Source organism: Vibrio diabolicus (assembly GCF_011801455.1).
Taxonomy (GTDB): domain Bacteria; phylum Pseudomonadota; class Gammaproteobacteria; order Enterobacterales; family Vibrionaceae; genus Vibrio; species Vibrio diabolicus.
The window spans coordinates 1,325,735-1,441,077 of sequence record NZ_CP042452.1 but is presented as its reverse complement, the minus strand read 5'-3'; the positions used below and the strand labels follow the sequence as shown (position 1 = coordinate 1,441,077).

General features: G+C 44.9%; 106 protein-coding genes and 1 pseudogene. 48 read left to right on the top strand and 59 right to left on the bottom strand.

From position 1 onward, the window contains the following. Window positions 1-92: 92 nt before the first annotated feature. The 16 genes from FR741_RS21725 to malK form a co-directional block, all read right to left on the bottom strand. Window positions 93-710: a glutathione S-transferase family protein gene (locus FR741_RS21725; RefSeq protein WP_006742223.1), complete on the bottom strand. Its 618-nt coding sequence runs from the start codon at window positions 708-710 to the stop codon at window positions 93-95. Between the two features lie 15 nt (window positions 711-725). Next, window positions 726-1,760, bottom strand: coding sequence for an NADP-dependent oxidoreductase (locus FR741_RS21720; RefSeq protein WP_006742222.1), 1,035 nt, complete (start codon window positions 1,758-1,760; stop codon window positions 726-728). A 149-nt stretch (window positions 1,761-1,909) separates the two neighbouring features. Further along, window positions 1,910-2,509 carry a TetR/AcrR family transcriptional regulator gene (locus FR741_RS21715; RefSeq protein WP_006742221.1) on the bottom strand — a complete coding sequence of 200 codons (600 nt, stop codon included), beginning with the start codon at window positions 2,507-2,509 and terminating at the stop codon, window positions 1,910-1,912. Between the two features lie 50 nt (window positions 2,510-2,559). Continuing rightward, entirely contained in the window at window positions 2,560-2,880 is a 321-nt protein-coding gene (gene yqfB / locus FR741_RS21710; protein WP_005392475.1) for a N(4)-acetylcytidine aminohydrolase, read from the bottom strand. Window positions 2,881-2,944: 64 nt separating this feature from the next. After that, window positions 2,945-3,343, bottom strand: a complete 399-nt coding sequence (locus FR741_RS21705; RefSeq protein ID WP_074189855.1) for a VanZ family protein — start codon at window positions 3,341-3,343, stop codon at window positions 2,945-2,947. A gap of 2 nt (window positions 3,344-3,345) precedes the next feature. Continuing rightward, window positions 3,346-4,653, bottom strand: coding sequence for an oligosaccharide flippase family protein (locus tag FR741_RS21700; RefSeq protein ID WP_104970211.1), 1,308 nt, complete (start codon window positions 4,651-4,653; stop codon window positions 3,346-3,348). A gap of 8 nt (window positions 4,654-4,661) precedes the next feature. Next, window positions 4,662-5,693, bottom strand: coding sequence for a glycosyltransferase family 4 protein (locus FR741_RS21695; RefSeq protein WP_167427690.1), 1,032 nt, complete (start codon window positions 5,691-5,693; stop codon window positions 4,662-4,664). Then, the gene (locus tag FR741_RS21690; RefSeq protein WP_167427689.1) at window positions 5,690-6,523 is read right to left on the bottom strand and encodes a putative capsular polysaccharide synthesis family protein; all 834 of its coding nucleotides are present in this window, start codon (window positions 6,521-6,523) and stop codon (window positions 5,690-5,692) included. Before FR741_RS21690 ends, FR741_RS21695 begins: the two co-directional genes overlap by 4 nt. Window positions 6,524-6,538: 15 nt before the next feature. Next, on the bottom strand, window positions 6,539-7,792 hold the full coding sequence (locus FR741_RS21685; protein ID WP_167427688.1) for an O-antigen ligase family protein: 1,254 nt from the start codon (window positions 7,790-7,792) through the stop codon (window positions 6,539-6,541). Next, window positions 7,758-8,810 (bottom strand): glycosyltransferase, encoded by a 1,053-nt coding sequence (locus FR741_RS21680; RefSeq protein ID WP_167427687.1) that lies wholly within the window; start codon window positions 8,808-8,810, stop codon window positions 7,758-7,760. Before FR741_RS21680 ends, FR741_RS21685 begins: the two co-directional genes overlap by 35 nt. Window positions 8,811-8,812: 2 nt before the next feature. Further along, window positions 8,813-9,622, bottom strand: coding sequence for a putative capsular polysaccharide synthesis family protein (locus FR741_RS21675; protein WP_167427686.1), 810 nt, complete (start codon window positions 9,620-9,622; stop codon window positions 8,813-8,815). After that, the gene (locus tag FR741_RS21670) at window positions 9,600-11,780 is read right to left on the bottom strand and encodes a GumC family protein (RefSeq protein ID WP_174856112.1); all 2,181 of its coding nucleotides are present in this window, start codon (window positions 11,778-11,780) and stop codon (window positions 9,600-9,602) included. The genes FR741_RS21675 and FR741_RS21670 overlap by 23 nt, the downstream gene beginning before the upstream one ends. A gap of 15 nt (window positions 11,781-11,795) precedes the next feature. Then, window positions 11,796-12,308 carry a polysaccharide biosynthesis/export family protein gene (locus FR741_RS21665; protein ID WP_225311846.1) on the bottom strand — a complete coding sequence of 171 codons (513 nt, stop codon included), beginning with the start codon at window positions 12,306-12,308 and terminating at the stop codon, window positions 11,796-11,798. Window positions 12,309-12,341: 33 nt separating this feature from the next. After that, the gene (locus FR741_RS21660; RefSeq protein WP_167427683.1) at window positions 12,342-13,547 is read right to left on the bottom strand and encodes an outer membrane beta-barrel protein; all 1,206 of its coding nucleotides are present in this window, start codon (window positions 13,545-13,547) and stop codon (window positions 12,342-12,344) included. Window positions 13,548-13,557: 10 nt separating this feature from the next. Then, window positions 13,558-14,958: an undecaprenyl-phosphate glucose phosphotransferase gene (locus FR741_RS21655; protein ID WP_167427682.1), complete on the bottom strand. Its 1,401-nt coding sequence runs from the start codon at window positions 14,956-14,958 to the stop codon at window positions 13,558-13,560. Between the two features lie 423 nt (window positions 14,959-15,381). Then, the gene (gene malK, locus FR741_RS21650; protein WP_005375271.1) at window positions 15,382-16,500 is read right to left on the bottom strand and encodes a maltose/maltodextrin ABC transporter ATP-binding protein MalK; all 1,119 of its coding nucleotides are present in this window, start codon (window positions 16,498-16,500) and stop codon (window positions 15,382-15,384) included. Between the two features lie 672 nt (window positions 16,501-17,172). Between malK and malE the strand changes: the two genes are divergently transcribed. From malE to malG, 3 genes are all read left to right on the top strand, one after another. Then, window positions 17,173-18,351, top strand: coding sequence for a maltose/maltodextrin ABC transporter substrate-binding protein MalE (gene malE / locus FR741_RS21645; RefSeq protein WP_167427681.1), 1,179 nt, complete (start codon window positions 17,173-17,175; stop codon window positions 18,349-18,351). 79 nt (window positions 18,352-18,430) lie between these two features. After that, window positions 18,431-20,005: a maltose ABC transporter permease MalF gene (gene malF, locus FR741_RS21640; protein WP_031780258.1), complete on the top strand. Its 1,575-nt coding sequence runs from the start codon at window positions 18,431-18,433 to the stop codon at window positions 20,003-20,005. 12 nt (window positions 20,006-20,017) lie between these two features. Further along, on the top strand, window positions 20,018-20,908 hold the full coding sequence (gene malG / locus FR741_RS21635) for a maltose ABC transporter permease MalG (protein ID WP_005375275.1): 891 nt from the start codon (window positions 20,018-20,020) through the stop codon (window positions 20,906-20,908). A 362-nt stretch (window positions 20,909-21,270) separates the two neighbouring features. On the opposite strand, the gene FR741_RS21630 is transcribed toward malG, so the two are convergent. The 3 genes from FR741_RS21630 to FR741_RS21620 form a co-directional block, all read right to left on the bottom strand. Next, window positions 21,271-21,516 carry a hypothetical protein gene (locus FR741_RS21630; protein WP_005375277.1) on the bottom strand — a complete coding sequence of 82 codons (246 nt, stop codon included), beginning with the start codon at window positions 21,514-21,516 and terminating at the stop codon, window positions 21,271-21,273. A gap of 171 nt (window positions 21,517-21,687) precedes the next feature. Beyond that, entirely contained in the window at window positions 21,688-22,173 is a 486-nt protein-coding gene (locus FR741_RS21625) for an acyl-CoA thioesterase (RefSeq protein WP_005392490.1), read from the bottom strand. A 145-nt stretch (window positions 22,174-22,318) separates the two neighbouring features. Further along, the gene (locus tag FR741_RS21620; RefSeq protein ID WP_167427680.1) at window positions 22,319-23,224 is read right to left on the bottom strand and encodes a DMT family transporter; all 906 of its coding nucleotides are present in this window, start codon (window positions 23,222-23,224) and stop codon (window positions 22,319-22,321) included. Window positions 23,225-23,322: 98 nt separating this feature from the next. Here FR741_RS21620 and FR741_RS21615 point away from each other — a divergent pair, with 98 nt between their 5' ends. Further along, window positions 23,323-24,111: an AraC family transcriptional regulator gene (locus tag FR741_RS21615; protein WP_005385013.1), complete on the top strand. Its 789-nt coding sequence runs from the start codon at window positions 23,323-23,325 to the stop codon at window positions 24,109-24,111. Here the strand turns inward: FR741_RS21615 and FR741_RS21610 are convergent. Next, window positions 24,106-25,023: a M14 family metallopeptidase gene (locus FR741_RS21610; protein WP_167427679.1), complete on the bottom strand. Its 918-nt coding sequence runs from the start codon at window positions 25,021-25,023 to the stop codon at window positions 24,106-24,108. The genes FR741_RS21615 and FR741_RS21610 overlap by 6 nt on opposite strands. A 172-nt stretch (window positions 25,024-25,195) precedes the next feature. Here FR741_RS21610 and FR741_RS21605 point away from each other — a divergent pair, with 172 nt between their 5' ends. Further along, window positions 25,196-26,101, top strand: coding sequence for a DUF808 domain-containing protein (locus FR741_RS21605; RefSeq protein WP_005392495.1), 906 nt, complete (start codon window positions 25,196-25,198; stop codon window positions 26,099-26,101). A 98-nt stretch (window positions 26,102-26,199) separates the two neighbouring features. On the opposite strand, the gene pyrC is transcribed toward FR741_RS21605, so the two are convergent. Together pyrC and FR741_RS21595 are read right to left on the bottom strand one after the other, a co-directional pair. Further along, the gene (pyrC, locus tag FR741_RS21600) at window positions 26,200-27,228 is read right to left on the bottom strand and encodes a dihydroorotase (RefSeq protein WP_046873770.1); all 1,029 of its coding nucleotides are present in this window, start codon (window positions 27,226-27,228) and stop codon (window positions 26,200-26,202) included. A 155-nt stretch (window positions 27,229-27,383) separates the two neighbouring features. After that, window positions 27,384-27,548 carry a YqaE/Pmp3 family membrane protein gene (locus FR741_RS21595; protein WP_005375297.1) on the bottom strand — a complete coding sequence of 55 codons (165 nt, stop codon included), beginning with the start codon at window positions 27,546-27,548 and terminating at the stop codon, window positions 27,384-27,386. 268 nt (window positions 27,549-27,816) lie between these two features. Here FR741_RS21595 and FR741_RS21590 point away from each other — a divergent pair, with 268 nt between their 5' ends. Further along, window positions 27,817-29,634 (top strand): hybrid-cluster NAD(P)-dependent oxidoreductase, encoded by a 1,818-nt coding sequence (locus tag FR741_RS21590; RefSeq protein WP_167427678.1) that lies wholly within the window; start codon window positions 27,817-27,819, stop codon window positions 29,632-29,634. An 82-nt stretch (window positions 29,635-29,716) separates the two neighbouring features. On the opposite strand, the gene nadE is transcribed toward FR741_RS21590, so the two are convergent. Next, window positions 29,717-30,547, bottom strand: a complete 831-nt coding sequence (nadE, locus tag FR741_RS21585) for an ammonia-dependent NAD(+) synthetase (protein WP_167427677.1) — start codon at window positions 30,545-30,547, stop codon at window positions 29,717-29,719. Between the two features lie 177 nt (window positions 30,548-30,724). On the opposite strand from nadE, the gene FR741_RS21580 reads away from it, so the two are divergent. Together FR741_RS21580 and FR741_RS21575 are read left to right on the top strand one after the other, a co-directional pair. Next, window positions 30,725-31,258: a nicotinate-nicotinamide nucleotide adenylyltransferase gene (locus FR741_RS21580; RefSeq protein ID WP_150917773.1), complete on the top strand. Its 534-nt coding sequence runs from the start codon at window positions 30,725-30,727 to the stop codon at window positions 31,256-31,258. 14 nt (window positions 31,259-31,272) lie between these two features. Next, window positions 31,273-31,755 carry a hypothetical protein gene (locus tag FR741_RS21575; protein ID WP_006742203.1) on the top strand — a complete coding sequence of 161 codons (483 nt, stop codon included), beginning with the start codon at window positions 31,273-31,275 and terminating at the stop codon, window positions 31,753-31,755. 127 nt (window positions 31,756-31,882) lie between these two features. Here the strand turns inward: FR741_RS21575 and FR741_RS21570 are convergent, their stop codons facing one another. After that, window positions 31,883-32,491: a cupin domain-containing protein gene (locus FR741_RS21570; protein WP_047008435.1), complete on the bottom strand. Its 609-nt coding sequence runs from the start codon at window positions 32,489-32,491 to the stop codon at window positions 31,883-31,885. Window positions 32,492-32,682: 191 nt separating this feature from the next. Between FR741_RS21570 and FR741_RS21565 the strand changes: the two genes are divergently transcribed. Further along, window positions 32,683-33,792, top strand: a complete 1,110-nt coding sequence (locus FR741_RS21565; protein ID WP_005392503.1) for a 1-acyl-sn-glycerol-3-phosphate acyltransferase — start codon at window positions 32,683-32,685, stop codon at window positions 33,790-33,792. A gap of 74 nt (window positions 33,793-33,866) precedes the next feature. Here FR741_RS21565 and FR741_RS21560 read toward each other — a convergent pair whose 3' ends face one another. Continuing rightward, complete coding sequence (locus FR741_RS21560) at window positions 33,867-34,466, bottom strand: hypothetical protein (protein ID WP_031780261.1); 600 nt, start codon at window positions 34,464-34,466, stop codon at window positions 33,867-33,869. A gap of 317 nt (window positions 34,467-34,783) precedes the next feature. Here FR741_RS21560 and FR741_RS21555 point away from each other — a divergent pair, with 317 nt between their 5' ends. After that, window positions 34,784-35,056 carry a YnjH family protein gene (locus FR741_RS21555; RefSeq protein WP_006742199.1) on the top strand — a complete coding sequence of 91 codons (273 nt, stop codon included), beginning with the start codon at window positions 34,784-34,786 and terminating at the stop codon, window positions 35,054-35,056. Window positions 35,057-35,130: 74 nt separating this feature from the next. On the opposite strand, the gene FR741_RS21550 is transcribed toward FR741_RS21555, so the two are convergent. Then, window positions 35,131-35,430: a YfcZ/YiiS family protein gene (locus FR741_RS21550; protein WP_005375307.1), complete on the bottom strand. Its 300-nt coding sequence runs from the start codon at window positions 35,428-35,430 to the stop codon at window positions 35,131-35,133. Between the two features lie 607 nt (window positions 35,431-36,037). Between FR741_RS21550 and FR741_RS21545 the strand changes: the two genes are divergently transcribed. Beyond that, a complete protein-coding gene (locus tag FR741_RS21545) occupies window positions 36,038-36,499 on the top strand; it encodes a TetR/AcrR family transcriptional regulator (RefSeq protein WP_005392508.1) in 462 nt (153 codons plus the stop codon). A 191-nt stretch (window positions 36,500-36,690) separates the two neighbouring features. On the opposite strand, the gene FR741_RS21540 is transcribed toward FR741_RS21545, so the two are convergent. From FR741_RS21540 to FR741_RS21515, 6 genes are read right to left on the bottom strand one after another with little or no spacing between them, the layout of a single operon-like run. Then, on the bottom strand, window positions 36,691-37,473 hold the full coding sequence (locus FR741_RS21540; RefSeq protein ID WP_167427676.1) for a heme ABC transporter ATP-binding protein: 783 nt from the start codon (window positions 37,471-37,473) through the stop codon (window positions 36,691-36,693). Further along, window positions 37,473-38,510, bottom strand: coding sequence for a FecCD family ABC transporter permease (locus FR741_RS21535; RefSeq protein ID WP_167427675.1), 1,038 nt, complete (start codon window positions 38,508-38,510; stop codon window positions 37,473-37,475). The genes FR741_RS21540 and FR741_RS21535 overlap by 1 nt, the downstream gene beginning before the upstream one ends. Window positions 38,511-38,519: 9 nt before the next feature. Beyond that, entirely contained in the window at window positions 38,520-39,389 is an 870-nt protein-coding gene (locus tag FR741_RS21530) for a heme/hemin ABC transporter substrate-binding protein (RefSeq protein WP_167427674.1), read from the bottom strand. A gap of 28 nt (window positions 39,390-39,417) precedes the next feature. Further along, on the bottom strand, window positions 39,418-39,831 hold the full coding sequence (locus FR741_RS21525) for an ExbD/TolR family protein (RefSeq protein ID WP_048625312.1): 414 nt from the start codon (window positions 39,829-39,831) through the stop codon (window positions 39,418-39,420). After that, complete coding sequence (locus tag FR741_RS21520; RefSeq protein ID WP_005392513.1) at window positions 39,828-40,526, bottom strand: MotA/TolQ/ExbB proton channel family protein; 699 nt, start codon at window positions 40,524-40,526, stop codon at window positions 39,828-39,830. Before FR741_RS21520 ends, FR741_RS21525 begins: the two co-directional genes overlap by 4 nt. Further along, complete coding sequence (locus tag FR741_RS21515) at window positions 40,526-41,275, bottom strand: energy transducer TonB (protein ID WP_109169152.1); 750 nt, start codon at window positions 41,273-41,275, stop codon at window positions 40,526-40,528. The genes FR741_RS21520 and FR741_RS21515 overlap by 1 nt, the downstream gene beginning before the upstream one ends. 160 nt (window positions 41,276-41,435) lie before the next feature. On the opposite strand from FR741_RS21515, the gene hutW reads away from it, so the two are divergent. The 4 genes from hutW to FR741_RS21495 all read left to right on the top strand — a co-directional run bounded on the left by hutW (window position 41,436) and on the right by FR741_RS21495 (window position 44,559). After that, window positions 41,436-42,806 carry a heme anaerobic degradation radical SAM methyltransferase ChuW/HutW gene (gene hutW / locus FR741_RS21510; protein WP_167427673.1) on the top strand — a complete coding sequence of 457 codons (1,371 nt, stop codon included), beginning with the start codon at window positions 41,436-41,438 and terminating at the stop codon, window positions 42,804-42,806. A 29-nt stretch (window positions 42,807-42,835) separates the two neighbouring features. After that, window positions 42,836-43,339: a heme utilization cystosolic carrier protein HutX gene (gene hutX / locus FR741_RS21505; protein ID WP_046873925.1), complete on the top strand. Its 504-nt coding sequence runs from the start codon at window positions 42,836-42,838 to the stop codon at window positions 43,337-43,339. A 56-nt stretch (window positions 43,340-43,395) separates the two neighbouring features. Then, a complete protein-coding gene (hutZ, locus tag FR741_RS21500; RefSeq protein WP_167427672.1) occupies window positions 43,396-43,926 on the top strand; it encodes a heme utilization protein HutZ in 531 nt (176 codons plus the stop codon). A gap of 96 nt (window positions 43,927-44,022) precedes the next feature. Next, on the top strand, window positions 44,023-44,559 hold the full coding sequence (locus FR741_RS21495; protein WP_048625311.1) for an ATP:cob(I)alamin adenosyltransferase: 537 nt from the start codon (window positions 44,023-44,025) through the stop codon (window positions 44,557-44,559). A 100-nt stretch (window positions 44,560-44,659) separates the two neighbouring features. On the opposite strand, the gene FR741_RS21490 is transcribed toward FR741_RS21495, so the two are convergent. After that, a complete protein-coding gene (locus FR741_RS21490) occupies window positions 44,660-45,574 on the bottom strand; it encodes a chemotaxis protein (protein ID WP_005392519.1) in 915 nt (304 codons plus the stop codon). Window positions 45,575-45,788: 214 nt separating this feature from the next. Between FR741_RS21490 and ppiC the strand changes: the two genes are divergently transcribed. After that, window positions 45,789-46,130, top strand: a complete 342-nt coding sequence (gene ppiC / locus FR741_RS21485; RefSeq protein WP_074189873.1) for a peptidylprolyl isomerase PpiC — start codon at window positions 45,789-45,791, stop codon at window positions 46,128-46,130. Between the two features lie 124 nt (window positions 46,131-46,254). Here ppiC and FR741_RS21480 read toward each other — a convergent pair whose 3' ends face one another. From FR741_RS21480 to rcnR, 3 genes are all read right to left on the bottom strand, one after another. Continuing rightward, entirely contained in the window at window positions 46,255-46,683 is a 429-nt protein-coding gene (locus FR741_RS21480) for a hypothetical protein (protein WP_167427671.1), read from the bottom strand. Beyond that, on the bottom strand, window positions 46,680-47,606 hold the full coding sequence (locus tag FR741_RS21475; RefSeq protein WP_167427670.1) for a zinc dependent phospholipase C family protein: 927 nt from the start codon (window positions 47,604-47,606) through the stop codon (window positions 46,680-46,682). The genes FR741_RS21480 and FR741_RS21475 overlap by 4 nt, the downstream gene beginning before the upstream one ends. A 197-nt stretch (window positions 47,607-47,803) precedes the next feature. After that, window positions 47,804-48,076, bottom strand: coding sequence for a Ni(II)/Co(II)-binding transcriptional repressor RcnR (gene rcnR, locus FR741_RS21470; protein WP_046873754.1), 273 nt, complete (start codon window positions 48,074-48,076; stop codon window positions 47,804-47,806). Between the two features lie 136 nt (window positions 48,077-48,212). On the opposite strand from rcnR, the gene FR741_RS21465 reads away from it, so the two are divergent. The 3 genes from FR741_RS21465 (at window position 48,213) to FR741_RS21455 (ending at window position 51,596) form a co-directional block, all read left to right on the top strand. Beyond that, a complete protein-coding gene (locus FR741_RS21465; RefSeq protein WP_104970192.1) occupies window positions 48,213-49,289 on the top strand; it encodes a nickel/cobalt efflux protein RcnA in 1,077 nt (358 codons plus the stop codon). Between the two features lie 51 nt (window positions 49,290-49,340). Beyond that, a complete protein-coding gene (locus tag FR741_RS21460) occupies window positions 49,341-49,691 on the top strand; it encodes a DUF3147 family protein (RefSeq protein WP_167427669.1) in 351 nt (116 codons plus the stop codon). A gap of 345 nt (window positions 49,692-50,036) precedes the next feature. Next, window positions 50,037-51,596, top strand: coding sequence for a methyl-accepting chemotaxis protein (locus tag FR741_RS21455; RefSeq protein WP_048625305.1), 1,560 nt, complete (start codon window positions 50,037-50,039; stop codon window positions 51,594-51,596). A gap of 139 nt (window positions 51,597-51,735) precedes the next feature. Here FR741_RS21455 and FR741_RS21450 read toward each other — a convergent pair whose 3' ends face one another. Continuing rightward, window positions 51,736-52,635: a LysR family transcriptional regulator gene (locus tag FR741_RS21450; protein WP_167427668.1), complete on the bottom strand. Its 900-nt coding sequence runs from the start codon at window positions 52,633-52,635 to the stop codon at window positions 51,736-51,738. 142 nt (window positions 52,636-52,777) lie between these two features. Here FR741_RS21450 and accD point away from each other — a divergent pair, with 142 nt between their 5' ends. Then, the gene (accD, locus tag FR741_RS21445; protein WP_047008421.1) at window positions 52,778-53,641 is read left to right on the top strand and encodes an acetyl-CoA carboxylase, carboxyltransferase subunit beta; all 864 of its coding nucleotides are present in this window, start codon (window positions 52,778-52,780) and stop codon (window positions 53,639-53,641) included. A gap of 31 nt (window positions 53,642-53,672) precedes the next feature. On the opposite strand, the gene FR741_RS21440 is transcribed toward accD, so the two are convergent. Further along, window positions 53,673-54,650 carry a hypothetical protein gene (locus FR741_RS21440; RefSeq protein ID WP_167427667.1) on the bottom strand — a complete coding sequence of 326 codons (978 nt, stop codon included), beginning with the start codon at window positions 54,648-54,650 and terminating at the stop codon, window positions 53,673-53,675. Window positions 54,651-55,098: 448 nt separating this feature from the next. Between FR741_RS21440 and FR741_RS21435 the strand changes: the two genes are divergently transcribed. After that, window positions 55,099-57,525, top strand: coding sequence for a M9 family metallopeptidase (locus tag FR741_RS21435; protein ID WP_167427666.1), 2,427 nt, complete (start codon window positions 55,099-55,101; stop codon window positions 57,523-57,525). 284 nt (window positions 57,526-57,809) lie between these two features. Further along, window positions 57,810-58,040 (top strand): PAS factor family protein, encoded by a 231-nt coding sequence (locus tag FR741_RS21430; protein WP_005375384.1) that lies wholly within the window; start codon window positions 57,810-57,812, stop codon window positions 58,038-58,040. Window positions 58,041-58,122: 82 nt separating this feature from the next. On the opposite strand, the gene FR741_RS21425 is transcribed toward FR741_RS21430, so the two are convergent. Next, entirely contained in the window at window positions 58,123-58,500 is a 378-nt protein-coding gene (locus FR741_RS21425; protein ID WP_167427665.1) for a carboxymuconolactone decarboxylase family protein, read from the bottom strand. A 58-nt stretch (window positions 58,501-58,558) separates the two neighbouring features. Then, on the bottom strand, window positions 58,559-58,915 hold the full coding sequence (locus tag FR741_RS21420) for a MerR family transcriptional regulator (protein WP_005392533.1): 357 nt from the start codon (window positions 58,913-58,915) through the stop codon (window positions 58,559-58,561). 518 nt (window positions 58,916-59,433) lie between these two features. Here FR741_RS21420 and FR741_RS21415 point away from each other — a divergent pair. Beyond that, window positions 59,434-60,783, top strand: a complete 1,350-nt coding sequence (locus tag FR741_RS21415) for an alpha-amylase family protein (protein WP_167427664.1) — start codon at window positions 59,434-59,436, stop codon at window positions 60,781-60,783. A gap of 108 nt (window positions 60,784-60,891) precedes the next feature. Here the strand turns inward: FR741_RS21415 and FR741_RS21410 are convergent, their stop codons facing one another. Beyond that, the gene (locus FR741_RS21410) at window positions 60,892-61,185 is read right to left on the bottom strand and encodes an ArsR/SmtB family transcription factor (protein WP_047008415.1); all 294 of its coding nucleotides are present in this window, start codon (window positions 61,183-61,185) and stop codon (window positions 60,892-60,894) included. 245 nt (window positions 61,186-61,430) lie between these two features. On the opposite strand from FR741_RS21410, the gene FR741_RS21405 reads away from it, so the two are divergent. Next, complete coding sequence (locus FR741_RS21405; protein WP_167427663.1) at window positions 61,431-61,724, top strand: hypothetical protein; 294 nt, start codon at window positions 61,431-61,433, stop codon at window positions 61,722-61,724. A gap of 99 nt (window positions 61,725-61,823) precedes the next feature. Here FR741_RS21405 and FR741_RS21400 read toward each other — a convergent pair whose 3' ends face one another. The 3 genes from FR741_RS21400 to FR741_RS21390 form a co-directional block, all read right to left on the bottom strand. Continuing rightward, the gene (locus tag FR741_RS21400; protein ID WP_167427662.1) at window positions 61,824-63,782 is read right to left on the bottom strand and encodes a monovalent cation:proton antiporter-2 (CPA2) family protein; all 1,959 of its coding nucleotides are present in this window, start codon (window positions 63,780-63,782) and stop codon (window positions 61,824-61,826) included. Next, entirely contained in the window at window positions 63,779-64,396 is a 618-nt protein-coding gene (locus FR741_RS21395; protein WP_005392538.1) for an NAD(P)H-dependent oxidoreductase, read from the bottom strand. Before FR741_RS21395 ends, FR741_RS21400 begins: the two co-directional genes overlap by 4 nt. 167 nt (window positions 64,397-64,563) lie before the next feature. After that, a complete protein-coding gene (locus FR741_RS21390) occupies window positions 64,564-64,989 on the bottom strand; it encodes a universal stress protein (RefSeq protein WP_005392539.1) in 426 nt (141 codons plus the stop codon). Between the two features lie 391 nt (window positions 64,990-65,380). Between FR741_RS21390 and FR741_RS21385 the strand changes: the two genes are divergently transcribed. The 7 genes and pseudogenes from FR741_RS21385 (at window position 65,381) to FR741_RS21355 (ending at window position 77,244) form a co-directional block, all read left to right on the top strand. Then, window positions 65,381-66,952, top strand: a complete 1,572-nt coding sequence (locus tag FR741_RS21385) for an ATP-binding cassette domain-containing protein (protein ID WP_167427661.1) — start codon at window positions 65,381-65,383, stop codon at window positions 66,950-66,952. Window positions 66,953-67,158: 206 nt separating this feature from the next. Continuing rightward, window positions 67,159-69,318 carry a prolyl oligopeptidase family serine peptidase gene (locus FR741_RS21380; RefSeq protein WP_167427660.1) on the top strand — a complete coding sequence of 720 codons (2,160 nt, stop codon included), beginning with the start codon at window positions 67,159-67,161 and terminating at the stop codon, window positions 69,316-69,318. A gap of 529 nt (window positions 69,319-69,847) precedes the next feature. Beyond that, complete coding sequence (locus tag FR741_RS21375; protein ID WP_021450687.1) at window positions 69,848-70,639, top strand: hypothetical protein; 792 nt, start codon at window positions 69,848-69,850, stop codon at window positions 70,637-70,639. Between the two features lie 90 nt (window positions 70,640-70,729). Further along, window positions 70,730-71,872: an efflux RND transporter periplasmic adaptor subunit VmeP gene (gene vmeP / locus FR741_RS21370; protein ID WP_005391278.1), complete on the top strand. Its 1,143-nt coding sequence runs from the start codon at window positions 70,730-70,732 to the stop codon at window positions 71,870-71,872. Window positions 71,873-71,882: 10 nt separating this feature from the next. After that, complete coding sequence (gene vmeQ, locus FR741_RS21365) at window positions 71,883-75,023, top strand: efflux RND transporter permease subunit VmeQ (RefSeq protein ID WP_167427659.1); 3,141 nt, start codon at window positions 71,883-71,885, stop codon at window positions 75,021-75,023. A 116-nt stretch (window positions 75,024-75,139) separates the two neighbouring features. Next, window positions 75,140-76,270: pseudogene (locus FR741_RS21360) on the top strand (OmpP1/FadL family transporter). Window positions 76,271-76,446: 176 nt separating this feature from the next. Further along, window positions 76,447-77,244 carry a hypothetical protein gene (locus FR741_RS21355; RefSeq protein ID WP_104970180.1) on the top strand — a complete coding sequence of 266 codons (798 nt, stop codon included), beginning with the start codon at window positions 76,447-76,449 and terminating at the stop codon, window positions 77,242-77,244. Between the two features lie 48 nt (window positions 77,245-77,292). On the opposite strand, the gene speG is transcribed toward FR741_RS21355, so the two are convergent. Beyond that, on the bottom strand, window positions 77,293-77,832 hold the full coding sequence (speG, locus tag FR741_RS21350) for a spermidine N1-acetyltransferase (RefSeq protein ID WP_041853120.1): 540 nt from the start codon (window positions 77,830-77,832) through the stop codon (window positions 77,293-77,295). Window positions 77,833-78,077: 245 nt separating this feature from the next. On the opposite strand from speG, the gene FR741_RS21345 reads away from it, so the two are divergent. Then, window positions 78,078-78,230: a hypothetical protein gene (locus FR741_RS21345; RefSeq protein ID WP_005375418.1), complete on the top strand. Its 153-nt coding sequence runs from the start codon at window positions 78,078-78,080 to the stop codon at window positions 78,228-78,230. Window positions 78,231-78,348: 118 nt separating this feature from the next. On the opposite strand, the gene FR741_RS21340 is transcribed toward FR741_RS21345, so the two are convergent. Both FR741_RS21340 and FR741_RS21335 read right to left on the bottom strand, forming a co-directional pair. Beyond that, on the bottom strand, window positions 78,349-79,398 hold the full coding sequence (locus FR741_RS21340; RefSeq protein ID WP_048625291.1) for a sensor domain-containing diguanylate cyclase: 1,050 nt from the start codon (window positions 79,396-79,398) through the stop codon (window positions 78,349-78,351). A gap of 291 nt (window positions 79,399-79,689) precedes the next feature. Further along, window positions 79,690-80,541, bottom strand: coding sequence for a carbenicillin-hydrolyzing class A beta-lactamase CARB-57 (locus FR741_RS21335; protein ID WP_005391263.1), 852 nt, complete (start codon window positions 80,539-80,541; stop codon window positions 79,690-79,692). Window positions 80,542-80,780: 239 nt separating this feature from the next. Between FR741_RS21335 and FR741_RS21330 the strand changes: the two genes are divergently transcribed. Further along, window positions 80,781-82,130, top strand: coding sequence for a ferredoxin reductase family protein (locus tag FR741_RS21330; RefSeq protein ID WP_167427658.1), 1,350 nt, complete (start codon window positions 80,781-80,783; stop codon window positions 82,128-82,130). Between the two features lie 97 nt (window positions 82,131-82,227). Here the strand turns inward: FR741_RS21330 and copI are convergent, their stop codons facing one another. From copI to FR741_RS21305, 5 genes are all read right to left on the bottom strand, one after another. Next, complete coding sequence (copI, locus tag FR741_RS21325) at window positions 82,228-82,794, bottom strand: copper-resistant cuproprotein CopI (RefSeq protein WP_167427657.1); 567 nt, start codon at window positions 82,792-82,794, stop codon at window positions 82,228-82,230. 63 nt (window positions 82,795-82,857) lie between these two features. Beyond that, the gene (locus FR741_RS21320) at window positions 82,858-85,998 is read right to left on the bottom strand and encodes an efflux RND transporter permease subunit (RefSeq protein WP_006742108.1); all 3,141 of its coding nucleotides are present in this window, start codon (window positions 85,996-85,998) and stop codon (window positions 82,858-82,860) included. Between the two features lie 2 nt (window positions 85,999-86,000). Then, window positions 86,001-87,716 (bottom strand): efflux RND transporter periplasmic adaptor subunit, encoded by a 1,716-nt coding sequence (locus FR741_RS21315; RefSeq protein WP_167427656.1) that lies wholly within the window; start codon window positions 87,714-87,716, stop codon window positions 86,001-86,003. A 102-nt stretch (window positions 87,717-87,818) separates the two neighbouring features. Beyond that, the gene (locus FR741_RS21310) at window positions 87,819-89,240 is read right to left on the bottom strand and encodes a TolC family protein (RefSeq protein WP_053313547.1); all 1,422 of its coding nucleotides are present in this window, start codon (window positions 89,238-89,240) and stop codon (window positions 87,819-87,821) included. 218 nt (window positions 89,241-89,458) lie between these two features. Further along, window positions 89,459-89,878, bottom strand: coding sequence for a hypothetical protein (locus FR741_RS21305; protein ID WP_164665794.1), 420 nt, complete (start codon window positions 89,876-89,878; stop codon window positions 89,459-89,461). A gap of 256 nt (window positions 89,879-90,134) precedes the next feature. Between FR741_RS21305 and fdhF the strand changes: the two genes are divergently transcribed. From fdhF to FR741_RS21290, 3 genes are all read left to right on the top strand, one after another. Next, window positions 90,135-94,403, top strand: a complete 4,269-nt coding sequence (gene fdhF, locus FR741_RS21300) for a formate dehydrogenase subunit alpha (RefSeq protein WP_167427655.1) — start codon at window positions 90,135-90,137, stop codon at window positions 94,401-94,403. Window positions 94,404-94,484: 81 nt separating this feature from the next. Next, window positions 94,485-95,432 carry an endonuclease/exonuclease/phosphatase family protein gene (locus FR741_RS21295; RefSeq protein WP_408646621.1) on the top strand — a complete coding sequence of 316 codons (948 nt, stop codon included), beginning with the start codon at window positions 94,485-94,487 and terminating at the stop codon, window positions 95,430-95,432. Between the two features lie 176 nt (window positions 95,433-95,608). Next, window positions 95,609-95,980, top strand: a complete 372-nt coding sequence (locus FR741_RS21290; protein WP_005391248.1) for a hypothetical protein — start codon at window positions 95,609-95,611, stop codon at window positions 95,978-95,980. A 108-nt stretch (window positions 95,981-96,088) separates the two neighbouring features. Here FR741_RS21290 and FR741_RS21285 read toward each other — a convergent pair whose 3' ends face one another. The 3 genes from FR741_RS21285 to FR741_RS21275 are packed head-to-tail and all read right to left on the bottom strand — an operon-like array spanning window position 96,089 to window position 99,064. After that, window positions 96,089-97,186, bottom strand: a complete 1,098-nt coding sequence (locus tag FR741_RS21285) for an ABC transporter permease (RefSeq protein ID WP_005498311.1) — start codon at window positions 97,184-97,186, stop codon at window positions 96,089-96,091. Further along, a complete protein-coding gene (locus FR741_RS21280; protein WP_005487744.1) occupies window positions 97,186-98,112 on the bottom strand; it encodes an ABC transporter ATP-binding protein in 927 nt (308 codons plus the stop codon). Before FR741_RS21280 ends, FR741_RS21285 begins: the two co-directional genes overlap by 1 nt. Window positions 98,113-98,116: 4 nt before the next feature. Beyond that, on the bottom strand, window positions 98,117-99,064 hold the full coding sequence (locus FR741_RS21275; protein ID WP_005462020.1) for an HlyD family secretion protein: 948 nt from the start codon (window positions 99,062-99,064) through the stop codon (window positions 98,117-98,119). 406 nt (window positions 99,065-99,470) lie between these two features. Between FR741_RS21275 and FR741_RS21270 the strand changes: the two genes are divergently transcribed. After that, window positions 99,471-100,499 (top strand): lactonase family protein, encoded by a 1,029-nt coding sequence (locus FR741_RS21270; RefSeq protein ID WP_167427653.1) that lies wholly within the window; start codon window positions 99,471-99,473, stop codon window positions 100,497-100,499. Between the two features lie 93 nt (window positions 100,500-100,592). Here FR741_RS21270 and FR741_RS21265 read toward each other — a convergent pair whose 3' ends face one another. After that, a complete protein-coding gene (locus FR741_RS21265; protein ID WP_140313267.1) occupies window positions 100,593-101,384 on the bottom strand; it encodes a PhzF family phenazine biosynthesis protein in 792 nt (263 codons plus the stop codon). 188 nt (window positions 101,385-101,572) lie between these two features. On the opposite strand from FR741_RS21265, the gene FR741_RS21260 reads away from it, so the two are divergent. Beyond that, window positions 101,573-102,106, top strand: a complete 534-nt coding sequence (locus FR741_RS21260; RefSeq protein WP_167427652.1) for a YbhB/YbcL family Raf kinase inhibitor-like protein — start codon at window positions 101,573-101,575, stop codon at window positions 102,104-102,106. A gap of 21 nt (window positions 102,107-102,127) precedes the next feature. Further along, complete coding sequence (locus FR741_RS21255) at window positions 102,128-102,907, top strand: helix-turn-helix transcriptional regulator (protein WP_005391234.1); 780 nt, start codon at window positions 102,128-102,130, stop codon at window positions 102,905-102,907. A 42-nt stretch (window positions 102,908-102,949) separates the two neighbouring features. Here the strand turns inward: FR741_RS21255 and arsB are convergent, their stop codons facing one another. Beyond that, a complete protein-coding gene (gene arsB / locus FR741_RS21250) occupies window positions 102,950-104,005 on the bottom strand; it encodes an ACR3 family arsenite efflux transporter (RefSeq protein WP_167427651.1) in 1,056 nt (351 codons plus the stop codon). Between the two features lie 84 nt (window positions 104,006-104,089). Then, window positions 104,090-104,431 carry an ArsR/SmtB family transcription factor gene (locus FR741_RS21245; RefSeq protein WP_047008393.1) on the bottom strand — a complete coding sequence of 114 codons (342 nt, stop codon included), beginning with the start codon at window positions 104,429-104,431 and terminating at the stop codon, window positions 104,090-104,092. A 394-nt stretch (window positions 104,432-104,825) separates the two neighbouring features. Between FR741_RS21245 and FR741_RS21240 the strand changes: the two genes are divergently transcribed. From FR741_RS21240 to FR741_RS21210, 7 genes are all read left to right on the top strand, one after another. Next, window positions 104,826-106,583, top strand: a complete 1,758-nt coding sequence (locus FR741_RS21240) for an SgrR family transcriptional regulator (RefSeq protein WP_167427650.1) — start codon at window positions 104,826-104,828, stop codon at window positions 106,581-106,583. A gap of 432 nt (window positions 106,584-107,015) precedes the next feature. Beyond that, the gene (locus FR741_RS21235) at window positions 107,016-107,459 is read left to right on the top strand and encodes a PTS sugar transporter subunit IIA (protein ID WP_005391226.1); all 444 of its coding nucleotides are present in this window, start codon (window positions 107,016-107,018) and stop codon (window positions 107,457-107,459) included. A 12-nt stretch (window positions 107,460-107,471) separates the two neighbouring features. Next, complete coding sequence (locus tag FR741_RS21230; protein WP_269819767.1) at window positions 107,472-108,896, top strand: PTS mannitol transporter subunit IICB; 1,425 nt, start codon at window positions 107,472-107,474, stop codon at window positions 108,894-108,896. Window positions 108,897-108,943: 47 nt separating this feature from the next. After that, the gene (locus FR741_RS21225) at window positions 108,944-110,215 is read left to right on the top strand and encodes a zinc-binding dehydrogenase (RefSeq protein WP_167427649.1); all 1,272 of its coding nucleotides are present in this window, start codon (window positions 108,944-108,946) and stop codon (window positions 110,213-110,215) included. A gap of 59 nt (window positions 110,216-110,274) precedes the next feature. Continuing rightward, the gene (locus FR741_RS21220) at window positions 110,275-110,793 is read left to right on the top strand and encodes an MltR family transcriptional regulator (protein WP_005435522.1); all 519 of its coding nucleotides are present in this window, start codon (window positions 110,275-110,277) and stop codon (window positions 110,791-110,793) included. A gap of 9 nt (window positions 110,794-110,802) precedes the next feature. Next, entirely contained in the window at window positions 110,803-111,537 is a 735-nt protein-coding gene (locus tag FR741_RS21215) for a nucleoside/nucleotide kinase family protein (protein ID WP_005391222.1), read from the top strand. A 25-nt stretch (window positions 111,538-111,562) separates the two neighbouring features. Further along, the gene (locus FR741_RS21210) at window positions 111,563-112,309 is read left to right on the top strand and encodes a phosphatase (protein WP_006742088.1); all 747 of its coding nucleotides are present in this window, start codon (window positions 111,563-111,565) and stop codon (window positions 112,307-112,309) included. A gap of 215 nt (window positions 112,310-112,524) precedes the next feature. Here FR741_RS21210 and FR741_RS21205 read toward each other — a convergent pair whose 3' ends face one another. Then, complete coding sequence (locus tag FR741_RS21205) at window positions 112,525-112,860, bottom strand: helix-turn-helix domain-containing protein (RefSeq protein ID WP_005391220.1); 336 nt, start codon at window positions 112,858-112,860, stop codon at window positions 112,525-112,527. 141 nt (window positions 112,861-113,001) lie between these two features. Here FR741_RS21205 and FR741_RS21200 point away from each other — a divergent pair, with 141 nt between their 5' ends. Next, a complete protein-coding gene (locus tag FR741_RS21200) occupies window positions 113,002-113,313 on the top strand; it encodes a hypothetical protein (protein WP_167427648.1) in 312 nt (103 codons plus the stop codon). Window positions 113,314-114,025: 712 nt separating this feature from the next. Continuing rightward, the gene (locus tag FR741_RS21195) at window positions 114,026-115,183 is read left to right on the top strand and encodes an amino acid permease (protein WP_124007587.1); all 1,158 of its coding nucleotides are present in this window, start codon (window positions 114,026-114,028) and stop codon (window positions 115,181-115,183) included. The last annotated feature ends 160 nt before the right edge of the window (window positions 115,184-115,343 follow it).

Here is a 115,343-nt window from a genome sequence, read left to right as displayed (position 1 = left end):
GGCATTTGCATGAATTGCGCTTTGTTGACAAGGTTAATGTCGGAAATCGCCCCTTTGATATCGCTTTATTGATCATCAAAGGGGCGGAGTGATTAGGAGTACTTCACTTCAATTTGCTCAGCTTTTTCAAACGCTGGATGCGTTGCAAGTTGTTTTCCATAACGTTCAATATTCGGGAAGTGACCAGCCAAACCGAACTTATGCACGAGCTCGACAATAAATGACATCATGATGTCTGCGCCAGTTAAACGTTCTTCTACTAGGTAAGTTTTGCCTTCTAGCGATTGCTCGAAGTAACCCAGAACGTTCATCGCTTCTTTGTCAGCATAGCCTGATAGAAATTGAGTTTCGTTTGGCTCTTTGCTAATAAAGATTTTTAACAACATTGGTAAGATTGCTGAACTTTCAGCAAAATGCATCCATTGTAGGTACTCAGTGTGCGCCTTCGTCCCACGCTCAGGAGCCAACGCACCATCACTATACTTCTCAATCAAATATTCGGTCATCGCGCCAGATTCAATGATGAACTCGCCATCATCTTCAAGCAGGGGAGATTTACCGAGCGGATGAACGCTCTTTAGCTCAGGCGGTGCCATGAAAGTCACTTTGTCACGAACATAAGGCACGATTTCGTAATCCACATTTAGCTCTTCAAGTAACCAAATGATGCGCTTTGAGCGAGACTGATTGAGATGGTGAAGTTTAATCATTTATTTATCCCTTCCTTATAATGGGTCGTTAATCTGTACTACAAGCTTGCCGAAGTTCTTACCTTCCAACAGACCGATAAATGCTTCTGGTGCATTCTCCAGTCCTTGTACTAGATGTTCACGGTATTGGATCTTTCCTTCTGCCAACCATTGATTAATATCTTGCGCAAATTCACCGTAACGATGTCCGTAGTCATCAAAAATGATGAAGCCTTGCACCTTGATTCGTTTAGTCAGCAGCTTACCCATTAATAATGGAAGATGGTCGGTACCTTCAGGCAGTTCTGTTGCGTTGTATTGAGAAATCAAACCACAAAGTGGGATACGTGCGCTGGTATTCAGAAGTGGCATTACAGCTTCGAATACTTTGCCACCTACGTTTTCGAAGTAAACATCGATACCTTGGTCACAGGCGTTTTTCAACTGCTCTGCAAAGTCGTCAGCTTTGTGATCGATACATTCATCGAAGCCAAGGACTTCTTTGGCGTAACGGCACTTTTCTTCTCCGCCTGCAATACCAACAACACGGCAACCTTTGATTTTGCCAATTTGACCAACAGTCGCGCCCACAGGGCCCGTCGCGGCCGCTACCACAATGGTTTCACCTGGTTTTGGCTGACCGATATCGAGCAAGCCCATATACGCGGTAAAGCCTGGCATGCCAGCAACACCTAGAGCGTATGATGGGTTTTGTGGTTCTTTGCCAAGTTTAATCACCATCTCACCAGTTGAGATGGCGTAGTCTTGCCAGCCAACAGTGTATGCAAGAACCCATTCACCCGCTTCATAATCTGGGTGGTTCGATGCTTCTACCTGACAAACTGTGCCAGCGATCATTACGTCATCAACCGCAACAGGATCGGCGTATGACTCGGCATCGCTCATGCGACCGCGCATGTATGGGTCGAGAGATAAGTAAACGGTTCTCAGTAGCATCTCACCATCTTGAGGAGTCGGTTTCGCCACTTCTTCTAGACGAAAGTTTTCTTTTGTTGGTGCACCGTGGGGACGTGACGCGAGTACGATTCTGCGATTTGTTGCGTTAGTCATATTTATCTCACTTAATGATTAGACCGGTCGTCTAGTTTTGATTTCAAAATATCCCGCTCATAGAGCGGGAAGGTGTATTGTGCAATCACAGGAGTTATTACCAACTGTGAAACACATGTAGGGTGTTCATCTTACTTTTACGCTACCTACTATGGGCAAGTTCGCGTGTTTTGCAGTAGATGTTGAGTATAGGTCAGACTTTGCGTTAATGCTGCCTGATCTTGATACAGTTTGTTCAGCAAGCTTGCGCCGTTCCAAAGGTAGTATATCTGCCTTGCCAATAAAGCACTGTCACCATTTGGGATAGAGCCATCTTGAATGCCTACGTCAATGCAATCCGCCATTGCTTGAATGGTTTTGTCTGCACCTTGGCGTAACGCTAGACGCATGGACTCTGAGAGATCGGAGACTTCCGCACTTAACTTGACCAACAAACATTTGTTCGCATTACATACGTCGTCTTCTACTTTGACCATTTCTTCAAAGTAGCTCATCAGGCGTTGGTAGCCATTCAGATCGGTATTGGTAAAGCGTGCGTTTAAACGCTCAAAATACTTAGTAAAGTAGTCTTGAATCATCGCTTCACCAAATTGTTCTTTGGATTTGAAGTAATGATAAAACGAGCCTTTCGGCACCGCGGCCTTTTTTAAAAGCTCTGAAAGGCCAACACTCGTAAACCCTCGGTTTACGATTAACTCGTATCCGACGTCGAGAATATGTTGGCGTGTGTCGTTCGTCTTTGCGTTCATGAAGCGTACTATAGAATGAATTAGACCAGTCGTCTAGTGTTTGTTGTGGGTTATTTGATTAGCTCGTACTCAATCACAAATAGCGTGTCGGTGTTTGGGTAGATTTCTCGAATTAACTGCTTGAGTTTTGGTAGTTCGATGGCTTCTTGTTCAGCATGAAACTCATTGATATCTTCAAAGTTGAGTGGTTCTACAGAGCGTATTTTGATGTTGCAGACTTTACGATCCGTCTCTAGCGTAAAAACTTCGACCTCTGTATTTGGAACGTAGTGACTTTCTGATTCATCTCGAATCGTAATCGTTTTTTTGCCTGATGTGATCAACGGGGTTAAGAATTCAAAAAAGGTAATCTTGGTTGGGTGGGATGACATGATGTACTCGTTAGTCTGATTGTTTGGCGTAATTATATACCCAAATAACCTTGAGGTGCTTATTTCAAGAGAACGAGCGAGTGCGCAGGACGCGAATCAACTTGGCACTAAAGTAACCCGAGATAATGCCTATCCAGTTGGTACTGAGATCATCAAAACTAAATGAGCGACTTGGAATAAAAAGTTGGCTTATTTCTTCCATTGAAACGATAGCCAACAGCAGTAGCAAAAGGCGGATGCCAAAGACGTCGGCTTTACTTGAGCTTACCAAAGAGGGGAAGGTGAAGACCGATAAAAAGCCGATCAATAAACTGAAGGTAAAGTGAAGCGTACTCGATCCACCTAAGTAGGTTTCCATTTGCAGGTAAGTGGCATGGTGTAAGTCAGAGCTTTTCCATAAAGAGAGTGAAGCCGTAAGCACCAGAACGAAAACAAAACTCATCCGTGTCAGTATTGAAACCATAATTAACCTATTGGAAAGAAGCCTAAGTAACGTTTTACAAAGTACAACGCTGCTAGATTCTGAATTGCCATGCCAATTGCCATCGCCCATGCTGCACCAATAACACCGAACGTTTGGCAAAGCGCAATGAGCAAGCAGATAGAGATTGTGCCGGAGGAAATTGTAATGTATTTCATGGTTCTTTCGTGACCGCTCATGAGTAATAAAAACCCTACAGAGCCAGTCGCAACATTGACTAACTGCCCTAAAGACAGGACGACTAACAGTGGCGCAGCAGCAAGAAACTCTTCACCAAAAAACCGCATCACAAACTCTGGGAATAGAGTGCAAATAATCACGGGCACAATGGCCAAACCAACGTTGGCTCGGCAAGCTAAACGGCTCAGGCTTTGCAGTTTGATCATTTGGCGTTCTTTGTAGAGAGAGGCAAACATAGGGGCGACCACAAAGTTAATGGTAATCAGCACAAAGCCAATCAGTAGTGATGTACGTTGAGCTGCAGCTAATAAACCGAGTTCCGCTGTTGAGATAAAAAAGCCCGCAATGACAAGGCTTCCCCATTGAAGAACGTTCGTGAAGATACTGCCAATCCAGACTTGCTTGGCAGAAGCGACCATTTTTTTGTTTGGTACGAAAGCCGATGTCTGATACTGACCTGAACTTAGCCAATTAACACTGGATATTACCGCGACGCTCATACTCGCCAGAAGCAGTGCGGTCATCAGATTGTTGATATTTTGCTGACCGATATAGTCCAAGCCAAAGACAAAAAAGACCATCAACATACTCACGCCAAGCTGTAAAGCAAACAGTGATGACACGACCTTTCTACATGCTTGAAGCACACGACTGTTGGTCTGTGCAAGCACCAAAAACGGTATGCAGAACAAGCCTAAAGTAATCGCATGCATTGGCGATTGGGTCTGATTTAGCTGTTCAGGAAACAGATTAAATCCTACCAACAAAACGGCAATGGCTAGCAAGCAAAACGCCATACTTCGATAAAGTGCAGTTTTATAGTTGTGGCTTTGTTGAAGTGTCTCTTTGTTGTTAAAGGCGATCGCATTGTAGCGAACTAATGAGACATCAAAACCTAGCTGAGAAACGATCGCGAGTAGTGAGACTAGGTTGAATAAAAAGAAAAATTGACCGGAAGTCGAAGCGTCACTGGCCTTCGATACAATCAGTGTCAGTAAAAAAGCAAATAGCGCACTCAACACACGCGTGATTGCGGTTTTCAATCCAGTAGATAGCAAGCTTTTTTTACCGCTGGGCATCAACAGTAATTTTTGTTGAATAGTGTGAAACATAGAGGTATTTAACCGTAAATATTATTGAGTGCGAGGCGCTGTTTTTCTTCACTGAAGGCGTCGTTTAACGCTGTTGTATATTGGCAAAAATCAATTTCATCATAATGATTGACACAGTGCGCGATCTGCTTGGCCATTTCTTCAGGTGTTAGCGCTAAAAATGGGTAGTTGAGATCTTTGGTCGCGCCGATAGTTCGAATTACCATAGGAAGATGTAATTTGGCTGCTTCTAGAATAGTTAACGGCATCCCTTCCCATGCTGCAGTATGTAAGTAAAGGTCTGAACCCTTGAGCTTTTTAACCACCTCATCACGAGGCAACATGCCAGTCACATCCACATTTTCTGTACGCAATTTTTGTTCAAGTGTGTAGTCACCGCCACCTATCCAAGTGATATCTAATGGGCGGTTAAGCGCATATCGATTAAGGTGTTGCAATGTGTCGATGAGAAATTGTGGATCCTTTTGGGGCGCAACACGACCAAGCACAACAAGTCGCAGCGCTTCTTGTCTGTTTCGCCCTAAACGCTCTTCACTTTGATAAGATACGTAGTTGTTGAGCAGTTCAGCACGTTTCGCGCCAATGCTAATCGCCAGGTCACATTCTCGTTGGCTACAGCCTGCCACCACATCAATTTTGCTTAGTTTTACTTTCTCTAGCACTCTATAGAGCTGGCGTGCGAATTCGGAGATATCTTCACGTTCGAAAGCATAACAGTGCGGCGTATAAACCAAGCGCGCCTTGCCAAGTTTTAGAAATCGCCCGAGAAAGCCCGCTTTACTCGAGTGCAAATGCACAACGTCAGGCGCAAGAGATGCAATCATGTGGTTTGCATCGCGAACAAATTGAAGTAAGCCGCCTTCCACCCATTTGGTCTGTGTGAAAATATGATGGTTGTTCTCATTGGTTAAGTCGTTTTCTCGAGCTCTGGCTAGCAAGAAATGTTGATAGGGTTCATCTCGAGAGGAGTGAGCATAACTATAGAGGGCGGTTTGAACGCCACCTCCGAAGGCTTCTGTAATATGGAGCACTTTTTTCATGATGATTTTGTTCCTGGTGTCTGCATCCATTTATGCTTGAAAGCATCACGTTCTTGTTCTGAATAAACGTGGCGATATAAGGGAAGATCGTACATATAGAACAGCTTTGAAAAGTCGTAGTGATGCTTAAAGTGCTGGTGGATATTGGAGTACCACTTGTTTTTCGCTTCATTGCTGTTTTTCAGCACGAAGTCTTGCAGCCCGAAAAACTCACCAATTTCTTTATCGAGAGAGCTGAGCTTTTCGCATTTGATTAGCATGACGTTGGCTTGCTCGTTCTTGAATGTGAAGAAAGGTTGAGTGTTGTCCAGTTCTTGACGCATCACATCGATATTGAAGTTACGTTTTAACTCGTTGTCGAACCAGTTCGCAAAATAGTTGAGATTGATATAGTTATCGAAACAATGTTCGAGGTGCTGATACGTGACTGCCATATCTCGGTGAATTGCATCATTCTTTTTGCCTTCGATAAATTGCAAATGGAGGTCTTGAAAGAAACGAGAAAAGACAGTTGCGATTGGATCACGGACCAGTGTGACGATTTTGATCTGTTCGCGTTTTTGTAAGATACGTTTTCGTTGCTTGAGCACTAAGCGGTAGAGCGCACGGTTTTTGAAATCGAAAAATTTACTCACGTCTTTTTTATTGTGATACATGTGAAATTCTTCGTGATCATCAAAGGTGTGGATGTGATAGCTTGGGATATTTCTTTCTCCCAGCGTGTGCTCAATTGACGATGAGCCAACTTTGCCCATTTGGTAAACTAAAACAAAATTGTCAGCTTGGAGTTCTCGGTTCTTTTCAAATTGTCGAGAGATTGAATACTTCATCTATCCTATCCTTGATTATTCAAATTCGTGGTGATGGTTTACCGGAAAAGTATGAGCAATGGTGTTGACCTTTGACTCGCGGCTCATGCTTATCATGACGGGTAATAAGAGTATTAAAATGATGGTGGTATTTACCGCAACGAAGAACACCATGATGAGGGCGTATATCGCGAGTAAGAGGCTTTTCCTGTTGTCATTGAGACTACGGAAGCAAAAGCGAATAAAAAGAAAATAACCACCAAATAATAGGGCGATACCGAGCAGCCCGTATTCAATTGCGGTATCTAACACAAAGTTGTGGGTGTAGATCGCCAGCTCATCATAGTTAAAGTAACTGATCATAAAGTTGGGCAGCATCTTCGCGCCGACACCTAAAATAGGGTGTTGAAGTAAAACATCTAACCCATTGGCAAGTAAGAGTTTTCTATGAAGGTTCGACACCCAGCGAGCTTCACTTTGGTTGGCAAATAAGACGTCTTCTTGGGTTATTTCCAATGTGTCTGCTAACGTTTCAAACCCAACATAGAGTGTAGTTGCGACGGCAGTGAACACCATAAAGCTTAAGGCCAATAAAATGGTCCACGTATACGTTTCATTAAGCGATTTTCTCATCAGGTTTTTTACGAGCAGCTGGTCAAAGAAGAAAAGCAGACAAAAACCAAGTAGTGCTTTTCTTTCTTGCGACAACACCAGTAATACCAAAGCAACGAGCATCAAAAGGTGGAAAGCGCGAATTTTATCCCGATAAAGGTACAGTAGTGAGCAAAGTACACCGAACCCGTATTTACTTACCCCGAGTAACTTAAACCCGCTTTGATAGCCTTGAGCAAAGTGCCATAAGGCAACGAGCGTACAGATGAAAAACAACAGATAAGTGAAATAAACCATTACCCATTCATCATCAAACACGCCATAGGCGTACATTAGGCTAAGCAAGCAGAGAATCGCCAACCATTGCACGGTTTCTATAACTAGCGGCATTAGGGGGACGCGATTTAGCAGGCCATTTAAGAACACATACCCAGTGAACAATACGAGGAACCCCATGCAGGGATGCATGAGTTTTTCAGCTTTTCCTTCCAATACCACTAACGCTGTAAAACCAATGGACAAAAGACTTACGATGTCTGATGGTGCTAGTGCTATTCCTCCAGCACGAAACTTCATAGGAATAAAGAACAATGCTAATAGGCATGCTGCAAGCAATGAGGCTCGATGGCTCGATGGCGCGGAGCTATTTGTTGGTGCAAAGCTGCTGGTAGATTCCATAGTAACCTTCACGAAATTTATCGATGGTGTAGAGAGAGGCCCTATTGACTGAGTATTGACTTGCAGCGTCATACCGCTCAACACTTTCACACAGCTGGAGCATTTTCTGGCTCAGCTCATTTGAGTTACCAACCTGAAATAAATACTCGGCACGTCCGATGACGTCATCCAAACCGGGTACGTCCGATGATAATACGGGTAAGCCTGCTGCCATGGCCTCAACCGCCGCCAAGCCAAAGCCTTCGACGTGTGACGATTGCACGTAAATGTCCATGTCGTTTAAAAAGGCTGGAATGTCAGAAACTACGCCATGAAAGTGAACGCGTTGCGCGACGTTGATTTTTGTTGCTAATGCTTGCAGTGACGATTTTTTTTCGCCATTTCCAGCAAGATGGAGCTCGTATCGTCTCGGTAAATGGACAAGTGCTTGGATAAGCGTTTCATGATCTTTATGTTGATGAAGTCGGCCCACCATTCCAATCTTGATAACTGGTTTGTCGATTAGGTGGCTGGCGCATCTTGGCGTCATAGAAAACCTTTTTAAATCAACGCCATTGTGCACCACGTGATATTTATGTTGGTAGCGAGGCATGAACTTCACCAGTTCATCTTGTACTTTTTCACTAATACTGACCGTCAAGTCGTGGCCCCAATATAAGACGTACTCCATGAACTTAAACAGCGGATAGTCACGTCGGCGGTTGTAAGAACAGTGCTCAGTCTGGATTCGTTTTTTACCTACTGCCAATAGCGCTAGGTAAATGGAAGGGTAGAGGTGCCCGTGAACGACATGCGGCCAACGCAGCAAAGAGAATTTCTCACTCAATGACAAAGTGCGCCAGTTAAAACACTCTATCCCTTTGGCGGATAGCATTGGTAAGTAATCATTTTCATCACACAAGACCAAAATTTTGATTTCGTATTCAGGCTTATGTTCTAAAACAAGGTCGACTAAGAACTTTTGAGCACCGCCGTTCTGAGAAAGATCATTAATAATATGTAGAATCTTGGTTTTCATGATTAATTGGTCAGATATTGCTGTTTAAGGTCGGTGATTTCTGCATTTGAGAAAAAGTGCTTCGTCAATTTAGAATTCAGCATTTCTTCAACGTACTCGGGTGCAGGTTGAAATTGCGTTTTGAATTCTTTCATTAGTGGCGAGTACCATTTGTTGTCTGACTGATTTTCATAAACAACATCCACGGGGTAACCTAAAAAGCCTTCAACTGCGGAGTTAGCCTGCTTTAGCTTGTCACTTCGAATGACCAACAGTGAAAAGTTATTGTTATGGTATGTCTGATAGCCTACTTCGTGATTAAAAGGTTCGTTAAACACATCAATCCCTGTTAGTTGTTTGATCTCGTTGTCAAACCACTGCAGCGCATATTGATGATTCATGTGCTTATCAAATGCCTCTTGGAGTAATTGCGGTCGTTCGGTACGGATTGCGCTGTCATCTTTTAGATATTTGTCCGCCATCCAAAACGGAAGTGCTTGAAAGAACATTGAAACATTTCGTCCGATCGGTTCACGCACCAGCGAGATAATTCGAACTTTTTTCTTGCGCTTTAACATACGGCTCATCGCTATGCGCTTGAGTCGTCGCTTTAACGCATTGATCTGAGGTTTATGCAATTGCGCTCTTACAGGGGATATCTGTTTTTGCGCATCGACAGTCATAAGATCGTGCAAGTGAATCGAGTTAGGAATGGAATGTTCTAATGCACTCGAACCTACTTTGCCCATTTGATAGATCAATACCGGTTGTTCTTGGCTTTTCAAGGTTTGGTACCAAGATGCGTTTGAGTTAGTAGGCGTATTTCTGGACATAAAGCGTTTCTCCTTCCTTAGTCTTGGCTTGTGTGATTAAGACGCCAAGAGATGGAACTGAGTGTTGTATTTGTTTAGATAACGCAAGGTTAACCAGTGATGATTTTGTCGATTCTGAGCGAATGACGGTAATCAGACCATTGGCATACTGACCAAGAATAAGTGCATCACTCACTGACAGTAGGGGCGGTGTATCGATAATGATCCGGTCATACTTATTTTGAAAATGTTCGAGCAACTTTTTAAAGCGATCAGAAGCTAGCAGTTCCTGTGGGTTTGGCGGAATTAGGCCTGCCGGTAATACATCTAAGTTGGCTTCTTCTATACGTGTAACACAATCTTTGATTGGCGTATCCATAGTCAGGATATGCGTTAAGCCTGGGCTTGATTCAGCAATACCAAACCGTTTTGCGATGGAAGGTCGGCGTAAATCGCAGTCGATGATCAATACCTTTTCCATTTTTGAAAACGACACCGCCATATTAATACTGGTCGATGTTTTTCCTTCTTCTGGAATGGCAGAAGTAAAGGGCAATATCTTTTGCTTAGTGTTGGTTAGTCTGAGCAGAAGCGAGGTTCTGACGGAGCGACAAGCTTCACTAAATAGCTTTTCTTCATCATCTAAATACGCGGTATAACTGACGCCGTTTTTACGCAAATTGCGTTTGTTGACCATCGGAATCACGCCTAAACACGTAACACCAAGTTTTTCCTGCACATCGGCTGTGCTTCGGATAACTTCTCGCATCGTTTCTAAGATGATGACCAGCGCACAAGCAATGGCAAAGCCAAAAAAGGTGGCAATCAGTACCAGTTTGATTCGTTGTGGTGCCACCGGGAATAGAGGAATGATGGCTTTGTCAGTAAAGCGTGCAGTGACATTCTTGTAGTCGCTGGTGGCGTTGGTCTCTTTCTCACGATTTAAGAACGCTTCATAGAGTGCCTTATTGGATTCAACCTCGCGTTTTAACTGCTCGTAACGCGCTTTTTGTGACCCTAACGATTGGAAGTCAGACTTTTTGTTATCGAGTTCTGCTATAAGCATGTCCTCTTGCGCTTTTGCAGCAAGAAGGTCTTGTTGCTTACTGAAGGAAATGTCACGAATGAGTTGCTGGGTTCTAGATTGCATTTCAGCAAGCTGCGCTTTCGCCTGAATCATTCGGTCATGCTTGGGGCCGTAGCGCTGTGCCAGCTCAGAGAGATTTTTGGCTGCCTGGGCTTCCGATAATTTTAGGTCGCGGATCTGCGCTTGATTAGCGAACTCATCAATTGACAGCAAGCTGTCTAAACTTTGTGAGGATTTACGTCTTAACAGTTGGATTAACGTCTGCGCTTCAATGCGCTTATTAACAGCGACATTTAGCTTGCGAGTGAGTTCTTCTAGCTCATTTGCGTAAATTTCATCAATACCGTTTATATCGATCAATCCTTCTTTTAACAAGAATTCTTGCAGCGCTTGCTCAGAGTTACGTAATCGCTCCTCCAATTTTTGTGAGTTATTTGTCAACCAAGTGGCCGCATTTTGTGTAACGACCAATTTGGCTTCAAAATTTGCGTCAATGTAGGCTTGGCCGACCGCGTTGGCGATTGTTGTAGCAAGCTTAGGATCGGTAGAACGAAAGCGAATTCTGACTAATTGGGTGTTACGTACCGGCTCAATATCGAGTTTACTTCTGAAAGCTTGAAGCGCTTGATAATAGGACTCTGAAAACTGGGCGGTTTCTTTTGGGCTTGGTGCCACATTCAGTAGGTCTTGAACAAAAGGGATCGACTTTATTTGGTCGATCTTTTGATTTAATCCACCTGAGCGTGTGAACTCCGGTAGTTGAGTTAGGTTCAGCTCTCTAATGACCTTATCTGCAATATGATTCGATTTTAAAATGGCGATTTGCGTTTGAAAGTACTCTTTTTTTGTCGTGTCGACGCCATATACTTCCTCGATTGAAAGGGCGCTTTTTTGCTCCTCTTGGATGAGTAGCGTAGCTGTAGCTTGGTATATCGATGCTTTGGAGTAGATATACCAAGTACAAGTTAATGAGAACAGAAGCGTGAATGCTGCGATGCTTAGCCAATTCTTTTTAATCGCTTTGAAGTGATGGCCAAAACGAATCAGTTCTACTTTGTTCATCTGGAGATTATTTGGATGAGTCCCGTTCATTTGATTCCCTGTCACTTAAAAGAAGCTCTGGTCGATAAATACAATGTCACCAGGCTCAACGTTGCGGTGCATACTGACACCCTCTATCGTTTGACCCGTTTTATGTTTGGTGAGGTTAATGCCTTTGCGTGAGGCTCGGTCGGTCAAGCCACCAGCTAAAGCGATGGCCTTTTCGATAGTTAATCCTGGTCGATATTCAAATCCACCTGGTTTCCTGACTTCGCCATTGACATAAAACAGACGAAAGTTATTGATAGTGACCATCACTTTTGGGTTGATGAGATAATCGCCTTTTAAACCCGTTTCTATTTCGTACTTGAGTTGTTTCGGTGTTTTTTTGATTGCTTTGATTCGGCCAAGGTAGGGGTAATCAAAATAGCCATCTGACGTTATTAGAATATTTTTAATCGTAAGATCTTCTTCACCGTAGACCTGCACGGAAATGGTATCGCCCGTGTCGAGTAAGTAATCTTCTTTGCTTGAGTCAGCGTTTACCAAGGTGCTAAATAGCAATAACGCTACACTCATGAATGTGATGAATGCCTTCATTAATAATCCTTTTTACAGAGAAAACTGTGCGCTTAAAGTCCAAATGTTCTGTTCGAAGCTATAACCTGGTCGGTTAGAGGTTTTATCTTGGTATTGCCAGTCGGCTTGCAGCTGTACCCAGCGTTTAATTTGATAATCGATACCAAAAGATAGGGTGTAGCGATCGTCGTTTCTGGTGATCCCCGTATAGTCATCTTGTTGATAAATAGCACCTAAGCGAGTTGCAAGGTAACTATTCCAATCGTGCTTGAGGTTCAGTCGATAACGAGTTTGTAGGTTGTAATCGCCATCTTGATCAGGGTTAACTGCCGCTTGAGTGGTTTTCACGCTGACTAGAGTTTGTTCTTGAGGCAGCCATTCAAAGCCGATATCCCAACTGAAACCTTTAAATGTCTCTCGTTGAGCGCTGTCAAAATCTTTGATTTGATAACCGAGTCGAGCGATGCCTTTGGTTTTTCCTGTTACTTCCCATTCGGCACCGGTGTAATAGAAACTGGTGACGTTATCTTTGGAAGGAAGAGCAGAATTTCTGTGTTGATAGTCGGTTACTATTTGTTTTGTCCCAACCAACCAATAGGTTCTTGGCGTCGCCCTTAAATAGAATTCCAAGTGTGCATTGGGAGCTCGAAAATCGTTGTATTTCGTTTTAGCGTTTGGGCGCCCAGGTAAGCCGTCACGGTAGTTTTGATAGGTTTTATCACTGTAGCCTAAACCGAATTCGAGTCTGCCTTTTGCACCGTTAGAGCCAAAGACATAATTGGTTCTGATATCGTTACGGTTGAACTCAATTGGTGAGTCTATTGCGCTACCATTACCTTCGGTAATGTCTTCCCCTCTAATTTCATGCTGGGCGCGAAAATGATAATCAACCACTAAACGATGACGATGATTGAACTCAAAAAAGTTGGAAAACTGAAAGGTATGATCGTCGAAGTCGTTGCGGTCATCGGATGAAAAACCTGCTTTCAACTTGTATAAAATATCTGCGCGATAGCGATTCCTTTCTATACGTGCTAATAAGCTTGGCTCTATACCCCAAATATTGACCGATTCTACATTGCCGGATTCCTCCGCTTTGTTGATGTTGTCATCGCCCTCGTAGAAAGTTCTTACGAGGGGAATAAACTCAATGCCAGACTCGGTTTGGTAAGCCATCGGTTCTGCGAGTAAGCCAGTTGAAAACAGACTCAATGCTATTGCCATTGTCAGTTTCTTCATAATCTCAACCTTAGTAAGCGTTAGCACCAGTGAACCCTTTGAAAACGGTCATGAAGATGATTTTGATGTCCATCCAAACCGACCAGTGGTGGATGTAATCCAAATCAAATTCGACTCTCTTTTCCATTTTTTCTAAGGTGTCGGTTTCGCCGCGATAGCCATTAATTTGCGCCCAGCCAGTAATGCCTGGTTTTACTTTGTGACGTAGCATGTATCGGTCAACAATCTGGCGATACTCTTCATTGTGCGCCACGGCATGAGGGCGTGGACCAACAATAGACATGGTCCCTTGCAGTACATTGATAAATTGAGGCAGTTCGTCCAAAGAGGTGCGACGCAGAAAACCACCAAAAGGCGTAATGCGTGGGTCGTTCTTTGTCGCCTGTTTCACGTGAGGGCCTTGATCCATAGTGGTCATTGAACGGAATTTCCATACTTCAATCTTGCGTCCATCGAGGCCGTAACGATGTTGTTTAAAAATGACCGGACCTTTAGAGGTCAGCTTAATGCCAATCGCAATGGCGAACAGGACTGGAGAGATCAAGGCTAAAATAATGCTCGAAAACAAAATGTCTTCAAACCGTTTTACCCAGGAAGAAATTCCAGCAAATGGCGTATCAAATACGCTGAGCGTTTGAACTTGGCCGATTTGCGCCCAACGAGAATGCAAAAGGTTATAGGTAAAGAAGTCAGGAATCAGATACGTATTTGCGGTGGTGTCTGAGAATTGGTTAAGAAGCGATGCAATACGTTCTTTTGCGTGCATTGGCATTGCGATATAGACGTAATCCACTTCCCCTTTCTTGGCTCGCTTAAGAGCGTGGTCAACTGCCCCTTTAATAGGGTAAGCAGAATTTGGCAATCTGTCGGAAGAACGCTCATCGTAAAAGCCATCAAAAAGTACACCGTGTTCAGTGTGGTTTTGAATTTCGTTAGCAAGGGTAATGCCGTGAGGAGTTTGGCCGATGATGATCGCAGTACGAGTGTTGAATCCTTTTTTTCTTAAATAGGCTAATCCGGTACGGAATGTCACTCGCCATGCCAAAAGTAGAGCGGGCGTAATCGCAAACCACAATGCCAGAATAGTGTTATCAAATAAGTCATAGACTTCCGAAAAATACAGAACAATAAAGATAAGCGCGGAAGTTACTGCCCAGGCCACACAGACAATAATCATCTGCTCTTTAAACGAACTGGTTCGCCAAGAGCGGTACAGGTTGCCGCTTTCTGCCATAAATAGAAAGGAGATGCCTCCAACAAAAGCCAGTATGACGTAATCTTTCCCCATCGCAGTATTCATGTCTTTGAACACTAAAAGCAGCATAAAAGAGACGATGACAGCAAGATCTGAGATGCGATATAAAAAAGCGAACTCCATCTCGTGAGAGCGGATAAGTCCTTTTTGTTTCATGACTCAGTTTCCTTTCTTACACGCTACCGCCCTTGGGTGTCTCCCCCAATTGCCGTGTCGTGAGCGTTATTAGTAGTTGGTGAACAGAGCATTCTGTTGAATGCTTCTGAGTTTTTTGTCACGTGTAATTTCGTTGATAAGTGTAAAAATTTGCGTTGTTGAGGTAAGTGGAAATAAGAATGAAATTTAGACCTTTGGCTAAGTTTGGCGGGTTAGGAAAAAGCTGGTACTTACTCATGAGGGATGAGGAAAAGTATTAAAAATGAAGTATCAGTACAAAGACAATGGTTTATGTAAAGGTAGAAGAAACGGGTGATCTTATGGGTTAACGATTAATGATTTAGTATCGAATTACTTATATTTATTAGGATAAAAAAATCCCTCTCAAGTGAGAGGGATTTATTGTGAATCAGGACGAAAGAATTATTCGACTTCTACGCCGTTTTCTTTGTATAGGCGGCGGCATGCACGACCATCACTGTGGAACAGGTGACAACGGTGTGCTGGAATACCAATCTCGATTTTATCGCCGGTATCGACTGCGAGCGTGTCAGGCTGACGGAAAATAACGTCCGCGTCCGCACCTTCTAGGTTTAGGTATACTTGAGTTTCGTTACCTAGCTTCTCAACAATCATCACTTCACCGTGAATGCTTGCATCAGCTTCAGAAGCGGATAATAGGTGCTCAGGGCGAATGCCTAAAGACATGCGGTCGCCACGGTTAACCGTCGTGCCATCCACTGGAATCCAGAAAGATACGCCATTAGATAGTTGAACTTTGACGCGCTCTGCTTCTACTTCATCAATGAATACGCTCATGAAGTTCATTTTCGGAGAACCGATAAAGCCTGCTACAAAGCGGTTTTGTGGGTAATGGTAAAGCTCAAGCGGCTTACCAACTTGCGATACATAACCGCCGTCTAGTACAACGATTTTATCTGCCATTGTCATTGCTTCTACCTGATCGTGCGTTACGTAGATCATGGTACAACCAAGTTGACGTTGTAGCTTAGTGATTTGCGCACGCATGTTTACACGCAGTGCGGCATCCAAGTTTGATAGTGGTTCATCCAGAAGGAATACATTAGGTTGCGATACCAGTGTTCGACCGATAGCCACACGTTGACGCTGACCACCTGAAAGCGCTTTTGGTTGGCGTTCAAGTAAGTGACCCAGTTGTAGAATTTCTGCAGCCTGTTCAACACGTTTGTCGATTTCTGCTTTGTCTGCTTTTGCTAATTTTAAGCCAAATGACATGTTGTCATATAAGTTAAGGTGTGGGTAAAGAGCGTAAGACTGGAATACCATACCAACACCACGTTTGGATGGTTCGACGTCATTCATGCGCTGGTCACCAATATACAAATCACCTGAGGTAATGTCTTCAAGACCGGCAATACAACGTAAAAGGGTAGATTTACCACAACCTGATGGACCTACGAAAACAACAAATTCACCTTCGTTGATTGTTAGGTCTACGTTCTTAGAAATCAGTACGTCGCCATACGCTTTACAAACATTTTTTAACGTGACACTCGCCATGTAGCTCGTCCTCGATCAATTTTTTATTATTCACCGCTCATCATTATATGAATTATCTAGCGAGCAGTAACAGTAGGAATCGGTAAGTTATTGCGGTTGGTAAGAAAAGTAGGGTAGCACTTCAATAAAATGTCCTGAATAGAAGTGCTACCCATCATAGCCAAGTACGAGTTTCTCTCCCCCACATTATTCGTGTTGTCTCCCCCGTGAAATAATTACCACAAACAACACCAATAATGACATTCCACTCGTCTGGCAATGCAAAACCAGCAAATCTTTTTCCTAATACGTAGGCACTGCTGGGAAAGGGTTCTTACCATCCACTCTTGGATGACTGAAGTTTGTAAGATTGTGCGAGGTGCGACATCCTCCTAATAGAAATAATTGTAGGGGGAGTAGGTAGGGAGGAGTAAAAAAGGAGGAGGAATAAAGCAGTTGGTCGGAAATCACATTATTGCACCACCTAAAGTTGAAACCGATCACAGGAAGTATCCGTTTTGTGATTTGAGTCTCTTACCCTTGGCGATTTAGATCACGAAAATACGTCATAATTGTAAGGGCGTAGGGATTAGGAGGATGAGACATATTGGATTATTTCAGATGATATATGTCGAAATACGGCTGAACCTCAATGGACTAGCCCTACATCAAAAATATAAAAAGGATACGAACATGAAAAAGTTAAGCGCTGTAGCACTAGGTACTCTTGTTGCTTTGGGTTCTTTTGGTGCTAATGCTGCCATCGAAGAAGGACAACTTACTATCTGGATCAACGGCGACAAAGGTTACAACGGCCTTGCTGAAGTTGGTAAAAAATTCGAAGAAGACACTGGCATTAAAGTGACAGTGGCTCACCCAGATGGCCTTCAAGACAAATTCCCTCAAACTGCAGCGACTGGTGACGGTCCTGACATCGTATTCTGGGCTCACGACCGCTTCGGTGGTTACGCAGAAGCTGGCCTGCTAGCAGAAATTAAACCTTCTAAGAACATTCAAGAAGGTATTGTTGATTTCGCTTGGGATGCAGTACGTTACGACGGCAAATTGATCGGCTACCCAGTTGCGGTTGAGTCTCTATCTCTAATCTACAACAAAGACCTAGTTCCAAACCCACCGAAGTCTTGGGAAGAAGTTGTAGCGCTAGATGCAAAACTTAAAAAAGACGGCAAGTCTGCAATCATGTGGAACCTAAAAGAACCGTACTTCACTTGGCCACTAATGGCTGCTGATGGCGGCTACGCGTTCAAATACACTTCTGAAGGTTACGATGTTAAAGACGCTGGTATCGCGAAAGAAGGCGTTAAAGACGCAATGAGCTTCGTAAAAGGCTTGGTAGACAAAGGCGTAATTTCTGCAGATATGGACTACTCAGTATCTGAGTCTGCATTCAACCAAGGCAAGACAGCGATGACGATCAACGGTCCATGGTCTTGGGGCAACATCGAGAAGTCTGGCGTTAACTACGGCGTGACTACGCTACCTAAGTTCCAAGGTCAATCTTCTAAGCCATTCGTTGGTGTTCTAACGGCTGGTATCAGCACTGCGTCTCCAAACAAAGACCTAGCGGTTGAGTTCATTGAGAACTACCTACTAACAAACGACGGCCTACGTATGGTTAACAACGATAAGCCTCTAGGTGCGGTAGCGCTTAACTCGTTCCAACGTGAACTAGATTCAGATACTCGTATCGCTGCGACTATGGATAACGCGATGAACGGCGAAATTATGCCAAACATTCCTCAAATGAACGCATTCTGGGGCGCGGCTAAGAACGCAATCATCAACGTAGTTGATGGTCGTCAAACTGTCGATGCAGCATTGGCAGACGCAGAAAAACAAATGACTAAATAATTAAGTAAGACCTTTTTAAGGAGGGGGCAACTCCTCCTTACTTTTCTATATTTATTCTATATTCGCTAGCAGGTTCCCTATGCAGTCAGTTCAAGGTACAAATGCTATGACAGCACCAGAAGCCAGCCTTCCGAGCAGCAAAAAAGTGTTCATGAAATGGTCACTTTTAGGCACAGTCGGCATTATCAATGGCTACGCAACAATCCTTATGTATTCACGCGGTGAGATTGCGTTTGCACTACTTACGATCATTCTTACCGCTTTAGCGTTGTTCATCTTTGGTAGTAAAAAGACGTACGCACACCGTTACATCTACCCTGGTATCGCAGGGATGATCCTTTTCATTCTTTTCCCTCTGGCGTACACCATAGGTTTGGCGTTTACCAACTACAGCGCGAAAAACCAACTCTCTTTTGATCGTGCGCAGAGCGTACTTTTGGACAGAACTTATCAAAGTGGTGATAGCTACCCGTTCACTTTATATAAAACGGATCAAGGACATCAGCTTGTGGTTGAAAAAGATGGGGAGCTACTTGCTACGCCCACTTTTCAACTAGATAGCCTTTCAGCATCGGATCTTGACCTATCGCCAATTGAAGAAGCTACGGGCGAGAAAGAATCAATCAAGACGATTGTTAAGAGCCGTAATACGTTGAGCAGTGTTGATTTGCATCTGCCGAGCGGTGAAGACATCCGCATGAGCGGGTTACGTAAGTTTGCGGCAGTTGTGCCTTTGTACACGCTGCAAGAAGACGGCGAAACGCTTTACAACAATCGTACTGAAGAGACGTTACGTCCAAATATGGAAGTAGGTTACTACCAACCTGTCGATGAAAACGGTCAGTTTGTTGGTAGCACAGTGTCTCCTGGCTTTGTGGTGAACATTGGCACACACAACTTTGAGCGTGTGTGGAAAGATGATGGTATCAAAGAGCCGTTTATCAGTATCTTTATCTGGACGATTGTGTTCTCAGCACTCACCGTACTATTTACGCTTGTAATTGGTCTTGTTCTAGCAAGTGTTGTTCAGTGGGAAGCATTAAAAGGCCGTTCGGTTTACCGACTCTTACTGATTCTGCCTTATGCGGTACCGGCGTTTATTTCTATCTTGATCTTTAAAGGTTTGTTTAACCAAAGCTTTGGTGAGATCAACATGCTTCTGGAAGGTTTGTTCGGTATTAGCCCTGCTTGGTTCTCAGACCCGTTCATGGCGAAAACCATGATCCTGATTGTGAACACGTGGCTTGGTTTCCCTTACATGATGATTCTATGTATGGGTCTACTAAAAGCGATTCCTGATGATTTATATGAAGCGTCAGCAATTGATGGTGCGAACTTTATTACTAACTTTACTCGTATCACGCTACCAATGATGTTGAAGCCGTTAACACCGCTGTTGATTGCGAGCTTTGCCTTCAACTTCAATAACTTCGTGCTTATCCAGTTGTTGACAGGCGGTGGTCCAAACATGATTGGTACGTCAGAACCTGCGGGTTACACAGACCTATTGGTAAGTTACACCTACCGAATCGCATTCGAAGGTGCAGGCGGTCAAGACTTCGGTCTAGCAAGTGCAGTAGCAACACTTATCTTCCTATTGGTTGGCGCATTGGCACTTATCAACCTACGCGTAACTAAAGTAGCTCAGGACTAAGGAGAGATTACAATGGCAATGGTACAAGGTAAGTCATTAAAGTATCGTGTTTGGGCTACTCATATTGCGATGTGGGCATTCTTGGCACTGATTATTTTCCCTTTACTGATGATCATCGCGATTTCATTCCGTGAAGGTAACTTTGCAACGGGTAGTCTGATCCCAGACAACCCAACGCTTGATCACTGGAAATTGGCATTAGGTTTCTCGGTGACTAACCCAGACGGTACAGTTACACCGCCACCATTCCCAGTCATGACATGGCTGTGGAACTCAGTAAAAGTGGGTGGTATTTCTGCAATCCTAATCGTGGCGCTATCAACCACATCAGCTTATGCGTTTGCTCGTATGAAGTTCAAAGGTAAGAACACCATCCTAAAAGCGATGATGATCTTCCAAATGTTCCCTGCGGTATTGGCATTGGTTGCTCTATACGCGTTGTTCGACAAATTGGGTCAGTACATTCCTTTCCTTGGTTTGAACACGCACGGCGGCCTGATCTTCGCTTATTTAGGTGGTATCGCCCTGCACGTTTGGACGATTAAAGGCTACTTCGAAAGTATTGACTCTTCGTTAGAAGAAGCGGCAGCACTGGATGGTGCGACACCATGGCAAGCATTCCGTTTGGTATTGCTTCCATTGTCTGTGCCAATCCTAGCGGTAGTATTCATCTTGTCGTTCATCATGGTAATTGGTGAAGTTCCTGTAGCATCACTACTACTTTCTGATGTAGACTCGTACACACTTGCAGTGGGTATGCAGCAATACCTATATCCACAAAACTACTTGTGGGGTGACTTTGCTGCAGCTGCTGTACTTTCAGCAGTGCCAATCACTGCCGTATTCTTACTTGCTCAACGCTGGTTGGTTGGTGGTCTAACCGCTGGTGGTGTGAAAGGATAATCTCTTGTGGTCTGAGATTGATAAGAATAACTAGAAAAGGGCGACCACATGGTCGCCCTTATACGTAGCACGGATATTACAATTTTGGTTTGGCCGCCGATCAGTAATATCTTGGCTTTTATTGGCGTTACGCATAGCTGGCTGTTAGCTTAGTTCCTTACGATTCAATCACTAACAGTTTTTGTAACCATAACCTGAGTTTAGACTCAGGTTTTTTTATACCTGTTAAATACAGTTGTTCAATAAGCGGATAAAGATTAGCGGCTTTGCAATGGATTACACAGGGCTTGAATAATGCCCTGCGTAGCACTTCACATAAATAACCTGAGTTCAGGTATCAGTAAAATTGAGGTAGGTAAGGATTAAAACTCTCGACTGGAGGGGGCACATCCAACGTATTGAAGCAGCGTGTATAAGCTTTCTTGCTGTAGTGCGACGCGACGAAATAAATTTGCAAAGGTGACATCACCGCCAAAGCAGGTTTGAATGTAATGGTTAATTTCTGTTTCGTTATACCCCTCGACGTACATGGTTCTTACCCACTGGTACTCGACCGCTTTTAAATTGGTCAACGTCTCTTCACTTAAGGTCGTTTCTTTTAGTCTCAAGATCCAAACTCTATCCAACTCCAAAATAGTGGAAGGATTTAAGCAAAGCTAGGTGAAGGATTTATGACAGAGGAGGCCGAGTGTGAAGCAAATGGCAAAACCATGATGTTGCTCCACACTCTGGTTATAAGTAACGTTGAGGTAGTCAATAGCGTTCTTAACGGATGTAGGTTACTTGAGATACTTTACGTGCGCTTCCATCTCTTCCCCGATTTCTTTGCGCATGTTCATAAGGCGGATAGCGGATTGTTCCAAGGCTTTATCTTCATCAGATTCTGGAACCCATTTCGGTACGTCGGTTGGTTTTCCGTTTTCATCCACAGCAACCATAATAACGATACAGTGGGTGGTGAGTCTGTTTTTCATTTGCTTTGGGTCACTGGCTTGCACGTCAATCGCGATGTGCATTGAGCTTCGTCCGGTATAAATGACTTTCGCGCTAACTTCGACTAAGTTGCCGACATGAATCGGCGCAACAAAACGAATACCACCTGCGTATGCAGTAATGCAATACTTGCCACTCCACGCTGCAGAGCAGGCGTAGGCTGCTAAGTCGATCCATTTCATTACGGCGCCGCCGTGCACTTTTCCGCCGAAATTGACGTCACTGGGTTCTGCTAAAAAGCGAAGGGTAATGTCTCTTTGACCACTGCTCATCTGTCTTTCCTTGATGGGTTATTGTTTTCCCAATTTAGCAGCAAGATGAATTTTCGGGAATAGCGAATGAAACAAAATATTAACTTTTATTCGAACGATGAAAACAAAAAGCCACAGCGTAGTTCTGTGGCTTGGGGAACTGGGATTAATTGGCGGTGGAGGCAATCTCGGAATTGGGCAATTGCTTTCTGTGTCGTATTTTTATTTGCGACAGGATAACGCCAGAGATGACTAACAGCCCACCAATAATGTGGTAAGCGTAAATTTTCTCACCAATCAACGTTGAAGCAAGTACGACAGAAACCACGGGCATTAAGTTCATGAACATGGCACTTGAATCAGCGCCAATTGAATCAATCGCTTTCACCCACATTAACGGCGCAAAAATGGAAGCCGCGATGCCAGCATAGGCGATTAATGGTAGCGCGTCTTGGTTTGGTAACAGTTGCTCACTAGAGAGCCAAAGTGGTGTAAGCATCACAACCGAGAAGAAGCCTTGCATGTAAACCAGAGTCAAACTACTGAAAGGCATCTTCCAGCGTTTTAGCAGCACGCAGTAAGCCGCGTATACCATGGCTGCAATCAGCATAAGGCTATCACCTTGGGTCATGTCTTGATGTAAAAAGTAGGTGATATCACCATGACCAAGCATAAACGCCAAGCCGCCGAGCGAAATCACACCACCGACGATACTTAACATTGATACAGACTTGCCTAACAGAGGAACACTTAAAAACACACTGATCAAAGGAACCAAAGAGGTAATCAGTGCCATGTTGGAAGCCGTTGTCGTTAAACCAGCGTAGTAGCCAAGTGATTGGTTGAGCACCATGCCAAGTAACGCAAGAAATGCCAGCTTAGTTAAGTAAGGTCGAATAATGTGTCGTTGTTTGATGATCGCAGGCAGACAAAATGGCGTTAGGAGTACCATTGCGACAAACCAACGGTAGAAACTCATCGCACTTGGTTCAATTGCGCTCGCAGCCATCTTGTTCACAATTGAGTTACCACCCCAAATCATAACGGTGAAAAACGGAAGTAAATAAATCATGAGAACCCTATAGCACAATTATTGATGGCGCTAGTCTGGCAGGTCTTTATAATAAAAAGTATCTCTTAAAAGACATCGTAAGCGATAGGAAGACAATTTTGAAAAAGAGCGCTAGAAATCTTCATCCCTCATTATCAATCGACCGCGCACCATCGGATGTATTTATGAATTTTGAAGCCTTTCTCTCTAATACAGAAACGCGAATTCATAGCCATCCTTGGGGGCAAGTGCAGCTGATCAGCGGTGGGATCCTAGAGATGGATGCAGAAGATACAAGATTTCTAGCGCCTCCGCATCTTGCAATTTGGGTTCCCGCCGGAATCCGTCACACGAGCTACAACCGTAAGCCAATCGAATATTGTTCTTTGAATATTGCCCCTGAATTGACGGCGCATTTCCCAACTAAAACGAGCTTGATCAAAGTGACTCCAATCGTGTCATCGATTATTGAGGACTTTCGTCAGCGAGACATTAACGTGGCGCAAACTGATGAAGACAAGCGATTGGTACAAGTGTTATTGGACCAGCTTGCAAAGCAAGAAGTCGAACATCACTTTTTACCGACAACCGACAATAAGTATCTTGAACCGATTTTAAAAGCAGTAGAAGAATCGCCGACGGATGAGATCAGTTTGGCGGAGTGGGCGGCAAAAGTGCATACCACAGAACGCACGTTAGCGAGACATTGCCAGAGTGAGTTGGGCATGAGCTTTACTGAGTGGCGCTTACGTGTGCGATATTTACATTCTATGGAGTTGCTGCGTAAAGGGCAGACCGTAAAGGAAGTCGCGTTGACGTTAGGTTATAACCAAGCTAGCCCTTTTATCGCAATGTTCAAGAAATACTCCGGCATGACACCGGAGCAATATAAGAACCGCTTATTATAACTGAGCCAGAACGTAATTCAGACCACCGACCACGGCTGCAACTTGCGCATCGTTGCACTCTTCGTCGGTCACCGTTGGGCTGTCTGGGTACACTTCCGTTGTCGTGCCGTAAACGCAATTTGTTACGCCGCCACACAGACCCAGCTTCACCATTGGGTAGTTGATAACGCCAAACTGTACGACTGGTGAACCAATGATTTCGCCATTTTCATCTGCAGGTGCAATGTGAGTCACTTTCGCAACCGATTCAATCACCGCTTTTTGAAACTCGGGTTGAGGGTTTTCACTATCTCCAACTGTGTAAAAACCGTCTGGGATCATGCCCTCGATGTACTCAATGCCATCACGAGCGGCAAGCGCAGGACGGAACTCTGTTTCATCGGAGTCTGTCGTCTCGTGCAAATCAATGTGCATTAATACATCGCCTAATGTCGCAACGAGCTTCATGAGGTTGGCAGATTCTTCGGCAGGGCTATCCTTATAGAAAGAGCGGTTTGGATCAATCGCGTTTGGGTTCCAGCGGTTGATCACCTCGTAACCCCAAGGGCTCACGCAAGGTGCAACGACAATATTGAAATGCTCTGCGTAGCGCTCTGCTTCTGTTTCTACAAACTTTAAAGCGCCATGTACACCACTCGTCTCGTAACCGTGCACGCCACCTGTGACCAAAACAACAGGCTTCGTTGAATCCCAGTTGCGAGTTTTGATACAAAACAGAGGGAAACGTGCCTCGTTGTATGAGAGTGCACCGTATTGTTCAATATCAAAACGCTCGCGTAGAGCATCGATTTTACTGACAACTTCATCTTGGTAGCTACGTTTTACTTCTTGCGTTGCTAACCAAGCTTGACGTTCTTCTTCGCTCCAAGGTTGGCCAGGGGTACCGATTGGGTAAATGTATCCACTTTTCATCTATACTTTTTCTTTTGACTGCTGAAAGGTACCACAAGACTAGACCTGTCTTATCTTAACGGCAATATAAAACACCATTTGGGATAGTATTCTTTGCAAAATCATCACTTTGATGAGTGATTTATTGGTGTTACATTTTGTTACTTACTCAATTTCATATAAGAGACAAAAAATGGCTGGAGCAAGTTTACTCACACTGTTGGATGATATTGCCACGGTACTCGACGATGTCGCCTTAATGTCGAAAATGGCGGCAAAGAAAACCGCAGGTGTGTTGGGTGATGACCTAGCGTTAAACGCTCAACAAGTGTCTGGTGTTGCATCTGAGCGAGAAATTCCAGTGGTTTGGGCGGTTGCGAAAGGCTCGTTCAAAAACAAATTGATTTTAGTTCCTTCAGCATTGCTAATTAGCGCGATTATTCCATGGCTTATCATGCCACTATTGCTAATTGGCGGCTTGTTTCTCTGCTTTGAAGGGGCAGAAAAGGTGCTTGAGAAAGTATTCCCTCACTCCCATCCGCACGAAGAAAAAGAAGAGTTAGTTAATACTGGCGAGTCGATAGAAGAGTATGAAAAACGCAAAGTTGCTGGTGCGATTCGAACGGACTTTATTCTTTCAGCGGAAATCATTGTGATTGCGTTGGGTACCGTGACTGGGGCGAGCCTTGTGACGCAAATCTTAGTGGTGAGCTTAATTGCAGTCATCATGACCATTGGTGTTTATGGCTTAGTAGCAGGCATCGTGAAATTGGATGACTTGGGCTTCTACCTTGAAATTCGCTCAAAAGGTAAGGGCTGGATGGCGAAAGTCGGCAGTGCTTTAGTTGCTTTTGCACCAAAGCTGATGAAGTTGTTAACGATTGTGGGAACTGCCGCGATGTTTTTAGTCGGTGGGGGGATTGTAGTGCACAACGTACCTGCCATTCATCACTTTGTAGAGCCGATTATTATGAACTTTAGTGGTCATTCGGTTGCTACAGCGATTCTGCCTATTTTGCTTAACGGCATTATCGGCTTTGTGGCGGGGTTGATTGTGGTTGCTGTGTGGGCTGCTGTAGAAAAAATTCGCGGCCACTAGTAATCACAGCCCAAAGCAAGGCAAGAACAACAAGGGTCATGACTTCTTTTCACAGAAAGGCATGACCCTCTTTTATGGATGGAACGTCAGTAAAGTGGTTACTTCACTTTCCACTCAATTTGTTCATTTGCTCGAATAGGCACAACGATATCATTGCCAAATGGCATCGTTTCCGGCACATCCCAAGCGGATTTTTCTAATGTTACCGTATCTGTGTTACGCGCAATGCCGTAAAAATCAGGACCATTGAAGCTTGCAAACGCTTCCAAGTTTTCCAGCTTGCCTTCATTCTCGAATACTTCTGCATAAAGCTCTAGTGCTGCGTGTGCGGTGTAAGAACCAGCACAACCGCAAGCTGACTCTTTTGCCCCTTTCGCATGTGGCGCAGAGTCGGTACCTAGGAAGAACTTCTTGCTACCACTGGTTGCAGCTTCGATCAGCGCTTGCTGGTGGGTGCTGCGCTTAAGAATTGGCAAACAGTAGAAATGAGGCTTAATACCACCCACAAGCATATGGTTACGATTGAAAAGAAGATGGTGAGCAGTGATGGTAGCCGCTACGTTATCTGAGGCGTTATTAACGAAGTTTGCTGCGTCGGCAGTGGTGATGTGTTCTAGAACGATTTTAAGATTAGGGAAGTCATTGACGATAGGAGCGAGGACAGTATCAAGGAATTCTTTCTCTCGGTCGAAGATATCAACATCGTGATGTGTTACTTCGCCATGAACCAAAAGTAACATTCCGACTTCTTCCATCGCTTCGAGAACGTGGTAAATGTTCTTCGCATTGGTCACACCGGAATCTGAGTTTGTGGTAGCTCCAGCAGGATAAAGCTTGGCAGCAACAATGTTTCCGGTGGCTTTAGCCTTACGTATTTCATCTGGTGTGGTGTTGTCTGTGAGGTAAAGCGCCATCAAAGGTTCAAACTGTTCGCCATGTTGCTCTTTTAGAATTCGGTCACGGTAGGCTAGGGCGAGCTCAGTTGTAGTAACTGGTGGGACGGTATTTGGCATGATCAGCGCACGGCCATTGTAGCGGCTGATGTCGCGAACGGTGTCTTTAAGAACTTCCCCATCGCGTAAGTGAACGTGCCAGTCGTCAGGACGAGTGATTGTCAGTGTTGTCATTAATTGCTCCCACCATTGAAAAGTTGTCTGATTGGAGCCCAAGCGCCGTATTTGCTTTTGAGCAAACGCTTGCGCTTAGGCGACAGGATGATAGAGGAATTGCCCTCACATTTCATCCCATTTTTCACTTTTCTACAGAGTGAGAGTGTAAGTGATTACTTCATTGTTAACCAAAGCGCGTGGATCGTACCCGGCAGAAAGAAGAAACACGTCAATATTAGGTTAATCAAAAAGTCTTTATTTAGACCTTTCTCCATAAACACCGCGACAGGCGGAAGAAAGATACATAACAAAATCAGAACCAGTTTTCTTGTATCCATAATTAAGCTCCAAATCAATAAATGGGGGCAGTGATAACTCAGATGAATTATGTGTGCCGTATCACACTTTATCAAACGGTATTTGGTCAGAACGATGTTAAAAAACGCGAATGTTGAGTGTAGTAAATACTTGTCGCTCAAACCAAATTTATAAGAATAGCATTCAGAAAAAATTGAGTTGGATGAAGCGGCAATAGACTCTGCACCTTAATGTGATTTGGGTATACAATACTGCAACAAATAAAAAACACCCTGTAGGAAGAAGGCTATGTCGCAACCCATTTTGTCCCAAATTAATGTTTTTCCGGTTAAGTCAGTTGGCGGATTATCGCTGTCGTCAGTATGGGTTGAGAAGCAAGGATTGAGCTTCGATCGTCGTTTTATGATTGCGAAAGCTGATGGCGCTATGATTACCGCGAGAAAGTATCCGCAAATGGTAACCATTAAGTCCGCCTTATTATCCGATGGGGTTGTGTTTAGCAGTTTGGGGATGGAGCCGCTTAAAATCCGTTATCAAGACTTTAAAATGCAGGAAACGCCAGCAACAGTTTGGAAAGACACCTTTACTGCATATACCACTACAGATGATGCAGATGATTGGTTTAGTCGTGTATTGGGTCAACGTGTTGAGTTGTTGTTTAGTGGTGAGCAATCGAATCGTGTTCGCGAAAAGCTAGGACAAAACGTTAGCTTTGCCGATGGTTATCCGGTGTTAGTGATTAGCCAGGCTTCCCTTGATGAACTGAACCGAAGAAGCTCTGAGCAACACTCTATGGATCAGTTCCGTACTAACTTAGTGGTCTCTGATACCAAGCCGTTTGAAGAAGATTCATGGAAGCGCATACGAATCGGTGAGGTAGAGTTTGAGTCTCTCAAACCTTGCGAGCGCTGTATCCTGACTACGGTGAATACTCAAACAGGCACGTTCCGAGAGAGCAAGGAGCCACTTAAAACCTTACAACAGTTCCGTGCAAATGATGTCGGTGGTGTGTTCTTTGGTCAGAATCTTGTCGCGCGAAATGAGGGCATTATTCGTCAAGGCGATAAAGTTGAAGTATTGGAGTATAAAGAACCGGAGTTTTACGCGGATAACTCGCCAGTGCGCATGACGTTAACATGTGTTGAGCGTGAGGAAATCGCCCAAGACTTCGTGACCTTATGGTTAGAGCCAAACAAAGGTTCTTTGCCTAATTACTTGCCAGGACAACACCTGCTAATAGAAGTGAATATTGATGGTAAGAAAGTGGGCCGACGCTATACGCTATCATCCAGTCCGTCTCGTCCGGGTCGCTATGCTATTTCTGTTAAGCGTATTGCAGGTGGAAGAGTCTCTAATTTGCTCTTAGACAATTTACAAGTCGGTGATGTTTTAGAGGCAGAACAACCTGATGGCCAGTTTCACCTAAAAACGCATGAAGCGCAGCCTCTGCTGTTACTCTCTGCGGGTAGCGGAGTAACACCAATGCTATCGATGGTACGTTACTTAGCGGATCATAATCAGTTGGAGAACGTGGTTTTCTACCATCAATGTCGGACCGAAAATGATATTCCTTGTCGCTCAGAGTTGGAGCAGTTAAAGCGTGAGCACCCGGGGTTAGAAGTGAAAATCTGCTTGACGCAGCCTGCCGTTGATTGGTTTGGGTTAAAAGGGCGTTTAAGTTTGTCACACATTAAGCAAATCAAAGATGTTGAACAGCGCCAAGTGTTTGTGTGTGGTCCTGATGGTTTTATGGAGAAAGCGAAAAATCTCCTACTAAGAAAAGGGCTGCCAGAAGAAAACTACCATCAAGAAGCGTTTGGCGTATCTTCAGTCACTTCAAGACTAGAGAAGAGCATAGCGATCGATTTTAATGGGACGAAAGTTGTAGGGAATAATCAGAAAACGTTGTTAGATCAGCTTGAAGACGCAGGGAAGGTTGTTAGCAATAGCTGCCGTGCTGGCTTATGCGGCGCGTGTAAGGTTCAGCTTACGTCGGGTCAAGTACATCATCCGGACGTGCCTGCGTTGACAGATGAGGAACGTGCGATGGGAACCGTATTGGCGTGTTGTGCTGTTCCAGAGACGGACGTGACGGTAACAAACTAAGCGAGAAGGCTCCCCGGTTCTCAATAAAAACGCTGCTAACTTTAGCAGCGTTTTGAGTTTAAAAGTGAACGGAAAATATCGCTTAGTCGTAAATCGTCGGGATTGGCTGACGTTTGTGCTGCGTAGCTTTGTAAATCGTTACCAGACGATCACTCACTTGCTGTGGAACGGGTTTGCCTTCTAAGAAGTCATCGATCTGTTCATAAGTTAAGTTCAGAGCATCTTCATCTGCTTTTTGCGGCTCTAGTTCTTCTAGATCTGCCGTTGGTACTTTCTTAACAAGCAGCTCTGGTGCGCCTAATGTTGCAGCCAACTCGCGGACTTGACGCTTGCTTAAACCAAATAGAGGGGCAAGGTCGCACGCGCCGTCACCAAACTTAGTGTAAAAACCGGTGATGTTCTCTGCTGAGTGGTCTGTTCCCAATACTAAGCCGCCAACGTAACCAGCGATTTCATATTGTGCAATCATACGAGCTCGCGCTTTTACGTTACCTTTTACGAAATCAATTTTGTCGGCTTCAGTCGGAAGCAGGCCCGTCCCTTGCAATGCGGTATCAGTCGCCGCATGCAAACCGTCAACACCATCTTTAATGTTCACAGACACAGAGTGTGTTGGCTTGATGAAAGAGAGTGCCAGTTGCGCTTCATCTTCATCTTTTTGCTCACCGTAAGGCAGACGTACTGCGATAAACTGATATTTGTCAGTACCAGATTCCGCATTCAATTGTTCTACTGCAAGCTGGGCAAGGCGACCTAACGTGGTTGAGTCAACACCGCCACTAATGCCAAGCACCAGTGACTTACAACCTGCTTCTTGTAGCTTACGCTTAATAAAAGCAATACGGCGTTCAATTTCAAAATGCGGATCAATTGAAGGGAGTACACGCATTTCATCACGGATGGATTGTTCCATTTAGGGTTCCTTTTCCTGCAAATATTTCAGACACCAAAGCCCGCTTGCTCAAATGGTGATAAACCATGCAATTGAGACTGATAAACACGACTTTAGGGTCAAAAGCTGTAAAGATTAGTAGTATCATACCGAAATCATCAGATTAGAAAACTCTCTTCAACCAGGTAATCACCGGATATGAAAAAAATCGCCATTTTTGGTAGTGCATTTAACCCACCTAGTTTAGGGCACAAAAGTGTTATTGAGTCATTGAGCCACTTTGACCTTGTGCTACTTGAACCTAGCATTGCACACGCTTGGGGCAAGAATATGCTCGATTACCCAACTCGGTGCAAAATGGTTGATGCATTCATCAAAGATATGGGGCTTTCTAATGTTCAGCGTTCTGATGCAGAGCAAGCTTTGTACCAACCCGGACAAAGTGTGACAACCTATGCGTTGTTAGAAAAAATTCAAGAAATCTACCCAACAGCCGATATAACTTTTGTCATAGGTCCTGATAATTTCTTCAAATTTGCTAAATTTAGTAGAGCAGAAGAGATTATGGAACGTTGGACTGTTATGGCGTGCCCTGAAAAAGTAAAAGTCAGAAGCACGGATATACGTAACGCATTGGTTACGGGTGAAGACATAAACGCCTACACAACCCCGTCCGTCTGTGAATTGTTGCTTAACGAAGGCTTATATAAAGAAACATTATCTGGGAACTGAGAGGTCAGATTTTCATGGTCAGATTAGCCGTATTTAGTGCATGTGCGCTGCTTGTGGTAACACAAGCTCATTCTGCGTGTAACTATTTTTCTGATCGTTCTGTTGTGTTTGAAGATAACACCCTTCCTATCTGTGAAGAAATTTTAGATTCCATTGGCGTATTAAGTACGGATGCGTTGATTTGGTATGCTGCGGAAGCGAAATTCGAAGGGCCAACAGAAAACTATTGGGAAGAGTGGGCGATTAAGCCGGAAGACACACCACTCCTAACCCAGAATCTAGAAAAGAATTATTTTGGGCTTGGTTTTTGGATGCCGGAAGAGCTCCGAGACGAAGAGAGCAAAATGGACACAGAAGAGTGGCTCCGTAGTCATGGCCTGATGTTCAGCGTGGGTTTTGGTGATAAATCCGACGGACAGCCGAGAATGCGATTTGATTATCGTTGGCACGAATATTACGACGCTGACTGGATGATGCAGATAGAAGTTCCCTTCTAGTCACCTTGAGCGAACATAAAAAGGGCGTACATCATCCATGTACGCCCTTTTTATTTTTATCTGAGTCTCTATTTTCTGCGCGCGTCACTCTGCGTAATACTGAAAAGATGACTCTTTAGAATGCGAGTTATAGCGCTTCTCCAAAGACCAAAAAGCAAAGTTGCTCATATTCTTCTGTGTTACCCGCAAAAAGCGTATCGACAATCTGCTCTTCTTTTTTTCCCGACAGCTTCATTTTTCTTGCTTCACGGAGTGTGAGTACCAAGCACAGCTCTTTAGAAATGTCCATGTCACAACCAGGCGTCCACTGATTGATGGTTTTTGTTAACGTTGAGTGCGCTAGTTTAGGAGAGAGAGTCAATACTTCATGTCTTACTACCGTCAGCAGATCGGTTTGCAGATCTGAGCGCTCGGCTGTTGTTGCTAGTTTCTCGACGAGGGCTTTTAGCAGCGGTGAAGGTTTCACAAAACCTGCTTGTTGTGAGAAGTCATCATTTAAACGCACAGAAAAATCACAACGATATACACGAGAATTAGGTAAAAAGGTGAGGGAGCTCAAACATCCTTGAGGAATCCAAAAATATTGGCCTGGTTCAATGGCATACTCCTGCTTACCCAATTTAATGACGGCTAACCCTTCTACGACAGACAGTAGACTGTGCTTCAGTGCTTTTTTGCGCGCAGCTACTTCAAGAAAGGGGTATTTAGCGTCGTGAAATTCAATTGCGTAGTTCATTATGAGTACCAGTGTTTTTTGGCGCTAAGGGTAACGTTAAACCTATACGATTCCAACCAGCTGAGAGAATTTTTTAGCATGAGAAATTGTAGCCTAACTGGTATGACCATGTTAAAAGTATGGGTTGAAATGCTGCTTGTCAGCAAAACTATGCGTAAAATGTGCCAGCTTTTTTTGATATGTAATGAACAATGACTGCCAATACCGATCCTTATATTGAAATTCGTCCTTACAATGACGAAGAAATTCCAGCAGCGCTGGATCGTCTAATCCAAGATGATGAATTTATCACTGCTATTCTCGATCATCGCTTTGCTAATAAAGCAGCGTGGTTTAAAACGCTAATGAGCCCGATCCTGCGCATCTACCTGAAAGCTAAATGGAGCAAGCTTGATTCTGTAGAAGCGATTCAGATTGAAGTGAAGAAGTATCTGAAAGATACATTGAATAAGACAACGGATGGCGTCACTTTTTCTGGTTTGGATAAGCTGGATAAAAACACGTCGTACTTATTCGTTTCTAACCACCGTGATATTGCGATGGACCCTGCGCTAGTAAACTATGGCTTGTACCAAAGTGGGCACCGTACAGTTCGTATTGCGATTGGTGACAACCTGCTGAAGAAGCCATGTGCGACTGAATTGATGCGACTCAATAAAAGCTTCATCGTTAAGCGCTCTGCTAAGGCGCCTAGAGAAATGATGAAAGCATTAGGACAACTGTCGAGCTACATTAAACACTCGCTTGATACCGGTAATTCAATTTGGATTGCCCAAAAGGAAGGTCGTGCCAAAGATGGAAACGACTTTACTGATCCTGCGATTTTAAAAATGTTCCATGTTGAAGGCCGCAAGCAGAAGATCAGCTTTGGTGAATACACGCGTTCTTTGAAAATCGTTCCTGTCTCGATTGCCTATGAAAATGATCCATGTGACATTGCCAAAGCAAAAGAGCTGTACGAAAAAGCTGAAAATGGCCGTTATGAAAAAGGTGAATTTGAAGATATCGAAAGCATCATTCAGGGCATCATTGGTTATAAAGGCCGTGTGCATGTCGCGTTTGGTGATGTGATTGAGCAAGAGTTTGAAACGCCAGAATCTCTTGCCGGTGAAATCGATCGCCAAATTCATAATAACTACAAGTTGTACCCAATCAACTTGTTAGCTGCTGGACGTGAAGATTCGAGCATCATCACAGAGGCGGTGAAACGTCATCTTGCGGATAAATTGGAGCAGTTACCTGAAGGGGCAAGACCTTATTTGGTGGCGAGCTATGCCAACCCAGTGAACAATCAAGAGTAGTATTCATCGCTGAACTTGATGGATTATGAACGCCTTAAAGCCTCGGTTTTCCGGGGTTTTTTCTTGTTTGCTTTTTAAGGAGCAACGGCCCCGCCAAGGGTTAAATTGCTAGGCCACTTGGTGATCTTGTTACCACCTAAAAAGATATTCCCTTTCACCGTCATCGTGTCTGGAAATACTTGTAGCGCTGATCCTCCTATATAAAGGTTACCATCAACCACCAATCCTTCAGGAAGAGCAGAGATAGGAGTGCGAATAACACTTAAATCGCCTTTGACTCGAAGTTTAGCTGGGAGCGTTTTTAATGGTGTATCCGTCAAGTTCAGATAACCGCCGAGTTTGATGCCCCTAGGCCAGCTTTCGATCTTACTACCCAGTAGATTCGCATAACCTTTTATCTTTGTACCTGAGCGAATGGTTTTGAGTGCGCTGTTGGTTGCTTCCAAACTGCCTCCAACATCAAGCCCCTTAGGCAGCTTTTTGATCGGGGTTTGCGAGATATTTAAGTTGCCTTTGACCACTAACCCAGAAGGTAATTGGGTGTAAGGTTTGTTTCGTAGATCAAGATTACCGTAATTATCGGTGTGACCAAACTTAGAGTAGTAATCTAGCTCATATGCGAAAGATGGGAAGCAGAGCAGCATCAAGGTAAGGAAAAGGGAAACAAAACGCATAGCCAGAGACTTAGTTAAACATAGAGATCTTAAGTGCTCATCTTATACTTAAATAGACTCATTATGCATACTTTGTTAACAGTTTTTGATTTTTAGCCCAAGAACTTCAAATTAGGGCTTTATCTGAAAGCATACACGCGCTCACGATGCCGAGTTGCTCCAGTGTGCAAGTTAGGGAATGATTAAGTAATTGATTATATAGTTTATTTAAAAGTAAATGTGAGAAAAATATCAGTAGAGATATGAAGAATATGAGGTTCTGCCAAGAACTGAACAAGCGTCCTTGTTAGTATCATGAGCGTCTGAGGGAGATTTTCATGAAGTTAAAAAGAGTGTCTATTTTTGCCGCTGGTGTTGTAGCAGTACTACTATCTGGGGCCGCTTTTGCTAAATCATACAGTACGCCAGAAAGCAAAGCGCTAGTGGTCGCTGACGGCAAGGTAGGTCAGCGTATCTGTTACTACGATGATAAAGCCTACACCACCGGAGCCGTGATTAATGTTGAGGGTGTATTACTGATGTGTACAGCTGAGAACGATTTTGAAACGAATGGTTCGTTAAAGTGGGTGGTATTCAAAAAAGATAAATAAACGCCAAAAAACGGTCTGTTTAATATTAGGATAACGGAAAAATAAAAAAGCGAGCACAGAGCTCGCTTTTTCCATTAACGCGCGAGTGAGCGAGTTTTTAATTCAAAGATAAGCTTTTCAGCACTTACTTCAAATTTGAATCGAGCCGTCGCTTGGTTTGACTCTTCTGTTATTTCAGAAACATTGTATTCAACATCAGCACATACTGATTTAGCGAGCTCAATGTATTTTTGTAGTTCAGACTCTAGCTCTGTTTTTGTCTGTGCGAAAACCGTTACGTCGGCAACTTCGTCACCTTCTTTGATGATGAAGCCAATCTCGCCTGCGCAGCCGCAAGCTTCACATACTTGGTTTTTTTCTAATTCGACACTCATAACGAATCCTCTTGTAAATACTAAGGGTATTCTATCAGGTATTTGATCTGTATCTACAAAAATGACGAGTTTCGAATAAAAAAAGAACAGAATAGGCGCTTGTTAAGTAAGGGTTAAAGATTGGATTACTAAATCATCAAGAACGTTAATGTGATATATATCAACATTTAAAATCAATTAACGAACATAGTGACGAGATTTCGCTCAGCCCAGTTGAACTAATGGACAATTTATAAGACTATTTCTTGATTGATTATTTTTAATAATTATCATTCTTGGTCTTTGAATAGTTTCGATGAATAATTGGCGCAAGGTTTTGATGAGACTAACTTTTCGCCTTATTTTGAGTAGCATGTATTGACAAAAACATAACTGCAAATTGCACATTACGCAGTGTAAAGACGTTATGATTTGGAACTTAACTTTATATTAAGTAGTCGCAGTACATATATCCAAATGGCCTTAATGCGCAGGTGTTAGCGGTTCAAGTTTTAGGTTTCGCTTAACGAAGTGCCTTGGGCAACTTGGGTATAATGCTAAGAATGATTTCATTCTGGCCTCATTTAATAGTGAGTTAGATGGATTTACAAAGAGAAGAGCTTAAAATATGCCAAAGCGTAGTAAAGAAGATACCGAAATCACTATCCAAAAGATCATGGATGCCGTTGTTGATCAGCTACTAAGACTAGGTTACGACAAAATGTCGTACACGACTCTAAGTCAGCAGACAGGTATATCTCGTACCGGTATTAGCCATCACTTCCCTAAGAAAACGGACTTCACCGCCGCACTGGATGGCCGTATCTTTAAAATGTTTATTGAACACCTAGAGTTTGATAAAGGGCTAAGTGCATTTTCACAAAGTTGGATTAAAGCACTGGAAGATGCTGAGTTCCTCGCGATTTTACGACTGCTATTCCATCACATTGTCACGGCCGAAAATGCGCAAGAATTTGCTGCTAACGGTATTGACCGTTTATACAAAATGGTTGAAAGCCAGTTTGGCGCAGGTGGTGACAAAGAGCTCGAGTGGTTGATTGGTCGTTCATTGATCCAAATGAGTAAGTAATAGCAATTGAGAGCGCTAGATGAACACTTGTTTGCTGCTTTGGTTGTAAAGCCAAGGCAGAACAAAGTAATTTTCTCGCCGCTCTTTTGAGCCCAAGATTCGATTAAATATCAAAGCAAAGGCCCGCAATATGATTATTGCGGGCCTTTGTCGTTTGGAAAGCAGAAGAGACGGCTTAGAAGAGATACACGCTAAGCGGCGGCGTGAACTTGAGGAAAGTCTAAAGTTGGATGTTTTGTCACGATGGAGCGGTAGCCATAAACGTGCTCAATACGCTCTGGCGTCAGTGCATTCCATGGTGTGTCATCACAAACCAGTTTGCCGTTATGTAAAAGTACAAGTCGGTCTGCGTACTGGGAGGCTAAATTCAAGTCATGCAACACGACAACGACTGCGGCGTTCTGTATTTTCGCGGCCTCACGAGCAATCTTTAACGTGTTGTGTTGGTGGGCGAGATCTAACGCAGAGGTTGGCTCATCAAGCATCAAGATTCGTTCCTCGCCAGATTGGTGTAGCTGTGTCATCACGCGTGCTAGATGTAATCGTTGCTTTTCGCCACCAGATAAAGATGGGTAGAGGCTTTCTGCCAAATGCAGTACATCGGTTTGTTTCATGTAATGTAAAGCTAACTTAGTGGTTTCTTTATTGGACAGCGATAGCGGAATCGCACCTAATTCGACCACTTCTCTGGCTAAAAATGGGAAGGTCAACGTACTGTGCTGAGGGAGCATCGCAATGTGTTTTGCGCTTTTTTCTGGCTCCCAATCATGCTTTTGTTTACCGAAGTAGGCGATGTCATGATTTGAAGAGATTTCACCACACAGAAGCTTGAGCAAAGTACTTTTGCCTGCACCGTTGGGGCCGAGTAGGGCGGTCACTTCACCAGCTCGGATATCAATATTGATGTCATCGAGAACAATGCGCTTGCCATATTTCATCGAAATGTTTTTACCCGATAAAACGATCTGGTTCATTACAAAATCTTCCCTTTCTGCTGGAACAATAAGTAGATGAAGAAGGGCGCGCCGATCAAGGCGGTCACGATACCGACGGGTAATTCTGCTGGTGCCACGGCAATACGAGCAAACATATCAGCAGCGGTAAGAAGCAGCGCTCCCATTAGTGCAGAGATTGGCAGTAGCGTTCGATGGTCGGGGCCTGCTAGCATGCGTCCTAAGTGAGGAATCACGAGCCCAATAAAACCAATTGCACCACTAATACTCACCGTAATACCAACCCCCAATGCAGAGAGCAAAATAAGCTGTCGTTTGAGTTTTTGGACCGGAACTCCCAAGTGTCTTGCTTCTGATTCCCCTAGCAACAGAGCATTTAGCGCCATCGATTTTTTCTGGAACCAGAATAACAGGATGACCAGCGTAACAGCGGATAGGCCTATCCCCGACCAATTTGCGCCAGCTAATGAGCCCATGGACCAAAGTGTTAGATCTCGCAGCATCTGATCATCTGCGATAAAGTTCATATATCCAATCGCTGCTCCCGAAAGCGCGCTGATGGCAACGCCAGCTAACAACATAATCGTAACTGAGGTACCAAATTTACTTGTGCCGAGTTTATAAACGAGAATGGTCGTCAACGCACCACCTAGGAAAGCAAAAAGAGGCAGCGCAGCTAAGTTCATCAGTTGCGGATAGTTTTGGCTAAACTCAGCAAATACAACAATAGCGAACGCGCCACCAAGTGCTGCCCCAGCAGATACACCAATGATACCAGGCTCGGCTAATGGGTTACGGAACAAGCCCTGCATAACCACACCACAAATTGCCAAAATGGCGCCGATGAACATACACAAAATGGTGCGAGGTAACCGGATCTCGTTAATCACCAACTGAATGTGAGGAGCGAGATCAGAACTGCTTCCTGTTAGGCTACGCAAACTGTCAGTGAAGCTAATGCTCATTGGACCTACTGTAATAGAGGCGATAGCAACAAATGCTAAAAAGCCACTAAGTACTGATAACGTCGTTGAAAGGGAGATACGTCTTAACAACATGTCATGTCTCTATGGGTAAAGCAGCGCATTCAAACGCTCGGCTTCTGCAAGGCTTTTAAGACCCAAACCACCAACAAGGGCGTGACCGTCAATCGTGATGATATTTTTATTCATTCCCGCAGGTGTTGCGGCGAGAAGTGGCATTGCTTTTAAAATCGCATCGGCACCGCCCAGCGTTTCATAGCTGCGACCGCTAACGAGAATAACGTCAGGCTGCATCTCTACCATGGCTTCTGTGGATAAAGGCTTGTAAGAAGACAGCTGGTCAGCAGCTGGGTTTAGTCCGCCTGCTAGCTGAATAATTGCATCGGGTGTGGTTTCTGATCCTGCAACGTTCGCAGGTCGACCTTCATGGATGAGTAGAAACAGTACTTTCTTTTTCTGAGCTTGAGCAGGTTGATTTGCATTGAGTGCTTGAACTTGCGCTTTCACATCTTGCTTTAAATCTTCCGCTTTAGCCTGGCGATTCATAAGGTTCGCAATTTGATCGATACGTTGGTAAAGGCCCTCAACGTTGGCATCGGTATTGACGATTTCTACATCTACCCCCGCCGCTTTTAATTGGTTCAATGCTGTTTTCGGTCCCATCTCATCAGAGCCAATGACTTTTGTCGGATGTAAGGCGAGCAACCCTTCTGCTGAAAGGCGGCGATGGTAGCCTACTTTAGGCAGTTCCATGCCTTTTGGTAACTGACTGGTTACGTCGATAGCAACCAAGCTATCTTTGGCGTCGAGTTCAAGCAACAGTTCAGTGACGGCACTGCCTGCACTAACAACACGCTCTGATGATGGTGTTTCATTGGCAAAAAGTTGGCTACTCGCAAGTAGGGAAATGGCTGCCGTAACAACAGCATGAATGGTGGCACGTGTGTTCTTCATTTTGAAAGGATCTCTATCTTACTTATTTTTATGATGGCTCTTCAGTGAGTAACTGAGTTGCCTGAATTCCGTTTTCTTGCAAAAAGCCGAGAAGTTGAACTAGCGACTGAATGTTCGCGGTTTTTTCTGCTCCAATCACAATCGGTTTATCGCTTGATTTACTCTCTTCTAGCAGCGCGAGGGTAAAGTTGTCCCAATCGATGTATGTCTTGCCGTTAATGGCCCAGTAAGGCTCGTCTTTGAGAATATTTACCGTGATGGATTGCTTATCGACATTTGCAACGGCCTGAGATTCTGTACTCGGTAAATTGACATCTAATGAATCGAGCTTGACCGCTGCAGTTAACATCAGGAAAACCATTACGATAAAAATGATGTCCAACAGCGGTGTTAAATCAGGAGTTAAGTCGTTACGAGTGTTGTCTTGTGGCGTTTTAATCATTGTGCTTCTGCCTCGACCTTTGCAGAAGAGCGCACTGCTAATGTTGAATTGTCTGGCGACACGTGTTGCAGAGAGATACCTTCAAGCCATAAGTTGACATAGTTTAATGTGTGTTCGAGTTTGGCGATCACACGATCCGCCCACAAACCAATGATTTGTGCTCCTGAAATCGCAGGAAGGGCGATAATAAGACCTGCTGCAGTAGTGCGCATGGCCAAACCTAGACCGTCTGCCAAATCATTCGGGGTGATATTCCCCGTTGAGACAGCGATGCCTTTGAACATCTCAATTAAGCCAAGTACCGTACCAAGCAAACCAATCAAAGGGCTAATGACGCCAATCAACGTCAGTAAGCGAAGGCCAGAATGCAGCTGATGACGTTTTTCTTGTAGCCAAATGCCTGCGGCATCTTCTCTTAGAGACTTTGAGAAAGAGTGATGGGCAAGCAACATGGCAACGCCACGATAAAGGAGCGGTCGCTTATGCGACAATTCTTCTGCAAGCGTCTCAAGATCGTTTCCATTCGTTGGGTCTAACCCAATGAGTTTTTGGCGAATGGCTCGTTTCCCTACGCCAAGGCTAATCAAAACGTGGAATAACCGCTCGGTAATGATCATGACGGTGAGGGCTGAGCAAATGATCAAAGGCCATGTCATTAGGCCAAGTTGAGTTTGTAATTCTTGTAGTTGTTCCATTATCCATCCAACTTAAAACGAACAGGTACTTGTACTCGGTGAGCCACTTTTAGCCCGCCCGAAATATGTGGTGTAAATTGCCACTGTTTGATGGCACGAAGCGCTGAGGCGTCCAGCGATTTTGTGCCGGAAGACTCAATCAAAACCTGTTTAATTTGATTGCCATTTTCATCGAGCCATATTTCATATAAGGCTACGCCTTCGATACCGCGTCTTTGTGCAGATCTTGGGTAGCGAGGCTGAGTTGGTTGATTCACAAACGTAGGTTTGTCGACCAAAATAGGTTGAGACGTTGCCCCTTTGGATTGGCTCGCTGGCGCGGTTTGCTGAGCGACCATCTCTTTCTTCGCCGGTTCCGTTTTTTTCTTCGGTTTGGCTTCGGGCTGATTCTCTTGTTTTGTTACGGCTTTGGCTGGTTCCACCGTCTTAGGCTTAGATTGTTTAACCGGCTCTGTTTTTTTCTTCACTACCTTTTTCTTAACAGCGTCTTTCTTAACGACCTGTTTCTTTACGATCTTCTTTTCCGGCTCAGGCTGCTCCTGAGGCTGCGGTTCTTTTGGTGGCGCCACATTTTCTGGCGTGGATGTTTCGACGGTAGGTGGTGGTGCCGATACAAGGTTTAAACTTACCGAACTTGCTGGATTTCCAGCAGGCATCGCGAACACTTTCGTTTCTTGAGAAACAAAAAGAAGTGCGGCATGGATGGCAAGGGAAGCACCTCCTGCAATGACATATCTTTGTACGTTCACGGAATATCTCGGGAAACTATGAAAACTTGAGCAGATTATTACTCACAACCGAAATAAGATCAATTATCAATTGCATTATCATTACGCTCAAATTATGATTCTTGCAGATTTTTAAAGACCAGCCTCTACCCCTTATATGGTGGGAGCTAAGCGAGTATATATGAGCGTCGATATCGATAAATTTGACGAATCAGTGTTGGGAAGCGATAGCCCTGACCCATTGCGATTTGCCTTTGTTAAGAAACATTCGGCACACGCTGGCGGAGCGAGCGTGCCTGTACCTCCACCTCAGCAACAGGCAATTTTTTCAAGCGTTACCGCTAACTCGGTTAAAGCGACCAATAAACGTTGTCTTTATATTAACGTTCCATTTTGTCGCGTACGTTGCACCTTTTGTAACTTCTTTCAAAATGCTGCGAGCCGCGCACTGGTTGATGAGTACTTTGACGCACTGATGCAGGAGCTCAAGGAGAAAGCTGCATTGCCTTGGACACAAAACGGTATTTTCCATGCTGTGTATATCGGTGGTGGAACGCCAACGGATCTGTCTCCAGCACAGGTTCGCGTGTTAGGTCAGGCGATTCATGAGCACTTTCCTTTGGCTGCGGATTGTGAAATCACCTTAGAAGGTCGCATCAACCGTTTTTCTGATGAGCTATACCAAGGCGCTCTCGACGGTGGATTTAATCGTTTCTCTTTTGGTGTGCAAAGTTTTAATACACAAGTGCGTCGCAGCGCGAAACGATTAGATGATAGAGAAGATGTGCTCAAGCGAGTTAGCGAGATTGCCAACGAAGACAAAATTCCTGTCATTATCGATTTACTCTACGGCTTGCCTTATCAAACCAAAGAAGTGTTAGAGCAAGATTTAAATGATTTTCTCTCGACTGGCGCACACGGGGTGGACTTATATCAGTTGGTCGTCGGTGGTTCAGCACCCATGCTTAACCTTGTAGAAAAAGGAAAAATCCCCCCACCAGCTACCACGCCAGAAAAAGCAGGCATGTATGAGCTCGGTGTGAACTTTATGGCCAAACACCATATGAAGCAACTGAGTGTGAACCATTGGGCAATCGATAACCGTGAACGTAGTTTATACAACAGTTTAGCCAAGACATATGCAGAGGTACTGCCAATTGGCTGTGGCGCTGGAGGTAATATCGGTGGTTACGGAATGATGCAACATCGCACATTGGCGACCTATATTAAAGCCATCAAAGAAGGGCAAAGCACCATCGCTATGATGATGAAGCAAAGCCCTCTAGAGCCACTATTTGCTGCACTCAAATCCGGGTTTGATCGCGGTATCGTTCAGGCAAACCAACTGCCATCGTTTATGGGGGAGGACACGTTCGGATTTTTAATGCCTCTATTTAAAGTGTGGCAGCAAAAAGGTTTAGTGGAACTGCATGAACGCAGCCTAGTTCTTACTCTTGCTGGTAGTTTCTGGGCCGTTTCGTTGGCTCAAGGTTGTATTCAGGTACTTACGTCAGAGACGAATGAAACCGTACCGAAAGTATCCAATAATTAATGAAAAAGTTGAACAAAGACGGAAAACATATGGAATCAATCAAACAACAAGTTGAAGCATTACTAGAGCAAGAACCGCAATTATTGCCAGCAGCGATGGCAGAACGTCTCGGCATTTCTGAATTTGAGGTTGTTGCGGCTTTGCCGCAGGAAATGGTGGCCATCGCTCCAGGAGCGCAAGCACAAAACATTCTAGAAGGTTTGGTTGGTTTCGGCCCGGTGACGACTATTGTTCACTCTTTTGGCTCTATTTTTGAAGTCAAAGCACCATTCCCAAAAGGAAAAGTGGCGCGTGGCTATTACAATTTAATGGGCAGAGAAGGTGAGCTACACGGTCACTTGAAGCTAGATAATGTTAAAAATGTAGCGTTGGTCAGCAAACCGTTTATGGGTAGAGAGAGTCACTATTTTGGCTTTTTCTCTGAGTGCGGAAGCAATATTTTCAAAGTTTATTTAGGCCGTAACGAAAAGCGCGAGCTACTTGAAGATCAAGTCACCGCATTCCGCGCCCTACAAGCCGAATTGAAAAAGTAATCACAAACATAATCGAGGCTCAACTCGAATACTAATTAGTAAAGTCAGGTATCAATATGGATCAACAAGTTAAACAAGAGCGTTTGCAAGGTCGTTTAGGGCCAGAGATCAAAGAGTTTCGTCAGGAGCGTCGTACGCTTCAGCTTGCAACTGTCGATGCAGAAGGTCGCCCTAATGTAAGCTACGCGCCTTATGTCCAAAATCAGGAAGGCTACTTCGTACTCATTTCTAAAATCGCTCGTCATGCTCGTAACCTTCTAGAAAATCCAAACGTTTCTTTGATGATGATCGAAGATGAAGAATCTTCAAAGCAGTTGTTTGCTCGTAAGCGCTTAACTTTTGATGCGGTAGCAAATGTGGTTGAGCGAGGCACAGAGATGTGGCAACAAGTTGTTGGACAAATGAAAGAGCGTTTTGGTGAGATTATTGATGGTCTCAGCCAACTAGAGGATTTCGTGTTGTTTAACTTAAAGCCAGAATCGGGACTGTTTGTTAAAGGCTTTGGTCAAGCGTATCAAGTCTCTGGCGACGATTTAGTGGACTTTGTTCACCTTCAAGAAGGTCACAAGAAAATCGAAAGTGCTTGATTGTAAATCGGTCATGTAAAATCGAGCATTCGGAATAATGAACGCATAAGGGGAGTTAGGTTATACTGGCTCCCTTTTTTATATTGGAACAAAAGCATGAAGCCTGTGAGCAAGGAATTGAGCGAGATTTGTTATCCCTTTATTTACGAGGACAGTCCGGTTTGTGACTTTGAAATCACGGCAGATGAACTTTGTAGTCGTATTGGTTTAGTCCTCGCGATGGATCTGGACGAGTTTAGCCGCGATATACTGACAAGAATGCAGCCTAATGTTTATCACCTAAATGGTTCGGTTCGCGGAAAGCTAGCGATTACAGAAGCGGAAGTTGAAGAGCTAAAGGCAGATTATGAATTACTTAAGCAACGCATTGATGGTGGATTCAAAGGTTTCGTTCTACCTGGAGGGCACCCAGCATCCAGTCAATTGCATTTGTGCCGTTGCCAAGCTAAAAAAACGGTACGAGCATTAGTTGCGATCGAACATGCAGGTAAGAAGCAACCTGCCCCCATTCTATTTCGTTACGCGAACTTATTGGCGAATGTACTTTATAGCTTGGCTTCTTATATTAATCACATCAATCAAGTCGAAGAGACAGAGTTTGTATCTCGTAGTTACTCGATGCCAAAGAAGTGACCTGAGAAACTAGCAGCTGCGAACATCAAAGCTTCTGCGCGAAAAAATGGCCGCAAAACACTATATTCGACAATTTGCTTCTTGGCTGTTTAGTTAAGAGTTAAGAAGCCATAGCTTTGGCTTCTAGTTCTTTTGCTCCGCGCAGCATGGCTTCAATCAGTTCACCAGCATTGAACTTCTCAAGCGCCTCGTGTGCGCCAACTTGGTGAGCTCTGTCTACACAGATTTCGCTCGATAACGACGTATGCAAAATGCGGTATGAGTGATTAAGAGCGGAGTCATTTTGTACTTCGAATGCTAACTCGTAGCCGTCAAGCCCTGGCATCTCAATATCACTGACCAAAATATCGATTGGTCGATGAGCCTCAGCCTCGCTTTTCATCAGCTCTAATGCGTCTAAACCATTTTTACAAATTTGGTATCCGATATTGATACTATCAAGAGCATCACACAGCTGTTTACGAGCGATGGAAGAGTCATCCACCAAAAGAATGCTTAATGCTTTTAGGCGCTCACGTTCAACATCTGTCAGCATCGGGATCTTTGAGTTTTCGTATTGCGGATAAATTTTGGAAAGCAGCAGTTCTACATCCAGCATCTGAACCGTTTTGTCTTCGTAGCGAGTAATACCCGTTACGAAAATATTTTTCCCAGCGCTTGCTGGTGGGGTTTCAATGGCTTTCCAATCGCATTCAATGATCTTCTCAATACTACGAACCATAAAGGCGACCACGGTTCGCAAACAGTCTGTCACGATCAAGTAGCAATTTTTGTATTCTTCTTCACTGATAGGACGAAAGCCGACAGCCGCTGACATGTCGATCACAGGCACTGTTAAGTTACGTATTGTAACGGTGCCAATGACGTGATGATGCGAGTAAGGGATCTTCGTGGTTGGCATATACGGAACGATTTCACGGACTTTTAGCGTGCCTATCGCGAAACTCTGTTGCAGGGTGAGTTTGAACATCAACATGCCCTGAGATTGATTCGCTTTACTAACGACTTTTGCCATGAAATAACCTTATAAATACCACCGAATTGTGTCTAATCTAATCTTATCAGACGAAGGCTTCAACCATCGGAGAGACAAATGTGAGCTTTTTAGACAATCTCTTAAAGAATAGTGATTAACTGAGCAAAACTTGGTTGTATTTTAATCGTGTTATGCCGAAAGTTTGATAGTCCCATGTATTTGAACCTTGAAGCCGCCTAGGTATAAACAAGAAATGTTTGGCGTGTTAAAAGGGATTGGGTACACTTGCGCGACCAGAATAGTGAGAGATAGATCAATGGCAAATACAGCAGCCGCATTACATATTCTTGTGAAGCACAAAGAGCAAGCAGAAGACATTATCAAGCAACTGAAAAAAGGCGCAAAGTTTCAGACACTAGCGAAGAAGTATTCCACTTGCCCGTCAGGTAAGCGCGGTGGTGATCTTGGTGAGTTCCGCCGTGGTCAAATGGTACCTCAGTTCGACAAAGTGTGCTTTTCTGGCGAGGTTCTGACGCCACATCTAGTCAAAACCAAGTTCGGCTGGCATGTTGTAAAAGTGCTTTACAGAACGTAGTGATTTCTTACAGGTAAGCTTGAGCTTTTTAAATATTACCTGTTTCTGCATATTGTGAGTAATACATGACAGGCATAAGTTAAAGCCATGTATTACTCATAAATTTCCTCTATTTTCCCTACTGTTAATCAGTACAAATAGCCGCCGCATCAAGTTTGATTTGGCATGAGTAAGGTTTTGGGGAGTCCCAATAGATCTTATCAAATTCTGAGTTGCAACCTGCATCTTCCATTAATGCTGTATCCCCGTCACATATCAACATAACTGCATTATTATCTTGAAACTCTGAAAGAATTCGATAATTAGAAATGTTTCCATCGATAGCTAACTGTGAGAGTTTGGTGATTTGAGCTGGATTAGCTGACATCGCATTTTCGAATATTTCTTTCTCTGTTAGTCCTGCTGTGTCTCCAAACTTGAGCTCACCGTCAACAGCTTGGGCTACATCTTTTAAAATCGAGGCCATATCAAACATGACTTCTTCAGAATATTGAGATTTGGTGGCGCAAGAAGTCAATGAGAGAAGAAGGGTGATAACGATGATTAGCTTCATAGATTTCCCCAAGCACTAAGCTGTCCGTTTTCATTTCGGCCAGTGTCTAAATTCCAATTTTCAAAAAAGCCAGTATCTTGGTTTTCATAAATGGTAGCTGCCAGCTTTTCCCAAAATATTTGGATTGTCTTAATCGCCTTATCAAAAATTTCATCGTAGTGCTTAATACCATCTGGCGTTTCTAAATCTTGAATATAAGTAGAGTCAACTTCGTTTGGAAGCGGGTAAGTTAACCCTAGCTTGGAAGCCACATGCCTCGCCCAAGGAAATAAGCGATGCGACTCCTCAGCATTATCCACAATGGATTGAAATCCTTCGTGCCAGACGTTTACGTCAGGTTCGCATTCTTTAGCATATTCAGGGTAAGTAGCTGAAAGGGCACTAGACCAAATAGTACGAATAACTGGATCTATTAGGTTGTTGTTACTCTGGTCCACACAACTGCCGATGTTTTCTCTTACTCTATCTGCAAGGCCAATACTTCCGAGTTGCATCCTGGATGGCCAAATATAAGCATCTTGGTGCATTTCGCAAATTCTGTGGTGCTGGGCGTTCTCTGCGTAAGGGCCCACTTTTAATTCAACAACAGGATGAAGAGTAATATCGGTTGCTACATGTGCTACAAAGCCACATAACCATGAGAAGGTTTTTTCAAAGTGTTCGTTATCTGCGGCTTTTACCTGCTGAATAAGAGCATCAATTAGCTTACCAACGTGGTTGTAATGCATTTTATCTGCCCATTTATTTTGCGCAGAATTCATTAGAGCAAGGTAAGGATAGTCGGGGCTCACACAACCGAGCTCTAAATACCGTTTATTTTGAGCTAAAGCCTTTTTTGCTTCTTGAGGTATGTTTAACTTCATCAATGCATTATTAGCAGAAGCTTCATTTACCGCTGTGATATGTGCGAAAGCACCAGGCATAGTAACCTCCATGTACAGTTTAAATGCATGGAGTTTACTATGCAGGCAATATGTTCGTTGCGACTCGAGTCTTATAAAAAATAAATGTTTATGTGTTGGATATCGAGCGAGGCATTTGCAAATTATCGCCTTAGGACGTGCGTTATCTATTTTAATGAAATTCGATAATGGCACTTCAAAAAATTCATGAAATCGTGTTATTTGATATAGGAGTCCAACACTTTTAGTACAACTTCCATATCAGCTTCACGCTTTTCTAATTCTTCCTCCAATACGACGTGTTCGATGAGATGGCCTTTGATCACCTCTTTCATTAAGCCATTTACAGCCCCTCGAATTGCAGCGATTTGTTGCAACACATCTTGGCACTCATGTTCTTCTTCCAGCATTTTTTTAAGACCATTCACCTGACCCTGTATTTTGCTGACACGGGTATTGAGCTTCTTTTGATCTCTGGTTGTATGGGACATGACTTATCTTCTTTAAGTTACTGACTGCGAGATTCTAACTGATAATGTAGCACTCATCTTATACTGGGGGGTAGTATTTAATACTAGGGGGGAGTATAGTTTGGGGCAACTTTAGAAGAGCATATTGAGAATAACAATGGATTTTGTCGCATTATTACAACAAGGTAATGGATGGTTTTTTATACCCAGCGCCATTTTATTAGGAGCGTTACATGGATTAGAGCCAGGACATTCCAAAACGATGATGGCGGCGTTTATTGTGGCCGTAAAAGGAACAGTGAAGCAGGCGGTGATGTTGGGGTTGGCTGCAACGCTTTCCCATACGGCGATCGTATGGATAATTGCTGCGGGTGGGATGTATATAAGTCAAAGATTTACTGCAGAAGCTGCGGAGCCATGGATGCAGCTTATCTCTGGGGTAATTATCGTCTCGACGGGTTTATGGATGTTCTGGAGAACGTGGAGTGATGAGCGAGCTTGGCACAAAGCTCATAAGCAAGCTCGAGACTGGAGAACGCAAGTTGTCGATACTGGTCATGGGCATCTATCGCTTTCTATCGTAGAAGAAGGGCATCACTGCCGTTTTCAGTTACGCACACTTAACGGTAAGCCTTTAACGGCTGAAAACGTTAAACTAGTGCTACCCAACGCAATCAGACAGCCTTCTGATATTTATCACTTTATTGAGCGCGATGGCTATTTGGAATCTGCCTCCTGTATTGAAGCCTCTGATGATTTTTTCGTCACATTGATGGTCGGGCACCATGATCACACCCACGATTTCGAGGTGCATTTTCATGCGGATTCCCATTCGGAAAGTGAGAATAAAGAGTACCAAGATGCTCATGAGCGTGCTCACGCTCTAGATATTCAAAAGCGCTTTGGCGATCGAGATGTTACCAATGGACAAATACTTCTGTTTGGTTTGACTGGTGGGTTAATACCATGCCCGGCGGCGGTCACTGTTTTACTCATTTGTTTGCAACTTAAGGCCATGACACTTGGTGCAACCTTGGTGGTGTCGTTCAGTATTGGTCTAGCGTTAACTTTAGTTGCGGTTGGTGTTGTCGCGGCAGTGGGCGTTCAAAAAGCAACATCGAAGTGGAGTGGTTTGAACGATGTGGCTCGTCGTGCACCTTATCTATCGGGGATCTTGATTAGTGCCGTTGGTATGTATATGGGCATGCACGGGTTTACGACGTTAATGAGCTAAGCTCTGTTGTAATTATTACGTCGCTTTTTGTTTATTAAAGGTAGCTCTTTCATGTTGTGGATGATTACTAAGTACGCGTTAACCGCAGGAATAGTGGTGCTCATATCTGAAGTTGCCAAGAGAAGTGATAAAGCGGGAGCGCTGATTGCCGCGCTCCCGACGGTCACTATTTTAGCTTTGATTTGGATGTATATTGAAGGTCAAGGTCAGGAAAAGCTCGCGAACCACGCGTTTTATACTTTTTGGTATGTACTGCCTACATTGCCGATGTTTCTAGTTTTTCCTTTCTTACTGAGCCGATATTCGTTTTGGTTCTCTTTGGGAATTTGCGCCATTATTTCAATCGTTTGTTTCTTCATTGTGACCATCGTTATTAAAGAGTTTGGAATAGAATTCACTTAATTGAGCAAAGGAGAATTGTAAGAATATAGGTCGAAGCGCTCGCTTATTTATATTTTCAAGGCTCTAACTAGAACTCTTTTTTTAACTCTCGATGCTAGTGTGGCCGCTTACTTGAAGTTATCGATTACTCTCTTGTTTTTCAGTCAAACCTCGTAGAAATGTGACGTTTTGAAGACTTTTCTTCCTTCATTCTAAAGTTATCGGTAATCAGGCAGATACAGTGGCTACAAAGTTACGTCTAGCTTTGCCAGACAGGCTAAAAATACAGTTTGTGTTGGTTATAAGAGGCGAAAGGCTTAACGCTCTGTCGTGAGCATCACATTGAATTGTACCGAGACAATTAAAATGAAAAGAATCATCTTATTAGCCGTTTGCGCCATGTTTGGTATTGCTGTCGTGGCAAGTATGGCATCAACGTACCTAATTTCGAGTCAGAAAATCGATGACATCATCTTAAACAAATCCCAAGTTCAAGCTGAGTTTTTAGCAGGAAATGCAAGTTATATTTTGGAGAACTCAGCCAATCCAATGCAAGACTTACAATCGCTCGTTGAGGGTTTGAAACAACGTTCAGACGTAAGCTATGCAGTCGTAATTGATCGCAATGTGACGGCGGTTGCTCACAGTGATAAGCAAAAGCTAAATAAAACCTACAATGATAACTACACCGTTGAAGGTGCAACCAAAGGTGTACAACAGTATTCAAAGTGGTATGCCGATGTCCAGAAAGTGTGGGTGTTTGATATCATGGCGCCGATCTACGTGAATGGTCAGTTGTACGGCACGTTTGATATTGGTATTCCTATTACAGAAGTAAGCCAAGCGACGAATGGAATTATTACTTCCCAACTGATTTCCATGGTGGTGATCTTCGTTCTGTGTGTTTTGGCTCTATCGCTGCTACTCAACAAGCTGATGCGACCGCTATCTGCGCTTAAGGAGGCGTTGCAAGACATCTCGAAAGGTGACGGAGACTTAACGGTTCGTTTACCAGCAAAAGGTAATGACGAAGTCGCACAAATTTCTTCGGCGTTCAACGTGTTTGTTGGCAAGGTACATGAAATCATTACACAAGTTGTAAATACTGGTGTAGAGCTGAATGGTTCCGCTGTCGCGCTGCGTGGACAATCTCAACAAGCGCTTGCAAGAGGGCAGGAGCAGAATGAGCAAACCATGCTGGTTGTCACGTCTATGAACGAAATGATCGCGACCGTCAACGAAATTGCGTCAAATGCTGCTGGTGCAGCGAGTGCTGCGAGTACGGCAAGTAATGAGACTCAAGATGGCTACAAGACGCTAGAACGCACCAAGACGGCGATGACGAATCTTGAAAACGAGATGAACAGTACTTCCAATATTATCGTAAGCCTTGCGGACAACACTCAGTCGATTGGTAGTATTCTCGAAGTCATTAGAGGGATCTCTGAGCAAACTAACCTACTAGCGTTAAATGCCGCTATTGAAGCAGCGCGCGCCGGTGATGCCGGACGAGGTTTCGCCGTAGTGGCAGACGAGGTTCGTAATCTTGCAACTAAAACGGCTCAGTCCACTGATGAAATTGACAACATGATCCATCAGTTGCAAACCGAAGCCCAAAGTGCGGTTAATTCAATGAGTAATAGTAGAACCCTAATTGAAGAAGGCACTGCAGAAACGGAGCTCGCTCGACAAGCACTAGAGGCTATTGCAGATCAAGTGACCACCATTTTGGATATCAATACTCAGGTGGCAACGGCAACAGAACAGCAATCGACGGTAGCAAATGAAATTAACATGAATATGGATACCGTCAGTCACTCCGTGAAAAACGCGCTAACGGCGAGTGAGCAATTGGAAGAATCAAGTCAACAACTTGCGGAATTATCGAGAACTCTCGATCGTCACGTAGGAGCGTTTAGAATTTAAACGCCAACGGAAATCCTTTTGCAAAAGCCAGTAAATCTCGATTGCTGGCTTTTTGGCTTTTTTATTTGAGAAAATCTCATGTCGAATTGCTCTACTATGCCAGTTTTTATATTTATTGGGATAAATGATTAGTGATTAACTAGGCGTTAAGTTTCGCGAGTTGTTTTAAGTGCTCAACAAACATAGAGGTTTTCTTGGCTAAGTGCTTTCTAGAAGAGTAAAACGCATAAAGCACTAAATCTTCAGGTTCGTATTCTAGAGGGATGACTTCAAGCTTGCCGCTCTCGATCTCGTCTTTGCATGACTCTATTGGAAGTATTGCGTATCCAAGCCCTGATAACGCGCCAGATTTAGCGAGATGACCACTGTTTACTTTGAACGATGATTGTACTGTTTGCGTAATATGACCTCCGTCGGGGTTTTTAAACACCCAGGGAGCGCCATTTACAGCAGTAAGTGTCGTAATACAGGGAACATGATTTAAATCCGTAATTTTGTAAGGGCGGCCGCACTTATTAAGCAGTTGAGGCGCAGCCAAAATAGCGCTGGGCCAGCGTTTTATTTCCCTTGCTACCCAATTGCTGTCAGACAAAGTCCCTCTATGAAAACTCAAAATGACATCAAAGCTATCAATAACCTCATCTTTTGGGTTTAGCGTTGTATCGCAAGACAAAGAGATTGACGGGTATTGCGTGCAAAAGGTGACAAGCGCTTTGGCCAGTACAGGTGTGTCTGGCATAAGAATACGTAGCTCTCCCGTTACAGTGTGCGAGTGGCGAGTCACGGTTTCTAGCGCGTTGTTGAGTTGTTCCAATAATGGACGAGTGCTGCTATAGAGCTCTTCTCCAGCCTCGGTAGGCGTCATTCGCCTTGTCGTTCTATTGAACAACCTGATGTTTAACTTTTCTTCAAGCAGGGCAATATGTCGGCTGACATTCGATGTTGGTATATTCAAACACTCAGCGGCTCGCTTAAAGCTGTTGTTTTCATACACACAGTGAAAACTTTTTAACCAGATTTGGTCGACGTTATCAAACATTCTATTGTCCCACTTTATTGGATTATCAAGCCAGCATATTGCACTTTATCCTCAGACTGAGTTGCATACAATTTTATTTAACAGTCAGAGCGGGCAAACGATGCAGATGTCGTGCTACGAGGTGATCAATAATGAGGTACTCATGAGTTGGCTAGAAAGGTTATTTGAGAATAAGAATATAATAGGTTCGCGCAAAGCGTCTATTCCTGAGGGCGTTTGGACAAAATGCCCTGAATGTGAACAAATACTTTATCGCGCGGCATTAAAAGAGAATTTGGAAGTATGTCCTAGGTGCTCTCATCACATGAGAATGGCTGCACGTCAAAGGTTGAACACTTTTCTGGATCATGGAACACAGCAAGAGTTGGCAAGTGAGTTGGAACCGCAGGATATTTTGGGTTTTAAAGACTTAAAGCGATATAAAGAGCGAATTGCCATCGCGCAGAAAACGACTGGAGAAAAAGATGCCTTGGTTGTGATGCAGGGGAAGTTGCTAGGCTTGCCTGTTGTAGCTTGTGCGTTTGAATTCTCTTTCATGGCTGGCTCGATGGGGGCGGTGGTTGGCGAGAAATTTGTCCGCGCCGTTGAAACTGCGATTAATACAAAATCTGGGCTAGTGTGTTTTTCTGCTTGCGGAGGGGCGCGCATGCAAGAGTCTTTGGTAGCACTAATGCAAATGTCAAAAACCAGCGCCGCGTTAAACCATTTATCTGAGCACAGATTACCCTATATCTCAGTATTGACGGACCAAACTTATGGTGGCGTCTCGGCGAGTTTAGCCATGTTGGGAGACATCAATATTGGTGAGCCTAAAGCAAGCATCGGCTTTGCGGGAAGGCGTGTTATTGAACAAACGGTACGTGAAAAGCTACCAGACGAGTTTCAAAGAAGTGAGTTTTTATTGGCACATGGCGCATTAGATATGATTGTGGACAGACGTGAAATGCGTGATCGCGTTGGCGGCTTATTGGCTAAGTTAACCAACGCGAGGGTGGTCTCAGAATAGGTTGTATTAAAGTTAGACTTAGTACTTGCGTTTATTGAGCCGTAATCATTACAAACCGTTCATTTTGGCCCCATCTTGGTTCCGCATTCATTAGGCTGAGATCCAACGCCGTTTGGTATGGGTCAACAGCAAAATGGTCGCTTACTAAACCCCAGAGCATCCAGTTGATTGCGGTTTCATTCTCGGTAAGCTCTTCGAGTGGCGCTCGGAGGAAAAAGTACTCATCTTCGCCATCGTAACCGAGCCGATCATAGATAATGTTGCGTAGCTCTCGATCCAAATCATGTTGGAGATTGATTGAGTCGCACAGTTGATCTTCTGTTGGGCCATTCTCATGGCGATAAACATTGCGTTTTGACTCTTTGCGTAAAGTACCTGAGCCAGTTTTAATGCTTACTTTCTTTTGCGAGTGTTGCTCAAGAACTTGAATGATTTCATCCTCTAGTTGATCGAGTTTACTCAGCAAAACTTGATTGTTTATGTCACCAGCGGGGGATGCCATCGTTTGGAAGGCTTTCACTCTCTCGTAGACTGCTTTCCCGTGAGGAAGGGCTGAAAAACACTGTTCTCGGAGCGCTTCATTGGCTTGCCAAATGCCCGAGTAGAGCTCGTAATCATGTGGATATGGTGGAAGATCTTCAGTATCTTCCCCTAATAATTCTCGCCAGCGCTTTTGCCACTGTTCTTCTTTTGCGTGTTTTACACGCGCGTATTGCTTAACCCTGCGGTTACGAAGTTTTACCCCAAAAATGGCAAGTCCCCATGGAGCGAGCAAATAAAAATAATAGTGAGAAGAGTTATCCCAAAAGTAACCGTAAACGTAAACACCAAAAGCAAGCACCCAAGTTCCAATAGTACAAGCAATAACCCCGGACATTATTGATGATTGGCGCTTTGTTTCTCTTAATGTATTACCTTCAGCACATAACCAAAAAATGCCGCCAAAAACAAAGGCAAACGTTGTCATGAAGTAGGCAATCCCCGCTCCCAAAAATCCCCAAAGTGACATGTATTATCCCTAGCCAAATATCTGCTTTATTCACTCATCAATGACTCGAGGAGTAAATGTGTTTGATTTGGCGGAGAATTTACCATTAATGCCAACCTTTTGATATGCACTCGATGACTTATTGGGAATGAGTCACAAATAAAAATAGATGGTATCAAGCATCAAAATTTAATTTAGAACCTTTGATTGTCGTGAACTCTATCTGGAAGAGTTAAGGGGGGCGTTTAAGGGCAATTTTCCTCATAAAGTCGTTATTTAGAAAAAGGTAAATTAATGTTTTTATTGATAATTGTGAGAAATCTTGGGTTGGGATTGATCCCATAAATTTAGAGTAAAAAGCCTATTTTTGGGAGCGATTTCATAAATTTTATGACACTGATTTCACTGTTTGAGCTGTAAAGAATATAAACCCCCACTCCATGTATGTTAATAATCAATGAGTGTTGTTATGTCTCATATCCGTTTTTTCCCGCGCCATCGTTTGGCGCTTGCTTGTATGCTAGCGAGTGTGTCTAGCTTCTCTTTTGCACAAAACCAGTGCGCTGTTGCTGATTTACAACAATCGAGAGACTTGGCTGCTGCCGTTTCTGGTGCTGAGTATGATTGCTACCACGCTTGGTTTTCAGCTCCTTCCGCAACGCTGAACGATATTTACAGCGAAGCGAGCTTAAGCCGTATCCAAGTCGCGTTGGATCAAGAAATTGCACGCTATCGTGGAGAAGCAGAGCAAGCTCGTGTTCTAGAAAATCTGGGCGAGTTTATTCGTGCTGCATACTACGTTCGTTACAATGCTGGCACAGGTACACCTGAGTTTTCAGAAGCGTTGAGTCAGCGTTTTGCTCAGTCGACGAACCTATTCCTTAACAACCCTCATGCTTTGGATCAAGGCCGTGAACAAGTTGGCGCAATGAAGAGCTTGACTTTGATGGTTGATAACGTGAAGCAGTTGCCGCTGACCATGGATAGCATGATGGCCGCGTTGATGCACTTTAACCGTGAAACCGCGCAGGACACGCAATGGGTCGATGGTTTAAACAACCTGTTCCGTTCTATGGCAGGTCATGTAGCAAACGATGAGTTCTACCGCTACATGGCAAACAATACTCACCATATTGATACATTAGCGAGATTCGCATCTGATAACGCTTGGGCATTGGATACGGATGCGAGCTTTATTGTTTTCAATGCATTACGTGAAACTGGTCGTTTGCTTGCGAGCCCAGATCAGGAGACCAAACGCAAAGCCTTGGCTGTGATGCAACAAGTGATGCAGCGTTATCCACTGGGTAGTGAGCATGACAAACTGTGGCTTGCTGCCATAGAGATGATGAGCTACTACGCACCTGAAGGTTTAAACGGTCTGGACCTAGATCAAGCGAAGCAAGATCTAGCAGCGCGCGTGATGCCAAATCGTTTTGAGTGTCAGGGACCTGCCATCATTCGCTCTGAAGATCTGACCGATGCTCAAGCTGCGAAAGCGTGTGAAGTGCTGGCTGCGAAAGAAGCCGACTTCCATCAAGTGGCGAATACGGGCAATCAACCTGTCGCTGATGACTTGAATGACCGTGTTGAGGTGGCGGTGTTTGCTAGTAACGACAGCTACGTTGATTATTCTTCGTTCCTGTTTGGTAATACAACGGACAACGGTGGTCAGTACCTTGAAGGGAATCCATCAAAAGCGGACAATACCGCCCGTTTCGTGGCTTATCGCTATGCGAATGGCGAAGATTTATCGATTTTGAATCTAGAGCATGAGTACACGCACTATTTGGACGCGCGATTTAACCAGTACGGCTCATTCAGTGATAACTTAGCCCACGGTCATATCGTGTGGTGGCTGGAAGGTTTTGCTGAATACATGCATTACAAACAAGGCTACCAAGCTGCGATCGAACTGATTGCAGGCGGTAAATTGAGCCTTTCAACTGTGTTTGATACCACATATTCTCACGATACTAATCGTATCTATCGTTGGGGTTACTTGGCCGTTCGATTCATGCTGGAAAATCATCCGCAAGACGTAGAAAGCTTGTTGGCGTTGTCGCGCACTGGTCAGTTTGAACAGTGGGCGCAACAGGTGACGACATTAGGTCAACAATATGACGCAGAGTTTGAACGCTGGTTGGATACGTTAGAAGTGGAGCCAGAGCAACCAGGTACTGACCCAGAAGAGCCAATAGAACCAACAGAACCTGAAGCACAAGTGACTGAATTGACGGCGAACCAAAGCATTCAACTCAGTGGCGAAGCATACAGCGAAAAACTGTTCTACGTTGATGTTCCAGCCAACACCGTTAACTTCAATGTATCTATTGAGGGCGCGGGTGATGCGGATCTTTACATGAGCTACAACAAAGTCGCGCATTACTATGATTTCGAAATGAGTCAATATGCTGATGGCAGCAATGAAGAGATTGTGTTTGAACCAGAGCAAGATGGTTACGTTAAAGCGGGTCGTTACTACATCAGTTTAACTGGCCGTGATAGCTATGACTCTGTGAATCTTGTGGCTGCTTTAGACGTTGAAGCGCAAACACCGCCAACACAAGTGCAAGACGATTTGGCACCGGTGGTACTAGAGTCTGGTGAAGCAAAAATGCTGACCGTTCACAAGCAGCGTTATGCGGCAGTGTATGTACCTGAAGGTGTTGAAGAGATTCGTGTATGGCTAACGGCTCACTCTCAAACGGGTAATGTCGATCTATACGCCAGCAGAGAGCATTGGCCTACGGTTGAGCAACACGAGTACGTGTCCAACTATGCAGGTAGCAACGAATACCTTGCGATTCCTGTTACTGAAGCTGGTTATGTGCACTTCTCTCTTCAAGCACCAGAACAAGGTGATGACGTTGAAATGTTAGTGCACTTCAACTAAAACATGCTTGATTAGCTGAAATCGAGATAAAAACGTCGCTCATTGAGCGGCGTTTTTGTTTGTATCGGACGCTATTGTGATCAAACAGCGGCGAATGCTAGTTAATCGGCTGATTTATCGAGTTATCCTTTGCTCTTTTTCTAAACGGCTTTAGGTTTGTATTACAATTTACCGTGCACATAAACTTTTTTAGCGACGCGTTCTGTGACCTAGCTTCTGATTTGTGCTTTCCAAACGGATACAATATATATGCACCCCGTGCAATAAAGTGAAAAGGGAAAGACATGAAAACGCTTATTTATGAAACGTTGATTAGCCTTGCTAACCAAGAACCAGAACAACATGCAAGAATCCGACAAAATCTATATGAACAGTTGGATCTGCCGTTCGATAAGCAGCTGGCTTTGTATTCTTGTGCCCTTGGTCCTGCAAGTTCAGGCAAGTTGGAGAGTAGTCAAGGCATTAACAACGCGGTAGATTGCGCGGTTAAACTGCTTGAAACCCCTGAGCGCTAATTCACTCGTTGTTTAAATCACGGCCCGATCCCCAAGGGCCGTTTTTAATTTAATTGCCTTTAAATTGATTTCAACGTCGTGATTACTCTGCTCTTTCCGCTAGCACTTCTTTGAAGGCAAACATGCCGTTTAATGCCGCTGGAAACCCTGCGTAGACGGACATCTGTAAGATGACTTCTTTAATTTCAGCCTCGCTGCAGCCTACATTCAGTGCTGCATTGAGATGTATTTTCAGTTGTGGTGTACAATTCCCCATTGCCGTTAGCGCGGCGACGGTTGAGACTTCTCTCGATTTTAGGTCTAAGCCTGGGCGAGCATAAATATCGCCAAACGGATACTCAATGGTGTACTGAGCTAAATCTGGGCAAATATCTTGTAAGCTTTCGATGACGTTATGACCAGCGTCGCCATCAATGTGAGAGAGTAGTTCTAATCCTTTGTTAAAGCGTGATTGTTCCATCGATATGTTCCTAGTGAATAAATGCAAACATACCTTAATCCTTAGAGTTAACTCTAAGTCAACGAACTTTTCCGCTTTTATACAAGGCAATTTTTTCTTCTAGAGCCGTTAAGTGCTTTTGCTGCTGTTCAATGTGGAGCTTGAGGTTTTCTTGGTGTTGCTCTAGCAAGGCTTGGCGTTGTCGTACAGACTCTGAGCCGACTTCCCTTAATTTTGCATATTCCAGAATCTCTTCAAGCGGCATTGCAGTTTCTTTTAATCGCTTTACGAAGCTAATCCAGCTTAGATCTTTCGCACTATACACTCGATGCCCACTCGCGTTTCTATGGACATGTTTAAGTAAGCCAATTTTTTCATAGTATCGAAGTGTATGAGCAGACAAGCCGACGAGGCTAGAAAACTCTTTGATATTCATGATTACCCTCCAAGGTAATTCATACCAATAGGCATAAGCTAAGTTCCGCATTTTGAAGTCATTTCGGGATAGATACAAACGGTAATCTTCCATGTTTTAAGGTGGGATACGCAGAAGGGGGCTGTTTTGAATACGCGCCAAACGTGATCCACCTGCCAGTTTCACTTTATTAAAAATTAGTTACTCAATAGAGTGGTTTGGCTGTTTTTAGTCTTTGGCCTCCTTTAGGGCGTACCCGGGCATTTTCTTTTATATATTTTGAATGCAATTTTTTGCAATACAAAACAATGATTTAGTTTGTTTTATGTGCGGTGTGCTTGAATGTCATCTACTCGTTTACGTCCAGAGCCGTTTCTACTTGGGCAATGGAGGAGTCACTACGCCTTCATTTTCAGCCTTGAGTTAGGGCGAAAAGGGTGAGGGCGTCTGATGAATAGCTCTTATAATTTCGACTATTGAATTCACTCACAAAAAAATGCAAACAAGTAATCGTGAGTGAAAACGAGTAGGAGAACAACATGAGTGGCTCACAGGAAATACAATCATTCGGTGCGAATGTTATCTTACATGCGTTTGATTGGAAGTATGCTGACATTGCCCAACGAGCAAAAGAAATCCACGAGCTAGGTTACGGCTCCGTGCTGGTTTCGCCACCAATGAAAAGCGCCCAGGATGATCGCTGGTGGCAGCGCTATCAACCTCAAGATTACCGTGTCATCGACAATGCGTTGGGTGATACCAAAGACTTTATCCGTATGGTTCGTGAACTGGAGCAAGTTGGCGTGTGGGTTTACGCTGACGTGGTGTTTAACCATATGGCAAATGAGGCCCACCTTCGCCGAGACCTCCAATACCCAAGGCAAGAGGTCCTGGAGGAATACCAACAAAACAAACAGAAATATCAGTCGCTAACGTTATTTGGCGACTTATCTCAACCGCTTTTTGATGAAGAGGACTTTGTTGAAGCATTCGGTATTAAAGACTGGAAAGATAAATGGCAGGTACAAAATGGACGCATCACAGGTGGACCAACCGATCCTGGCTTGCCAACCCTCCGTGTTTGTGACCATGTCGTTGAGCAGCAACGCGCTTACCTAAAAGCATTGAAAGCCATTGGTGTGAAAGGTTTTCGTATTGATGCCGCGAAACACATGACGCTAGAGCATCTTAAACGTGTTTGGACAGACGACATCACGCGCGATGTGCATATATTTGGCGAAATTATTACCGATGGCGGTGCGACAGAGGAAGAGTATCAGTTGTTTCTTGAGCCGTATTTACAGGAAACTCGCTTAGGCGCTTATGATTTCCCGTTGTTCTCGACCATTTTTAAGGCGTTCGCTAAAAAGGGCAGTTTCAAGTCGTTGATTGACCCATACTGTTTCGGTCAGGCCCTTTCGCCCGGTCGCGCGATTACATTTGTTGTCACGCATGACATTCCTAACAATGACGTTTTTCTTGATCTGATCATGGATGAGGAAAATGAATGGTTAGCTTATGCCTACATTCTAGGCCGCGATGGTGGTGTGCCATTGGTTTATACCGACTTAAACACTAGCGGTATTACAGATAAAAATGGCAAGCCAAGATGGCAAGGCGCATGGAACGATCCGCGAATGGCGAAAATGATCCAATTCCATAATATGACGCATGGCGAGTCGATGAGTGTTCTTGAAGGTAACGATGATATGCTGGTACTTAAGCGAGGGAGCAAAGGCATTGTCGTGCTTAATAAATCGCAGCGTCAGCAGTCTTTGGCATTGAAAATGGATGGCGACTGGGTGGATTTGATGACGGAGCAGGACGTTCCATCTGACGGTAAGTTAATTGTGCCACCTAAAGCCTCAATGTTGCTCGTCGAAAACTAAAAAATAAAACACCGAGCTTAGCGAGCTCGGTGTTTATGTTTGTCGGCGGTCATTCAAGAACGGGTAAAGTCTAATGTAAAACCGAAGTCTTTCGCCTCTGCTATGAGGTTATGAGCACTCATTAACGCAACATTCAGCCTTTAAAAAGCCGATCACATCATCTAAACATTGGTACTCTGCAACGCAAAAAAGGGTTCGCCCCTCACGACGTTGGGTGATAAGCCCGGCTGAGGCTAGACTAGAAATATGATGAGAGAGAGTGGAAGCAGGAATGCCAAGCTTTTCTTGTACGCCGCCTACCGCGATACCTTTGTATCCAGCTTTGACAACTTCTTTGTAAATACTTAAACGAGTAGGATGACCTAACTCTTTTAGTGCTTTAGCGACGGCTTCAAGCTCCATACTGACCTCTAAAGAATGACTACAGTAAATTTGTTTCGATAATAGGGAAAGTCTCGGTAAATGCCAACTCTTGTGATCTAGGAACGATTTAAATCAGATGAGATTCATACCGGCTCATACCAGCACAACAATAATTGTCTACTCCAATGAGACAGATCAATCTTCATTATTATTTCACCCCACGTTCAAACTCCCTCGTCTACACTCATGGGTGAGTTGTCAGTTGGCAGACCAAGGAGGCGGCCATGATTGCGGTTCATAGAGATTATTGTTTGTCTAACAGTTCAGATTTACATGCTCACGTTAAAGTTAACCCTGTCGGTAAATTAGAAGTTGAGATTGTAGAACTTCAAGAGCGCCATACCACAGAGTTTGATGATTTGTCTTTTGAGAGCCATGGGTGTGAAACTCGAATCTGTGGTAAAGAAGACACAACTCCGTGGCAGTTCAATCTTGCAGTTACTGATGCGTTAGAGCTTTCTCACTTAGTGGAAGAAGCAAACGAAGAGTATGAGATTTTAATGAATGATCTTATGTAATCTCGTGAGAAGATCATTTTATCCTGCACGGCATGTGACTCGGTACTGAAAAAGAAAAACCTCCCAAACGGGAGGTTTTTAATATTGAGCAAGTTACCGTCAGATCGGCTCTTCTCTCGGCGGTGTTAGTTCTTGAACGTTACCTTCATTGAAGTCATCGGCGTAACCTTTCGGCGGTGGCGTCCAACCACGTTCTGAGCGCGAGAGTTTGTCATGGCGATCTTTTTGCATCTCTTCCGCCATTTTTTCCTCTAACTGAATAAACAGTTGTCGGAAATTGTTGTCATAACGTTCGCCTTCAGAATCATCTTCCCAAGCTTTGTAGAGTATCTCGGACTTGCGTGCTTCAACACGCTTGTATGTCGCTTTTTGCTGCTCAACAAAGAAGGGATGAATACCGAGTGCTTTCATCGTGTGACCACCCATCTCCAATGCGGAATGGTAGGTTTCCGATTCAATAATATCAGCCCCAGCTTGACGCAAAAGATAGCCGTGACCACGGTCAAAGGCGCGTGCGATCACCGTTACTTTGGGGTACGTGTGTTTGACGTACTTCACCAGTTCCACACTCGATTCTTGGTTATCAATTGCGACGACCAACGCAGCCGCATGTTCGATGCCTGCAGTGTGCAGCATATCTGGTCGAGTCGCATCGCCAAAATAAGCACGAGTGCCAATCTGGCGCATGTTATCAACTTGGTTGGCTTGGTGATCGAGCACCACTGTTGTTACACCATTAGAAACAAGCAAGCGGTTAACAATCTGACCAAAACGGCCGATACCAGCGATGATTACTGTGCCTTTTTCTTCAATCGTATCGCTTTCCCTTTCGTTTGATTGAGTTTCAAAACGCGGCAGTATTAATTTGTCAAATAGAATGAACAAACCTGGCGTTAAGAACATTGAGATAGCAACAACCAGCGCAAGCGTTTGCGAGAGTTCAAACGGAATGACGTGGTTTTGCACAGAGAAGCTTAGCAACACAAAACCAAATTCACCCGCTTGAGCCAAGCTTAAGGTAAACAGCCAGCGGTTGCTGCCTTTCACTCTAAATATCAGCGCGAGAATAAATAGCACCAAGGCTTTCAATACCATCACGCCAATGGTCAGTGCCATGATCAACCAGAAGTCACCAAATAGAACTGAGAAATTGATCCCTGCGCCGACGGTGATGAAGAACAGACCCAGCAACAACCCTTTAAATGGTTCGATATTGGACTCTAACTCGTGGCGAAATTCGCTGTTCGCCAATACAACGCCAGCCAAGAACGTTCCTAAGGCAGGAGATAAGCCAACCAAACTCATCAGTGCTGCGATGCCGATCACCAGCATCAATGCGGTGGCGGTAAAAATCTCACGCAGCCCAGAGCTAGCAACATAGCTCAACAGAGGTCGACTTAAAAAGTGACCACCAACGACGACAATCGCAATCGATGCTGTGATGACTATTCCGTACGCCCAGCCCGGTAAATCGGCCACGAGGTTTAAATCGTCATGATGCTGCGCAGCAGTTTGAACGGCATTTTGTGCTTGTTCGACTAACTCCGGCAGGGCCAGCAATGGAATAAAGGCCAACATCGGGATAACAGCGATATCTTGGAAAAGCAAAACAGAGAACGCGTTTTGTCCGCCTTCTGTCTTCGTTAACCCTTTTTCGCTAAAAGTTTGCAAAACAATCGCGGTAGAAGAAAGGGCGAAAATCAAGCCGATGGCTAAGGCAATGGTCCAAGGCTGCTCAAAGTACAGGGCAATACCCATAATCGCCGCGATGGTACCGCCAACTTGAAGACCGCCTAAGCCCATTAAACGATTTCGCATTGACCAGAGCATTTTAGGCTCTAGCTCTAACCCCACTAGGAATAGCATCATCACCACGCCAAATTCGGCAAAGTGCTGAATTGTCGTTGTTTCTTCACCGACTAAACCGATAATTGGACCAATTACCACACCAGCGATGAGGTAACCTAAAACGGAACCGAGCCCTAAACGCTTGGCAAGTGGTACCGCAATTACAGCGGCAATCAAATACACGAAGGCTTGTAAGAATATCCCTGTCATGAAGCCTCCTTGATGAGCTTCGGAAGTGCGCTGTTGAGTTTGATTAATGACGCAGCTGCTTCAACATCCAGTCTATCTTCGACTAATGCTGTTAGCAGGCTTTTGTACCGTTCGACATGACGGGGTATTCGTCCTTCTTCTTCGGCAGTACGTGCGCCGAACAAAGCAAGAGGCGCAATGTAGTGCATACCCGTGAGCGCTGACATTTGCTCAATAGGAGCGAGCAGTTCCCGAATCGTAAAATGGTTGTAGCCTTCGGCTTTATAAGCTTCTTCCTTGCCGCCGGCCGAAAGCACGCACAGCATGGTTTTACCTTGTAGTTCGGTTCCTTCAGTGCCGTAAGCAAAGCCATACTCCAAAACCAGATCTTGCCACTCTTTTAAAATTGCTGGGGTTGAATACCAATATAGTGGGAATTGAAAAACCACTACATCATGCTCACGCAAGCGTTGTTGTTCACGGTCGATATTGATATCGAAACGAGGGTATTCACCATAGAGATCAACACATGTCACGCCTTCAATTTTTTGAGCTTCTTTGAAAAGTGGAGTATTCACTTCTGAACGATGCTGGGAAGGATGAGCAAAGAGAATTAATACTTTTTTATTCGCCATAAGGATCCTTGCTATCTAAATAACCATGCCCGGTAGGAGCGCAGGTTGGTTAGAAAATGTAACTCATAAATGGCCGTCAAGCTAGCTTGGAAAAGTGCTTAAGCTGTTTCAATATCAATAAAAAACCACCAAATAAGTTGGTGGTTTTGGCAAGCGTCAAATTCTAATTAATCATGAATAGGAACGACTAAAATATCGACTGGTGACTTGTTGATAAGATGTCTTGAGTAGGAAATGATTTTGCTCCAGAAATCTTGATGATGTCCACAAATCAACAAGTCCACTTCTTGCTCTTTGATGGTAATTTCGAGCTTATCGGCTAAATCACCAGTACCCACGAAGAAGTGTTTGAGTGGATAATCCATGTACTCACTGAATGTTCTCAAACATTCCATAGAGTGCTCATTCAGCGGCCTTTGGTCTGGGTTCTCTTTAATGTCTACGAGCTCACGATAAATTTCCCCGTGAGTTCCATCAATATGGATGAATGAAATATCGGAGTCGAGATAGTTAGCCATCGCTACGGCTCTGTCGATCAGAACAGTGCTCTCATCGGACAGTTCGAGTGCAACAAGGATATGTTTGTATTTCATTACCACGCCCTTATGTGGATTAGCTTTACTGTAAGCATAGTATGGCTTGGGCAAAATTTGTGTAGATAAGATCTCGAAATCGTTCAAAGTTTTGATAAATAATGCTGCTTGCTTTTTAGTCAGAAAACCCGCTAAACTTCGCAAATCATTTCTCTAGGAGATTACGCCAACATGAAGAACTAAACCTGTTATCCATATTTTTACTTATTTTTTGGATCTGCAGGGTTAGTAGGCGTAGCTCACTTTCCGATATTTCTTTGCAACAAGACGACTTTTTGATTTGACGTTTATCGTCGAGCTGTACATAAAGCTTAATGCGTTTGTGCACGCGTTTTGTTTCAATCTCAAATCATAGCTACGGCTGTTGTCCCTGTCATACAGGAGGCAAATTATGCCAGTTTTACAAGCTTTTAATGTTAGCCATCAGTTTGATAATGGCGAGACGCTATTCCAGTCTATTTCTTGTTCCATGACTAAACGACGTGTTGGTTTGGTCGGGCGCAATGGCATCGGTAAGTCGCTTTTGGCTTCCATTTTGGCGGGCGAAACTCAACCTGCCAGCGGTGTTGTGACTTCTCCCTCTTCTTTCATGATGTATCGCCAGCAGCCGTCTGATTTGCTTTCAGGTCAGCAATCGATCGCCCAGTTTCTGGGAACAGACTCGGTCTTACATGCTTTAAAGCAGATTGAACAAGGTGATGTTTCTGAGCATTGGTTCGAACTGGTTGGCGAACAGTGGGATATTGAACTGAAACTCAAACAGCAGCTTGCGGCGATGGGCTTACCGCAAGACCCTGATTTCTCTTGTGCTCGGCTCAGTGGTGGTCAGTTGGCGCGTTTGCAGTTATGGCAGTTGTTTGAAAACGAAACGGAACTTTTGATTCTCGATGAGCCATCCAATCACCTCGATACCGAGGCGAAACAATGGTTGATAGAGTCTATGAGGCATTTCGGTGGCGCGATTTTACTCATCAGTCACGATCGCGAGCTGCTTCGAGCAATGGAGGAAATTTGGGAACTCTCGGGCCTAGGTTTACAGGTTTTTGGTGGAGATTACGATGTGTATGCCGAGCAAAAACGCACTGAACTGCAAGCGGTCGAGAGGCAGTTAGCGCAAGTCGATAAACAGAAAAAACGATTAGCCGAGCAAGCCCAGAAAAATCGCGAAAAAGCAGACCAACGCGCCGCGCAAGGGAACAAACTGCGCAAAGACGGCAGTCAGCCCAAAATTTTGCTTGATGGAAAAAAGGATAGCGCGACCGCCAGCGCCTCAAATCGCAATAAGAATGAGCAACTCAGACAAGCGCATTTACAAGCCAAAGAACAGGCGTTGCTATCGCGACATGAGCAGCTCAAAGCGCAAAAGCTTTATCTTGCAGATAATCCGAACCGTTCGCGAAAAGTGTTGTCGATACAAGAAGGTATATTGCCTTTTGGGGATTCTACTCCTATCACTTTGCAGATTTTTGCGAACGATAAAGTCCATCTCAAAGGGAAAAATGGCTGCGGAAAGTCAACCTTGTTAAAGACGTTGCTTGGCGAGTTGTCGTTGCTGAGTGGTGAGCTGCAAGTGAATACACCCTTGTATTATCTCGACCAACACTTTGGCGCAGTGAATCCAAATCTTTCGTTACTTGAGAACGTAATGGAGACCTGCCAAGAGATGACGGAAAGTGAAGCGAGAACCTTATTGGCCGGGATCGGTTTTCGTCGAGACGCTGTGTTTCGGTTGGGATGCATACTCAGTGGTGGCGAGAAGATGAAGCTCGCAATGCTGATCGTCAGCCATCAACACTCCCAGCCTTTGCTGCTGCTTGATGAGCCAGATAATCATCTCGATCTCGAGTCAAAAATAATGCTTAGTCAGGCGTTAAATACATACAAAGGTGGATTTGTTCTGATTAGTCACGACCAAGATTTCGCTTCTGAGTCTGGGGTTTTGCGTCAAATCGAACTGAATTAAACGAAAGAGAGTAAACGCCATCGTAGCTCTTCAGCGTTGTTCCTAAGCTCTACACCGCCACTTACCGATATGTAGAATTGGCGGGAAATGAGGGAGTTAGGATGGCTTTCACAACTCGTTTAATGAAATTAGATTCATTTTGTCGATATATAGTAGAGTTCTGATGTATTGCACAAAAAGACAACAGAAAAATAAAAAGGAATTTCATGAAAAAGAACACCCTAGCATTCGCAACGGCTCTCGCACTCGGAAGTGTGTTGTCTGTGGCGCATGCAAATGAAGCGGCGCAGTCGTCGGTTGAACAGGTAAACCCGAAAGCCATCACGTACCCAACCACACAAAAAGTGGATGTTGTCGATGACTACTTTGGTACAAAAGTGAGTGATCCTTATCGCTGGTTGGAAGACGATCTCAGCCCAGAAACCGCAGAATGGGTGAAGGCACAAAATGCAGTGACGTTTGATTATCTGTTGAAAATCTCTTACCGCGAGCAGATTGAAGAGCGCATTACTAAGCTCATGGATTACGAAAAACAAAGTCAACCGTTCAAAGAGGGTAAGTTCACTTATTTCTACAAAAATGACGGGCTACAAAACCAAGATGTGCTTTATCGGCAGCTAGGTGATGGTGAAGCAGAAATTTTCCTCGATCCAAATACTTTTAGTGAAGATGGCACCACATCGTTAGCGGGAGTGAGCTTTTCACGAGATGGATCTTTAGTTGCATACAGCATTTCGGAAGGCGGTAGCGATTGGCGAAAAGTCATAGTTCTAGAGACAGAAACCAAAAAGCCCGTCGGCGAAACGCTGGTGGATATTAAGTTCAGCGGCATCAGTTGGCTCGGCAATCAAGGCTTCTATTACTCAAGTTATGACAAGCCAAAGGGGAGTGAACTTTCCGCGAAGACGGATCAACACAAGCTCTACTTTCATAAGCTTGGGACGAAACAAAGTGAAGACCAGCTGATTTTCGGCGGCTTTGAGGAAGAGAAATACCGTTATGTTGGCGGCTATACGTCGGATGATGAACGCTACTTGTTTATCTCAGCCAGCATATCGACATCGGGTAACAAACTGTTCTTTAAAGATCTGAGTAAGCCAAACAGCCCGCTTAAAACCATTTTAGATAACACCAGTTCTGATACTTGGGTAATAGACAACCAAGGCACGAAGCTGTACTTGGTTACGAACCTTAATGCACCTAACAAACGCGTCGTGACGGTGGATGCGAGTCAGCCGCAGCCCAAAAACTGGAAAGATTTGATCCCTGAAACAAAGAACGTGTTACGTGTTTCTACCGCGGGTGGCAACTTGTTTGCGAGTTATATTGTTGATGCGATCTCGATGGTGAAGCAATACGACATGAACGGCAAACTCATTCGAGAAATCAAATTACCTGATATTGGCAGCGCATACGGTTTCTCGGGTAAAAAAGAAGAAACCGAGGTCTATTATTCTTTCACCAACTACAAGACGCCAAGCACTACGTATCGTCTGAACATCAAAGATGGTGATAGCGAGGTGTACTACAAATCTAAAGCGCCATTTGACCCTGCTTTGTATGAATCTCGCCAGGTGTTTTACACCTCAAAAGACGGAACAAAAGTGCCGATGATCATCACCTATAAAAAAGGGACACCGATGGACGGCAGTGCACCAACCATCCTATATGGTTATGGTGGTTTCAACATCAGCCTCACACCATCTTTTAGCCCGACACGTGCGGCTTGGCTGGAGCTTGGTGGTGTTTACGCGGTAGCGAACATTCGTGGCGGTGGGGAGTATGGTAAAGAGTGGCACAACGCTGGCATTCAAATGCAAAAGCAAAATGTGTTTGATGACTTTATTGCGGCGGCTGAATTCCTAATCGATGAAAAGGTAACGTCATCAAACAAGTTAGGCATTAACGGTGGATCGAATGGTGGCTTGTTAGTGGGGGCTGTTATGACGCAACGTCCAGAGCTGTTTAAAGTGGCGCTGCCAGCAGTCGGCGTACTGGACATGCTGCGTTATCATACTTTTACCGCAGGTGCTGGTTGGGCGTATGACTACGGTACGGCAGAGCAAAGTAAAGAGATGTTCCAATATCTGAAAGGTTATTCGCCAGTGCACAATGTAAAAGCGGGGGTGGAATACCCAGCAACATTGATTACAACGGGTGATCATGATGATCGTGTTGTTCCTGCTCACTCTTACAAATTTGCTGCTGAGTTGCAGTCAAAACAGGCGGGTTCAAATCCGACCTTGATTCGCATCGAAACCAATGCAGGACATGGTGCTGGCACACCAACGCGTAAAATAATTGAGACAAATGCAGATATTTATAGCTTTGCACTGTTCAATATGGGGATAGAGAAACTGCAATAGTGCGAATCGTTTGCGTTTTTAGTTAACGAAAAGCATTGGTTCTTTGCACTCGAAAATAAAAGGGAATCACAGAGTGTGATTTCCTTTCAATTTATTGTGGAGTAACTATTCTAAATTGACCGCAAGGCTAATTAAATTAAGGTATTTGCAATTTATTACAACTCTCTTCTTTACCTGAAGAGTAATATACGATACAAATAAAACTTGATCGCGATCACCTAACACCATTGCACTCCTTATTTATATGGTAAATTTAATTAATCATTTGCTCTAATGATAATTGAATTTTCATAAGTTTTAATACTCCCTTCTTCGTAAAGCTTACCAAATTTCAAGTTATATAAGATATAAGTAGCAGTGATTGAACTTTTACGACGCTTTATTTTATTTTAATTAAAACGTCTAATGTTTCGTCATTATTAAATTTGCTTTGATAATTTATATTATCCAAAGCGAGTTGTGTTGCTTGCTATTTATGATGACCTCATGACGTGAATAATTTTATAATCATTAAAATGGATACAGTTTTATGAATTTAGTGAAACCGTCTGTTGTTATCATGGCAGCAGCCCTTCAACTCGCGTCTTCTGCTTATGCTCAGACAAATAATGACGAAGAACTACAAGACATGTCTGACCCACTTGCGGTTTACACCCAAGCGGGCTTTGGTATTACTGACAAAGGCGCGAACATCAAAATCGGTCAAACTTACCAATCTAGCCAGCCTGGCACCATGGCGATGAACATCATCGAAATGAAAGGCATTGGTGGTGAGCTATTTGGCATTCGCGACAATGACGATCCAATGTATGCCAATGTTGATGACAGCATTGACTCTTTCCGACTACGTAATTTCCAAGTAGAAGTCGCAAAAGGTCTAGGCCGTCAATTGGATGTAAACTACGATGTTGATAACGATAAATTAGATGCATCTTATAGCTTTATTCAAGGCCTACCTAAGTTTGGCATGTTGCAGTTATTTCCTTTAGCTGGTGCGGGTGTCACTATTGCTAATGGTTTTAGTGGTGATGACAAAGGTTATGAAATTCCAGGTACTTTCACTGTTGTCGGTATGTACTCAAAAATTGAATTAACCGATAAAATCTGGATTAACTACAACCCAATGTATATGCATACATTGTCAGGGTCTAGTCAATATAAAGATACTTATTACGCGGGTGAAGATAATATCTTAACTCATGAGTTTGCGTTGTCTTATCAAATTAATCCTCGCGCAAATATTCGTTACTTTGCAAACTGGAATGAGCACGTTAATTTCGGTGATGGTGATCACCGTATCGAATTTAACTACCAATTCTAACTCCCTCGTTTATTTCCAGAATAGAAAGTGTGTTTATCCATATATTTAAACATTTAGGCTAGGGCACTTTCTACATAAAGTAGGTTTATCATGAAAGCCAAATATAAATTTGCGTTGGTATCTATTGCTATATCTTCTGCATTACTATCAGGATGCAAAACTGGCGATATCGCAACGAAAACAGCCCAAGCACCCTCTGTTGAAACCGTTACTCTAACCGAAACAAAAATCACTCCTTATCATACTTTTATCGGTCGAACTGAAGCGGTAAATGACGTTGATATTATGCCTCGAGTCGGTGGCGAATTAACCGCGATTCATTTTAAAGATGGCGATATGGTCGAAAAAGGCCAATTGCTGTTTGAAATCGACGACCGTCCTTACAAAGCGGCACTGGCGTATGCAAAAGCGTCGTTGCAAAAAGCCAAAGCACAACTCGTTCAAACTACGCGTGATGCAGAACGTGTGAAGAAACTCATCAAAGATAAAAGCATCAGTGAGCAGCAATACGATGATGCCATTGCTGCGCACGCCGCAGCGATTGCTTCGGTAGAAGAGGCGAAAGCGACGCTGGTTTCAGCAAGGCTCGATCTTGAATTTAGCTCTGTGCGTGCTCCTTTCTCTGGCCGCGTGGGTTTCAGCAACTTCCGAGTGGGTGACCGTATTTCGAAAATTCAACTCGTTCCTCTTGTTTCGATCACTCAAATCGACCCAATTCGCTTTGGCTTTGATGTGGATGAGAAGCTCTACCGCCGAGTAAGAAGTGCCATTGATGTGGCTCATCGTAACGATGACAAACTGGATGTTGATTTAACACTGACGCTTTCAGACGGTTCATTGTATCCACTTGATGGCAAGATCTACGCCGTTGGCAATAAGATCGATTTAGAAACAGGCTCAATTCGAGCAGAAGCACAATTCGATAACCCAACTTACGCGCTTATGCCGGGTGAATATGGCAACTTGACCATCAAGTTGCGCAACAAAACCATTGATGGTTTGCTTATCCCATCGGCGGCTGTTCAGCAAGACCAAGCGGGTGACTACGTCATGGTGGTTGGTGATGATCACGTGGTGTCACGTCGTAACGTTGAACTCGGTCAGACCTACGGTGTGAAACGTGCTGTGCTGACTGGCTTGGCGGCTAACGAAAAAGTCATCGTCAATGGTCTACAAAAAGTGCGTCCGGGTGCAACGGTGAAAGACGTTGAACTACAGAGTGAACAAGGCTGAGTGAGTACTGATGTTAAGTAAATTTTTCATTCACCGGCCGAAGTTTGCTTTGGTGATCTCACTGGCGATGACATTGATGGGTATGATCGCCCTGAAAGTCTTGCCAATTTCTGAGTATCCTCAAATCTCTCCAACGGTAATTACGGTGAGCACCATGTATCCGGGTGCAAACGCGGACGTGGTTAAAAAGACGGTAGCACAACCGATAGAAGCCAAAGTCAACGGCGTTGAAGACATGATTTACATGTCTTCTGTGATTGGTAACGATGGCTCATACACATTGCGTATTTACTTCCGAGTGGGCGCAGATGGCGATATGGCGCAGGTTCGTGTGAACAACTTGGTGGCACAGGCGACGTCGTCTCTACCACAAGAAGTAAACCAAATCGGTGTGACGGTTAAGAAGAAATCTTCCGACATGCTAGGCGTTATCACACTGCGTTCCCCGAAACAGTCTTACGACAGTATCTACCTTTCTAACTACGCGGATCTCAATATCGTTGAGCGTCTAAAACGTATCGAAGGTATGAGTGACATTACGCTGCTGGGTAAGAAAGACTACTCAATGCGTATTTGGTTGAACCCAAATAAACTGGCCACCTTGAAGCTTTCTGCTAGCGATGTTATTGGTGCAATTAAAACGCAAAACATCCAAGTGGCGGCGGGTAAGATCGGTGGTATGCCAGCTCCGGGTGACCAGCAATATCAATATGTTTTGCAAACCAAAGGCCGCCTTACTTCTGCGGAAGAGTTCGAGAACATCATCATCCGCGCGAGCAAGAAAGGTTCTTTGATTCGCTTGAAAGATGTGGCTCGTGTGGAAGTTGGCGCACAAGGTTACGAAGCTGATGGTCGTATGAATAACGAACCAGCCGCCGTTCTGGCCTTGTACCAGTTGCCGACAGCGAACGCGCTAGACGTGATGGAACGCGTGAAAGAGGCCATGAAAGAGTACGAGAAATCGTTCCCAGATGATTTGGTCTACGACATCGCGTATGACTCTACCGAATACGTAGAGACATCGATTGATGAAGTGTACGAGACGCTGGTGATTGCGGTACTTCTTGTAACCTTCGTTGTGTACGTTTTCTTGCAGAACTGGCGAGCGACCATCATTCCAACCTTAGCGATTCCGGTTTCCATCATTGCGACGTTCGCAATCATGGGCGTGATGGGCATGACCATTAACACCATCTCGTTGTTTGGCTTGATCCTCGCCATCGGTATCGTGGTGGACGATGCGATCATCGTGGTGGAGAACGTGGAGCGGGTTATCCATGAAGAGCATTTAGACCCGATTCCGGCCACGATCCAAGCCATGAAAGAAGTGACGGGTCCTGTATTGGCAACAACGCTTATTTTGTTGGCGGTATTCGTACCGGTTGCGCTATTGCCGGGTATTTCTGGTCGAATGTTCAACCAGTTCGCGGTCACCATCTGTGTGTCGGTGCTGATCTCTGCGATCAACGCATTAACGTTAACGCCAGCGCTTTGTGCGTTGATGTTGAAATCAACTCACTCGCAACCTATTGCGCCTTTGCGTGCGTTTAACCGAGGTTTTGAAGCAATAACGCGCAAATACCAAGGTTTAGTTGGCTTCTTGAGCCGCCGCATTGTGCTGAGTATCGGTGTGTATGGCGCGCTTATTGCGGTGCTAGCGTTTGCGTTCATGACCGTACCTTCTTCTTTCGTACCAAACGAAGATAAAGGCGTGTTCATGGTCGAAATGCGTTTGCCAGACGCAGCAGCATTGCAGCGTACTGCACCATTAATGAAGAAGTACGTTGATGAGCTAAAACAGATGGAAGGTGTGGAGAACGTGGTTTCGGTTGCGGGCTTCTCGGTAATTAACATGGCGTCGATTCCAAACTCGGGCATGTTGATCATCAAACTGGATAACTGGAGCAAACGTAAAGACCCTGAGCTACACCAACGTGCGTTGATGAACAAAGTTAACCAAATGCTGAACTCAACGCCAGATGCCACTTCGTTCGTTTTCGCGACGCCGGCAATCAAAGGCATGGGTGCGGTGGATGGTTTCAACCTTGTGCTGCAAGACAACTTGGGCCGTTCTCCACAAGAATTGGCAAAAACAACCGCTGATTTTGTTGCCCAAATCAATCAACTGCCTGAAGTGGCGCGAGCGTTCTCGATTTTCCGTGCGAACATTCCGCAACGTTACATCGATATTGACCGCGATAAAGCGATTTCGATGGGCGTACCGTTGAATGAAATCTTCAGCACACTGCAAGCACAGTTGGGCGGCGCCTACATTTCTGACTTCAACTTGTTTGGTCGTTCGTACCAAGTGAAAGTGCAAGCAGAAGAGCAATATCGTGACAACATCGACGACATCGACCATCTGTTTGTTCGCTCAAGCTCTGGAAAAATGGTGTCACTGGCAACGTTAGTGAAAGTGAAGCCGATCTTCGGCCCTGATACCTTATCGAACTACAACATGTTCAGTTCTGCAACCGTGAACGGTGCGCCAGCGCCAGGTCACAGCTCGGGTGATGTTGTAAAAGCCATTGAAAAACTGGCTGCGGAATCTTTGCCAAGTGGTTACTCGTACGAGTGGTCAGGCATGACTTACCAAGAGATGAAAGCAGGCAACATGGCACCAATCGCGTTCGCATTGTCTTTGCTGTTCACCTACTTGTTCTTGGTGGCTCAGTACGAAAGTTGGACCATTCCTGCTGCGGTAATGATGGCGGTTCCAGTCGCGATTCTCGGCGCAATGGGCACGCTACTGCTGGTGGGACAACCGTTCGATTTGTACGTGCAGATTGGTGTGGTCATCTTGATTGGTATGTCCGCCAAAGTGGCGATTCTTATCGTGGAATTTGCCAAAATTCTGCGAGAAGAAAAGGGCTTATCAATCATTGATGCTGCCAAAGAAGCTGCTCGAATCCGTTTCCGTGCAGTACAGATGACTGCGTTCGCCTTCATCTGGGGGGTATTCCCGTTGGTGATTGCATCGGGTGCCGGTGCGGCATCTCGTCACTCACTGGGCTTTGCGGTATTCGGCGGCATGATTCTCTCTACGTTTGTAGGCACGTTGCTGACGCCGGTGTTCTTCGTGATGATGCAATCTCTGCGCGAGAAGTTTAAGCGAAAGAAACCCACTGAACTTGAGGTGAGCGAGCAATAACGCTGATTTCAACTGACTCCACAACCCCCCCACGCTGTGTGCGATTGGCCAATGCCTTTCATTGATATACAACCACCGTCGCAGCGTGGGTTCCCCTAACAATAATAGGTTTTAACATGAAAAATCTTTCAAAAATCGTCGTAGCGAGCTCTCTACTGACGTGTGCTTCTGCGCAAGCGGGTGGGTTATACCTTTACGAAACAACAGCATCGGATATTGGTTTGGCATCCGCTGGTATGGCGGCTCGTGCGCAAGATGCCTCAGTAATGGCTGCAAACCCGGCTGGTCTGGCGAATGTTTCTGGTAAATCTTTCTCTGGTAACCTGATTGGCCTTTACGGTGACGCGCAACTAGACAAGATGACTGGCGATGCTGGCAACGTGATTGGTTTTGTTCCTATGGCGTCGGCATTTTACAGCTAACAAGTGAACGACAAATGGACGCTGGGTATTGGTTTATATGGCAACTACGGCCTTGGTCTCGAGTACGAAGGTCTTTTGGATAATCATTTAGATATTCCTACAGCAACGACACAAGCCTTGACCATTCAACCTTCCGCTTCTTACCGCATCAATGATCACTGGTCTGTGGGTGCGGCGCTTGGCATTCAGTACGGTATGTATGAAGTTGAAGCTGAAGGGACGTTGGCTAGCTCTGACATGCATAAAAAATACTTAGACGAAGACCAAGATACTCAAGTCAACGGCCGAGTAGGTGTGCTTTATGAGGCAACACCAGGCACGCGTCTTGGTCTGTCTTACTCTTCTGAAACCGAATTTGAATTCGACAATAGTAACTCCATTGCTCCGCAACAACTGATCTTCAGTGCTTACCATGAAGTGAATGATGACCTAGCGGTGATGTGGAATGTGAACTGGCAAGACTGGAGCGAATACACAACTGCGCTTAAGGCTGCAGATTTGGTCGATGTAGAGACACAAGACACTTACCAAATCGCATTGGGTACTCAGTACAAACTGAATGAAAAAATGATGTGGAATGCAGGCTTTGCATTCGATACCAGCATGTATGAGAGCCAATCAAACGGTGACATTACCGTCCCTACTGGCAAGGCGTACCGCATTGGTACAGGCATTGATTACAAATTGGATTCAGAAAACTCAATTGGTTTCGCGTTTGAAGCGGTCTTGATGGAGTCTTCAGAAACAGAAACGCCACGCTTACAAGCTGGCTTTGATGAGCCTGCTCTGTACTTCATGAGCATGAGCTACAACTGGAAAAACTAATCACTCCTAATCGCTAAAACGCCTTCCTTACAGGCCATTCTACCCTAACTACCTGCACTGGATGTTGTCATGCCACTTAAGGTAGTTAGGGCGCTTCTGTCACATCCAGTGAGTGATGATTCAAAAAGTATCTGCGCAGCTAAGTGCGGGTATTCAACATCTCAAAGGACTAAAAAATGAAAAATAAACTAGCGTTAGTGTGTACGACTTTGTTGGTCAGTACGCTGGCTCATGGTGCCGAGCATCGAGTAAAAGACAATAAAAACAAGTTGGCGGATGACCCAACAAAAGTCATCACGAAATTTGGCGCGTCTTACGCAAACAACTACGATTTTGATGATCAAAACATCTCATTCTCGGGCTCACTTGCGCTTGACCAAGCGCGCAAAATTAACCTGCGTATCAATGATGATGCGAGCGAGTGGCGTATTGGTGGCTCGTGGTTGTTTCCGGTCGGTATCGTGAACTTCAACTTCGGTAAAAATGAATACGTAAACGGCGCGGATCAAACCAACTACAGCGTTGGTACCTTTATGCCGCTAAGTTATTTCGGGATTGAGCCAGCAGGCTTCCAAATTTTCCCAATGGCAGGCTATACGTACAACACTGGTGATGTTCCCGTATGTGACGGTGCAGAAAGTAGCCACTGTAGCGAGCCTAATTTTACGGGCACTCCAAGTGCAGAGAATGGCTTCAATATGATGAGCTCTTCAGGCAGCAGTGGTTACGTTGGTGCATTTGCGCTGAAATCGTTTACCAAAGAGCTGACGTTAATCAGCTTCGCAGCAGGCACTTACGGCTCAGAAAACAGTGAAGGAGAGAACTACAAAGGCTTCTTTGGTGGTATCGGCCTTGGTTATCTCGTGAATAAACGTCACTCGTTTAACGTAATGACGTTTGTCATGGACAACAACACCTATTTAGATGAGGCAGATAGGCGCGTCGCATTATCTTACCAATATCAATTTGAATAAATTGAAAACGCAGCAACGATGGCTGCGTTTTTACTTTGATGGAATAAATTAGTGAATCGCGTTCTTTTCTTCGATCTTTTTCTGATATTGGTGTTTTAATATATACATGCGCTTAACATCGCTATAGGCTCCGTTAATAAAGTATTCTTCTACTAAATGGCCTTCTTCAATAAAACCACATTTCTTATATAAATGAATAGCGACTTCATTATCCACTGCGACCAATAAGTATATTTTACGTAGATTAAGAATCGAGAAGGAGTAATCCAATGCACGATTAATCATCTCTGTCGCATAACCTCGTCCTTGATGTTCTGGGGCGATGATTATCTGAAACTCAGCGCTTCGGTGAATGTAGTTGATCTCAATAAGTTCGACCAATCCAATCACTATGCCGTCTTCATCTTCAACCACAAAGCGTCTTTCTGCGTCATCATGTATATGTTTTCGGTACAGTTCTTCGAGCTCATCATAAGATTCATAAGGCTCTTCGAACCAGTAGGCCATGATATTTCGGTTGTTATTTAGTTCGTGAATAAAGCGCAAATCAGAGCGTTCTAGTGCACGCATTTTTAGGCCTTTCTTCATCATTTATCTCCAATGAGGCGGAGTAAACCTCCGCAATTGATGCTAGAAAATCTTAACGTATTTAACAAGAATAGCGCATCTGTTTTTGGGAAATATTGTGGTTTTTTCAATATGGAAACTTAGAGTTCACGCCAAATAAAAATTAATCTTTACGATAAAAAATTCGATTAGGTGGTTTGCCTAATATCATATTAAATACCGCGCAACGACTTAGTGTCTTAATCTAAATAAACAAGGTATTCAATATGTTTTCAATCGGTGACGTAGTAGTGGCGACTAAAGGTATCGATCTTGGCGAAATGGTTGTTACAGGTTTAAGCAGTGGCGGTTTTTACACACACGTAAAAGCAGGCGAGAAAACGCTAACTTACCCAGCTAAAGATCTTAAGAAAGCATAATTAAATTTGCTCACTCTTATTTCTAAACTGGCTTAAAGTTCGTATTACTTATTTTAGGCGGGTTAGAATTTATAAAAGGTAGCGCAACAAGTCGCTACCTTTTTTATCACTCTCTTTTCTAGTTTTCTTCTGTTTTATGAACCTCAACACGGTTTCTACCGGTTTCTTTGGCTTTGTAAAGGGCTAAGTCGGCGCGTTTTACGAGTGGTTCAAACGAGTCATCCAAGCTACAGACTTGAGTTACACCAATACTAGCGGTAAAGCTCATATCACGACCTGAATGTTGAATCGTCGTAGTTTCTAGCGCATTGCGAATCGTTTCTAATGTGTTTAGGGCTTCTTGCGATGACCGGCTTCTTAGTACGATGGCAAACTCTTCACCGCCAACTCTGGCAAGTAAGTCACAGTCAAGTAGATGGCTTTGAATGGTGTTGACTGCATGGATCAGCGATTTATCGCCAGCGTCATGACCAAACCGATCATTAAGGCTCTTAAAGTTGTCTAAATCTAGAATAGCAACATGGAAGTCAATGCCTTGGGTGCGGTATTCATTCAGGCGGCTTTCGATTTGTCGCATGAATTCTCTGCGGTTTGGAATGCCAGTCAGGTCATCCGTTGTGGCAAGATGCTCCATTTTCATAATTTGTATATGAAGAGCAATGTTTAAAGCAATCCAGTTAGCAATGCACTGAAGCTGTGCCGCTTGTTCGTTTGTATAAGTGTGCGTTTGGTGATGTGCAACATTAAGCGTGCCCAAACAGACTTTACCGTGCATTAAAGGCGCATCCATACACGTCCCCATGCCATTGGATGCCAGCATCACACAATCGACCTCATCAGATTGAGTGACATCGTCACAGATCATCAGTTGTTGTTTTTTGAACACTCGGCCAACAAAAGCTCGGTGAATAGGTACCAAGAATTCAGCCGGAATCGCTTTATTACCAGAGAAAGAGTAGACCTTTAGATGATCATCATTTTCATAAAGCGTGATACTCGCGCGGTCAGAATTGAATATACGATTTATCCATTCTGCGACAGTATCGAGCACCTGCTGCAATGTTTCCGATTGAGCTAAAAAGTGAACAAACCCTATCGGCATACAGATCGGACTTTCCATGTTCTGCATCGATAAGTCATCAGGGTTAAAAGTTCTTTCAAGTCTCAATAGACATCTCCTTGCGATGTTGCAAATACCAACAATAAGTTACACGAAGCTATTTTCAAGAAAAATGCGTTTCTACGTAAGATTATGGTTTATTTATCGCCATCTATGTGTGTTCAGTTGCTTAATGTGGGCGTTAACTCACGCCTAAATGAATAAATGTTATACCTATTTATAAGTAAGTCATTACTCAATAAGGGGTGTTTTTGAGGTAGAACCAAAGAATAAGAAGCCCTTCAGGGAAGAGAAGGGCAAAGAGGGTGAACTTAGGAAAGTAAATACGTAAGCAGTGAATTAATTATCTTTGTATTTCTGTAAAATCAACTGACTGATTTGCGCGATGAGCTGGTCTCTGGCTTGAAGTGATAGCTCGGTTTCTGTGACATAGATACTAATGTAAACAGGACGATGGTTTTCCTTCCATATGATTGCGTTAATACCGCGCGAACCGTGACCACCCGCACCAGAGCGGTCGGCGATAGACCAACCTGTTGGTAATACTGAACGCATTAACGAGTCTGAAACCTTGTTGTCCTGCATCCAGATTTTTAATTGCACGCGAGACTCGTAAGACAACGTTTCTCCTTCAATCAAGGTTCGCAGAGTGTTTACCATGGCGTTAGGTGTGGTTGTGTCGCGGTTGTCTCCCGGTGTCGCTTCGTTCAAACGTGGTTCTAATCTATCTAGGCGCGTCGCTTTATCACCAATAGTTCGCAGAAACATTGTCACGGCCTTAGGACCGCCGATTTCATTCAATACTAAGTTGGCAGCAGTATTATCACTCATCAACATCGCGGCTTCACAAGCGTGCTCTACGCGTGTGTTTTGGCCTGCGAGTTTGTCCATCACTGGAGACCACACAACGATGCTGCGCTCATCGACTTTCGCGGTCGCATTTTTACTTAGCTTACCGCTGTCCATATCACTTAGCATTGTGGCGCAAGCCAAGGTTTTGAATGTGCTCATGAGTGGGAAGCGCTCATCGCCGCGGTAATCCCAGCGCTCATCGGTTTGCGTATCCCAAACCGAGACTCCAATTCTGCTTGAGGTTTGTTGTTCGATGAGAGAAATGTCTTCATTCAGTTGGGATGCGTAACTTAGGGTTGAGCAAACCATTAGCCCAGCTAACAAAAATAACTTTTTCATGCGTCGTGTTCTTCATTTTGGTTTTGGTTCGCACTGTGGCGATGTTACGCAAACTATAACGAGCGAATACTCTAACCACTGTTAAATCCATGTCGATTTTTTGTAGGATTCTGCGCAATACCTCCAAGTTTGTTATTGGCCTTAAGTATATTGAGGGTTTACTCAACTTTACGAATATTGACGTTGCATTACGCTAGAAAAACTAAACTAGAGTTGTCGTCAATTTGAGAGTGATGTTCATGAAAACTGTACGAAATTTTTTATGGATGATAGTTGCCGCCGTGTCTGTGTTGTGGTGGATGAGTGAACCGCAACTGCTGTCCTCGACCCAATTCTTCCAATGGCGCTCCGCGCTTATTCAATATTCTGGTGTTTTGTCGTTAGCTTTGATGTCTATTGCGATGGTGCTGGCGCTGCGCTTACCTGTGATAGAGCAATGGGCTCATGGCATGGACAAGGCATATCGAGTACACAAGTGGTTAGGTATAGCAGGCGTCAGTTTGGGTGTGATCCATTGGCTTATGTATAAAGTGCCGAAGTGGCTCGTTGCTGCTGGTTGGTTGGAAAAACCAGTAAAACACACTGGAGCAGGGCCATCAGGCAATAACTTCGTTGGTTTGGAGTTATGGGTTAAAGAACTGCGTGATGTAGGCTTGGATTTAGGTGAGTGGGGCTTTTATTTGTTATTGGCATTGCTGGTAGTGTCACTCTGGACTGTTGTTAAATACAAACCGTTTAAGTTATCCCATCGTTTAATGGCTGTGGTGTATTTGATGGTTGCCTTGCATTCGGTCTTATTGATAAAGCATGCATACTGGGGCGATCCCATTCATTTTATCGCTTTTGGTTTTGCATTGATGGGCTCTGCGGCTGCCGTTTATAGCTTGTTTGGCTTTGTCGGACGAGCGAATCGCTATCCCGCCAAAGTGGTGTCGACTCGCTACTTCCCTCAAGCGCGAGTGATGGAGCTGGTTTTGGCGCTAGGCATTAACGACCAAGGAAAACCTTGGCAAGGGCACAAAGCTGGGCAGTTTGCTTACGTTCGTTTTGGTAACGAAGATCCACATCCGTTTACGATTGTTTCAGGTGAGCACGATCCAGAGGTCCGTTTTTTGATCAAAGAGCTAGGCGATTTCACGACCAATTTGTACCAGCGCGTGAAAGCGGGTAATGAGGTTGTTGTTGAAGGGCCGTATGGACGTTTAGAGTTTGATGTCAACAAGCCGCAAGTTTGGATTGCTGGTGGTGTCGGGATAGCGTCGTTCTTTGCTATCTTATCTTCATTGAAAGCGTTAAAAAGACATCCGCCAGTGCATTTGTTTTATTGCACACGTGGCTTAGATAGTCATTTAGTGGATGAACTGTGGAATGCCGCGCGTCAGGCACAAGTGAAACTGAACGTGATAGATACTGCGGTTTCACCTCGACTTAATGTTGAACGAATTGCGAGGGAATGCGGCGACTTATCGCGTTATGAGTTTTATTTCTGTGGACCGGAGGTATTCTCTCGAACCCTGAAAAAAGAGTTAGAGGTATATCGTTTTGATATAGAACATCGCTATCATGAAGAGCTGTTTGTGATGCGATAGTCTAGTATTTGGGGCGAAATAAAAAGGAGCTGATATTAGCTCCTTTTTATTTATATTTAACGTCTATGAACCGTGTTAATGCGTTAATCCGGTCTTACTACAGTTCCACTTTTTTGACCATGCCGGCTTCTGCATGTCCGGGGATATTACACGCGAACTCTACATTTTTATCGCCATGGAAGTGCCACAGGAGTTGTTTCGCTTTGCCTGGTTCAACAGTGACAGCATTGCCGGAGTCATGCATGTGATCGCCAGACATGGTTTTCATCATTTCACGGTGTTTAAGTTGTTCTTCTGTTGAGCCAATGGTAAATTCGTGATTGATTTTGCCTGTATTCATTACCACAAATTGAACCACATCATCCGGTTCTATTGTCACGTCTTTTTTGAATGTAATTTTCATATCATCCGTTAAGAGTACATGAACGACTTTGTCTGGTTTTGCGCCATTTGCAGGCATACCAACCGCTGACATGCCCGGCATGCCGCTCATACCAGAATGATCCATTTTTCCATGATCCATCGGCATTTTATCCATGTTCATGGAACCGTGATCCATTTGACCATGCTCCATATTTTCGTGGTTCATGTTTGAGTTATCCATTTGAGCAAATACGCCACCCGATACCATGGTTAGAGCAAGAGTGATAAGAGTCTTTTTCATGTTGATTTCCTTTACTATCAATTAGCTATCGCGCCATTACTCTCTGAATAATGGCGCTCGTTGTTATTTATCTTGGTGTTGAGTTGATTTCACTTCACGCTGTTTCCACAGCTTGAAGATGGCAGGTAACACAAGCAGCGTTAACAGCAGGGCAGAAGCCATGCCACCAATCATCGGTGCAGCGATGCGTTGCATCACTTCAGAGCCTGTCCCCTCGCCGTACATGATTGGAATAAGACCAATGATTACCGTTAATACGGTCATCATGACAGGCCGCACACGCAAGCCAGCGCCTTCGCGAATTGCGTCTGTAAGATCCCGCGCTTGAAGTGGTCGTTGTTTCTCTTCTGCATCCAGTTTTCGGTGGTGCCATGCTTGGTTGAGATACACCAGCATGATGACGCCTATCTCCACCGCAACGCCGGCGAGGGCGATAAACCCAACCCCCACGGCAATAGAGAAGTTGTAGTTCAGATAATGCATCAGCCATAAGCCACCAACCATTGCTAAAGGCAGCGTCAGCATGATGATCAGCACCTCACCCACACGGCGGAAGCTGAAGTAAAGTAGCATCATGATGATCGCAATAGTGATTGGTACTACGACACTTAAGCGGTCTTTGGCGCGTTCCATGTATTCGTACTGACCTGACCAAGCCAGCGAATAACCCGCAGGTAATTCAAGTTGATCTGCTACTACTTGTTGTGCTTCCACGACGTATGAGCCCAGGTCACGACCTTCGATATCCACGAAAACCCAACCGTTTGGACGCGCGTTTTCGGTTTTGATCATCGGTGGGCCATCCTCATAACGAATATCTGCCACGTCTGCGAGTGCGATGCGTGCGCCGTTGGGGGTTACCAGTGGTAGGTTTTGCAGTTTAACAACCGAGTCACGGTAATCTTGCGGATAGCGGACGTTAATCGGGTAGCGTTCCAAGCCTTCAATGGTTTCTCCAACATTCATACCCCCAACAGCTGTTGAGATAACTTGCTGAACGTCTTTGATGCTCAATCCATATCTCGCAGCTGCGCGGCGTTTGATATCAATCGTCACGTAACGGCCACCCGCGACACGCTCCGCATATACAGATGAGGTGCCATGAACGCTATTAAGAATAGGTTCCAGCTGAGCACCAATTTTTTCGATCTCTTTCAGGTCTGGGCCTGCGATTTTGATCCCAATTGGCGTTTTAATGCCCGTCGCAAGCATGTCGATACGCGTTTTGATCGGCATTACCCATGCGTTGGTGAGCCCCGGGAACTGAATCAGTTCATCGAACTCTTTGCGTAACGACTCTGTCGTCACGCCTTCACGCCATTGATCGTGAGGTTTTAGCTGAATAACAGTTTCAATCATAGTGAGTGGCGCAGGGTCGGTAGCCGTTTCTGCACGGCCAATCTTGCCCCAAACCGTTTTGACTTCCGGTACGGTTTTGATCAGTTTGTTAGTTTGCTGAACTAGTTCACGTGCTTTACCAATCGAGATTCCCGGATACGTAGTCGGCATGTACATCAAGTCGCCTTCATCCAATGGTGGGATGAACTCGCTACCCAGTTGACTGGTTGGATAGTAAGCTGACGCCATTAGGCCTAAAGCGATAACGATCATACTCTTAGGATACTTGAGGCTGGTATTCAGCAACGGGCGATACAGCGCAATTAAGCCTCTATTTACTGGATTCTTATGCTCTGGTAATACGTTGCCACGGATGAAATAACCCATGAGCACAGGTACGAGGGTAATTGCCAAACCTGCCGCTGCGGCCATTGCATAAGTTTTAGTAAAGGCGAGAGGGGAGAACATCTTGCCCTCTTGACCTTCCAGTGCAAATACTGGCACAAAGCTTAACGTGATGATAAGTAGTGAGAAGAACAGGGGCGCGCCCACTTCTTCAGCGGCTTTGCCAATCACTTGCCAGCGGTTCTTATCCGTGAGAGGCGTTCGTTCAATATGCTTGTGGACGTTTTCTATCATTACGATGGCACCATCCACCATAGCACCGATGGCGATGGCAATCCCCCCGAGCGACATGATGTTGGCATTAATGCCTTGAGAATGCATGACGATAAACGCGGATAAAATACCGACGGGCAAGCTCAGAGCGATCACCAAAGACGAACGGATGTGAAATAGGAAGAGGGCACAAACAATCGCCACGACAATGAATTCTTCCGCCAATTTCTTCCACAAGTTTTCTACGGCAGCGTTAATCAGCGTGGAGCGATCGTAAGTAGGCACGATTTCTACACCATCCGGTAAGCTGCGCTGTAAATCTTCCAGTTTGTCTTTAACTTTGCTGATGACTTCACTCGCGTTTTCGCCGAATCGCATGACAATTACTCCACCAACCGCTTCACCTTCGCCGTTAAGCTCAGAGATGCCGCGACGCATTTGCGGACCTAAGTTGATGTCGGCAATGTCGCCCAGTAAGAGCGGTGTACCTTTCTCTGTCACTTTGAGCGGAAGTGATTCAATATCCTCAATACTCGTTAGGTAACCTGTAGTGCGAACCATGTGTTCCGCTTCTGCTACTTCAACAACAGAGGCGCCCGTTTCCTGATTGCCGTTTTGGATCGCCATGTTCACTTGTTGCAGTGTCAGGTTGTAAGCACGTAGCTTAGCTGGGTCAATCTGAACTTGATATTGCTTCACCATACCGCCAACGGTTGCGACTTCAGAGACGCCATCGACGGTTTGCAGCTCATATTTCAAGAACCAGTCTTGCATACTGCGTAGATCAGCAAGATCATGGTTGCCAGTTTTATCTTGCAGTACATAGCTGTAGACCCAGCCCACACCCGTTGCATCTGGTCCTAATGTCGGTTTTGCACTCGGTGGTAATTTAGGTGCTACTTGGCTTAGGTACTCTAAAACGCGCGAACGTGCCCAATACATGTCGGTATCATCGTTAAAAATGATATAAACATATGAGTCACCAAAGAATGAATAACCACGAACGGTTTCCGCTCCTGGTACGGCGAGCATGGCGGTGGTTAGCGGGTAAGTAACTTGATCTTCAACTACTTGAGGTGCTTGGCCTGGGTAGCTTGTTTTGATGATCACCTGAACATCAGAAAGATCCGGAATGGCGTCTACAGGTGTATTCTTTACACTGTAAAGTCCGGTTAAAACAAGCGCTAAGGTTGCGATCAAAACCATGAAACGGTTTTTGATCGACCAGCGGATTATTGCTCCAATCATAGTTAGCCCTCAACCGCTTCAAGTTGCTTCAATACGTAGTCAGCTCCTTGTTTTTCAACTAGAAATCGGACTTTCTGACCTTCTTTGAATCCGGATAGATCCACTTCATCACCCACAGAGAAGTTCATCTCTCCTGCCTCCCAGTTCCATTCTGCAACTGGTAGGTGGTTGAGAGTTATCATCCCAAAATCCGCCATCAACATGCTGATATCTCCGGTAATCCATACGTCAGTCACGACAACGCTGTCATCGGCTTTGTAGTCAACGACTTCATATTGACCGGACTCTGTTTTCTGAATTTCAAACTCGATAGCTTGGCCTTTTTGCAGAGTGCCCACATCAACGTCATCTGCGAGGGTAAAGTTCATGACCATACCCGGCCAATCCCACTCTGCTACGGGCTGATGATTAATGGTCAACATACGGTGATCTTTCATCACATCGGTGATTTCACCCTTAGCCCAAACTGTTTCTACTTTGGATTCAGTAGGTGATGAAATACGGGATAGATCAGCCGTTTGGCTCGATTCCGAATCCAACATAAAGTGCGCAGAGGTTACGATGCGATCATCTTGAGACAGACCTTGTAGCACCTCGATTTTGTCGTCGGCTTCACGCCCAACTTTGATGCGCGTTGAGCGGTATTTACCATCGCCTTCAGACAACACGACTCGGGTCATACCGCCGGATCGAATAACGGAAGACTTAGGAATCGTCATAACTGCGTTATCAGTGACTGGTTGAAGGGCAATGTTGGCAAACATATTAGGTTTAAGATCGCCATTCGGGTTAGGGAACTTGAGGCGTACACGCAAGGTACGAGTTTTAGGATCCAGAATAGGGTATACGTAGTCGACAACCCCTTTCCATTCATTGCCTGGAATAGCATCAAGCGTCATAGTGGCGCTACTTCCTGCTTTCATCCAGTGAGCTTGGCGCTCAAATACTTCGGCATCCACCCATACGTTTTCAAGTGGGCCCGCGCTGATTACCGCTTGAGCAGGGGATAGGTAACCACCTTCACGAACGTTCAAACTCGCGATGACGCCATCTTCCGGAGCTTTAATTTCAATAGTTTGCGATGCTTGCCCGCGTTGAGTGATGGCTTGGATTTGAGAACGATCAACACCCAGTGTCACCAAACGTTCTGTCGCGCCTTTCACCAGGCCATTACGCCCAGTTCGGTAGGCGTTCAGCAGCTCTTCTTGTGCTTTGACTAGCTCAGGCGAGTACAGCGTAAACAGCACATCGCCTTTTTTGACCTTTTCACCCACGGCATTAATGTAAAGCTTTTCAACCCAGCCGGCCACGCGAACGTTGGTTTGCCACAAATGACTTTCGTCAAACGCGATATAGCCGACAGTTTCAATCCGAGGTGAAAGTTGCTCTAAAGAGACTTGAGCAGTTTTTACACCTAAGTTGTTTTCAACTGATGGGTCAATTTTTACCGTGCCGGGTTTGTCTTGTTCACCCGCGAGATCTTCAGCGTACACTGGGATCAAGTCCATGCCCATTGGCGATTTGCCCGGTTTGTCGCGCTTATAATTTGGATCCATTGGAGCAACCCAATAGAGTGGCTCGTTTGAGCTGCTTGCAGCGTTAGCGCCTGAGCCACTCATGTCGTGGTTTGCACCAGATAGGTACTGATTAACGCCAAACCCTAGTGCCCCGCCAACAAGCAGAGCGATGGTTGCTATCTTGATTGAATTTGAACTCATTCCTAATTCCTTATTTTCCCCATGAGGCATGACAGCGATGTTGATTGTTTATTGGTGTGCATTCGCCATCGTCCCCAAACTTGGGTTCTCTCATGTTTTGTTTTAGTTCGCGCTTGCTTCAGTCGTGATGTTGGGTGCGGATACTTGATATTCGAAACCACCCAATAAAGCCGCTAAGTTGCTGTTTACGATGTTTAAATCGGTAATAAGACGTTGCTGTTCGAGCTTTAGCGCCAGCTCGTCTGTGCTTGCCATGATCACGTCGTTAAACTGTGCGGTGTTGTTTTGATAACCCCTTTCTACCGCGTGAATACGAGCTTGAACTTGGGGAAGTAAGGTGGATTGATAACGCTCTAAACGCTGACTCAAGTTGGCGCGATCAACCAGCAATGTGTTGACCTTCGCGTTCATCTGAGTCAGTAACGTATCTTTTTGTGAGCGAGCAGCCCCCACTTGATACTGAGCGGCGGCTAAGTTGCGGTCTTGGCGATTGCCAGTGAACAGGGGAATGTCCATTGTTAGATACGCGCTCACCAAATCCGATGCAGGTTCGCCTTTCATATTGTTGGCTTGACGATAGGCGTACATCACTTCCACACCGAATTGAGGCGTGTAAGCTTGCTCTGCAATGTCCACTTGAGTTTCATTGGCAGAAATACTTACGTCTGCCATTTTCACCATCGGGTGCTCACTCAACTGTTGGTAGTGCTTGGTCGTTTCGTTATTTGCAGACAACTTTTGGTTCAATGACGCCCAAGTCAGTGTGTTGCTGGCTTGAAGTGTTGAGCGTCCGTTTTGGGTATAGGTATTGAGCCAGTCAGAGCCCAACCATTCTGAGAGTTGCGAGACCAAACGGCGCTGCATTTGTGCGTTGGCTTGCAGCTTTTCATCCAACTTACTCACTTGAAGCTGTGCATTCAGTAAATCTTGCGCTTCGCTTTTGCCGATTGAGTAATTGGTTTGAATGAAGTTTTCCATTTCCGTCATGAGCCGACGGTTTTCTAGCAAAATTTGTTCTGCTTTCTGCTGATAGCCCAGCTCCAACCAAAGCTGAGTCATGCTGTTTGCCACTTCAAGCTCCCGTGCGTGAACTTGCAACGACAAACCATCGGCTTGTTGATTGGCTTTCTTTTGTTGAAGGTCGAGCGTCGAGCCTCGTTCGAACTGTTGCATCAAACCGACGGAGATATTGGTCATCGGATCCTCGTCAAATTTGAAGCTATCGACAGGCAAACCACCAAAACCGACTTTTAGTTTCGGGTCCATCAAGGTTGCGCTGGCTACGCCTGTTTCACGCATCGCTTCCGATTGAGCATAGAACTGCTTACGGTTGCCATCGTTACTCAACGCAACGCTAATGAGGTTTGCTAGCTCATTGGTTGACTGAGCTTGGATTGATTGAGCTTGCGCTTCTTGTTGTGCTTTCGTATTGGCTGGCGATTGTGCCACCACATTGAAAGCAGGTAGGGCAACCAGAGCCAGTGAGCATACTGGTGCCACTAAGCGATTTGGGTTGAATTCCATAATTTACATCCAAATTGATACCAAGCTCTTTTGCGTTTCGGGATCGATTGAACCGAGCGGGAGAGCGTTGGTATTTGCCAAACGGATGACGCACTTTTTTATCGCTAAATAGCAGGTAACAAATGGAGTTACGAGCGAATAGCTGAGGTGAGCACGCTATCAGTTGGGCGCAAAGAAACTGCCTGCAAAGCGATGCAGGGTCGAATGCTTTGTATGGATTAAACTATCGGAGGCCGATACAAATCATGGGTGACTTGTACCACTGGTGCGGTAATTTCTGAGGCAATGGATGCGCGACAAGCCAATGGGGAGAGCTGGTTGTCAGTGGCTGGTAATGGGACAAAAACGAATGAGCAAGATGCTGTACAGCAATTGTGGATCATACCGGAGCCATCAACACAGCTCATGGTCATCTCTGCAGAGTCGGAGCTCAACGATGAGGCCATCTCCATGCTCATACTCGGGGAGCCGCAGTGATCGTTCTCGCTTGCCATTTCCGTCATGTGAACAGACATCATGGCATCACTCGACATCATTTTTAGGCTCATTAAAGGCGCGCTGTTAACCACGCTAGATACCAGCAGTATCAGCGTTGTACATAACGTTAGCCAAATTGTATGCAATGATTTCAGACGCATACGGTTTCCAGTCAAAATGAGCTTATATATCGAGTAACCCTTAAATAATAAAGGTTACCCTAGGGGTAAAGTCAAGGATTATACCGAACCCACTTCCGAACCCACTTCGAGATAATGAGTTCTACATCTTAAAGTCAATTGGACATATTAATCGCTAAGAAATATCTCGCTAGTGAGTTTTTTGTCACACGAACTTTCCATGGTAGGGTTTATCCTTATAGAATGTAAGGTTTAGTGTGCCTGCTTCGGGGGTTGTATGATAGAAATTGTCATCGATGGAAAATATAGAATTGTAGAAGAGGGGCTAACCCTTCTGGAAGCAGCCAAAGTGTGCGGGGTCGAAATCCCTTCACTGTGCGGAATGAACAAAAGTAACGAGAAAATTCCGTGTGATTTGTGTGTGGTCGAAGTGGAAAGTGGCGGAACTAAGCGCGCCTGTGATCTCAAAGTGTACCGCGGTCTCAATGTCGTCACACAATCAGAACAACTGAGTGAGCACCGCAGAAAAGCGCTCAACCGAATCATGACGGACCACTACGCAGACTGTGAAGCTCCATGCAAAACGGCGTGTCCTGCTGGGGTAGACATCCAATCTTATCTCTACCATATCTCGCAAAACGATCATCAAAAAGCGATTGAAGTTATTAAACGCACACTACCAATGCCGTTATCGATTGGGCGTGTGTGTCCGGCATTCTGCGAAAGTGAGTGTCGCCGTTCTTTGGTGGATGAGCCGATTGCCATTCGCCAACTCAAACGCCATGCCGCAGACGCAGATTTAGCGGCGCATGAAGCGTATGTCCCAGAGAAAAAACCAGCGAAGCATCGCAAGATCGCCGTTGTTGGTAGTGGCCCCGGTGGCTTAACGGCAGGTTATTACTTGTCGAATGAAGGTTATGACGTCACCGTATTTGAGTCCATGCCAAAAGCAGGCGGTTGGCTACGCTATGGCATTCCTGAATATCGCCTACCTAAAGACATTCTAGACAAAGAAATCGAACTGATGTGCCGCAACGGCATGCAAGTTGAAACCAACAAAAAGCTTGGTGTTGATTTCACGCTGTCTCAATTGAGTGAAGACTACGATGCCGTCTGTTTGGCTGTGGGGGCGTCTCAAGCGGTAGAAATGAATTATCCTGGTAGCGACTTGGACGGCTGTTATCTCGGTGTTGATTACCTGAAAGATTACGTTACAGAACAAAACTACGCGACGGGCAGAAAAGTTGCCGTGATTGGTGGTGGTAACACTGCGATCGACTGCGCGCGTACGGCGCGTCGTGCGGGTGCCGATACCACTTTGATCTATCGTCGAACTCGCGACGAAATGCCAGCCGAAGACTACGAAATCGTCGAAGCTGAACATGAGGGTGTGAAGTTCCATTTCTTAACGAATCCGGCGCAAAACATCGCGGATGAAAACGGCCGCGTGAAGGCAATTCGATTAGAACGAATGGCGTTAGGTGAGCCAGATGCGTCTGGTCGTCGTAGTCCGAAACCAACGGGTGAGTTCTTTACTGAAGCATTTGATACCGTGATTGCAGCGGTATCGCAAAAGCCGGATCTCAGCTTCTTAGAAAACGATGAGCTCTCCATTCCTCTAACGCGTTGGAACACATCTGAATCCGATGCTCAAACCATGCACACGGGTACGGGCAATATCTTCAGTATAGGTGATTTTCGTCGTGGTCCTGCAACAGCGGTTGAAGCGGTGGGCGATGGGCGAGTTGCGGCAAAAGCGATTGATCTGTTCCTCAATGGTGATATGGCGGATATGCCGAAACCTGCGTTCAACTCTCGTAAAGAGAAAAAACTGGCACAGGTTGACCCACTTCATTTTGAAAATATCCAAAAAGTTGCTCGTTCAATCATGCCGGAGTTGACTCCAGCGCAGCGTGAGCAGAGTTTTGCTGAAGTGGAACTGGGCTTTGATAACGAAGAGGCCATGAAAGAAGCGGCGCGCTGCTTAGAGTGTGGTTGCCAAGCGAATACCGACTGTGCCTTGCGAGATTACTCAACGGAATATCATGCCGAGCAACATTTCGATGTTTCCGTGGACGTTTCCTCTGCTAGCGTGATTGGTCATCAAGATTGGCTCGATTTACGTGCGAAAGATCTTCGTCATAAATACGAAGTAGACCGCAGTTCTGAGTTCATTGAATTTGATGCTAACCGCTGCATCAGTTGTGGTCAGTGTATTCAAGCATGCCGCGAGCAAGCGGTACATGGTGTGTTGAGTTTTGTGTCGGATAAAAATGGCCGACCAGCTTTAAGACCAGATGATCGTCCACGATTCCGTTTCGATGAAAAAGGCGCAAGTTGCAGCGGTTTGACGCTCATGGGCGATTCAAAATGCGTGCAATGTGGGGCGTGTGTTCAGGCGTGTCCAACGGGCGCGATGGTGGACAGCCGTGATCGTTCTCAAGGCAGAACCGAACATCTAAAAGCCGTCGATACCATTTGTACCTACTGCGGTGTGGGTTGTAAGTTGACCATGTTTGTCGATGAGCGACAAAACAAAATCCGCTATGTAAAAGGGGCGGATTCGCCGGTTAACCAAGGTATGCTGTGCGTGAAAGGCCGTTTTGGTTTTGATTTCATTAGCAGCGAAGAGCGTTTAACGACACCACTGATTCGTAAAGATGGTTGGTTGCAGCCAGCAAGTTGGGACGAAGCGATTCAGCTAGTGGCTTCGAAGTTTTCGACCATCAAGCAAGATTTTGGTAGCAACGCACTGGCCGGATTCTCTTCAGCGAAAACCACTAACGAAGATAACTACGCGTTTCAAAAATTCATCCGTCGTGAACTTGGTACGAACAACGTTGATCACTGCGCACGTTTGTGTCACGCATCAAGTGTGACAGGGCTTGAAGCATCGTTGGGGAGTGGTGCGATGACCAACGACATTCCAAGCATTAAGCATTCCGATGTGATCTTTATTATCGGTTCTGACACCACATCTGCGCACCCGATCATCGCTTCGCACATCAAACAGGCGATTCGTCATCACGGGGCGCGCTTGATTGTGGCAGACCCGAAACGAGTAGACATGGCCGAACATGCAGAGCTGTACTTGGCGCATCGTCCGGGTACGGATGTTATGTTGCTCAATGGCGTGATGCAGCAAATCATCAAAAATGGTTGGTACGATCAAGAATACATCGAAGAGCGCGTCGACGGCTTTGATACCTTGCTTCAGGAGGTGATGTCGCCAGCGTACAACCTAGACAAAGTTGAGTTAGTGACGGGCGTAAAAGCGGACGATATTTTCGCGATGGCGCGAATGATCGGTACGGCAAAACGCACGGCGGTGTATTACTCAATGGGTATTACCCAGCATACAACAGGGCACGATAACGTTCGTTCGATTGCAAACCTGCAATTGTTGTGTGGCAACATCGGTATTGAGGGGGGTGGTATTAACCCACTGCGCGGTCAATCAAACGTACAAGGTGCGTGTGATATGGGCGCTTTACCGAACTGTTATCCGGGATATCAAAAAGTGTATAACCCGATTGTTCGTCAGAAATTCGCGATTGAGTGGGATGCGCCGAACTTACCTTCTGAGCAAGGGCTTACCCTAACGGAAATCATCGATGCGGCGTGCAAACGAGAAGTTCGCGGGATGTACATCATGGGCGAAAACCCAGTACTGAGCGATCCAAACCAAGCACACGTGATTGAAGGGTTGGAAGCACTCGACTTCTTGGTCGTGCAAGACATCTTCCTCACCGAGACGGCGCAGTACGCCGATGTGGTATTGCCTTCTTGTTCATTTGCGGAAAAATCCGGTCACTTCACCAATACTGAGCGCCGCGTGCAGCGCGTTAATGCGGCAGTGAAAGCGCCGGATGAGGCGAAAGAAGATTGGTGGATCATTCAAGCGATCGCAAACGCGATGGGCAGCGATTGGCATTACCAGTGCGTTTCTGAAATCACTAGCGAGATCGCGCGTGTAACGCCGCAATATGCAGGGTTACGTTGGGACGCGATCACGCCGAACGGTGTTCAATGGCCAAGTAACAAGAACAATCCAAACGGTACTCGTATTATGCACCAAACCCAATTTACCCGAGGGAAAGGGCAAATGGTGGGCGTGCCTTTCCGTTATGCAGCGGAGTTGCCTGATGAAGAGTATCCTTTGGTGCTTACAACAGGGCGTGTGCTAGAACAGTTCCACACCGGTACGATGACACGCAAAACGAAAGGGTTGGATAACCTTGCTGGGCCAAGAGCGATGATCAGTGTTGAAGATGCTGAAGCAATTGGTATCCATAATGGTCAGCGCTTAAAAGTGTCGACTCGTCGTGGCTGCATCGAAATTGATGCGTTTGTGACCAAGCGAATGCAAAAAGGCGTCGTGTTTATCCCGTTCCATTTCGTTGAATCGCCAGTCAACCGCTTGACGACTACGGCAACGGACCCGCATGCGAAAATTCCTGAATTCAAAGTCGCAGCGGTGAAGATTGAAATCAGTGAAACGGCCGCTCAACCAGAGCCTGTCGAGGAGGCGGTACACCACGTCTAACATCAACGACATCAACGCTTCACGCACTGGCGAGTTGAGAAATTGCATTTAAGCTTATGATATGTAATAGCGAAACGAGCAGTGCGTGTGTCGAGTGTTTTTAAGTGGATCATATTGCTCCTACCCGCTCTTATTTGGCTGGCGGTCAGGCAAATTGAACATATTTGGTGGGCGGAGAATCTTACCTCGATTCCCGCCCTCATTGTGTTCACTTACGTTGTTTTAGCCTCGGCGTTTTTTATCGCTCACCGATGGTTGCAAAGTGCATTTTCTGCCTTTGTCGCTATTTTGTTTGTCTTGTTACTTGTTCCGCCGCAGCGCAGCCATGTGGCGTCTTGCTCGCAGTCTTTGAGCGTCATTCAATTCAATCTTTTTTACGAAAACTCAGACATCAATCAGTTCATCAACTATCTGTTGAGGCATCCTGCTGATCTGGTTGTAATGCAAGAACTGACGCCTCGTGTTGGCAGCCTTTTGCACATGTTGGATGATGTCTATCCGCATTATTATGGTGGTCAACGTGACGTGGGATACCCTTCAAATTTGATGATTCTTAGCCGACACCCGATCACGGAGGTTTCGGTTTATCGTGCGCCAAATGGACAAGAAGTCATCAGAGCGGTTTGGTTGCCTAAAGGTCAAGCACCGATCACTTTGTTTGCGGCTCATCCACCGTCACCAAGAACCAGCGAGCTTTGGCATCAAAGAAATGCGCTGGTGCGAACTATAGAAATGCTGACCGCGCTTTATCCCGAGCCAGAGGTGTTGGTTGTGGGGGATTTCAATCTCTCCTCGGTTAGCCCTCGTTTTGCTACGCTGTTCCCGAGTTTTCAAACCGCGCCAGTGACGAGCTGGCCAACTAACATCAAAGGCATCAACGTGCCAGAGCCGATGATGATAGGTATTGATCATTTGTGGCTAAAATCTGAGCAAGGACAGCGAATCATCTGCTCTCGTGAATCCTCTGCTTTACCACAAGGCTCAGATCACCGCATGGTGACAACCCAGATCGGTGTGCATATTCCATAGTTAAAGCCCTTAGAATTTGTTGTGTTGCATAAGTTAAACCTGTGCTGAGCTTGTCATAGAATTGACTCTCTCTGACTGTTCTCTGTTATTTGAGCAAGTTCCATGACCTAAACTTTGCTCGCTTCCTATACTGAACTAACGAAGCAGGATTTTTATAACAACAAGAGGCAGCTTGCATGACAAGAACAACCTCATTTGCACTCGTTTTATTACTGATGTGCGCATACTTTGGTTACAACCGTTATTACGTGTATCCGCAGCAGTTGGAAACACAGGCCAAATCCATGTTGATACAAATGGCAAATCGCGAAGAGTGGATGGATGTGTTTGAGATGATGAATCGCGTAGAGGCGCACAAAGGGCATTTAGAACTCGTGGCCGATGTTACGTCTTCTGATGGCAAACGTGCTTACAGTGAAGGCTTTATTACCTATACTGATCGTGAAGGTGTCGTCTGTAAACAGGTGGTGTTTAACTTTAAAATCAACTCTTTGAAAAACTACAGTATTTCAGACTTACGAGACTGCTCGTACGGCGAATATTATTAAGGTGAGTTGCTTAGTTAAGCCCGGTAAAACTAAATTTGAATACCCAAACAAAAATAGCCTCATTGTCGAGGCTATTTTTGTTTCTGAGAAAGAGAAAAATGGGCAACTTTAATCGAGCGATTTCTTAAACCTCAGTGACGCGACGACCAATCCAAATACGGTAAACCCGAGCAACCAAAGGGTATCTCGCCATAAGTCCATCAGATCCGCGCCTCGCAACACTATGCCTCTAATCATGCGCATAAAGTGAGTGGCGGGCAGGGCTTCTGAAATCCACTGTGCTGCGACTGGCATGCCCTCGTAAGGGAACATAAATCCAGACAGTAGAATCGAAGGCAGAAGAATGAACACTGTCATTTGCATCGCTTGAAGCTGTGTTGTGGCGATGGTGGATATGACCAATCCTAAAGTTAAGCTGGCGGCGATAAACAACAAGGTTCCAAACAGAATTTGGCTGATTGCACCGTTAATTGGTACGCCGAAAATCCAATGTCCCAACCCTAGAATGATGAAAACCTGAATTAAGCCGACAAAGATATACGGCACGATTTTCGCCACCATTAGCTCTATCGAGTGGATGGGCGTGGTGATCAATAGCTCCAAATTTCCCCGTTCACGTTCTCGTACAATCGCGGCACTGGTGAACAAAATCATCGTCATGGTGAGAATCACACCGAGTAAGCCGGGTACGATATTGACCGCAGAACGTCGACTTGGGTTGTAGTAGAGTGCGACTTCGAATGTTTTGCTTGGCGCTGGGCGAATCTCGAAATCAAAATCGGTCAATGGCATGGTTTGCAACGACAATATTGCCGAGCTGATCATGGTATCTGACCCATCCACAATCCATTGCCCAAGTTCTCGACCTTGCATCATGCGTTGTGTGAGATCGCTTGGCAAAATCAGCACGGCGCGCACAATACCATCTTGAATCGCTTGTTCAGCCTCTTGCGCGGTGGCATAGGTTTCTTTGATATCCACCACTTGAGTGACTTTTACGGACTGGGTAATGATCCGCCCGGCGGTACTGCCACTTTGATCGACAACACCTACCGGAATGTTGCGAATGTCCGTATTGATTGCGAAGCCGAACAGCAAAAGCTGGATAAGCGGGATCATCACCACCATGCCAAACGTGATTCGGTCACGGGAAAGTTGGCGAATCTCTTTGATCATGACGGCTTTCATGCGAGCGATAGGTTTCATCATTGGCGGCCTTTCCCTGTCACGCTGACAAAAACATCTTCTAGGCTTGGGCGAGCGTGGTTCATTTCAGCGTTTTGAAGTTCGGGAAACGTCTGCTTTAACCATTCAATCGGCTGCTCGACATGCTGGTGGATAAGGATGCGTAAACGAATCCCCAACTGCGCCGCAGATCGAACTTCGTCACGTTGAATCAGCTTTTCTTTAAGTTCACGAAGTTTGTCGGCTTTCACCTCAATGATATTAACGCCCATCTGTTCCATTAACTGTTCGGGTTCGCCATCGGCACGAATTTCGCCCGATTCCATGATCGCCAGACGGTGGCAGCGTTCCGCTTCGTCCATGTAATGCGTGGTGACCAAAATCGTCGTACCTTGATCGCACAAGTCGAACAACTGCTCCCAAAAATCGCGTCGATTTTCGGGATCAACGGCGGATGTTGGCTCATCCAAAAATAGCAGTTCGGGTTTGTGCATGGTCGCGGCGGCGAGTGAAAGGCGCTGCTTTTGACCACCACTCATGCCGCTTACGCGCTGTTTTCGCAATTGATCCAACCCGTAAGTGGTGAGCTGCTCTTCTATCCGCTCTTTCAGCGACTTGCTGCTTAAACCAAAAATTTGCCCAATAAATTCGAGGTTTTCTTGAACGGATAGGTCGTCGTACAACGAGAACTTTTGTGTCATGTAGCCAATTTTGAGCCGCAGTTGTTCGGATTGTTTTGGGATTTCTAATCCAAGCACATCCACACTGCCTTCGCTTGGGCTGAGAAGGCCGGTGAGCACACGAATGGTGGTCGACTTACCACAACCATTTGGCCCTAAAAATCCGTAAATGCTGCCTTTGGGCACGTTGAGTGTGATGTTATTGATAGCAGTAAAGTCGCCGAACTTTTTGACCACATTTTGAGCTTGAATTGCATACTCGGTCATTGGCTTACTCCACCAAATCTACTTGGGCAGGCACACCCGACGGCAACGTTTTTGCAGACTCAGGTAAATCAACTTCTGCTAGGTACATCAATCGTGAACGTTCTTCTTCGGTTAGTGCGAAGTAGGGTGTGAATGAAGGCTCACTAGCCACCCAACGAACGGTGCCTTGTAATGGACTCTCAAGTCCATCGACATTTACCGTCACGGTTTTCCCAGGAATAAACCCGATTCGATAATCGGCAGGAACATACACTCGCGCATACGGTACGCGGTTGGCTTGAATCACGGCAACCACACCGTTCACTGGTACGCGTTCGCCAAGATTGTAAGGCAAATTATCGAGCGTACCGTCACGCGTGGCCGTGATGGTGAGTTCTGCCAGCTTTTGCTCTTGCAACGCCACTTCGGCTTTTGCCGCCATTAAAGCGGCTTTAGCTTGTTCGATGTCTTCGAGGCGAGAACCTGCGGTGAGCTTACTGAACTCTTCTTTTGCTGAGTCTAATTCGGCTCTCGCCGAGTCCCTTGCCGCAAGAGCGGAATCTTTTTCGGATTGGCTGATGAGCTTTTTACGCACCAGCTCTGCTTTGCGTTGATAGTTTTTCTGCGCTTCGGTGAGCTGCGCTTCCGCTCGGGCTACGCGAGCCGATGCAGCAGCAATGTCTTCTGGGCGTTCACCATTGGTCAATTTAAGCAAATACGCTCCCGCTTTGGCTTGCTCGGCAACGGCGTGTGCAAGAACTGCTTGTTGATTCTTAGTATCGAGCTGAACCAACACTTCCCCTTCACTGACCAAGCTGCCTTCTTTGACTGGAAGGGCTCTAATTATCTCATTAGATGTGGCAGTAAACGTTACGCGGTCACGCTCTAAGGTGCCAAGCGCTTGGTGCGTGTTATCTTTTGAACAGGCGCTTAAAAGAGCAATAATCAATGTGCCAAAAATGATTCGCTTCATAGTGCGGTGCTTCCTTTGAAGAAGTAATGCATGAATAGATAACTTGCGAACGGGAGCGTGTTGATTGAGCCCGCCAACCCGTCGCTAACCGTCATCCATAACGATTTCTTTTTAGAGCTTAGCATTTTATCTACAAGCGATTCTTTTTAAATAGAGAGGCTTAGCGTTGGAACAAGCTTGTCGCGAGGTGGAATGAAAAAACCTTGAACGAGGTCAGGTTTTTCCTGATAAGTAAAATTAAATGCCCAGCGATAAACACTAGGCTAGTTGGGGCTGCAAGTTGTCACTTGATTCTGAATTAGAAATCACTTCACATTTTAAGTGGCTGATTCGTAAAATGGATTGCGGTCGGCCATGACAATAGGCAAGGTGTTGAATAATACGAATTACTCATATAAGGCCATCCATGACAACAACTGGTCACGTGCATTTTTATATTGGCACTTACACCAACCCACCGAGTACGAGCACGGGCATTGCGCGTCTATCGCTGAACACTGAAACGGGTGAACTGACTCGGCTTGACGATGTTGTAGTTCAACGTAATCCGTCCTATCTCACGACCACCGAACACGGGCTGTATACGTTTAGCGAAATGGATAGAAATGAAGGTGCAGAGCTCGCGTTTTTTCGCGGTAGTGAATCCGCCTCTTTGCCGATTAATGGCGATTATCCGTGTCATTTGGATATCAAAGAACCGTTGTTGGCGGTTGCTAATTATGGCTCTGGAAATGTTAGCGTATTTCAATTGGATCGCGATGGTAAACCGCTTGGTTTATTGGCGGATTTATACGTTGATGGATGCGGGCCGAATTTAGAGCGCCAAACTTCTCCTCACGCTCATCAAGTCACGTTTTTAAAGCACAGTGATCAATTGGTTGTCGTAGACTTAGGCAGCGATAGCGTCCTTATTTATGATTACGATGCCCAGCCGCCGGATTTTTCACTGTCGCAAGTGATTCATTTGCCCGCAGGTTCGGGACCGCGCCATCTGGTGTTTAACCAACAAGAGTCGACAGCGTATGTGGTTTGCGAACTGTCAGAAACCTTGATTGTGCTGGTTAAGCACCAAGATAAATGGCTTATCTCGAATCAAACAGAATTATTAGAAGGGGAAGATAATCAGCAAGCGGCTGCGGCCATTCGTCTGTCGCAAGATGAAAGGTTTTTGTATGTCTCTTGCCGAGCTCAGAACAAAATCAGTGTGTTTGATGTGTCTGGCGATACGCCAAAAAGGCGAGCAGCCATTCACTGTGAAGGGGCTTTTCCACGAGATTTTGTGTTGTCTCGTGATCAAAAGTGGTTGCTGGTTGCCAATCAACATTCCAACAATGTGGTGAGCTTTCGTCGCAATCCTCAAACGGGTGAAATTACCCCAACGGGTTATGACTGTGAGATAGGCTCTCCTGTGTGTATTGTCGAACAACCTTTGTAACGACTAACGCAGAAGCAGCAGGAAATAGAAAAGCCTAGCGGGCGGCTAGGCTCTCAAGGATAAAAACAGTTAACGCCAATCTTCAACGTACAGTTAGACGTAAATTTTGCCTTTCATATACAACACACCATCACCAGATACTTTGACGCAATTTTCTTTGACTTCGCAGTACAGAACGCCACCACGCGCTGATGCTTGATATGCCACTAAAGATGCTTTGCCGAGCTCTTGCGCCCAATATGGTGCTAAGCCTGCGTGGATTGATCCTGTGACAGGGTCTTCATCTCCGCCGTTAGCTGGCCAAAAGTAGCGAGATACAAAGTCGTATTGACTGCCTTTTGATGTGACGACAACATCGTAAGGGGCGAGTTGTTTCAGTTGGTCGGAGCGATATTGAACATCAAAAACGGTTTGCTCATCTTCCACGATGACGAAGTAAGCTTGTGGGCTAAGCAGTACGTGTGTTATTTCGCAGTTTAATCCCTCAATCAATTGCGTAGGAATGGCGTTGACGGGGTGTGGCGCTCTTGTCGGAAATGTCATTTCAATCTTGCCAAGTGCGTTCTTAATTACGGTTAAGGTGCCCACTTTTAATGTGTGAAACTCAATACTTCCTGTAACGCCGAGTTGATCGAACAACACCATGGAAGCGGCGAGCGTTGCGTGTCCACAAAAGTCGATTTCTGTAAGTGGTGAAAACCAGCGTATTTCATATTGATTCGTCCCAATCGTTTTAACAAACGCGGTTTCAGAGAGGTTGTTTTCCGTTGCAATGTTTTGCATCAGCTCTGGTTCTAACCACTCTTGCAAGGGTACGACTGCTGCTGAGTTGCCTTTAAATTGCGTGTCTGTAAATGCGTCAACGACGTAGATATCCAGTTCCATTTTGTCTTCCTTGTTTTCTGAGCAATTAGTTAGCATAAACCAGATGCAACTCAGAGAATAAGAAATTTATGCTTGAATCTTAAAGTGTCAAAATAGACGATTATTTTATATTTTGTGATACTTATTGATGTGTCTTGGCCTGTGTTGATGAGTAAACTTGAATTGAACTCATTGAAAGGAATAAACACATGAAAGCGATTCACAAGTCTGTTTTGGCCCTTAGCGTTTTGGTTATCGGCTCTGCCCATGCTTTTGAACTAAAGAGCAAAGATATTCAAGAAGGTCATCCAATGGCGAAGACATTTGAATATTCAGGTTGGGGATGTGATGGTGCGAACCAGTCTCCACAACTGATGTGGAAAGACGTTCCAAAGGGTACGAAAAGTTTTGCGATTACCGCGTACGATCCTGATGCACCAACAGGCAGTGGTTTTTGGCATTGGATAGCGTTTGATATTCCAGCCTCAGTTAACGAGCTGCCTCGTGGCGTTGATATCAGTAAGCTCGGCGGTAAGGAGTCTCGTATCGATTACGGTACTACTGGTTTTGGCGGCGCATGTCCGCCAGAAAAAGATGGTATGCACCGCTACCAGTTTACCGTTTGGGCGCTGCCGAGTGATAAGTTGAACTTGGATGAGAACACGCCAGCGGCGGTTGTAGGATTTACGTTGAATAGTGTTGCATTGGACAACGCGAAGTTAACCGCGACTTACACACGATAATTGAATACGAAAGGGGAGAAGATGGGGCATCAATATCAAGTGACGCTGTTTCGTGCGGAGCAGCAGCAAAAGCTACGTAACGTCAGGATTCACTCCCCGAGTATTATCCAGATCATTAAAGGGAGTAAGCGTCTGTTTTGGAAAAACGAAGCGTTTGATATTCTTCATCCTAACATCATGCTTTGTGAAGCAAACGCTTCGCTGAATTTTGAAAACCTTCCTCAACAAGGGCGTTTTCTTTCACGAATGTTCAGTTTTCACTGCGTACCTAGCGATGAAATGTTAGAGCTGAGTATGAGTAATGCATTGGGAAATTACGTCCCAGCGGTGGAGACAGACAAAGCACTGCAAGCGACATTAAATGCCTTGTTTTCTTTTGAACGGGAAAGTTTAAGTGAAGCGACGCAACGTTATTGGATGATGGGGTTGTATCAGCAGTTAGCAGAGCGAGGACTATTGCATCGGCTTTTCTCGAGTTCCAATACCTCGTTCAGTCAGAAACTCAGCCGCTATCTGTCACGCTCTCCGGGCGATGACCACCCTTTGGAATTTGTTGCTGAGCGCTTTGCTATGAGCCGAGCAACGTTGATACGCAAACTCAAGCAAGAGGGCACTCAGTATCGCGAAGTGCTGGCAGAAGTGCGCTTAAATCACGCACTCTACCTGATGCAAAATGGTTCATACAACGTTGCGTTACTCGCGCAGTTGTGTGGCTATCAATCGGAAGGCCGTTTTAGCCAACGATTTAAAGGGAAGTTTGGTTTAACGCCCAGTGAGTACATAAAAACTGTCGTCAGTTAGTACTTAATATTGCTGTTTGGCTCGATCTTTATGTTTCCAATTTTAGCTCTGGTATTTGGTTTTCATCCTCAGTGCGACGTTAACCAAAGCAATCAGAACAGGAACCTCGATTAGCGGACCAATCACGCCAGCGAATGCTTGATCGGAGTTCAGGCCAAATACAGCAATGGAAACCGCGATCGCCAGCTCGAAGTTGTTGCCCGTCGCCGTAAAAGCGATGGAGGCATTTTTATCGTAGGGGATGCCCATTCTCTTCCCGATAAAGAAGCTGGTAAAAAACATCAATACGAAGTAGATCGCTAGTGGGACTGCCACGCGGAACACATCCATTGGTAGCTGTAAAATCACCTCTCCTTTGAGGCTGAACATCAGCACGATGGTGGCGAGCAAAGCGATCAAAGTAATGGGTGAAATTCGAGGAATAAACACATCGTTGTACCACTTCTCACCCTTTGCAGCGACTAACCATTTACGACTGAGAAAACCAGCGAGGAACGGAATACCTAAGTAAATCAATACGCTTTCTGCAATGTCTCCCATGGAAATATCAACCACAAAACCTTCATAGCCAAAGAACGGTGGAAGTACGGTGATGAATAGCCAAGCCATAACGCTGTAAGTCAGAATTTGAAATGCGCTATTTAATGCCACCAAGGCCGCGCCATATTCTTTGTTGCCGCCGCCAATATCATTCCACACTAAAACCATAGCGATGCAGCGTGCAAGGCCAATCAAAATAATACCGACCATGTAACCTGGATGATCACCAAGAAAGGTTAAAGCAAGAACGAACATCAGGATTGGGCCGATGATCCAGTTCATAACCAGAGACAGCGTGATGGCTTTTTTATCTCTCGTTACCGTTCCTAATAGACCGTAGTTCACCTTGGCGAGTGGTGGGTACATCATCAAAATCAAACCAATGGCGAGTGGTACGTTCGTACTACCAACGGACATTGCTTCGTTCCATTCTGCTACTTGCGGGTAGGCTGCGCCTATCCCCACGCCGATGGCCATTGCGACAAAGATCCAAACCGTTAAGTAGCGGTCAAGAAAGCTCATTTTTTCGCTGGCACTATTTAAAACTTCAGTCGTCATAGTGATCTCTATTCGTTTATCGTCGAAAGGCGATGTATTAAGTTATAGTTTATCTTTGTGCGCGTGGAAAGCGCGCAACGTGTCTTAGCTAAATAAACCGGAAAACTGAGCGTTAAATGCGTTCAGTTTTTCACGTTGAATACGGTAACAAACCTTTGGCGGGTTGGGTTCTGCACTGATAAACCCGGCCTGTTTTAGAATGCGTAAGTGTTCTGATACAGTCGATTGCGCTAAACCTAACTCAGAGACTAAATCGCTATTTAAGCAGCCGCCCATGGTGTCTAAAGTGTGAAGAATATGCAGAATGCGTAAGCGAGCAGGATGAGACAGCGCTTTCGCTTGAGCGGCGAGTGCTTGCTCTTTATCCAGTTGTTTTTGTGTGGCTTCAAAAGCAATTTCGCATGTTTTGCTGCATTTGTTGCTCATGAGCAGACCTTTATAGTTAATCGTCGAATTACGATTAAGTGTACGTGTGCTTTTTCTAAGGCGCAACTGCTGGCAGTAAAAAAGCAGAACTTAAAGATACGACGAATAGGGGGTGTGGTATCAGGAGCTAAGTTCTGCTTGGGGGTTAGGTTATGAGCAATTCTCTATATTTCCTGTTCGCCAAACCAGTATGGTGAAAAAAGGGGAGGCAAAAAAGAGAGTAGATTTCTTCGCTTTATTCCTGATAAGACCGAGTAGGTGGGTTTTTCCTACAATATAGGCACGAAATGCTAGTAAAAGGGGAACAAAGTGTTTGGAAGTTTTCTTATTTTATTGCCGCCAAGTTCAGTAAAATACGCCTATTGAATGGCCTCCTAGAGTTAAGGTACGTACGGTGTCTGATCTCAACTTATTTCGTTATTACCAACGCTTGCTTTCGTTTAATGTTGGTGATGAAACGAAAACTACATTGCAAGAAATCGCTGATTTATTGTTTACCTCTCCTCGGCATGCGCGCAGCCTGTTGTCGCAAATGCAGGATAAAATGTGGTTGAGTTGGTATCCGAAAGCAGGAAGAAATCAGCGTTCGACCCTCGTACTCAATATCGAGTTAGAGGCTTTAAAAGAAAGCTTAGCTCTCGCGCGTATTAAGCGAGGTAAGTATGAGAAAGCGCTTGCGATATTAGATGAGGATGAAGTTGCGTTTGGACGTTTATTGAAAACAACGTCAGGCGCATCGGTTCAAGAAGGTCAGCTCAACATTCAACTGACCTACAAACGCATGTTCGAGCGTGTTGTTCCTCATCAATTGCAGCGAAGCAGTGAGCGCTTTTTGCTGCGCCAAATTTATTGCTGTTTGGTTTCGAGCGATTACAACGGGCAGGTGCAGCCAGAGCTGGCTCATCATTGGCGTTATGATGACAGCTTGTACGAATGGACATTTTATCTTCGTCCGGGTCTGACTTTTCATAATGGCAACCCAATTGATGCTGAAACGGTTGTCAGTTTGTTCGCCAAATTAAGCTCTTTGGAATACTACGAAAAAGAGCTGGCGCATGTTGCCAACATAACGGCACTTAATCCATTGAAGGTTGTTTTTAAGCTTAACCGACCTGACTTGGGTTTTGCTGGACTTATTTCTGGCGTGAAATATGGCATTCAGCCCGTGAGTCAGGTGAACGTTGCGAACAACAAGTTGGTGGTGGGGAGTGGTCCATTTTCCGTCGTTGAGCACAGTGAAAACCGTTTGAAACTGCAAGCGTTTGATGGCTATTACGCGTGTCGAGTATTAACGGATTTTGTGACGATATGGATCGTCAACGATGAACAGATGGAAAATCCATCGCTTGCCGCAAACACATTGCAACCAGAACCTGATTCTGCTGATGACATGTGCAGCCACTATATGTCGACGCCAAACAGTGAAGTATCACCAGCGAGTAAACGCAGTCGAACGGAGGACGGTTGTTTGTTCGCACTGTTTAACCATCATGCGAAGCACGCTTTGTCTCAGGCCCAGCGCCGATACATCAGTGAATTGATTAAACCTGAACAGCTAGCTGAAGTGATGCGCAGTGAAAACATTATATTTGGAAGCATACCTGCTTATAACTTATTGCCTAACTGGAAACCGGTGTTGCGTCCATTTGGAGAAGCGGTCAAGTTGCCAAAGCTGATCACCATCGCAGGGTACAATTACACGGCACTACGCCGGTGCGCGCGAGCGATTTCTTCGCGTTTAGAGCGTGCGGGCAGCCGAGTGGAGATCGTTATGTACTCCTACCGAGAACTGAGCGAGAAAGCCAAAAACGGCACGCTTGATGAGACTCTGGTTGTCACCAATATCAACTTGGACGATAACCGTCATGCGTCTGCGTTTAGCAACTTCTTTAGCAATGCTGTGCTTTACCACACTTTAGGGGCGCAAAATGCGGCGTGGTTGGATGCTCAAATGGAGAATGTCCGTGCATTCTCACCGCTTGAAGATTACCTGAGCGCGTTAGAGCCGATTGCGTCCACTTTGATTAGCGAATATTGGATTGCACCGATGTTTCACCATACTCAGACGCTACGTTTTCAAGGGGTCTTGGAAGATGTCGCACTCACAAACTGGGGATGGCCAGACATACGATCCGTTTGGTCTGCGGACTGATCAAAACCGCCTGAATGGCGGTTTTTTTGTGTTTGCAAGTTGGTGAAAGCCAGTGACGTTTTTATTTTTTCTAGCCAACAAGTGTGAGGTTTGTCTACGTTTTAGCGTGAGCTATCAATAAATGGCCCGAAATGAACTTTGAAACTAATCACGAATTATATCGAGTCAATAGGTCTAATGTGATCTGATTTGAATAATGTAATTTTAAGAATGTTTTCAAGAAAGTGATTGTATTCAAAATTCGTCTATTGACTTGTTGCTCAAATAAAATTTGTAGATTTTTTACGTGTGAGATTCTTGAGCTCTGTCCATTTAAACAAATTGACAGGCTTTAAAGTGTGACTCGAAGCGCAAAAGTAGCTCGGTTGCGCGGTTGGGAATCTGTTATTGATAATTAACCCATCAGATGACGAACTGTTGATAGGGTTAAATATGTTGTACGAGTTAATCGACCACGAACTAGTAGATGTAATTAATGATCGCGCTTACCAATGGCAAGATGCGGTTAAAAAGACAACGCAATACCTAGAAAATAAAGGTTACGTCTCCCAGCATTATGCTGATGCAATCATCCGTTCAACGGAAGAAAACGGTCCTTACTATGTGTTATGCCCTGGATTGGCAATGCCTCATGCCCGACCTGAAACTGGTGTTTTAAAAACAGGCTTAGGCATTCATATTTTCCCATCACCTGTTGATTTTGGATCGGATCTCGGTCCGGCCAATATTCTTATTACCTTAGCTGCGAAAGACTCTGATACCCACATTGAGGTGATTCAAGCGTTGAGCGAGATGTTTGTGGATGAAGAGAACATTGCAAAACTGGCACAAGCTTCTTCCAAAGAACAAGTGCTGGACATAATAAAAGCATACTAAAAGGAACATAACGTGAAAGCAAACATGCGAGCCAATGTGCAAGCCTTCGGAGGTCATTTGACCGCCATGGTGCTGCCAAATATCGGAGCCTTTATCGCTTGGGGCTTTATTACTGCACTCTTTATTCCTACGGGCTGGATGCCAAACGAAGCCTTTGGCGAACTCGTGGGGCCAATGATCACTTACTTGCTGCCACTTTTGATTGGTTACACCGGTGGTCAGATTGTTGGTGAAAAACGCGGCGCGGTAGCGGGGGCTATCGGTACGATGGGCGTGATTGTCGGGGCTGACATACCGATGTTTGTTGGCGCAATGATCATGGGCCCACTGAGCGCTTGGGTTGTGGTGCAAGTGGATAAACGTATTCAACACCGCATCCCTTCTGGTTTTGAGATGGTGGTCAACAACTTTTCGTTGGGTATCGTCGGCATGTTGTTGTGTTTGTTCGCTTACGAGATTGTTGGCCCTTCAGTCACCGCAGCAAACTTGTTTGTGAAATCAGGCATCGAAGCGTTGGTTGCGACGGGTTTCCTGCCTCTGTTAGCGATCATTAACGAACCAGCAAAAGTGTTGTTCCTGAACAACGCCATTGACCAAGGTATTTATTACCCACTAGGCCTGCAAGCGGCCGCAGAAACGGGCAAGTCCATCTTCTTTATGGTGGCGTCTAACCCAGGCCCAGGTCTTGGTATGCTACTGGCTTACGCGAAATTTGGTCAGGGTTTGTCCAAACGCTCTGCGCCAAGTGCCATTATCATTCACTTCTTTGGTGGTATTCATGAGCTGTACTTCCCATACGTACTCATGAAACCAATCATGATTGTGGCAATGATTGCTGGTGCGGCGACAGGCATCGCAACCTTCAACCTATTCGATGCAGGCTTGGTCGCGGGTCCAAGTCCAGGCTCTATCTTCTCTTACCTTGCTCTTACTCCGAAAGGTAGCTTCATTGCGACCATCGCAGGTGTGACAAGTGCAACGATTGTCTCTTTCTTGGTAGCAAGTGCGATTCTGAAAGTGAGCAAATCAGAAGAAAAAGAAAGCGAGTTTGAGAAGTCAGTTTCTGACATGAAAGAGATGAAAGCGGAAGGCGCAGTTAAGCCAGTTGCAGCTGCGACGACGCAAGAACTAAGCAAACCAATTTCACTTGTCGCATTCGCATGTGATGCGGGTATGGGCTCTAGTGCAATGGGCGCTTCGACCTTCAAACGCAAGCTAGTACAAGCTGGGATAGAGATTGAAGTGAAGAACTTTGCCATCGAGAAAGTCCCGAGTGAAGCCGACATCGTCGTGACGCACGAGAGCTTAGAAAGCCGCGCAGTCAACGCGACAGGTTTACCAGTCGTAACGATCAAGAACTTCCTCAACGACCCAGCGCTTGACGAGCTGATGGATAAGATTAAGCAACAAACGGTCGCGACTGAGCAACCAGCCTAACAATGCAGTTTGGGGCGGCAGGTATCGCCCCAATTAGGAGAGAAATCATGGTACAAACAACGGCAGCGGTTATCTGTGGTGAGAAAAACGTTCAATTAAGAACCTTTGATTTACCAAACATTTCAGCCGACGAACTTCTGGTTAAAAACATTTCAAACAGCATTTGTCTGTCCACTTACAAAGCAGCATTGTTAGGTAGCAAACACAAACGCGTTCCTGAAAACATTGATGAAGTGCCAGTGATGACAGGTCATGAATACGCAGGTGTGATTGTTGAAGTCGGTGAGAGTCTAAAAGACCGATTCAAAGCTGGCGATTACTTTGTTCTGCAACCTGCCATGGGCTTGCCAACAGGCTACTCGGCGGGCTACAGCTATGAGACATTTGGCGGCAACGCGACGTATTCCATCATTCCTAAAATCGCTATCGATTTAGGCTGTGTGCTGCCTTACCACGGTGACTACTTTGCAGATGCATCTTTGGCTGAACCAATGTCATGCATCATTGGTGCTTACCATGCGAGTTACCACACTACGCAATACGTGTATGAGCACGATATGGGCATCAAAGAGGGCGGAGCATTAGCGCTACTTGCGTGTGCTGGCCCAATGGGGATTGGTGCGATTGACTACGCGATCAACGGACCTGTAAAGCCAACGCTGGTGGTGGTTACTGACATTGATGCTGCGCGTTTAGACCGAGCTGAAAGCCTCATTCCCGTTGCAAAAGCCAAAGAGCAGGGCGTAGAACTGCACTACGTGAACACGGCTCAAATCGACGACCCGGTCGCGTATCTCAAAGCACTCAACGGTGGCAATGGTTATGACGATGTAATGGTCTACGCGGCGGTTGCTCAAGTGCTAGAACAAGCCGATGAGCTACTTGGCAATGATGGCTGCCTCAACTTCTTTGCTGGCCCAACGGATAAGAACTTCAAAGTGCCGTTTAACTTCTACAACGTGCATTACGAATCAACCCATATTGTAGGGACGTCCGGTGGTTCAAAGGGTGACATGGTGGAATCTATTGAGCTTTCCTCACAAGGCAAGATCAACCCATCTTTCATGATAACCCATGTTGGTGGCTTACAAGCTGCACCCCATACGATTCTGAATCAGTTGGATATTCCGGGCGGTAAGAAGTTGATTTACCCACATATTGACCTGCCATTGACGGCGATTGATGACTTTTTATCGCTGGCAGACCAAGACCCGTTCTTTGCGGAACTCGATGCGATTTTGTGCGCGAACAACTATGTGTGGAACGCGCATGCAGAAAAAGCGTTACTTGAGTTTTATGACGTGAGCTTAACGGTTTAGTTGCAACGAATTTGTGTGGTAGCCTTTGCGCTGCCACATAATGGAGAGGTCATAATACGTTGTCACGTGAAGATGAATTACTGGAGAAACTGGACGAGTGCGAAAATGCCACTGCGTTTCTTCAGGTTTCTAACAAAATAATTAACCTCAAGTTAAAAGCATTACTTCCGAGCGTGTTCGTCCAAGACGATCTAGTGAAGGAGTATGCTGTGGATCCTCTATTGAAAGAAGATGGTCCGTTGGTGACGACCGATGTGGTATCGAAGCTGATGTTTGCGATGGGCAAAATCTCTTTGGAAACTTACGCCGATATCGGATTGTACGATCAGGTCTTGGAGTACGTGGTTAGCCAACCTGAGAAAGTCGAATTCGCGGATGACGTGATTTACGATTTCATCAAAAACCAAGCGGTACTCTCTTCTCAGCAAGACAGCTTTTATCTTGAGTCGATCAATCAGCTTAAGTTCTCTTCGTTTGAGTCCTTTTCGCAAATGAGATACGAATCTCTCATCAAAACAGTGTTGAAGCTGTCGTGTGAAATGTTGATAGAAAGAATCGAAGGGGAGATCAATCAATAAGGGTTCACCATGAAAGTGAATTTAAACGTCAGTGGTTTTGAAACCGAAGCTACCTTTCCTGATGCCGACGTAAAGCGAATCCATCAACCTCTTATCGAAAAATTTACCCGTCTTTATCATGAGAAGCAGGAACGCATTGTGGTGTTCTTGTGTGCCCCTCCGGGCAGCGGTAAGTCAACCCTTGCTGCGTTCTGGGAATATCTCTCTGAACATGATGAAAGCCAAGAGCCTTTACAAGTGCTGCCGTTTGATGGTTTCCACTATCCAAATGAGATCCTCGACAACAATACGATTGAACGAGATGGCGAGCTCGTGCCTCTGCGCAGTATTAAGGGGTCCTATCAAACATTTAATCTGACGGAGCTTATCGACAAGCTCAAACAGCTCAAAATGAAAGATACAAAATGGCCATACTACGACCGCAATTTGCATGATCCAGTCGACGACGCCATTTTGGTAAATCGGAATGTGGTTGTCGTTGAGGGGAATTGGTTACTGCTTAATGAACCGGTGTGGAATGAACTGCATCGTTTGGCCGATTTTACCGTCTTTGTAGATACACAGCCTGAGTTTTTGCAAGAACGCTTAGTAAACCGTAAGATTCGTGGTGGTACAGAGCCAGAAGCTGCATTGGAGTTTTATTTGAACTCAGATGCCGTAAATGTAGATAAGGTTTTAAATCACTCGATTCCAGCAGATCTCACGCTGTTTCTGAATCAAAACGGTTCGTTCGAAATTCGATAATTCGTCCACAATTTAGGAGGTCACCATGGATATCGTCGTTGATAGCCACACCCATACTATTGCCAGTGGACATGCCTACAGCACCATTTTAGAGAACGCATTGGCAGCCAAGAATAAGGGGCTAAAACTTCTTTGTACCACCGATCATGCTCCCGAAATGCCAGGAGCCCCTCACTACTGGCATTTCAATAATCAAAGAATTTTGCCCCGCTTTTTACACGATGTAGGTATTCTCCGTGGTGTCGAAGCCAACACGCTGAATGTGAAAGGGGAGATAGACTTACCATCGTCTTCTGACCAACATCTTGACTGGGTGATTGCGAGTTTCCATGAACCCGTATTCAAGCCCGCAACCGAAGCTGAGCATACTGCCGCTCTAATAAATGCGATTAAAAGCGGCAGAGTGGATGTTCTTGGTCACTTAGGTAACCCAAATTACCCATTCGATATGGAACAGGTGCTGCGCTGCGCGAAAGAGCACAATGTTGCGGTTGAAGTTAACAATACATCTTTGACAGGCAAAAGCCGTAAGGGCAGTGATTCCCGTTGTGATCGCATTGTCGAGCTGGGCAAAGAGATTGGCGTTTACTTCAGTACCGGATCTGATGCGCACTTCTGTGAAGAGATCTCTAAGTTAGATTTGGCGATTGCTTTGCTGGAAAAACACGGTGTGGAAGAAGAGAAGATACTCACTACGTCTACGAGCCGATTCTTGAACTTCTTATTGCTGAGAGGTAAGGCGAGGATTCCAGAGTTTAAGGATTTTTACTAAGTAAAATCCCAAACACATTAAACGAAGTGTTTTCTTATACAGCCCTAAAACCCGCCAAGCTGCGGGTTTTATTCGTTTTGGGGAGGCGTAGAACAGACAACGCGACTGTCATATAAAGCGTGAAAAGAGGAATCAATGAAAAAGGGAACGAAGGCCATAATTCGAGAATATTATAGGCCGAGCGGGAATTTTATTGCTCTTAATCAGTCATAAGGTTATGAGCCGCTTTTTGTGTTCCGCTGTTCAATAACGAGCGATAACAGGCGAACAAGTAGGGACTGAGCTTCAGGAGACAGCAAGCGTGCAACGGCCATTAGATCATCTGCTGTTACGTGTTGAACGTCTCTTATATCCAATGCGATGTCGAGATCGGTCAAATGCAGAGAGCGCAGTATGGAGCGATATTGGGAAAGTTTCAGGTCGGATTCTCCACGCTCTATCCGTTGATACGTTTTCACGCTCATCCCTGCGATGTTTGCCATTTGTTCACGGGAGAGGCCACTCGCTTTCCTTCTCGCAATCAGTGCTTCAATAATAGGATCGACCTGCATGTGCTCTCCTGAAAGGACAGTTTTGACCTAAATAAAGCAAGAAGTGGACCAGTTTAACCATCTCATATTTACCTGTTTTGCAATCAGTATAAGAATAGCTATCTAATAAAAATGTACATATTTTAGTCAGTTATAAACTCAATGGAAAAGTATCAATCATACAAATCAATCGAGACAAAATCTTCAATTCGCAAAATGCAACGCATTTTAGATCAATTATTTAGCGAGCTTAATGAGCAGCATCGTGTCACTAAAGACAATGTTGTCGCTCTGACTCGACAGTCTCAACAGAGGTTGATGAACTACAAAGAGCTTTATCTTCATAAAGAATCGATAGGTGAGGTAGAGTTGCAGATTGCGTATGAAAATATGAGTGTGACTGAGAAGCAGGTCGCGGATATGGGCGTTTCAGCATTAACTTATATCATCGGAGCGTTAGATAAAGCGTATTAATAGAATGGGCAAGCTAGCTTAGATTTAGACAGTTTGGATAACACCAAAAAGAAAGGATGCAAATGCTGGGGAACCACACCCAGCATTCGGACACTCATTTACCTATAGTTTCGAACCGTAAATCAGTGTTTAGAGGTATGTGAACCGAACAGTGTCGGTACGCAGCGAATAATAGCGATATTGTCCGATCTAGGCTACGCCCCTGGAATCTAACACCTTTACTTGAACTGTAAATTAATTTGTACACCCATCCAAAATTGAGCGGTTGAGCACGTTCTTACTCTCATTAGGCGATAAAAGACTGATTAGTGATGAAAATAACAACACATCTTAGGTGAATGAGGAGAGTTGTTAAAATATATCGCTATAAGATTGACCTTTTGCTTTTCAATCGTCCTGCTTATGCCTTACAATCTTTTCGAACCAAATCCATTCACAACGAATGGGGTTGATGAATTAAGATGAACAATTTTGCTTCGAACCCAAAGTTGTGCGCATTTCATCAACGATGACATCGCCCAAAACGACTCTCAAGTGTTCATGTGCAATTGAATTAACCACCTTTTGCTGCATGTTTTCTTAGCCATACAAGGCTCTTGTAACATAGTGCTCTTGTAACCAAATTTTGGTTGAGTAGAGCGTTTTGTTGGGTGTGCTTTGGATGTAGCACAACTGGCGAGAAATAAACGGATTGAATTTAGAGGTATTAACCGTGAACCTAAAACTTGTCGGCAGCTCCCTGATTGTTGCAGGTACTGCTCTTGGCGCTGGTATGCTTGCTATACCAATGGTGCTTGCTCAATTTGGCCTCCTTTGGGGCACTCTTCTTATGTTATTCATCTGGGCTGGGACGACTTACGCTGCGCTGCTCCTTCTTGAGGCCAGTTGCAAAGTAGGCGGCGGCGTGAGCATGAATGCAATTGCTCGCGAAACGCTAGGTAAAGGTGGCCAGTTGGTAACCAACAGCTTGCTTTACGCCCTGTTAGTTTGTCTATTGATGGCTTATATCATTGGTGCGGGTGATCTCGTACAAAAAGTAACAGCCTCAATTGGGCTGCCAACATCTACGATCGCAAGCCAAGTCGGTTTTACTCTTTTAGTCGGTATCATTGTTTCGGCAGGTACAGGGGTTGTAGATAAGCTTAATCGCGGTTTGTTCCTAGGCATGATCGTGGCGCTGATTCTGACACTTTTTGCGCTTGCACCAAGCGTCTCGTTTGAGGGACTTGATGAAGTCGTGAGTGACGATAAGATGGCGCTAATTAAGACAAGCTCGGTGCTTTTCACCAGTTTCGGTTTTATGGTCGTGATCCCATCGCTTGTAACTTACAACAAAGAAGCGAGCAAAACTCAACTGCGTAATATGATTATCGTGGGTTCAACTATTCCGCTTGTTTGTTACTTATTATGGTTGTTAGCAGTTGTCGGTAACCTACCACCTCATGAGCTTGTTCAATACTCCAACGTAACGGAGTTGATCTCGGTATTAGGTCAGCAATACGAGGGTTTGGAGTTTATCCTATCCATGTTCACTGGGTTAGCACTGTTAACATCGTTCTTAGGTGTGGCAATGGCGCTATACGATCAAAATGCAGACCTACTGAAAGCAAGTAAGCCAGTGATTTTTGTTACTACTTTTGTGCTACCACTACTAGGTGCTGTATTTGCGCCAGAACACTTCTTGGCTATTCTTAGCTACGCGGGGATTATTCTTGTGTTTCTCGCGGTCTTTGTCCCATTATCAATGACAATGAAAGTGCGTCGAGTGCCAGTAGAAGATGACAGTATTTATGAAGCTGGTGGCGGCGTAATGGGAATGAGCATGATCTTCCTATTCGGCTGTTTCTTGCTGTTTGCCCAAGCAGTATAAAATCACGCTAGCTTATTTAAAAACTGAGCCGCCCGTTGTATAAGGGGCGGCTTTTTTGTGTTTATAACTCAAACACAGAAGACTTAAAAAGTTATCAATATCAGTGATACTTTACCTTTCTCTGATAATCACGATAAGCTTTGACCTTGTAGTAAAACTC

Bases quoted from the DNA above. Each gene is read 5' to 3' on its own strand.
- FR741_RS21225 (WP_167427649.1), top strand. From the start codon at position 108,944: ATGGTACAAACAACGGCAGCGGTTATCTGTGGTGAGAAAAACGTTCAA.
- FR741_RS21705 (WP_074189855.1), bottom strand. From the start codon at position 3,343: ATGGTTTCAATACTGACACGGATGAGTTTTGTTTTCGTTCTGGTGCTT.
- FR741_RS21320 (WP_006742108.1), bottom strand. From the start codon at position 85,998: ATGATTGGAGCAATAATCCGCTGGTCGATCAAAAACCGTTTCATGGTT.
- hutX (WP_046873925.1), top strand. From the start codon at position 42,836: ATGGAATCAATCAAACAACAAGTTGAAGCATTACTAGAGCAAGAACCG.
- FR741_RS21690 (WP_167427689.1), bottom strand. From the start codon at position 6,523: ATGAAGTATTCAATCTCTCGACAATTTGAAAAGAACCGAGAACTCCAA.
- FR741_RS21520 (WP_005392513.1), bottom strand. From the start codon at position 40,526: ATGGAACAACTACAAGAATTACAAACTCAACTTGGCCTAATGACATGG.
- accD (WP_047008421.1), top strand. From the start codon at position 52,778: ATGAGTTGGCTAGAAAGGTTATTTGAGAATAAGAATATAATAGGTTCG.
- FR741_RS21275 (WP_005462020.1), bottom strand. From the start codon at position 99,064: ATGAAGCGAATCATTTTTGGCACATTGATTATTGCTCTTTTAAGCGCC.
- vmeQ (WP_167427659.1), top strand. From the start codon at position 71,883: ATGTTAAGTAAATTTTTCATTCACCGGCCGAAGTTTGCTTTGGTGATC.
- FR741_RS21695 (WP_167427690.1), bottom strand. From the start codon at position 5,693: ATGAAAAAAGTGCTCCATATTACAGAAGCCTTCGGAGGTGGCGTTCAA.
- malE (WP_167427681.1), top strand. From the start codon at position 17,173: ATGAAAAAGTTAAGCGCTGTAGCACTAGGTACTCTTGTTGCTTTGGGT.
- FR741_RS21715 (WP_006742221.1), bottom strand. From the start codon at position 2,509: ATGAACGCAAAGACGAACGACACACGCCAACATATTCTCGACGTCGGA.
- FR741_RS21495 (WP_048625311.1), top strand. From the start codon at position 44,023: ATGAAGCCTGTGAGCAAGGAATTGAGCGAGATTTGTTATCCCTTTATT.
- FR741_RS21385 (WP_167427661.1), top strand. From the start codon at position 65,381: ATGCCAGTTTTACAAGCTTTTAATGTTAGCCATCAGTTTGATAATGGC.
- FR741_RS21660 (WP_167427683.1), bottom strand. From the start codon at position 13,547: ATGAAGAAACTGACAATGGCAATAGCATTGAGTCTGTTTTCAACTGGC.
- FR741_RS21290 (WP_005391248.1), top strand. From the start codon at position 95,609: ATGACAAGAACAACCTCATTTGCACTCGTTTTATTACTGATGTGCGCA.
- FR741_RS21560 (WP_031780261.1), bottom strand. From the start codon at position 34,466: ATGCGTTTTGTTTCCCTTTTCCTTACCTTGATGCTGCTCTGCTTCCCA.
- FR741_RS21260 (WP_167427652.1), top strand. From the start codon at position 101,573: ATGAAAGCGATTCACAAGTCTGTTTTGGCCCTTAGCGTTTTGGTTATC.
- FR741_RS21475 (WP_167427670.1), bottom strand. From the start codon at position 47,606: ATGCCTGGTGCTTTCGCACATATCACAGCGGTAAATGAAGCTTCTGCT.
- FR741_RS21200 (WP_167427648.1), top strand. From the start codon at position 113,002: ATGGAAAAGTATCAATCATACAAATCAATCGAGACAAAATCTTCAATT.
- FR741_RS21575 (WP_006742203.1), top strand. From the start codon at position 31,273: ATGGTCAGATTAGCCGTATTTAGTGCATGTGCGCTGCTTGTGGTAACA.
- FR741_RS21310 (WP_053313547.1), bottom strand. From the start codon at position 89,240: ATGGAATTCAACCCAAATCGCTTAGTGGCACCAGTATGCTCACTGGCT.
- speG (WP_041853120.1), bottom strand. From the start codon at position 77,832: ATGAAGAAAGGCCTAAAAATGCGTGCACTAGAACGCTCTGATTTGCGC.
- FR741_RS21435 (WP_167427666.1), top strand. From the start codon at position 55,099: ATGTCTCATATCCGTTTTTTCCCGCGCCATCGTTTGGCGCTTGCTTGT.
- arsB (WP_167427651.1), bottom strand. From the start codon at position 104,005: ATGACGACTGAAGTTTTAAATAGTGCCAGCGAAAAAATGAGCTTTCTT.
- FR741_RS21625 (WP_005392490.1), bottom strand. From the start codon at position 22,173: ATGAGCAGTGGTCAAAGAGACATTACCCTTCGCTTTTTAGCAGAACCC.
- FR741_RS21530 (WP_167427674.1), bottom strand. From the start codon at position 39,389: ATGAAGAACACACGTGCCACCATTCATGCTGTTGTTACGGCAGCCATT.
- FR741_RS21655 (WP_167427682.1), bottom strand. From the start codon at position 14,958: ATGAAACAAAAAGGACTTATCCGCTCTCACGAGATGGAGTTCGCTTTT.
- FR741_RS21315 (WP_167427656.1), bottom strand. From the start codon at position 87,716: ATGAGTTCAAATTCAATCAAGATAGCAACCATCGCTCTGCTTGTTGGC.
- FR741_RS21685 (WP_167427688.1), bottom strand. From the start codon at position 7,792: ATGGAATCTACCAGCAGCTTTGCACCAACAAATAGCTCCGCGCCATCG.
- FR741_RS21670 (WP_174856112.1), bottom strand. From the start codon at position 11,780: ATGAACGGGACTCATCCAAATAATCTCCAGATGAACAAAGTAGAACTG.
- FR741_RS21460 (WP_167427669.1), top strand. From the start codon at position 49,341: ATGTTGTGGATGATTACTAAGTACGCGTTAACCGCAGGAATAGTGGTG.
- FR741_RS21675 (WP_167427686.1), bottom strand. From the start codon at position 9,622: ATGTCCAGAAATACGCCTACTAACTCAAACGCATCTTGGTACCAAACC.
- FR741_RS21550 (WP_005375307.1), bottom strand. From the start codon at position 35,430: ATGAGTGTCGAATTAGAAAAAAACCAAGTATGTGAAGCTTGCGGCTGC.
- FR741_RS21580 (WP_150917773.1), top strand. From the start codon at position 30,725: ATGAAAAAAATCGCCATTTTTGGTAGTGCATTTAACCCACCTAGTTTA.
- FR741_RS21280 (WP_005487744.1), bottom strand. From the start codon at position 98,112: ATGACCGAGTATGCAATTCAAGCTCAAAATGTGGTCAAAAAGTTCGGC.
- FR741_RS21490 (WP_005392519.1), bottom strand. From the start codon at position 45,574: ATGGCAAAAGTCGTTAGTAAAGCGAATCAATCTCAGGGCATGTTGATG.
- FR741_RS21405 (WP_167427663.1), top strand. From the start codon at position 61,431: ATGATTGCGGTTCATAGAGATTATTGTTTGTCTAACAGTTCAGATTTA.
- FR741_RS21415 (WP_167427664.1), top strand. From the start codon at position 59,434: ATGAGTGGCTCACAGGAAATACAATCATTCGGTGCGAATGTTATCTTA.
- FR741_RS21480 (WP_167427671.1), bottom strand. From the start codon at position 46,683: ATGAAGCTAATCATCGTTATCACCCTTCTTCTCTCATTGACTTCTTGC.
- FR741_RS21465 (WP_104970192.1), top strand. From the start codon at position 48,213: ATGGATTTTGTCGCATTATTACAACAAGGTAATGGATGGTTTTTTATA.
- FR741_RS21420 (WP_005392533.1), bottom strand. From the start codon at position 58,915: ATGAATATCAAAGAGTTTTCTAGCCTCGTCGGCTTGTCTGCTCATACA.
- FR741_RS21540 (WP_167427676.1), bottom strand. From the start codon at position 37,473: ATGAACCAGATCGTTTTATCGGGTAAAAACATTTCGATGAAATATGGC.
- FR741_RS21285 (WP_005498311.1), bottom strand. From the start codon at position 97,186: ATGAAACCTATCGCTCGCATGAAAGCCGTCATGATCAAAGAGATTCGC.
- FR741_RS21535 (WP_167427675.1), bottom strand. From the start codon at position 38,510: ATGTTGTTAAGACGTATCTCCCTTTCAACGACGTTATCAGTACTTAGT.
- FR741_RS21215 (WP_005391222.1), top strand. From the start codon at position 110,803: ATGAAAGTGAATTTAAACGTCAGTGGTTTTGAAACCGAAGCTACCTTT.
- FR741_RS21620 (WP_167427680.1), bottom strand. From the start codon at position 23,224: ATGATTTATTTACTTCCGTTTTTCACCGTTATGATTTGGGGTGGTAAC.
- hutZ (WP_167427672.1), top strand. From the start codon at position 43,396: ATGGATCAACAAGTTAAACAAGAGCGTTTGCAAGGTCGTTTAGGGCCA.
- FR741_RS21255 (WP_005391234.1), top strand. From the start codon at position 102,128: ATGGGGCATCAATATCAAGTGACGCTGTTTCGTGCGGAGCAGCAGCAA.
- FR741_RS21680 (WP_167427687.1), bottom strand. From the start codon at position 8,810: ATGAAAACCAAGATTCTACATATTATTAATGATCTTTCTCAGAACGGC.
- FR741_RS21345 (WP_005375418.1), top strand. From the start codon at position 78,078: ATGTTTTCAATCGGTGACGTAGTAGTGGCGACTAAAGGTATCGATCTT.
- yqfB (WP_005392475.1), bottom strand. From the start codon at position 2,880: ATGTCATCCCACCCAACCAAGATTACCTTTTTTGAATTCTTAACCCCG.
- FR741_RS21450 (WP_167427668.1), bottom strand. From the start codon at position 52,635: ATGTTTGATAACGTCGACCAAATCTGGTTAAAAAGTTTTCACTGTGTG.
- FR741_RS21390 (WP_005392539.1), bottom strand. From the start codon at position 64,989: ATGAAATACAAACATATCCTTGTTGCACTCGAACTGTCCGATGAGAGC.
- FR741_RS21440 (WP_167427667.1), bottom strand. From the start codon at position 54,650: ATGTCACTTTGGGGATTTTTGGGAGCGGGGATTGCCTACTTCATGACA.
- FR741_RS21545 (WP_005392508.1), top strand. From the start codon at position 36,038: ATGCCAAAGCGTAGTAAAGAAGATACCGAAATCACTATCCAAAAGATC.
- FR741_RS21210 (WP_006742088.1), top strand. From the start codon at position 111,563: ATGGATATCGTCGTTGATAGCCACACCCATACTATTGCCAGTGGACAT.
- malG (WP_005375275.1), top strand. From the start codon at position 20,018: ATGGCAATGGTACAAGGTAAGTCATTAAAGTATCGTGTTTGGGCTACT.
- FR741_RS21265 (WP_140313267.1), bottom strand. From the start codon at position 101,384: ATGGAACTGGATATCTACGTCGTTGACGCATTTACAGACACGCAATTT.
- rcnR (WP_046873754.1), bottom strand. From the start codon at position 48,076: ATGTCCCATACAACCAGAGATCAAAAGAAGCTCAATACCCGTGTCAGC.
- FR741_RS21410 (WP_047008415.1), bottom strand. From the start codon at position 61,185: ATGGAGCTTGAAGCCGTCGCTAAAGCACTAAAAGAGTTAGGTCATCCT.
- FR741_RS21555 (WP_006742199.1), top strand. From the start codon at position 34,784: ATGAAGTTAAAAAGAGTGTCTATTTTTGCCGCTGGTGTTGTAGCAGTA.
- malK (WP_005375271.1), bottom strand. From the start codon at position 16,500: ATGGCGAGTGTCACGTTAAAAAATGTTTGTAAAGCGTATGGCGACGTA.
- FR741_RS21565 (WP_005392503.1), top strand. From the start codon at position 32,683: ATGACTGCCAATACCGATCCTTATATTGAAATTCGTCCTTACAATGAC.
- FR741_RS21235 (WP_005391226.1), top strand. From the start codon at position 107,016: ATGTTGTACGAGTTAATCGACCACGAACTAGTAGATGTAATTAATGAT.
- FR741_RS21305 (WP_164665794.1), bottom strand. From the start codon at position 89,878: ATGCGTCTGAAATCATTGCATACAATTTGGCTAACGTTATGTACAACG.
- FR741_RS21270 (WP_167427653.1), top strand. From the start codon at position 99,471: ATGACAACAACTGGTCACGTGCATTTTTATATTGGCACTTACACCAAC.
- FR741_RS21605 (WP_005392495.1), top strand. From the start codon at position 25,196: ATGGCTGGAGCAAGTTTACTCACACTGTTGGATGATATTGCCACGGTA.
- FR741_RS21205 (WP_005391220.1), bottom strand. From the start codon at position 112,860: ATGCAGGTCGATCCTATTATTGAAGCACTGATTGCGAGAAGGAAAGCG.
- FR741_RS21395 (WP_005392538.1), bottom strand. From the start codon at position 64,396: ATGGCGAATAAAAAAGTATTAATTCTCTTTGCTCATCCTTCCCAGCAT.
- FR741_RS21455 (WP_048625305.1), top strand. From the start codon at position 50,037: ATGAAAAGAATCATCTTATTAGCCGTTTGCGCCATGTTTGGTATTGCT.
- FR741_RS21425 (WP_167427665.1), bottom strand. From the start codon at position 58,500: ATGGAACAATCACGCTTTAACAAAGGATTAGAACTACTCTCTCACATT.
- copI (WP_167427657.1), bottom strand. From the start codon at position 82,794: ATGAAAAAGACTCTTATCACTCTTGCTCTAACCATGGTATCGGGTGGC.
- ppiC (WP_074189873.1), top strand. From the start codon at position 45,789: ATGTTTGGCGTGTTAAAAGGGATTGGGTACACTTGCGCGACCAGAATA.
- FR741_RS21245 (WP_047008393.1), bottom strand. From the start codon at position 104,431: ATGAGCAACAAATGCAGCAAAACATGCGAAATTGCTTTTGAAGCCACA.
- FR741_RS21590 (WP_167427678.1), top strand. From the start codon at position 27,817: ATGTCGCAACCCATTTTGTCCCAAATTAATGTTTTTCCGGTTAAGTCA.
- FR741_RS21610 (WP_167427679.1), bottom strand. From the start codon at position 25,023: ATGAAAAGTGGATACATTTACCCAATCGGTACCCCTGGCCAACCTTGG.
- malF (WP_031780258.1), top strand. From the start codon at position 18,431: ATGCAGTCAGTTCAAGGTACAAATGCTATGACAGCACCAGAAGCCAGC.
- FR741_RS21665 (WP_225311846.1), bottom strand. From the start codon at position 12,308: ATGAGTGTAGCGTTATTGCTATTTAGCACCTTGGTAAACGCTGACTCA.
- fdhF (WP_167427655.1), top strand. From the start codon at position 90,135: ATGATAGAAATTGTCATCGATGGAAAATATAGAATTGTAGAAGAGGGG.
- nadE (WP_167427677.1), bottom strand. From the start codon at position 30,547: ATGGAACAATCCATCCGTGATGAAATGCGTGTACTCCCTTCAATTGAT.
- FR741_RS21400 (WP_167427662.1), bottom strand. From the start codon at position 63,782: ATGACAGGGATATTCTTACAAGCCTTCGTGTATTTGATTGCCGCTGTA.
- FR741_RS21335 (WP_005391263.1), bottom strand. From the start codon at position 80,541: ATGAAAAAGTTATTTTTGTTAGCTGGGCTAATGGTTTGCTCAACCCTA.
- FR741_RS21570 (WP_047008435.1), bottom strand. From the start codon at position 32,491: ATGAACTACGCAATTGAATTTCACGACGCTAAATACCCCTTTCTTGAA.
- FR741_RS21375 (WP_021450687.1), top strand. From the start codon at position 69,848: ATGAATTTAGTGAAACCGTCTGTTGTTATCATGGCAGCAGCCCTTCAA.
- FR741_RS21355 (WP_104970180.1), top strand. From the start codon at position 76,447: ATGAAAAATAAACTAGCGTTAGTGTGTACGACTTTGTTGGTCAGTACG.
- FR741_RS21330 (WP_167427658.1), top strand. From the start codon at position 80,781: ATGAAAACTGTACGAAATTTTTTATGGATGATAGTTGCCGCCGTGTCT.
- vmeP (WP_005391278.1), top strand. From the start codon at position 70,730: ATGAAAGCCAAATATAAATTTGCGTTGGTATCTATTGCTATATCTTCT.
- FR741_RS21380 (WP_167427660.1), top strand. From the start codon at position 67,159: ATGAAAAAGAACACCCTAGCATTCGCAACGGCTCTCGCACTCGGAAGT.
- FR741_RS21720 (WP_006742222.1), bottom strand. From the start codon at position 1,760: ATGACTAACGCAACAAATCGCAGAATCGTACTCGCGTCACGTCCCCAC.
- pyrC (WP_046873770.1), bottom strand. From the start codon at position 27,228: ATGACAACACTGACAATCACTCGTCCTGACGACTGGCACGTTCACTTA.
- FR741_RS21725 (WP_006742223.1), bottom strand. From the start codon at position 710: ATGATTAAACTTCACCATCTCAATCAGTCTCGCTCAAAGCGCATCATT.
- FR741_RS21595 (WP_005375297.1), bottom strand. From the start codon at position 27,548: ATGGATACAAGAAAACTGGTTCTGATTTTGTTATGTATCTTTCTTCCG.
- FR741_RS21700 (WP_104970211.1), bottom strand. From the start codon at position 4,653: ATGTTTCACACTATTCAACAAAAATTACTGTTGATGCCCAGCGGTAAA.
- hutW (WP_167427673.1), top strand. From the start codon at position 41,436: ATGAGCGTCGATATCGATAAATTTGACGAATCAGTGTTGGGAAGCGAT.
- FR741_RS21430 (WP_005375384.1), top strand. From the start codon at position 57,810: ATGAAAACGCTTATTTATGAAACGTTGATTAGCCTTGCTAACCAAGAA.
- FR741_RS21525 (WP_048625312.1), bottom strand. From the start codon at position 39,831: ATGATTAAAACGCCACAAGACAACACTCGTAACGACTTAACTCCTGAT.